The organism is Streptomyces sp. NPDC058274, assembly GCF_042881375.1.
Classification (GTDB): Bacteria; Actinomycetota; Actinomycetes; order Streptomycetales; family Streptomycetaceae; genus Streptomyces.
In genome coordinates, this window is record NZ_JBHVXW010000014.1 from 116222 (window position 1) to 209848 (window position 93627).

77 protein-coding genes and 3 pseudogenes (1 of these 80 running past the window's edge) are annotated in these 93627 nt (G+C 71.6%); 46 read left to right on the plus strand and 34 right to left on the minus strand.

Annotated features, from left to right (window positions below; genetic code table 11):
• The 5 genes from ACFVYF_RS25360 to ACFVYF_RS25380 form a co-directional block, all read left to right on the plus strand.
• A protein-coding gene (locus ACFVYF_RS25360) for a cytochrome P450 (protein ID WP_389458857.1) crosses the window boundary here: on the plus strand, positions 1-310 show its 3' end. It extends 905 nt beyond the left edge of the window; the window shows 310 of its 1215 coding nt (coding positions 906-1215); the start codon falls outside the window, past its left edge; its stop codon occupies positions 308-310.
• 311 nt (positions 311-621) lie between these two features.
• Complete coding sequence (locus ACFVYF_RS25365; RefSeq protein ID WP_389458859.1) at positions 622-2298, plus strand: NAD(P)/FAD-dependent oxidoreductase; 1677 nt, start codon at positions 622-624, stop codon at positions 2296-2298.
• A gap of 94 nt (positions 2299-2392) precedes the next feature.
• Entirely contained in the window at positions 2393-4069 is a 1677-nt protein-coding gene (locus tag ACFVYF_RS25370) for an NAD(P)/FAD-dependent oxidoreductase (protein ID WP_389458861.1), read from the plus strand.
• A gap of 1245 nt (positions 4070-5314) precedes the next feature.
• Positions 5315-5977 carry a response regulator transcription factor gene (locus ACFVYF_RS25375; protein WP_389458863.1) on the plus strand — a complete coding sequence of 221 codons (663 nt, stop codon included), beginning with the start codon at positions 5315-5317 and terminating at the stop codon, positions 5975-5977.
• Positions 5974-7392 (plus strand): sensor histidine kinase, encoded by a 1419-nt coding sequence (locus ACFVYF_RS25380; protein WP_389458865.1) that lies wholly within the window; start codon positions 5974-5976, stop codon positions 7390-7392. Before ACFVYF_RS25375 ends, ACFVYF_RS25380 begins: the two co-directional genes overlap by 4 nt.
• A gap of 54 nt (positions 7393-7446) precedes the next feature.
• Here ACFVYF_RS25380 and ACFVYF_RS25385 read toward each other — a convergent pair whose 3' ends face one another.
• Positions 7447-8286 (minus strand): hypothetical protein, encoded by an 840-nt coding sequence (locus ACFVYF_RS25385; protein ID WP_389458867.1) that lies wholly within the window; start codon positions 8284-8286, stop codon positions 7447-7449.
• Positions 8287-8454: 168 nt separating this feature from the next.
• Here ACFVYF_RS25385 and ACFVYF_RS25390 point away from each other — a divergent pair, with 168 nt between their 5' ends.
• The gene (locus tag ACFVYF_RS25390; RefSeq protein WP_389458869.1) at positions 8455-9519 is read left to right on the plus strand and encodes a sodium-dependent transporter; all 1065 of its coding nucleotides are present in this window, start codon (positions 8455-8457) and stop codon (positions 9517-9519) included.
• Positions 9520-9605: 86 nt separating this feature from the next.
• Here ACFVYF_RS25390 and ACFVYF_RS25395 read toward each other — a convergent pair whose 3' ends face one another.
• Positions 9606-11189, minus strand: a complete 1584-nt coding sequence (locus ACFVYF_RS25395) for an alpha-L-arabinofuranosidase B (RefSeq protein WP_389458871.1) — start codon at positions 11187-11189, stop codon at positions 9606-9608.
• A gap of 403 nt (positions 11190-11592) precedes the next feature.
• On the opposite strand from ACFVYF_RS25395, the gene ACFVYF_RS25400 reads away from it, so the two are divergent.
• Positions 11593-13575, plus strand: a complete 1983-nt coding sequence (locus ACFVYF_RS25400) for an amino acid transporter (RefSeq protein WP_389459007.1) — start codon at positions 11593-11595, stop codon at positions 13573-13575.
• Positions 13576-13625: 50 nt separating this feature from the next.
• On the opposite strand, the gene ACFVYF_RS25405 is transcribed toward ACFVYF_RS25400, so the two are convergent.
• Positions 13626-14786, minus strand: a complete 1161-nt coding sequence (locus tag ACFVYF_RS25405) for a CorA family divalent cation transporter (protein ID WP_389458873.1) — start codon at positions 14784-14786, stop codon at positions 13626-13628.
• A gap of 160 nt (positions 14787-14946) precedes the next feature.
• On the opposite strand from ACFVYF_RS25405, the gene ACFVYF_RS25410 reads away from it, so the two are divergent.
• The gene (locus tag ACFVYF_RS25410) at positions 14947-15099 is read left to right on the plus strand and encodes a hypothetical protein (protein WP_389458875.1); all 153 of its coding nucleotides are present in this window, start codon (positions 14947-14949) and stop codon (positions 15097-15099) included.
• A gap of 37 nt (positions 15100-15136) precedes the next feature.
• Here ACFVYF_RS25410 and ACFVYF_RS25415 read toward each other — a convergent pair whose 3' ends face one another.
• The 4 genes from ACFVYF_RS25415 to ACFVYF_RS25430 all read right to left on the minus strand — a co-directional run bounded on the left by ACFVYF_RS25415 (position 15137) and on the right by ACFVYF_RS25430 (position 21477).
• Positions 15137-15784, minus strand: a complete 648-nt coding sequence (locus tag ACFVYF_RS25415) for a LysE family translocator (protein ID WP_389458877.1) — start codon at positions 15782-15784, stop codon at positions 15137-15139.
• 198 nt (positions 15785-15982) lie between these two features.
• Positions 15983-16774 (minus strand): S1 family peptidase, encoded by a 792-nt coding sequence (locus ACFVYF_RS25420; protein WP_383271307.1) that lies wholly within the window; start codon positions 16772-16774, stop codon positions 15983-15985.
• Positions 16775-17371: 597 nt separating this feature from the next.
• Positions 17372-20179 carry an ATP-binding protein gene (locus ACFVYF_RS25425; RefSeq protein ID WP_389458878.1) on the minus strand — a complete coding sequence of 936 codons (2808 nt, stop codon included), beginning with the start codon at positions 20177-20179 and terminating at the stop codon, positions 17372-17374.
• Positions 20180-20640: 461 nt separating this feature from the next.
• Complete coding sequence (locus tag ACFVYF_RS25430; RefSeq protein WP_389458880.1) at positions 20641-21477, minus strand: LuxR C-terminal-related transcriptional regulator; 837 nt, start codon at positions 21475-21477, stop codon at positions 20641-20643.
• Positions 21478-21579: 102 nt separating this feature from the next.
• Between ACFVYF_RS25430 and ACFVYF_RS25435 the strand changes: the two genes are divergently transcribed.
• Positions 21580-23283: an AMP-binding protein gene (locus ACFVYF_RS25435; protein ID WP_389458882.1), complete on the plus strand. Its 1704-nt coding sequence runs from the start codon at positions 21580-21582 to the stop codon at positions 23281-23283.
• Positions 23280-24887 (plus strand): AMP-binding protein, encoded by a 1608-nt coding sequence (locus ACFVYF_RS25440; RefSeq protein ID WP_389458885.1) that lies wholly within the window; start codon positions 23280-23282, stop codon positions 24885-24887. Before ACFVYF_RS25435 ends, ACFVYF_RS25440 begins: the two co-directional genes overlap by 4 nt.
• 65 nt (positions 24888-24952) lie before the next feature.
• Here ACFVYF_RS25440 and ACFVYF_RS25445 read toward each other — a convergent pair.
• Positions 24953-25336 (minus strand): annotated as a pseudogene (locus tag ACFVYF_RS25445) (hypothetical protein); the annotation flags it as partial.
• A gap of 1148 nt (positions 25337-26484) precedes the next feature.
• Here ACFVYF_RS25445 and gcl point away from each other — a divergent pair.
• Complete coding sequence (gene gcl, locus ACFVYF_RS25450) at positions 26485-28269, plus strand: glyoxylate carboligase (RefSeq protein WP_389458886.1); 1785 nt, start codon at positions 26485-26487, stop codon at positions 28267-28269.
• A gap of 443 nt (positions 28270-28712) precedes the next feature.
• Here gcl and ACFVYF_RS25455 read toward each other — a convergent pair whose 3' ends face one another.
• From ACFVYF_RS25455 to ACFVYF_RS25470, 4 genes are all read right to left on the minus strand, one after another.
• Positions 28713-28937 (minus strand): hypothetical protein, encoded by a 225-nt coding sequence (locus tag ACFVYF_RS25455; protein ID WP_389458888.1) that lies wholly within the window; start codon positions 28935-28937, stop codon positions 28713-28715.
• Positions 28938-29457: 520 nt separating this feature from the next.
• Entirely contained in the window at positions 29458-30915 is a 1458-nt protein-coding gene (locus tag ACFVYF_RS25460) for a catalase (RefSeq protein WP_389458889.1), read from the minus strand.
• Between the two features lie 528 nt (positions 30916-31443).
• Positions 31444-32334: a 2-hydroxy-3-oxopropionate reductase gene (locus tag ACFVYF_RS25465; protein WP_389458891.1), complete on the minus strand. Its 891-nt coding sequence runs from the start codon at positions 32332-32334 to the stop codon at positions 31444-31446.
• Between the two features lie 113 nt (positions 32335-32447).
• Entirely contained in the window at positions 32448-33287 is an 840-nt protein-coding gene (locus tag ACFVYF_RS25470; RefSeq protein WP_389458893.1) for a TIM barrel protein, read from the minus strand.
• A 148-nt stretch (positions 33288-33435) separates the two neighbouring features.
• Between ACFVYF_RS25470 and ACFVYF_RS25475 the strand changes: the two genes are divergently transcribed.
• The 7 genes from ACFVYF_RS25475 to ACFVYF_RS25505 all read left to right on the plus strand — a co-directional run bounded on the left by ACFVYF_RS25475 (position 33436) and on the right by ACFVYF_RS25505 (position 39447).
• The gene (locus tag ACFVYF_RS25475; RefSeq protein WP_383271326.1) at positions 33436-33696 is read left to right on the plus strand and encodes a hypothetical protein; all 261 of its coding nucleotides are present in this window, start codon (positions 33436-33438) and stop codon (positions 33694-33696) included.
• Complete coding sequence (locus ACFVYF_RS25480; RefSeq protein WP_389458895.1) at positions 33693-34061, plus strand: helix-turn-helix domain-containing protein; 369 nt, start codon at positions 33693-33695, stop codon at positions 34059-34061. Before ACFVYF_RS25475 ends, ACFVYF_RS25480 begins: the two co-directional genes overlap by 4 nt.
• Positions 34062-34284: 223 nt before the next feature.
• Positions 34285-34800 (plus strand): 2-oxo-4-hydroxy-4-carboxy-5-ureidoimidazoline decarboxylase, encoded by a 516-nt coding sequence (gene uraD / locus ACFVYF_RS25485; RefSeq protein WP_389458896.1) that lies wholly within the window; start codon positions 34285-34287, stop codon positions 34798-34800.
• Complete coding sequence (uraH, locus tag ACFVYF_RS25490) at positions 34797-35198, plus strand: hydroxyisourate hydrolase (protein ID WP_389458898.1); 402 nt, start codon at positions 34797-34799, stop codon at positions 35196-35198. The genes uraD and uraH overlap by 4 nt, the downstream gene beginning before the upstream one ends.
• A 5-nt stretch (positions 35199-35203) precedes the next feature.
• Positions 35204-36151, plus strand: coding sequence for a factor-independent urate hydroxylase (pucL, locus tag ACFVYF_RS25495; RefSeq protein WP_389458900.1), 948 nt, complete (start codon positions 35204-35206; stop codon positions 36149-36151).
• 161 nt (positions 36152-36312) lie between these two features.
• Positions 36313-37689, plus strand: coding sequence for an 8-oxoguanine deaminase (locus ACFVYF_RS25500; RefSeq protein ID WP_389458902.1), 1377 nt, complete (start codon positions 36313-36315; stop codon positions 37687-37689).
• 408 nt (positions 37690-38097) lie between these two features.
• A complete protein-coding gene (locus ACFVYF_RS25505; protein ID WP_389458904.1) occupies positions 38098-39447 on the plus strand; it encodes a nucleobase:cation symporter-2 family protein in 1350 nt (449 codons plus the stop codon).
• 155 nt (positions 39448-39602) lie between these two features.
• Here the strand turns inward: ACFVYF_RS25505 and ACFVYF_RS25510 are convergent, their stop codons facing one another.
• Both ACFVYF_RS25510 and ACFVYF_RS25515 read right to left on the minus strand, forming a co-directional pair.
• Positions 39603-40418, minus strand: coding sequence for a chitosanase (locus ACFVYF_RS25510; protein ID WP_389458905.1), 816 nt, complete (start codon positions 40416-40418; stop codon positions 39603-39605).
• A gap of 184 nt (positions 40419-40602) precedes the next feature.
• Positions 40603-42789, minus strand: a complete 2187-nt coding sequence (locus tag ACFVYF_RS25515) for an alpha-N-acetylglucosaminidase (protein WP_389458907.1) — start codon at positions 42787-42789, stop codon at positions 40603-40605.
• A 99-nt stretch (positions 42790-42888) separates the two neighbouring features.
• On the opposite strand from ACFVYF_RS25515, the gene ACFVYF_RS25520 reads away from it, so the two are divergent.
• Positions 42889-43605: a TMEM175 family protein gene (locus tag ACFVYF_RS25520; protein WP_389458908.1), complete on the plus strand. Its 717-nt coding sequence runs from the start codon at positions 42889-42891 to the stop codon at positions 43603-43605.
• On the opposite strand, the gene ACFVYF_RS25525 is transcribed toward ACFVYF_RS25520, so the two are convergent.
• On the minus strand, positions 43569-44360 hold the full coding sequence (locus ACFVYF_RS25525; protein ID WP_389459008.1) for a helix-turn-helix domain-containing protein: 792 nt from the start codon (positions 44358-44360) through the stop codon (positions 43569-43571). The genes ACFVYF_RS25520 and ACFVYF_RS25525 overlap by 37 nt on opposite strands.
• Before the next feature lie 179 nt (positions 44361-44539).
• Between ACFVYF_RS25525 and ACFVYF_RS25530 the strand changes: the two genes are divergently transcribed.
• Positions 44540-45394: an NAD(P)H-binding protein gene (locus ACFVYF_RS25530; protein WP_389458910.1), complete on the plus strand. Its 855-nt coding sequence runs from the start codon at positions 44540-44542 to the stop codon at positions 45392-45394.
• On the opposite strand, the gene ACFVYF_RS25535 is transcribed toward ACFVYF_RS25530, so the two are convergent.
• Positions 45367-46914, minus strand: a complete 1548-nt coding sequence (locus ACFVYF_RS25535; protein ID WP_389458912.1) for an MFS transporter — start codon at positions 46912-46914, stop codon at positions 45367-45369. The two genes, ACFVYF_RS25530 and ACFVYF_RS25535, sit on opposite strands and share 28 nt — an antisense overlap.
• Positions 46915-47004: 90 nt before the next feature.
• Between ACFVYF_RS25535 and ACFVYF_RS25540 the strand changes: the two genes are divergently transcribed.
• Positions 47005-47406: a winged helix-turn-helix transcriptional regulator gene (locus ACFVYF_RS25540; protein ID WP_389458914.1), complete on the plus strand. Its 402-nt coding sequence runs from the start codon at positions 47005-47007 to the stop codon at positions 47404-47406.
• Between the two features lie 187 nt (positions 47407-47593).
• On the opposite strand, the gene ACFVYF_RS25545 is transcribed toward ACFVYF_RS25540, so the two are convergent.
• From ACFVYF_RS25545 to ACFVYF_RS25560, 4 genes are all read right to left on the minus strand, one after another.
• Positions 47594-48016 (minus strand): acyl-CoA thioesterase, encoded by a 423-nt coding sequence (locus tag ACFVYF_RS25545; RefSeq protein ID WP_389458916.1) that lies wholly within the window; start codon positions 48014-48016, stop codon positions 47594-47596.
• A gap of 71 nt (positions 48017-48087) precedes the next feature.
• Positions 48088-48714 (minus strand): hypothetical protein, encoded by a 627-nt coding sequence (locus ACFVYF_RS25550; protein ID WP_389458918.1) that lies wholly within the window; start codon positions 48712-48714, stop codon positions 48088-48090.
• A gap of 55 nt (positions 48715-48769) precedes the next feature.
• Entirely contained in the window at positions 48770-49420 is a 651-nt protein-coding gene (locus ACFVYF_RS25555; protein WP_389458920.1) for a histidine phosphatase family protein, read from the minus strand.
• 104 nt (positions 49421-49524) lie between these two features.
• Entirely contained in the window at positions 49525-50733 is a 1209-nt protein-coding gene (locus ACFVYF_RS25560) for a pyridoxal phosphate-dependent aminotransferase (protein WP_389458922.1), read from the minus strand.
• Between the two features lie 85 nt (positions 50734-50818).
• Here ACFVYF_RS25560 and ACFVYF_RS25565 point away from each other — a divergent pair, with 85 nt between their 5' ends.
• Positions 50819-51457, plus strand: coding sequence for a winged helix-turn-helix transcriptional regulator (locus tag ACFVYF_RS25565; RefSeq protein ID WP_389458924.1), 639 nt, complete (start codon positions 50819-50821; stop codon positions 51455-51457).
• Positions 51458-51576: 119 nt separating this feature from the next.
• Here ACFVYF_RS25565 and ACFVYF_RS25570 read toward each other — a convergent pair whose 3' ends face one another.
• From ACFVYF_RS25570 to ACFVYF_RS25580, 3 genes are read right to left on the minus strand one after another with little or no spacing between them, the layout of a single operon-like run.
• Positions 51577-52413, minus strand: coding sequence for a hypothetical protein (locus tag ACFVYF_RS25570; RefSeq protein ID WP_389458925.1), 837 nt, complete (start codon positions 52411-52413; stop codon positions 51577-51579).
• On the minus strand, positions 52413-53678 hold the full coding sequence (locus ACFVYF_RS25575) for a VWA domain-containing protein (RefSeq protein WP_389458927.1): 1266 nt from the start codon (positions 53676-53678) through the stop codon (positions 52413-52415). Before ACFVYF_RS25575 ends, ACFVYF_RS25570 begins: the two co-directional genes overlap by 1 nt.
• Before the next feature lie 32 nt (positions 53679-53710).
• Complete coding sequence (locus tag ACFVYF_RS25580) at positions 53711-55222, minus strand: IucA/IucC family protein (RefSeq protein ID WP_389458929.1); 1512 nt, start codon at positions 55220-55222, stop codon at positions 53711-53713.
• Positions 55223-55356: 134 nt separating this feature from the next.
• On the opposite strand from ACFVYF_RS25580, the gene ACFVYF_RS25585 reads away from it, so the two are divergent.
• The 3 genes from ACFVYF_RS25585 to ACFVYF_RS25595 are packed head-to-tail and all read left to right on the plus strand — an operon-like array spanning position 55357 to position 58120.
• Entirely contained in the window at positions 55357-56865 is a 1509-nt protein-coding gene (locus ACFVYF_RS25585) for an IucA/IucC family protein (protein WP_389459010.1), read from the plus strand.
• A gap of 41 nt (positions 56866-56906) precedes the next feature.
• Entirely contained in the window at positions 56907-57821 is a 915-nt protein-coding gene (locus ACFVYF_RS25590) for a HipA family kinase (protein ID WP_389458931.1), read from the plus strand.
• Complete coding sequence (locus ACFVYF_RS25595; protein ID WP_389458933.1) at positions 57818-58120, plus strand: SelT/SelW/SelH family protein; 303 nt, start codon at positions 57818-57820, stop codon at positions 58118-58120. Before ACFVYF_RS25590 ends, ACFVYF_RS25595 begins: the two co-directional genes overlap by 4 nt.
• Before the next feature lie 75 nt (positions 58121-58195).
• Here ACFVYF_RS25595 and aceB read toward each other — a convergent pair whose 3' ends face one another.
• Positions 58196-59821: a malate synthase A gene (gene aceB, locus ACFVYF_RS25600; RefSeq protein ID WP_389458935.1), complete on the minus strand. Its 1626-nt coding sequence runs from the start codon at positions 59819-59821 to the stop codon at positions 58196-58198.
• 270 nt (positions 59822-60091) lie between these two features.
• On the minus strand, positions 60092-60691 hold the full coding sequence (locus ACFVYF_RS25605) for an NTP transferase domain-containing protein (protein WP_389458937.1): 600 nt from the start codon (positions 60689-60691) through the stop codon (positions 60092-60094).
• A 211-nt stretch (positions 60692-60902) separates the two neighbouring features.
• On the opposite strand from ACFVYF_RS25605, the gene ACFVYF_RS25610 reads away from it, so the two are divergent.
• The gene (locus ACFVYF_RS25610; RefSeq protein ID WP_389458939.1) at positions 60903-61217 is read left to right on the plus strand and encodes a DUF5955 family protein; all 315 of its coding nucleotides are present in this window, start codon (positions 60903-60905) and stop codon (positions 61215-61217) included.
• Positions 61218-61265: 48 nt separating this feature from the next.
• Here ACFVYF_RS25610 and ACFVYF_RS25615 read toward each other — a convergent pair whose 3' ends face one another.
• On the minus strand, positions 61266-62072 hold the full coding sequence (locus ACFVYF_RS25615) for an IclR family transcriptional regulator (protein WP_389458941.1): 807 nt from the start codon (positions 62070-62072) through the stop codon (positions 61266-61268).
• Between the two features lie 263 nt (positions 62073-62335).
• Between ACFVYF_RS25615 and allB the strand changes: the two genes are divergently transcribed.
• Both allB and alc read left to right on the plus strand, forming a co-directional pair.
• The gene (gene allB, locus ACFVYF_RS25620) at positions 62336-63676 is read left to right on the plus strand and encodes an allantoinase AllB (RefSeq protein WP_389458945.1); all 1341 of its coding nucleotides are present in this window, start codon (positions 62336-62338) and stop codon (positions 63674-63676) included.
• Positions 63677-63744: 68 nt separating this feature from the next.
• A complete protein-coding gene (gene alc, locus ACFVYF_RS25625; protein WP_389458948.1) occupies positions 63745-64869 on the plus strand; it encodes an allantoicase in 1125 nt (374 codons plus the stop codon).
• A 209-nt stretch (positions 64870-65078) separates the two neighbouring features.
• Here alc and ACFVYF_RS25630 read toward each other — a convergent pair whose 3' ends face one another.
• Positions 65079-65810 (minus strand): SDR family oxidoreductase, encoded by a 732-nt coding sequence (locus tag ACFVYF_RS25630; protein WP_389458950.1) that lies wholly within the window; start codon positions 65808-65810, stop codon positions 65079-65081.
• Positions 65811-65956: 146 nt separating this feature from the next.
• Here ACFVYF_RS25630 and ACFVYF_RS25635 point away from each other — a divergent pair, with 146 nt between their 5' ends.
• From ACFVYF_RS25635 to ACFVYF_RS25645, 3 genes are all read left to right on the plus strand, one after another.
• The gene (locus ACFVYF_RS25635; RefSeq protein ID WP_389458952.1) at positions 65957-66769 is read left to right on the plus strand and encodes an AIM24 family protein; all 813 of its coding nucleotides are present in this window, start codon (positions 65957-65959) and stop codon (positions 66767-66769) included.
• A 492-nt stretch (positions 66770-67261) separates the two neighbouring features.
• Positions 67262-68167 carry a DMT family transporter gene (locus ACFVYF_RS25640; protein ID WP_389458953.1) on the plus strand — a complete coding sequence of 302 codons (906 nt, stop codon included), beginning with the start codon at positions 67262-67264 and terminating at the stop codon, positions 68165-68167.
• Positions 68168-68252: 85 nt separating this feature from the next.
• A complete protein-coding gene (locus ACFVYF_RS25645; RefSeq protein WP_389458955.1) occupies positions 68253-68672 on the plus strand; it encodes a ribonuclease in 420 nt (139 codons plus the stop codon).
• A 99-nt stretch (positions 68673-68771) separates the two neighbouring features.
• Here ACFVYF_RS25645 and ACFVYF_RS25650 read toward each other — a convergent pair whose 3' ends face one another.
• Positions 68772-68978 (minus strand): hypothetical protein, encoded by a 207-nt coding sequence (locus ACFVYF_RS25650; RefSeq protein ID WP_389458957.1) that lies wholly within the window; start codon positions 68976-68978, stop codon positions 68772-68774.
• Between the two features lie 246 nt (positions 68979-69224).
• Here ACFVYF_RS25650 and ACFVYF_RS25655 point away from each other — a divergent pair, with 246 nt between their 5' ends.
• Complete coding sequence (locus ACFVYF_RS25655) at positions 69225-70520, plus strand: histidine kinase (RefSeq protein WP_389458959.1); 1296 nt, start codon at positions 69225-69227, stop codon at positions 70518-70520.
• A gap of 423 nt (positions 70521-70943) precedes the next feature.
• Positions 70944-71615, plus strand: coding sequence for a response regulator (locus ACFVYF_RS25660; protein WP_389458961.1), 672 nt, complete (start codon positions 70944-70946; stop codon positions 71613-71615).
• Positions 71616-71989: 374 nt separating this feature from the next.
• Here the strand turns inward: ACFVYF_RS25660 and ACFVYF_RS25665 are convergent, their stop codons facing one another.
• Positions 71990-73000, minus strand: a complete 1011-nt coding sequence (locus ACFVYF_RS25665; protein WP_389458963.1) for a Gfo/Idh/MocA family oxidoreductase — start codon at positions 72998-73000, stop codon at positions 71990-71992.
• 128 nt (positions 73001-73128) lie between these two features.
• Between ACFVYF_RS25665 and ACFVYF_RS25670 the strand changes: the two genes are divergently transcribed.
• From ACFVYF_RS25670 to ACFVYF_RS25705, 8 genes are all read left to right on the plus strand, one after another.
• Entirely contained in the window at positions 73129-73866 is a 738-nt protein-coding gene (locus ACFVYF_RS25670; RefSeq protein ID WP_389459011.1) for a GntR family transcriptional regulator, read from the plus strand.
• 175 nt (positions 73867-74041) lie between these two features.
• On the plus strand, positions 74042-75034 hold the full coding sequence (locus tag ACFVYF_RS25675) for a sugar ABC transporter substrate-binding protein (RefSeq protein ID WP_389458965.1): 993 nt from the start codon (positions 74042-74044) through the stop codon (positions 75032-75034).
• 140 nt (positions 75035-75174) lie between these two features.
• A complete protein-coding gene (locus ACFVYF_RS25680) occupies positions 75175-76179 on the plus strand; it encodes a sugar ABC transporter substrate-binding protein (RefSeq protein ID WP_389458967.1) in 1005 nt (334 codons plus the stop codon).
• Positions 76176-77249 carry an ABC transporter permease gene (locus ACFVYF_RS25685; protein WP_389458968.1) on the plus strand — a complete coding sequence of 358 codons (1074 nt, stop codon included), beginning with the start codon at positions 76176-76178 and terminating at the stop codon, positions 77247-77249. The genes ACFVYF_RS25680 and ACFVYF_RS25685 overlap by 4 nt, the downstream gene beginning before the upstream one ends.
• Positions 77246-78067, plus strand: a complete 822-nt coding sequence (locus ACFVYF_RS25690) for an ATP-binding cassette domain-containing protein (RefSeq protein WP_389458970.1) — start codon at positions 77246-77248, stop codon at positions 78065-78067. The genes ACFVYF_RS25685 and ACFVYF_RS25690 overlap by 4 nt, the downstream gene beginning before the upstream one ends.
• 431 nt (positions 78068-78498) lie before the next feature.
• Entirely contained in the window at positions 78499-79683 is a 1185-nt protein-coding gene (locus ACFVYF_RS25695) for an ROK family glucokinase (protein WP_389458972.1), read from the plus strand.
• The gene (locus ACFVYF_RS25700) at positions 79680-80264 is read left to right on the plus strand and encodes a sugar kinase (protein WP_389458974.1); all 585 of its coding nucleotides are present in this window, start codon (positions 79680-79682) and stop codon (positions 80262-80264) included. The genes ACFVYF_RS25695 and ACFVYF_RS25700 overlap by 4 nt, the downstream gene beginning before the upstream one ends.
• Positions 80265-80447: 183 nt before the next feature.
• A complete protein-coding gene (locus tag ACFVYF_RS25705; protein ID WP_389459013.1) occupies positions 80448-83456 on the plus strand; it encodes a DEAD/DEAH box helicase in 3009 nt (1002 codons plus the stop codon).
• Between the two features lie 137 nt (positions 83457-83593).
• Here the strand turns inward: ACFVYF_RS25705 and ACFVYF_RS25710 are convergent, their stop codons facing one another.
• Positions 83594-83863: a hypothetical protein gene (locus tag ACFVYF_RS25710; RefSeq protein WP_389458976.1), complete on the minus strand. Its 270-nt coding sequence runs from the start codon at positions 83861-83863 to the stop codon at positions 83594-83596.
• Between the two features lie 291 nt (positions 83864-84154).
• On the opposite strand from ACFVYF_RS25710, the gene ACFVYF_RS25715 reads away from it, so the two are divergent.
• The 5 genes and pseudogenes from ACFVYF_RS25715 to ACFVYF_RS25735 all read left to right on the plus strand — a co-directional run bounded on the left by ACFVYF_RS25715 (position 84155) and on the right by ACFVYF_RS25735 (position 89775).
• A complete protein-coding gene (locus ACFVYF_RS25715) occupies positions 84155-86323 on the plus strand; it encodes an SWIM zinc finger family protein (protein WP_389458978.1) in 2169 nt (722 codons plus the stop codon).
• A 159-nt stretch (positions 86324-86482) separates the two neighbouring features.
• Positions 86483-86836 (plus strand): annotated as a pseudogene (locus ACFVYF_RS25720) (sulfite oxidase); the annotation flags it as partial.
• A 97-nt stretch (positions 86837-86933) separates the two neighbouring features.
• Entirely contained in the window at positions 86934-88229 is a 1296-nt protein-coding gene (gene pcaC / locus ACFVYF_RS25725) for a 4-carboxymuconolactone decarboxylase (RefSeq protein WP_389458980.1), read from the plus strand.
• A 71-nt stretch (positions 88230-88300) separates the two neighbouring features.
• Positions 88301-88936, plus strand: coding sequence for an MBL fold metallo-hydrolase (locus ACFVYF_RS25730; RefSeq protein ID WP_389458982.1), 636 nt, complete (start codon positions 88301-88303; stop codon positions 88934-88936).
• A gap of 59 nt (positions 88937-88995) precedes the next feature.
• A complete protein-coding gene (locus ACFVYF_RS25735; RefSeq protein WP_389458984.1) occupies positions 88996-89775 on the plus strand; it encodes an exodeoxyribonuclease III in 780 nt (259 codons plus the stop codon).
• A 53-nt stretch (positions 89776-89828) separates the two neighbouring features.
• On the opposite strand, the gene ACFVYF_RS25740 is transcribed toward ACFVYF_RS25735, so the two are convergent.
• The 4 genes and pseudogenes from ACFVYF_RS25740 to ACFVYF_RS25755 form a co-directional block, all read right to left on the minus strand.
• Complete coding sequence (locus tag ACFVYF_RS25740) at positions 89829-91604, minus strand: SGNH/GDSL hydrolase family protein (protein WP_389458986.1); 1776 nt, start codon at positions 91602-91604, stop codon at positions 89829-89831.
• A gap of 191 nt (positions 91605-91795) precedes the next feature.
• Positions 91796-92119: a ferredoxin gene (gene fdxA / locus ACFVYF_RS25745; RefSeq protein ID WP_389458987.1), complete on the minus strand. Its 324-nt coding sequence runs from the start codon at positions 92117-92119 to the stop codon at positions 91796-91798.
• Complete coding sequence (locus ACFVYF_RS25750) at positions 92088-93173, minus strand: 2-oxoacid:ferredoxin oxidoreductase subunit beta (RefSeq protein ID WP_389458989.1); 1086 nt, start codon at positions 93171-93173, stop codon at positions 92088-92090. The genes fdxA and ACFVYF_RS25750 overlap by 32 nt, the downstream gene beginning before the upstream one ends.
• Positions 93163-93627, minus strand: a pseudogene (locus ACFVYF_RS25755) (2-oxoglutarate ferredoxin oxidoreductase subunit alpha); the annotation flags it as partial. The pseudogene ACFVYF_RS25755 and the gene ACFVYF_RS25750, both read right to left, overlap by 11 nt.

Genomic DNA, 93627 nt, shown 5'->3' on the forward strand with positions numbered 1-93627 from the left:
CGGCACGCTGATCGCGCGGGGCGAGGCGATCCTGGCGACGTACGCGGCGGCGGGCCGGGATCCGCTGAAGCACGGCGCGGACGCCGCCGCCTTCGACCTCACCCGGGCCGACAAGGAACACCTGGCGTTCGGCCACGGCGTTCACTACTGCATCGGCGCCCCGCTGGCCCGTCTGGAGGCATCCGTCGCGCTCCCGGCACTCTTCGGACGTTTCCCCGCTCTGCGCCTCGACGAGTCCGCGCAGCCGGCCCGCCTCGCCGACTCCTTCATCGGCCACGGCTACCGGACACTGCCCGTCCGGCTCACCTGACGGTCCATCAAGCCGGTATCCGCCAACGGACTTCGCCTTCCCCGGTCCCATCGGCTGCGGCACCGTGCTCGGGCGACGACGACGAAGACGTGCCCCCGTTCCTTCAGCGCGTCGATGGTGCCGGCGACCGTGGCCGCGGTGTCCGGGTTGCTGTCGTGGAGCGGGCGCCCCCCTCGCCCGCCCCCACCCCCTCCGTCTGAGACCCTTCCGCCCCCAACTCCCCAGCTCAGCAGCCCCTTTACCGCATAACTCAACAGCTGTAGAATTCAACCCGTCGAGAATTTCAGTGCGCCGAGCGGGCGGTGAGGCACGTGAAGGTGACCGGCGGGGCGGGTTCGCGTCCGGGGTACGACGTTGCCGTGATCGGGGGCGGCTTCGCGGGGTCGCTGCTCGCCGCGGTCCTGGCGCGGAACGGCGTCCGGACGCTTCTGGCCGAGGGGCAGGCGCAGCCGCGGTTCGCGGTGGGGGAGTCGATGGTGCCGTACACCGCGGCCCTGGCCCGGGTGGTCGCCCGGCGGTACCGGGTACCCGAGATCGAACAGCTCGGCAGCCTCAAGGCGGTTCAGCGGGCGGTCTCCCCGCGCTGCGGGGTGATGCGCAACATGGGGTTCGTCCTCCACCGCGAGCGGCTGCGCCAGCATCCGGGCGAGACCTACCAGGTCGTCAACCCCTCGGTCGTACCGCCCGTGCCGCACCTCTTCCGGGAGGACGTCGACGCACACTTGCTGGGCGTCGCGCGCCGGTACGGCGCCGAGGTGCGCACCGGGCCCGGCGCCCGCGTCGAGGGCGTGCGGATCGACGCGGAGCACGGGGTGAGCCTGCGCACCGGGAGCGGTGAGGAGTTCACCGCCCAGTACGTGGTCGACGCGGCCGGTCATGAGGCGCCGGTGGCAAGGGAGTTGGGGCTCCGGGAGGAGCCGGCCCTGGCGCGCCACCACTCACGCGGTCTGTTCACCCACATGACGGGGGTGATCCCGTACGACGAGACACCCGCGGGACGTCAGCACGGCCAGCCCGGCCGCTGGCACCAGGGCACCCTGCACCACGTCTTCGACGGCGGCTGGTTGTGGGTCATCCCCTTCGACAACCAGCCGCGTTCCACCAACAGCCGTTGCAGCGTGGGCCTCGTACTGGACCCGCGCAAGTACCCCGACCCCGGTCTGCCGCCGCAGCGGGAGTTCGAGGCGTTCCTCACCCGGTTCCCGGACATCGCCCGGCAGTTCGAGTACGCGGCGCCGGCCCGGCCCTGGACCTCCACGGGCCGGCTCCAGTACTCCTCGAAGCGGATCGTGGGCGACCGTTTCTGTCTGGCCTCGCACGCCGCCGGGTTCGTCGACCCGCTCTACTCCAGGGGTCTGGCGCACAGCCTGGAAGTGGTCAACGCCCTCGGCCGGCGCCTGATCGACGCGTCCCGTGACGGCGACTGGTCCACCCCGCGGTTCCAGTACGTCGAGGATCTCCAGCAGGCACTCTTCGAGGCGCACGACGATCTGACGTACGCGTCCTTCGTGGCCTTCCGCGACTTCGACCTCTTCAACGCGGTCGTCCGCACCTGGACGGTGAGCACCGTGCTGGGCGCGCTGGCGGTGGAGAACGCCTGCGCCGCGTACGGCAGAAGCGGCGACGACTCCGTCTTCCGTGATCTGGAGAGCGGCCGGCACCCTGGATCGCCGTTCCCGGACAGCGACCACTTCCATGCCCTCGGGCCGCTCGCCCGCACGCTGTGCGAAGAGGTGGAGGCCGGCACGCGCACCCCGAAGGCGGCGGCAGACCGTCTCTTCGACGTCATCCGGCAGGCGGACTATCTCCCCCCGTCCCTGGGCCTCGGGGATCCGGCGGACCGGTTCTTCCACAACACTCCCGCCCGTATCGCGCGGGCCGCCCGCTGGGTCCGCACCGACGCTCCCGACGATGTCGCCGAGTTGCTCAAGGGCGCCATGGGCGGACTCCTCAGGGAGCGGCTGCGCGGAGCTCGCGGTCCCGGCTGACCCAGTGCCTGTCCGGCGGATCAGGCCCCCCGCTCGTGCGGCCGAACGTACCCCGGCCGCCGTCCTGTCCGACCCGACGACAAGGAGAGAACACGTGGACTCAACGGTCAACTCAGGTCTGGAGAAGGAGACTTACGACGTCGCGATCCTCGGTTCCGGAGTCTCCGGATCGCTCCTCGGGGCGATCCTGGCCCGGCACGGCACCAAGGTCCTTCTCCTGGACGCCGGTTCGCATCCGCGCTTCGCGATCGGCGAGTCGACGATTCCGTACACCCTGGTGTCCCTGCGCACCCTCGCGGAGCGCTACGACGTGCCGGAGATCGCCGCGCTCGCCTCGTTCACCGACACCACCCGCACCATCGGTCCGCGCTTCGGCGTGAAACGGCACTTCGGATTCCTGCTCCACCACGAAGGCGCGCCGCAGAACCCCCGCGAGGTCAACGAGTTCAACACCCCGCCCCAACTGCTGCACGAAGCAGCCCACTTATTCCGTCAGGACACCGACTCGTATCTCTTCCAGGTGGCCGTCAAGTACGGCTGCAAGGCGCGCCAGAACTTCTTCGTCACGGACATCGACTTCGACGGTTCGGGCGTGACCCTGGCCGGGCGCGGTGGCGAGTACCGGGCGCGCTATCTGGTGGACGCCAGCGGATTCCGCTCGCCGGTCGCCGACAAGTTCGGGCTGCGGGAGGACCCCTGCCGGTTCAAGCACCACTCCCGCTCGATCTGGAACCACGTGGTCGACCTGACCCCCACCGACCGGCTCTTCGACCATCTGCCCGACCACCAGCGGCCGCCCGTGCCCTGGTACGAGGGCACGGTCCACCACATGTTCGACCGCGGCTGGGGCTGGGTGATCGGCTTCAACAACAACAAGTGGTCCAAGAACCCGCTGTGCAGCGTCGGCATGACGGTCGACCCGCGGCGCTTCCCCAAGCCGGAAGGGATCAGCGCGGAGGAGGACTTCGCGCGACTGGCCGCGCCCTACCCGGACATCGTCCGGCAGTTCGAGGGCATGAAGCCCGTCCGGGAATGGACGTCGACCGGGCGGTTGCAGTACTCCTCGAAACAGACCGCGGGCGACCGCTGGTTCCTGCTGTCGCACGCGGCCGGCTTCCTCGACCCGCTCTTCTCGCGAGGTCTGTCCAACACCACCGAGGCCCTGAACGTGCTGGCCTGGCGGCTGCTGGCCGCGGTCAAGGACGACGACTTCTCCGGCGACCGGTTCGCACCCGTGGACCGGCTCCAGCAGTCGCTCTTCGACTACAACGACTCGCTGGTCAACTCGGCCTTCATCTCCTGGTGCGACTACGACCTGTGGAGCGCGGTCTTCAGGATCTGGGCGTGGGGCGCCAACGCGGGCGTGTACCGGATGCAGAGCGCCCTCACCAAGTTCCGCAAGGACGGCCGTGACAGCCACTTCGTGGACCTGGAGGAGGTGCCGTACCCAGGGCTGTACTGGCCCGACCACGACGGCTTCGCCGAACTGTACGAGACGATGGTCAAGCAGTGCGAGGCCGTGGAGGCCGGTGCGGTGCGTGCCCCGGACGCCGCGGACCGGCTGTACGACCGGCTGCAGAGCGCCAACTTCGTGCCCAAGCACTTCGGATACGCCGAGCGCGAGGTGCGGTTCCTGAACCCGCGGCCCAAAGCCCTGCTGAAGATGCTGCGTTGGGCCGCAACGGAAGCGGACCCCGTGGTCCGCAAGCTCGTGCTCGGCAACGGCCGTGAGGCGGTCAAGGCCCGGCTGAAGGGCAGCAAACTCTTCTGAGCAGGTGACGGCGGGCGGGGCCGGCCGGCGAGGGGGAGGCCGTACGTCCATGGGCGCACCGACCGCGTCGGCGAAACTCATGGCCCGTGGTGCCGGCCTTTCGCGTGCGGGGTCCTGCTCGCGGCCGGGTTCCCGTCCCCTCGCCGCTCGGCGCCGATTACCTCACCGGCGAACGCGTCAAAATCTATGTTGGCCGGAGTAGACATTGGTCGGTGACCTGGTTATGGTTTTCCTCGTAGCCAGCAGGACAGCAGGGCCTGGCAGACACGAACTGCCGGGCAGCAGTACGTATTTTGCAGTGCGCAGGACGGTGTGGTGGTGGAGTTCCGAAGCCAGGATTGCTGCAGGACGGCGACGGGGCTGACGACCGCACCGGGTGGCCCGCAGTGGTCAGGAGCCGCCGTGAGCAGTGCCGTAGTGGCAGTAACCGCACGTGTGGTTCGCAGTACTCCGCAGTGAAGTCAGTGAGCAGCACCTCGGTGAAGGCGTCGGCTGCGGACGCGCGCACCGGGACGTTCGGCAGTGGGGTTCCAAGCCAGAGCAGACGCACGACGGGCAACGGGGCTGGCTGCCGAAGCGTGGCGCTACCGCAGGCCACTGAGCAGTAGGTATCACCAGCAGTTCGCGTCACCGGAAGTACGCAGTCCCGTTTGAAAAGTGATCGATCCCAGAGGGAAGAACGGAGGAGCCCCGCGCCATCAGGATCGCCCGGGCGGAAGTCCTGAGCCCGGGTACCGCAGGACATCGACAGTGAGGTGGTCTCCGGTCAAGCAACCGCGATCCCCGCATCCCCGACAGCGTCTCGGTCGGGTCTGCGGAAACAGCACGCCGGCGCAGTACCAAGGCCGGCAGATGGCGTAGCAGTTCCTTCGGGGCCCTGGTGCCGTACGGCACCAGGGCCCCTCAACGCGTTCGAGGCCGCCTGCCGCCTGCCGCCTGCCGCCTGCCGCCTGCCGCACCGTCGTCCTCGAACACCGGCATGCTCGCGGGAGCCCGGCGCATCAAGGCCGCCGCCGAATCTGCGACCCCGGCGGCCGCGGTCTCAGGTGGCTGAGGCCCGCGAGGGGACTCCCCGATCTTCCTTCGGGGCCTGTCCCGGCCGGACGGTGAACGGCGTCACGACGGGCCGGCGTACCGGGCGGCCCCGAAGTCCGAGACCCACACGTTCACCACGCTCCTCTACAGTGGTGTCGACTGTCTACTCGGCTGTAGTCGCTCGGCCGCTCCCGAGGTCCCTGGAGGACCATGCGCCCCAAGATCCTGGTCGTCGAGGACGACCATGCCCTGCGGGACGTCCTGCGCCGTGGCCTGTACGACGAGGACTTCGCCCCGGTGCCCGCCGCCGACGGAGCCACCGCGCTGCGGCTGGTCACCGACGACATCGCCGCCGCCGTGCTGGACGTCGGACTGCCCGACGCGGACGGCCGCGACGTGTGCCAGGCACTGCGAGCCAACGGATTCCACGCCCCGGTGATCTTCCTGACCGCGCATCACCGGCTCACCGACCGGCTCTCCGGATTCTCCGCCGGCGGGGACGACTACCTGCCGAAGCCCTTCCACCTCGCCGAACTGGCGGCCCGGCTGCGCGCCGCCCTCAAGCGGGCCACGCCACCGCCCACGGCCACCTCGGGCGACCTGGTGCTTGACGCGGTCCGCCACACCGCGACGGTCCACGGTGCCCCCGTGTCCCTGACCCCGACCGAGTTCCGACTGCTGGCCACCCTGATGGCGGCCGGCGGCGACCTCGTACGCCGTCGTGAGCTGGTCAGGGCGGGCTGGCCGGAGGGTGCGCAGGTCAGCGAGAACACCTTGGACCAGTATCTGACCAGGCTGCGCCGCAAGCTGCGTGAGGCGGCCAGCGGGGCGACGATCGGTACCGTACGCGGGATCGGCCACCGGCTGTCATGAACCGGATTCTCCGCCGTACGACGCTCGGCCGGCGCCGGGTGACCCAGCTCCTGCGCCGGCTGGCCCCGCGCACGCTGCGCGGCCGGCTCTCCCTCGTGGCGCTGACCACCGCGGCACTGCTGATGGCCGTCCTGACCGTGGCGTTCAACGCCGTGGTGAACCGCCACCTCCAGGTGCAGGCCGATGACGAACTGCACACCCGGGCGGCCGCCGTCGCCACGACCGTCGACACCAGTGGCTCGCGCGTGCGTGTCCTGGAAACGGCCAACGACCGGCTCCTGGACGCCAACGTCTGGATCTACACCGGGACGCGGTTGCTGGAGGAGCCGCCGACCACCGGGGGCGATCACCCGCTGACCGCTGCCGCCGACCGGCTGGCCGCACGCGGAGGGCGGGCGTGCGCGACCGTCCAGGCCCCCGGCACCCGGGCCGTCCGGCTGTGTTCCCTGCCCGTTCCCGGGCGGAATGCCCCTGCCACGATCGTCACGGCCCTGGACCTCACCCCCTATCGAAGCTCGGCCGACACCCTGCTGCTGGGATCGCTGGCCCTGGACGCCGTGATGCTCGTGTGCACCTACGTGCTGACGCGGCTGGCGGTCGGCCGGGCGCTGCGCCCCGTGCGGACGATGACCGACCAGGCCACCCAGTGGAGTGCCGTCGCCTCCGACGACCGCCTCGGCGCCGCGGAAGGCCCCGCCGAACTCGCACGCCTGGGCGCCTCACTGGACGCGCTGCTGGACCGCATCCGCGCCGTACTCCGCCACGAGCGGCAGCTGACCGGCGAGCTGTCCCACGAGCTGCGCACCCCGCTCACCCGGATCATCGTGGAACTCGACTGGTGGCAGGGCCGCCCCCGCTCCGCCGAGGAGACCCGCGCCACTCACCAGGTGGTGGCCGAGGCCGCCCAGTCCATGCGCACCATCTGCGACACGTTGCTGACCGACGCCCGCGACAACACGCGCGACCCGTCAACGGCCCCCGGCACGGCCGACGTTGTCCCTGTTCTGCGCCGTCTCGCCCAGCGGCTCGGCCCACCGGAACAGGTGAAGGCCGTGGTGGAGGCAGCGAGTCCGCGGCTGGAGGCGGGTGTCGCGCCGGCCCTGCTGGAACGCATCGTCAGCCCGCTGCTCGTCAACGCCGTCCGGTACGCCCGCTCGACCGTGACCGTGTCCGCCATGGCGGTGCCCGGCGCCGTAGCCATCGACGTCACCGACGACGGTCCCGGTGTGCCGGAGGTGTTCGTCGGTGAGCTGTTCCAGCCCGGCCGACGAGCCGACTCCGAGGACGGGCACGACGGCGCGGGCCTGGGGCTGCCGCTCGCGCGACGCCTGGCCCGCGCCGTTGGAGGCGAGGTGTCCTACGACCCCGGGCACACACCCGGGGCCCGGTTCACGATCACCCTGCCCGCCGGGTGAGCGGCCGCTCCCGCCCGGTGTTCTTCTTCTCCTCCTGAGCGCCTTCCCGGCTGGTCAGGCGACCTGGTGTGCCGCTCCGTCCGGCTCGGCGACGTCCTTGCGCGTCTTGGAGAGGAACACGACCAGGCCGAGGATCACGGCCAGGAAGAGGGCGCTGGTGACGACCGTGCCGAGGCCGAGTCCGCCGTCACCGGTCGGCTGGGAGAGGTAGTCACCGATCGAGGCGCCGAGGGGCCGGGTGAGGATGTAGGCGATCCAGAAACTCCAGACAGCGTCCAGGCCGAGCGCGAAGTGCGCGATCGCCACGGCGGCGATGGCGAGGGCGAACAGGACGGCGGAGAGCCAGTAACCGAGGTTCATGCGCTCGGAGACCAGGTCGCCGGCCGCCGTTCCGAGGGCGAAGGTGAACAGGACCGCCAGCCAGTAGTACGCCTCGCGGCTGGTGGTGTCGATGCTGTGGATGGACAGGGTGTGCTCACGCCGGTACCAGACGACGAACACGACGGCGAGGAGGATCGCGAACACCGTGGTGCTCGTCTCCAGCGGCACGCCCATGTTGTCGGTGAGGTTGTCACTGATCAGTGTGCCGACCACGCTGATCAGCACGACGGCCAGCCAGTACACGCCCGCACGGTAGGCGGCCGTACGGAACTGGACCACCAGGACGGCAGCCAGCAGCACGCTCATCACCACCGACACGCCGGTCAGCCCCAGACCGGCCTTCTCGTTCAGCAGGTCGGCCGCGGTCTCGCCGACCGTGGTGCACAGCACCTTGATGATCCAGAAGTAGAGGGTGACTTCGGGCACCTTGTTCCAGCGCGGACGAGGTCCGTGCCGGGTGGGGGTCGCGCCGCCCCGGGCGGCTTCGGGGGTCTCGGACAGTTCGTAGGTCATGAGGCCCGACCGTGTCAGTGGCTACCTGAACGCATCCTGACTGCGCGAGGCGATCACGCCTTCCGCGCCGTTCGCCCGGTCACCATGAGCTCATGCACCCCCGCGCGTTCTCCGCACACATAGTGGCTGTCCCTTCCGCTCCCTGCCCTCGTGACGGAAAAGGCCGCCTTGACCGATCCCACCGTTTCCCGCCCGCCCGCTGACCGCGCGACTCTGTGGCTGCGCCGACGGCTTGGCCGCGCCGTCGTCCTCTCGTACGCCGTCGCGCTCCTTCTTCCGGCGCCGGGACTGTGGCTGCGCCGCCCCCACGCCCTGCCGTTCGGCGTTCCGGCGCTGCACACCGCCTCGCTCCTGTTGTCCCTGGTGCTGTTCTCGGCCGGGCTCCAGGTGCCCGTCCGGGCGCTGGGCCGCCTGTTGCGGCGCCCGAAAGCGGTGCTGGCCGGGCTCGTGCTGCACCTGGCGATCCCGCTGCTGATCGTGCCGTTCGTGGCGTTCCTGCTGCGTCGTACCCCCGACACCGACGGCGGCAGCGGACTGCTCAGCGCGATGATCCTCATCGTGGCGATGCCGGTCGCCGCCGGGGCCACCGTGTGGACCGGCAAGGGCGACGGCGACCAGCCGACCATGGTGGGACTCGTCCTGGCCTCGACGCTCCTCAGCCCGCTCACCACTCCGCTGCTGCTGGTGACGCTGGCACCACTGCTCAGCGGCGGCTACGCGCACACACTCATCGCCACCGGCCACTCCGCCGGTGCGGGATTCGCCCTCACCACCGTGGTCCTGCCCTGCGCGGCCGGCCTCGCCTGCACTGTCGTCCTTGCGCCACGGTGGCTCACCCGGCTTCTCGGAACGGTCGTACCCCTGGCCGTGGCCGGCTCGCTCGTCCTGACATACGTCAACGCCAGCGGCGCGCTCGGCTCCTTCCTCGAACATCCGCGTCCGCTGCTGTTCGCCGCCGCGCTGGCCGTGGCCGCCCTGGTCTGCCTGCTCTCCTTCGTCCTGGGCCGGGCCGCGGCCCGCATCCTGCGGCTGGACGCCCCCGTCGCCTCCTCGCTCACGCTGGCCTGCGGCATGAACAACAGCAGCGCGAGCGCGGTCCTGATCACCACCTCGCTGCCCGACAAGCCCCACCTGCTGCTGCCGGTCCTCGCCTATGGGCTGTTGCAGAAGACGGCCGCGAACCGGGTCGTCACCCGGCTGCGGCCCGCCGCCGCCTCCGCGCCGGCGCCGTGAACGTCGGCGCGCGGGCCGCGTCGCCGGTGTGGCGGCGCGGCCCGCGGTGGTACGGGTGCCGGCGGGAGCGGGTCACGTGCCCGGGGTCATGACCAGGGCGAGGCGACCTGCCAACTGGTGTCCTCGGCCCAGGACTTGGCGGCGTCCCAGGCGTTCGCGCCACCGTCGCCGGCGATGTACCCGGTGTAGAAGTAGTGGCGCAGGTACTTGCTGTCGTAGTTGCCGGACATGAAGGAATAGCCCTGTCCGCTGTTGCCCGCCTGTGGACAGAAGGTGGCGTCCTCGGCGAACAGCGAGGTGCTGTCGTTGGCGTTCAGCCGGAGCTGGAAGTTGTTGTGGCGCAGGTACCGGCCGGAGGCGTTGGCCGACTCGAAGGAGACGCAGGAGCTGTTCGCCAGGCCCGCCCGGACGATCCAGGTCGCGTCGCCCTTGTCGGTGGCCGAACTGGACGAGGAGACCGGCGAGATGACCACGTTGGTGCCGGCGTCGTCGTGCCGGAGGTAGTCGGTGGTGCAGCACGAGGTCGTGGCCCGCAGGGAGATCCTGGAACCGGGTGTCAGTGTGTTCGGCAACACCGGCGCCGTGTAGGCGACCGAGGTGATGTTGGACTGCACCGCGTTCTCGGTGGCGTCCGAGGGATAGCCGGACGTCATCACGCCTTCGTAGAAGGTTCCGGCGGCGCTCTTGCTGTTGTCACCGCCGATGCCCAGGACGATGGCCCCTTCCTTGGACATCGGGTTGTAGCCCGAGGCGTTGGGGCGCACTCCGCTGTAGAACGTCGACAGGGCGCCGACCCGGGCGTTGCCGCCCCTGATCGCCCACTTGTTGGCGGTGCCCTTCACGACCGCGGTGGTGAACCGGTGGCTGATGGCCGGGTCGCCCGCGTTGTAGCGCGTGTTCACTCCGGAGAACAGGCCGTTCTCCAGATCGGCCATGATCCACGGGCCGGTGCCCGCGCCGTAGCCCCAGAAGGAGTTGTTTCCGAAGTAGATGGCCTCCATGTGGCCGTTGCCGGTGTCGTTGTTACTGGTCTCCGCGTTGCCGTAGTCGAAGCAGCAGCCGCCGTTGAAGTGCGTGCCGTCCAAGATCGCGTACATCCCCTCCGGCTGGTCTCCGGTGGCGATGCCCGAGGTGTGGTTGTTGCGGTAACCGGTGCCGGGAGCCACGTAGACGCCGTAGGCCTTGTGGCCGCCGACCGTGGCCGGTGCCGCGACGGCGTTCGCGAGGTTGTCGGGACCGCCGGCCGCTCCGCCGCCGGGGGCCTGGGTGAGGTGGTTGCCGCGTCCGGACTGGTCGTAGATGACGGTGATGACACAGGTGGTGCCCGCGCAGAACGAGTCCTGCGCGGCGGCGTTGGCGTAGCCGCCGCGGCTCAGCAGTCCGATGTCGCGGGTGGCGCTGTCCGAGGAGCGCCTGACCTGGTACAGCGGGCCGTTGTACGCGGCGGACAGTGCCCGGGTGGTGCTGTGTGCCGCCACACACGGCGTGCCGCCGGCGGCATAGAGGTCGCACGGAAGTGAACTTGCGGCGTACGAGGTGCCCGTGCCGCTGACCAGGGCACTGGCGATGAGCGTGACGGCGGCGACGGCGCAGAGCGCCCATTTCCTGAAGCGGTTCAGTGGCCGATTCCTCAAGCGGTCCAGTGGTCGAACCGATGCGAGTGCCGACATGCACGTCCTCCTTGACGTGAGGGGGGTGAACCGCCGCGGTGCGACGGCCTGTTACGGCCGGCCGACACGGCTCCCGGACCGGACAACCAGCCATCACGTTCGGAATTTCGGACAGCGTTCGTATTTCCGGTCAGAAGGTAGGTCCGCACAGGTGACCCGTCAACGCCTGGGTCGAAATTGGTCCGCGGGCCGGAGGACCGGCCATTTCGCCGTCCACGGCATGGCCGGCACCGGCGGGCCGGGTAGTGAGCCGGGTACGGGGAACAAGGGTGCCGTCACCACGGCCGGTAACGGCCGACCCGGTGGTGGTGAAACCACTGCCAGGCCGCATACTCATTGCCGCGTCCATGGCGTGCACCGAGACGGCTGCCCAAGGCGGGAACGAGAAGGACTGATGGGGGACATGAAGGTCGAGAACGAACCGGCCATACCGGCAGAGGTGGAAAGTCCGGCTCTACGGGCCCAGCCGACCGGAAGCGTTGCGCGGTGGCTGCTGCGCCACCGGGTGCAGCCGGTGGGGCCGGCGGCAGGCGAGGGAGACACCGAGCAGCACGCCTGGTGGAAGGTGATGTGCCTGACCGGGGTCGACTACTTCTCCAGCCTCGCCTATGTCCCGGCGATCGCCGCCCTCGCGGCAGGAGCGGTGTCGCCGTTGGCGACGCTGGTGATCGTGGCGCTGACTCTGGTGGGGATGCTGCCGATGTACCGGCGGGTGACCCGTGAGAGCCCCAACGGGGCCGGGTCGGTGGCGATGCTGGAGGACCTGCTGCCGTTCTGGTGGGGCAAGCTGTTCGTTCTGGTCCTGCTCGGTTTCGTCGCCACTTCGTGGATCATCACGATCACACTGTCCACGGCGGACGCTTCCGTGCACGTGGTGGAGAACCCCTACTTCCCGCAGGCTCTGCACGGTCACGAGGTCGCCCTCACCGTGGCGTTGCTGGTGGTCCTCGGCGGGGTGTTCCTGCTCGGGTTCAGTGAAGCGGTCAAGGTGGCCATCCCCCTGGTCGTGGCCTTCCTGGCGCTCAACGCGGCGGTCATCGGCATCGGTCTGGTGGACGTCTTCACCACGCCCGGCGCGTTCTCCGCGTGGACGGACGCTCTCGGCGACGGCGGAGGCGGCTTCGGAGACCTGGCGGGGCCCGCCCTGCTGGCCTTCCCTCTGCTGGTGCTGGGCCTGTCCGGATTCGAGACCGGCGTGAGCATGATGCCGCTCATCGCCGCGAAGGGCAGCGACCCCGAACAGCAGAAGCAGTCACGCATCCGCAACACCCGCCGGCTGCTGACCACCGCCGCGCTCGTCATGAGCGTCTACCTGCTGGCCGCGAGCTTCGTGACCACCGTCCTCATTCCGCACAAGGAGTTCGAGTCCGGCGGCCAGGCGAACGGCCGGGCGCTGGCCTGGCTGGCCCACGAGAAGGCCGGCGAGGTGTTCGGCACCGCCTACGACATCAGCACCATCCTGATCCTGTGGTTCGCGGGCGCGTCCGCGATGGCCGGGCTGATCAACATCGTGCCCCGCTATCTCCCCGACTACGGCATGGCCCCCGAATGGGGACGCGCCGTACGCCCCGTCGTGATCGTCTACACCACTCTCTGCATCATCATCACGATCGCGTTCGGCGCCGACGTCGACGCACAGGCCGGCGCCTACGCCACCGGCATCCTGGCCATGATGGTCTCCGGCGCGTTCGCCGTCACGGTGTCCGTCGTCCGCAATCGCCGGCGGGTGGCCGGCACCGGATTCGCCCTCCTCACAGCCGTCCTGCTCTACGCGCTGGTGGCCAACATCGTCGACAAGCCCGACGGCATCACCATCTCGGGCATGTTCATCGCCGGCATCATCGCCGTGTCACTGATCTCCCGGGTCTCCCGCACCACTGAACTGCGCGCCGACCGGATCGTGTTCGACGACGAAGCCCGCCGGTTCATCACGGACACCCTCGAGCACGACAACGCCATCAACATCATCGCCAACCGGCGACAGGCCGGCGACAGCGCCGAGTACGCCCACAAGGAGCGGGAACAGCGCGGCACCAACCCGGTGCCCGGCCCGGCCGACGTGCTGTTCCTGGAAATCGACGTGGTCGATCCGTCCGACTTCAGCGAGACCCTCTCCGTACGGGGCGTAGAGGTGGACGGCTACCGGATCCTGCGCGCCGAGGCCCCCGCCGCTCCGAACGCGATCGCCGCGATCCTGCTCGCCCTGCGCAACGCCACGGGTGTGCAGCCGCACTGCTACTTCGCGTGGGCCGAGGGCAGTCCCTTGCGGCACATGTTCCGCTACTTCCTCCTGGGCCGCGGCGACACCGCTCCGGTCACCCGCGAAATCATCCGCAGCAACGAACCCGACCCCGAGCGCCGCCCGGGCATCCACGTCGGCGGCTGAGCCGGCCGGCACGCGACGACGATCCATCCACGGCGCCGCGCCTGGTTTGCTCAGAGCCAGTCGCGGCGCTTGAAGATGACGTACAGGCTGGTGCAGACGACCGCCATCAGGACGATCGCGAAGGGATAGCCGAGGAGCCAGTGCAGCTCCGGCATGTGGTCGAAGTTCATGCCGTAGATGGTGCCGACCAGGGTCGGGGCGAAGAGGATGGCCGCCCAGGACGAGATCTTCTTGATCTCCTCGTTCTGTTCGAAGCCCGCCTCGGCCAACGCGCGCATTTCGGCGTTCTGCTGCTGGGTGACCAGGGTCGCGTTCACGGTGAGGATGTCGGCGAGGGCCTGGCGGAAACCGTCGACGCGCTCGCTGGTGTGGGTGACGTGGTCGGCGACGTCGCGGAGGTAGCGCTGGAGCTCCTCGTCGGTGCCGTACTTGGCGAAGCCGGCCATCAGTCCGTGCAGCATGCCGACCAGGGGGCGGGTGGCGCGCTGGAACTCCACCATTTCCCGGGAGAGTTCGTAGATGCGGCGGGAGACCTCGGGGTCGCCGCGGAAGACCTCGGTCTCGATCTCGTCGATGTCGTTCTGCACGCCGGTGACGACCGGGAGGTAGCCGTCGACGACGGAGTCGAGGATGGCGTAGAGGACGGCCTCCGCGCCGAGCTTCAGCAGCTCAGGGCTGTCCTCCATGCGGCGGCGCACCGCCGAGAGGTCCGGCGCCGCGCCGTGGCGGACCGTGATGACGAAGTCGGGGCCCACGAAGACGTGCAGCTCACCGAAGTCGACCTCCTCGGACGCGTCCAGATAGCGGGCGGCCCGCAGCACGACGAACAGCGTCTCGCCGTAGCGCTCCAGCTTCGGGCGCTGGTGCGCCTCCATCGCGTCCTCGACGGCGAGCGGGTGCAGGTCGAACTCTGCTGCCAGGGAAAGGAGTTCGGCCTCCGTGGGGCGAGCCAGACCGATCCACGCCATGCCGTCGGGCTGTTCGCGCAGCTCGCGGAACGTCTCCGCGAGCGAGGCCGGGGTCGAGACGCGTACGCCGTCGCGGTACAGGGCGGCCTGTACGACGCTGTCGACCTCGGCCGGGTCACTCGCCGGCGGCTCCGGCTGCGGTGTCCGGGACGGTGCGGACGGGGTGGACGGGGGAGTCAGCGCACGGCGCCAGGCCGACTTCCTGCCATTCTTCGCGGCCGGGCGGGCGCGGCGCTCGGACATCGGCTGCCTCCCGTCCTCCACCGTGCGTCTGTCTGATCACGGAGCAGGATATACGGGTCAAATGATGTCGGTGCGAGTGCCCAGGTCCTGCACGGTACGGGTGCGCGTGGACTGTGGCTTGCGGACAGTAACTGTCCGCAAGCCCGACCAGCCTGCGGACATGACGACGGCGACGGACCCGGCGATGACGAAGACCGGCGAAGAAGGCGGACTCGACGGTGACCGAGGCGTCGTCCAGGAGGCCGAAGGGATGCTCTCGGTGCTGTCCGGCGGGACGTCGTACGACATCCGCTTCGGGGCGGTCATCGACTAGCGGCGCGGCGCCGCCCATACGGGAAGGCCCCGGTCCCTCAGTCCGCCCGGCCCGTGACCGCGACCGTAAGGCCGAGGCCGATCATCGTGAACCCGCCCGCGCCGCCGATGAGCGACAGCCGGCGGTCCGAGCGGGCGAACCAGCCGCGGGCCGCGGAGGCGGTGAGCCCCCACAGGGTGTCCGTGACGAGACCGATGGAGATCGGGATCAGCCCCAACAGGAGCATTTGGAAGGGGAGTTGCCCCGCCGAATGGTCGACGAACTGGGGCAGTACGGCCGCGAAGAAGACGACGCCCTTGGGGTTGGTGACGCCGACCAGGGCGCCGTCGAGGACCGTGCGGGCGTCACCGCGGGCCGGTGCCTGCGCCCCGGTCCCGATCGCTGCGGCCCGCATCTCCTTGCGATGGCGGAACGCCTGCACGCCGAGGAAGACCAGATACGCGGCGCCGGCCAGCTTCACCGCCAGATAGACGGTCACGGACCGTTCGACGAGTGAGCCGATCCCGAACGCGACCGCCACGACCAGCAGATAGGAGCCGATGACATTGCCCAGCGCCGTCGCCACGGCGGTGCGCCGGCCGTGCGCGAGTGCCCGGCCGATGACGAACAGCACGCTCGGGCCCGGGATCACGATCACGAGCAGCGACATCGCGGCAAAGGCCAGGAACCGGTCCGTGGACACCATGCCCATCACCTCCCACCGCGGCCCATTCAAACAGGTGACACCGGCCGCGGCCCACCGTCCCGGACAGGGAGGAACCGCGGCCCGGGGACCGGGCCGCGGTTCGTCACCGGGCTGGAAGGGGAGCGGCGCGGGCCGCTCGTGGAGGCTCGCGACGCTCCCCGGCTTGCACCTGAGGGGTACTCAGGAGTTCTTGGGTGATTACGAGTTGACCTGTGTCGTCACCAGACTGGAGAAGGTGGTGAGCCGGGTGTACACGCCCGGGTAGCCGGCCTCGGCGCAGCCCTCGCCCCAGGAGGTGATGCCGGCCAGCACTCCGCCGATGAGCAGCGGGCCGCCACTGTCACCCTGGCAGGTGTCGACGCCGCCTGCCGTGTACCCGGCGCAGACCATGTCGGAGGCCACGAAGTCGGAGCCGTACGAGCTCGCGCAGCTGGAGTTGGACACGATCGGGACGGTCGCTGTCCGCAGCTGGTTGGACGAGCTGCCGCTCTCGGAGGTGGTGCCCCAGCCGACGATGCGGGCGGTGGCGCCGGTCGCGTACACGCTCGTCTGGGAGGAGGAGACGTACGACGCCGGGGTGTACGACATCGCCGTCGACAGGGTCAGGACGGCCACGTCGTCGCCGTTGGTGGCATCCGTGTAGTCGGGGTTGACCCAGATCTTGCTGACCTTGCTGACGGTGCCGTTCGTGCCGTTCAGGTAGGTGCGGCCGCCGACGACGCGGACGCTGCTCGTGGTCTCCCCGACCATGCAGTGGGCGGCGGTGACGACCTTCTTGGCCGCGACGAGGGTGCCGCCGCAGAACTGGCTTCCGGAGGCGTCGGTGATCTGCATCATGAACGGGTACGCGGTCGTCGTGGTCGTCGAGCCCCCGACGATCGGCTGGGGCGCGGCGACGGCACCCGGGGCGCCCAGCAGCACGGTCGCGGCGGCAGCGGCGGTCGCCGCGCAGACGGCGGCGGTCTTCTTGGCGCGGTTGAGCCCGAACATGGGTCTCCTCAGAGGTTGCCGGTGGGGGGACGCGCGGGTGGGGGGTGCTGCACGGGGACCGGCGGGCCGGCACCCAGTGCCCGGGCGAGCGGCACACCTTCACGCTAGAAGCCGGCACACCCACCACCCAATGAGGGAACCCCCTAGGCGAGTTGGGGAGGGAAAACCCTCGGTCGCGCCGCGCAAACCTCCGGGAGGGTTCACTCGTTCGGTCCGCGCTTCGGTCCGCGCGTTCGGCCGTGCGACGGCGGAACGCGATTCGGTCCGCGGTGATCCGGGCGCGTGGGTGTCCTCGCGTCGGTCCGCGGTGATCCGGGCGCGTGGGTGTTCTCGGGTCGGTCCGCGGTGATCCGGGTACGTGGGTGTTCTCGGGTCAGTCCGCGGTGATCCGGGCGCGTGGGTGTTCTCGCGTCGGTCCGCGGTGATCCGGGCGCGCGCGTGGACAGGCGTCAGCCCACGGGTGCCCCGGCACAACGGGGCGCCCACGCGTCGGCCCGCGCCGATCCCGGCACGCCGTGCCCGCCGGCGCCCAGGCGTCAGCCCGCGCCGATCCAGGCACGCGATGCCCGGGAGCCGGCCCCCGCGCCAGCCCCCGCGTCAGCCCGCGCGGCCCCCCGCCGCCAGTCGCACGATGTCGACCCGCGACCGTATCCCCAGCTTCCGGTAGACGCGGGTGAGCGTGGCCTCGACGGTTTTGACGCTGATGAACAGACGGGCGGCGATCTCGCGGTTGGTGGCGCCCTCCATCACCAGCGCCGCGACCTGACGTTCCGTCGCGGCGAGGGTGTCCAGCGCGGCGGGGGCGATGACCGGTGCCGGGTTCACCGTCGCGGCCGTCTCGACCTGGCGCAGCCACGGCAGGGCGCGGCAGCGCCGGAACAGCCGCGCGGCCTCGTCGTACGAGGCCGGGCCCGGCCGGTGGGTGCGCAGTCCCGCCAGCGCGTACGCCGCCCGCGCCTCCTCCAGCCCGTAGCCCAGCTTGGCCAGCCGGTCCTGAGCCGACGTCAACTGCCGTGCGGCGGCGCCCAGTTCGCCGCGGGCGGCGCGGGCCAGGGCCTCGGCGCGGTCGAGCACGGCGAGCACGCTCTCGCGCCCGAGCCGGAGCGCACGCGCACGTGTGGTGTCGATGACGTCCTGCGCCTCCGCCGGCTCACCGATCCGGACCAGCGCCTCCGCGAGATCGCCGTGCCAGCGGCCCCGCGCGGGATCCGTGACCCCGAGCCCCTCCTCCAACTCCCTGACCCGGCGCAGCGCCTGGACGGCGGCCGGCGCGTCCCCCGCCACCAGGTGGGCGTGCCCGAGGGCGCCCAGCGCACGCGACAGATAGATCAGGTCCCCGTCGTCCTCGGCGCGCTCCACCGCCTCCCGGGCCAGCGCCAGCGCCCGGCCGGCGTCGCCGCCCGCGGCCTCCGCGAGCGAGGTGAACATGGCGGTGGCGGCCTCCCCGATGCCGGTGTCCCGGGCCAGCCGCAGGCTCTCCCGGGCCAGGTCGAGGGCGCGGCCGCAGTGCCCGGCCCGCAGCTCCGTCTCGGCGAGCCCCCGCAGGAAGTGCACCTCGCTCTCGACCATCCCGCGCCGGCGCACCTCACGCAACAGGGCGGTGATCGTCGTGCGCGCCTCGGCGAGCTGGTCGCCCATGATCAGCCAGCGGAAGCGGGCCGCGCCGGCGCCGTTGTGGTCGCACGCCACCCGCGGGTCCTGCGGCTCCCGCATGGCCCGCTGGATGGTCGCGGGCGCGTCCGCGTGCCCCATCAGGGTCTCCATCTGGGCGCGGAAGGCGAGCGCGAGCAGTTCGGTGCGCCGGTCCCCGGCCCGCTCGGCCAGCTCCGCCGCCCGCGCCGCCTCCTCACGGCCCTTGGTCATCTCGCCCTCGACGAGCAGAGCGCGCCACGCCAGTTGGTAGCGCACGAGCGCGAGCAGTCCGGGGTCGTCGCCCGCGTCCGCGAGGGCCTGCGGGAAGACCGCGTCGACCTCGGCCATGGCCTGCCCGGCCGCGTCGATCACGACCATCCAGGCGCGTACCCGGTTGGCGGGCCCGTTGGCGCGGGACAGCACATCGCGGGCGATGTCCCGCGCCAGGTCCGTCTCCCCGGCGGTCAGCGCGTCCTCCGCGGCCTGCAACCGCCGCTCGTCCGGTCCTGGCGCGCCGTCCACGGGGGTGTGCCGGGCGGCCAGCAGCCCCAGCCCCGCGGCGACCGACGGCGCGCCCCGGTCCCGGGCCGCGGTCGCGGCCTCCGCGAGCCGGGCGGCGACCCGGGGATCGGCCCCCGTGGCGGCCAGGGCGAGATGGCGGGCCCGCTCGATGGGGTCGGAGGCGGCCGTGGACAGCGCGGCATGGGCGCTGCGCCGCTCCTGCGCGGTCGCCTCCGCGTACACGGCCGCCGAGATGAGCGGATGCGCGAACCGTACGACCGGCCCCTCCCGTTCGGGGGCCAGCAACCCGAGCGCGGCGGCCGAGGCGGTCTCCGTCTCGGCGTTCGCGCGCCCCGCGGCGAGCAACAGCGCCTGGGTGGGGCGGGCGCCCGCGCTCGCCACGAGGAGGGTGCGGCGCGCCTCGGGCGAGAGCATGCCGAGACGATTCAGCACCAGGGCCCGCAGCGAGGTCGGGACCGGCAGCGGTTCGCCGGGGCGCGGCGCGGTCGGGCTCTCGGCCAGGGCCCGGCCCAGCTCCAGCGCGAAGAGCGGATTGCCGCCGCTGGTGCGGTGGATGTCCCGCACGGTCGACCGCGGCAGGCCCGTGTAGCCGCGCCGGCCGAGCAGCTCGGCGACCTGGGCGCGGGAGAGCGGATTGACGCGCACGGCGAGGGTTTCCGGAGGGGACGCGCGTAGATGCCGGTCGTGCTGCTGGGCCTCCGGTTCCGTCTCGGTGCGTGCCGCGCACAGCATCTGCACCGGTATGCCGCCGAGCCGGCGGGCGGCGAAGCCGAGCAGCTCGGTGCTGGCCGAGTCCAGCCACTGGAGGTCGTCGGCGACGATCAGGACCGGCCCGCGGGAGGCCAGGGCCCGCAGCACGGACAGCACCGCGAGCCGCAGGGCGAGTCCGTCACGCTGGAGGGTGGACTCACCGCGGCCGGTGAGAGCGGACTCCAGGGCGGTGCGCTGCGGTGCGGGCAGCGCCTGGGACACCTCGTCGAGGACGAGGCCGAGGAGGTCGGCCAGGGCGAGGAAGGGGAGATGGGATTCCGACTCGGTGGCGGAACAGCGCAGGACGGTCCGCGCCGCTTCGCCGTATTCCGCGGCCAGGGCCCGCAGTACGGTCGATTTCCCAATTCCCGCCGGGCCGTGGATCAGCACACTGCCCCCGCGGGAGAGCTGCTCGCGGGCGCCCGCGACCAGTTCCTCCCGGCCGATGACCAGGTCGGGGCGGGGTCTCGCAGGCTCCTTGAAGTCCCCTGTCACGGTCACCGCTCCCCTCGTGTGTCGTGTTCGGGCCAATATTAGGCAACGAAACCTTGAAATTCGGACGGTCGGAGAGGTGAGGGAAATAACAAGGTTGAGGCATAAGGCAATTCACTGAGACTGTCAATGAATGGGTGATCTCTCATGGCTCCGTCGAAGGGGTCGATTCCGGGCCCCCGGAACGGTCGATAAGGTCCCGCGGACCGCCAAACCCCCCTGGATCGGCGGAGAACGGCCCGATGGGGGCATCCCGGCCCCGCACTCCAGGAGCCACAGCCCCTACGAAGGTCGGCCGAAAGGACCCGGCCGGAACGAAGGGCGGCCGTAACGACTCGGCCGGAACGAAGGGCGGCCAAAACGACTCGGCCGGAACGAAGGGCGGCCGACGAGATCCGGCTACGGCGGCAACCCGGACCGGCGTCACCACGGGACGCGGCCTGAACACATCGCCGCCGGTGCCCCACGGGTTACGGCAGCAGAGCGGCCCGCCGGGCGGCCACCACCGCTTCCAGCCGGGTGTGCGCACCCAGCTTCCGCATGGCCGAGCGGAGATAACCCTTCACCGTCTCCGGACGCAGCCCCAGCCGCTCGGCCGCGGCCGCGTTGGTGGCGCCCGCGGCGACACAGGTGAGCACATCCACCTCGCGGGGCGACAGCCCGACGTCACGGGCGGCGGGCTCCTGTCCCGCCGCGCCGGCCAGACGCCCGCAGGCCTCCAGGAGTTCCGCCCGCAGCGCCGGATCCACGATGCGCGGGGCCAGCGCGCGCAGCACGCCGTGCGCCTCCCGCACTTCCTCCCACGCGGCCGGGGACGCCGTGGCGGGCGCGCGCGTGGCGGCCAGCAGAGTCCGTGCCTCGTCCCGTACGACCAGCGCCTGCTCCACGTCCCGCGCCGCCTGAACGGCCGCGGTCAGCGTGCGGTCGCCCAGCGGCTGGGCCGTCCGCAGGGCGCCGTACAGGACGGCGCGCACCCGGCGCCGTACGACCACGGGCACCGCGAGGACGGAGCACAGCCCCTCCGTGGCGACCGCGACGTCGTACTCGTGGCTGATCTGCCGCGAGGAGGAGTAGTCCGTCACGGCGCACGGGCGGGCGAGCGCCACCGCCTTGCCGCCCAGGCCGTTGCCCGACGACACCGCGAGGGCGCTGAGCGCGGCCGTCGCCGTGCCGCTGAGTTCGCTGATGCGTACCTGTCCGCGCCCCGGCTCGACCAGTCCGCCGAAGGCCACCGGCAGCCCCGTCGTACGCCGCAGCCGCAGCAGCGCACCACGCATCTCGACCACCTCGGCTGCGTCAGCTGCCACCTGCTCGCCCCTTCATCGCGGCGCACCCCCCGTTCGGGGGTGGTGAGACCTGCATCACGGATTACACGATGGTAGGTGGCTGTCCGGCAACGAGGAGTACACATGACGGCGAAGACGAGCGCGACGGACGAATTCCGGACCGCGCGGGACTTCCTGCTGGCGCACCGCGAGGACTACGCGACCGCCTATGAGGGATTCGACTGGCCCCGCCCCGCGTACTTCAACTGGGCGCTCGACTGGTTCGACGTCATCGCAGAGGGGAACGACCGGACGGCGCTGCACATCGTCGAGGAGAACGGCGAGCGGACCCGGCTCTCCTTCGCCGAGATGTCCGAGAGGTCCCACCGCGCCGCCAACTGGCTGCGGGCCCAGGGCGTCCGCGCCGAGGACCGCATCCTCGTCATGCTCGGCAACCAGGCCGAGTTGTGGGAGACCGCCCTCGCCGCGATGAAGCTGCGCGCCGTCGTCGTCCCCGCCACCCCGCTGCTCGGACCGGCCGACCTGCGCGACCGCGTCGACCGCGGCCGGATCCGGCATGTGATCGTCCGCGCCGAGGACACCGGCAAGTTCGCGGACGTGCCCGGCCGCTACACCCGGATCGCCGTCGGCGGCCCACCCGGGGACCGGGCGTCGTACGAGAGCGGGGGATGGCGTTCGTACGCGGGAGTGGACGACGCCTCCGTCACCTTCGAGCCCGACGGACCCACCCATCCGGACGATCCGCTGATGCTCTACTTCACCTCCGGCACCACCGCCCGCCCCAAGCTGGTCGAGCACACCCACGCGTCGTACCCGATCGGACACCTCGCGACGATGTACTGGATCGGGCTCAAGCCCGGTGACGTGCATCTGAACATCTCCTCGCCCGGCTGGGCCAAGCACGCCTGGTCGAACCTCTTCGCGCCCTGGAACGCGGAGGCGACCGTCTTCCTGCACAACTACACGCGCTTCGACGCGACCCGGCTGATGGACGAGATGGACCGGGCCGGGGTCACCACCTTCTGCGCCCCGCCCACCGTGTGGCGGATGCTCATCCAGGCCGACCTGAGCCGGCTGCGCACCCCGCCGCGCGAGGCCGTGGCCGCCGGCGAGCCGCTCAACCCCGAGGTCATCGAACAGGTGCGGCGCGCCTGGGGCGTCACCGTCCGGGACGGCTTCGGGCAGACCGAGACGGCGGTCCAGGTCTCCAACAGCCCCGGCCAGGAGCTGAAGACCGGCTCGATGGGCCGCCCCAGCCCCGGCTTCCGGGTCGAGCTGCTCGACCCGGTGTCGGGCGCACCCGGCGTCACGGAGGGCGAGATCGCGCTGGACCTCGCCAACCGTCCGGTGGGCCTGATGACCGGCTACCACGGTGCCGCCGACCGCACCGCCGAGGCGATGGCCGGCGGCTACTACCGCACCGGCGACATCGGCTCCCGCGACACCGACGGCTACATCACCTACGTGGGCCGCGCGGACGACGTGTTCAAGGCCAGTGACTACAAGATCTCGCCCTTCGAGCTGGAGAGCGCGCTGCTGGAGCACGAGGCGGTGGCGGAGGCGGCGGTCGTGCCCGCCCCGGACGCACTGCGGCTCGCGGTCCCGAAGGCGTACATCGTGCTGGCGGAGGGCTGGCAGCCGGGCCCGGACACCGCGAAGGTCCTCTTCGAGCACGCGCGCTCGGTCCTCGCGCCGTACAAGCGCATCCGCCGCCTGGAGTTCGGCGCGCTGCCCAAGACCGTCTCCGGCAAGATCCGCCGGATCGAACTGCGCGAGGCCACAGCCGCGGGCTCGGACGCGGAGTACCGCGAGGAGGACTTCCGGTGACGGAACTGTCGTACGCGCACGGCACGAGCGGGACGGCCCTCCTCGGGGACACGATCGGAGCCAGTCTGGACCGGGCGGTGGCGGCCTGGCCGGAGCGTGAGGCGCTCGTCGACGTGCCGACCGGGCGGCGCTGGACGTACACCCAATTCTCCGCCGATGTGGACCAGTTGGCGTACGCGCTGCTCGCCAGTGGCATCGCCAAGGGCGACCGGGTGGGCATCTGGGCCGTCAACTGCCCCGAGTGGGTCCTCGTGCAGTACGCGACCGCCCGCATCGGCGCGGTCATGGTGAACATCAATCCGGCCTACCGCACCCACGAGGTCGAGTACGTCCTCGGGCAGGCCGGCATCTCGCTGCTCTTCGCCTCGCTCAGCCACAAGACCAGCGACTACCGGGCGATGGTCGAGCAAGTGCGCGGAAAATGCCCGCAGTTGCGCGAGACCGTGTACATCGGGGACCCGAGCTGGGAAGCGCTGATCCGGCGCGGGACTCCCGATCGGCACGAGGAGTCCCGCAGCCGCAGGAGCGAGCTGTCCTGCGACGACCCGATCAACATCCAGTACACCTCGGGCACCACGGGCTTCCCCAAGGGAGCCACCCTCTCCCACCACAACATCCTCAACAACGGCTATTTCGTTGGGGAGTTGATCGCCTACAGCGAGCAGGACCGCATCTGCATCCCGGTGCCCTTCTACCACTGCTTCGGCATGGTCATGGGCAACCTCGCCGCGACCTCGCACGGCGCCTGCATGGTCATCCCCGCGCCGTCCTTCGACCCGGCGGCGACCCTGCGCGCGGTCCAGGACGAGCGCTGCACCTCGCTGTACGGCGTCCCGACCATGTTCATCGCGGAGTTGAACCTGCCGGACTTCGCGTCGTACGACCTGTCGTCGCTGCGCACCGGGATCATGGCGGGCTCGCCCTGCCCGGTCGAGGTGATGAAGCGGGTCGTCGCCGAGATGCACATGGAGGAGGTGTCCATCTGCTACGGCATGACGGAGACCTCACCGGTGTCCCTGCAGACGCGCCGGGACGACGACCTGGAGCACCGCACGGGCACGGTCGGCCGGGTCCTGCCGCACATCGAGGTGAAGATCGTCGATCCGGCGACCGGAGTGACGCTGCCCCGCGGATCGGCCGGCGAGCTCTGCACCCGCGGCTACAGCGTCATGCTCGGCTACTGGGACGAGCCCGAGCGGACCGCGGAGGCCGTCGACGCGGGACGCTGGATGCACACGGGCGACCTCGCGGTCATGCGTGACGACGGCTACGTCGAGATCGTGGGCCGGATCAAGGACATGATCATCCGTGGCGGCGAGAACATCTACCCGCGGGAGATCGAGGAGTTCCTGTACGCGCATCCGAAGATCGCCGACGTACAGGTGGTCGGAGTGCCGCACGAGCGGTACGGCGAGGAGGTGCTCGCCTGTGTCATCCCCCGGGACCCCGCGGACCCGCTCACGCTGGAGGAGCTGCGGGCCTTCTGCGAGGGGCAGTTGGCGCACTACAAGATCCCGAGCCGGCTGCGGATCCTGGAGTCCTTCCCGATGACGGTGTCCGGCAAGGTACGGAAGATCGAGCTGCGCGAGGGGTACGGGGAGTAGGGCGCCCCGGGGATGCCCGGCGCCGTCGTACGCCGTCGTGTGCCGTGGGGCGCTGCCGCCGGCCGTCAGGCTCCCGTGGCGACGAGGTCGTCGGCCGGGCTGTTGACCGGCTGGGGTGTGCCCGTGAGGTCGAGGACGAAGAGGGGGACGCCCAGGTCGTCGGCGCGGGAGCGGGCGTCGTCCGCGTAGCCGGCGAGCGAGAAGTAGACGCAACCCGCGGACTCCGCCATCGCGGTCAGCCACAGGCACTCCACGTCCCGCAGCGAGGCCGGGCGCACGGTCGGGTCCACCTGCGCCAGGACGCCCCGGGCCGCGAGCCCGATCCCCGACGGCGGCCGCTGATCCGCCCGCCGGATGTCCCGGTACCCGAGCCAGCGCAGATAGAGGGCGGTCACGGTCACCGCGTCCCGGGCGGTCCGGATGGCGACGGGCTGGAACGCGGCACGGGGGGCCGGTGTGCGGCGGGGGTGGACGAGGGGCACGGGAGGGGGCGCCGGAGACGTCGACCGCCCGGGGGCGGTGCGGCTGCCCGGCTCGACGCCGGTGTTTGTGCTGCCTTCTGTGCCGACCTCGGCCGCCGAGGCGCCGGGGCTCGGGCTGCTGTCTGTGCCGACCTGGGCGGCCGAGGTGCCGGGGCTTGCGCTGCCGTCTGTGCCGCTTCGGGAGGCCGAGCCGCCGGTGGCGCCCGTCCCCGTACGGCTGTCGGCGCCCGCGCTGCTGTCGGTGTACGTGCCCCTGTCGCCCGCCGCTCCGGAGGCCGGGGCGGCGGCGGGGCCGGCGTGGTCCTGCTTCTCCCGTGCGGGGCTCGGAGCCGCCTCCCGGCCGGGAGCTGAATCGGGGCCGGCGGAAGCGGGGACGTCGGATTCGGCGGGCGCGTGGGTGTCGGTCGCGTCGAGCGGGCCGCCGCGCGCCGGAGGCGGCAGCGGCGCCCCGGCCACCGCGATCCGCAGCACCGCGCCGCAGGCGCACCCGAGCTCGGGATGGGGCCACTGGTCCGTGCGGCCGCAGGCGGTGCAGCGGACCCTGACCCAGTCCTCGTCCCAGGTGCGGTGGGTGACGGCGAGCGGCGCGGTGCGGTGGTCGAGGGGCGGCGAGACGGGCGCGCCGCACGCGCAGGGATAGGCCGGCGCGGCATAGAAGTGCTCGCGGCGGCAGGCCGGGCACCGCACCGGCACGCTCTCGGCCATGGGCCCACTCCAGGACAGACGTCGTGTCGGGGACAGCGCTCCCATCGTCCTCCAGTCGCCGCCCACCCGGCAGCCGAACGGCCCGACGGCCGCGCTCGGATTCCGCCATGAAAAGAGGGCGCACGGCGGCACTCACCCCTGCGGACGCCGGCCAGGAAGGAGGGCGCAGGCGACGCTCACCCCTGCGGACGTCCGCCACGAAAGAGGGAACGGAACGACTCCCCTCGGCTGTCGGCGCCCGCTTTCCCCGCTCTTGACGGCCCCTCGTACCGCCACCTACATTGATTCCAGATCGTAGAAGTTAGTTTCCGCAATACGGAAATCGTGATGCGGGTCAACACACGGAATCACATGGCTCTCCGAGGGGCGCGACGGGAGCGCGAATCCGACAGCCGAAGCAGGAGTACTCAATGGCTCGTATGACCGCTGCCCGTGCGGCAGTCGAGATCCTCAAGCGCGAGGGCGTCAGCGACGCGTTCGGTGTCCCGGGCGCGGCGATCAACCCCTTCTACGCGGCCCTCAAGGCCGCCGGCGGGATCAGCCACACCCTCGCCCGCCACGTCGAGGGCGCCTCGCACATGGCGGAGGGCTACACCCGGACCCACCCGGGCAACATCGGCGTCTGCATCGGTACATCGGGACCGGCCGGCACCGACATGATCACCGGTCTCTACTCCGCGCAGGGCGACTCGATCCCGATCCTGTGCATCACGGGCCAGGCGCCGACCGCCGTGATCCACAAGGAGGACTTCCAGGCCGTCGACATCGCCTCGATCGCCAAGCCGGTGACGAAGATGGCCGTCACGGTGCTGGAGGCCGCCCAGGTCCCCGGCGTCTTCCAGCAGGCCTTCCACCTGATGCGCTCCGGCCGTCCGGGCCCGGTCCTCATCGACCTGCCCATCGACGTCCAGCTCACGGAGATCGAGTTCGACCCGGAGACGTACGAGCCGCTGGGGGTCTACAAGCCCGCCGCGACCCGCGCCCAGGTCGAGAAGGCGATCACGCTGCTCAACGAGTCCGAGCGCCCGCTGATCGTCGCCGGCGGCGGCATCATCAACGCCGACGCCTCCGAACTGCTGGTGGAATTCGCCGAGTTGACCGGCACGCCGGTCGTCCCGACCCTCATGGGCTGGGGCATCCTGCCCGACGACCACGAACTGAACGCCGGCATGGTCGGCCTGCAGACCTCGCACCGCTACGGCAACGCGACCTTCCTGGAGTCCGACTTCGTCCTCGGCATCGGCAACCGCTGGGCCAACCGCCACACCGGCAAGCTCGACGTCTACACGGCCGGCCGCAAGTTCGTGCACGTCGACATCGAGCCGACCCAGCTCGGCAAGATCTTCGCCCCCGACTTCGGCATCGCGTCCGACGCCAAGGCGGCGCTGGAGCTGTTCGTCGAGGTGGCCCGCGAACTGAAGGCGGCGGGCCGGCTCCCGGACCGCTCCGACTGGGCCGCGTCCGCGCAGGAGAGGAAGGCGACCCTCCAGCGCCGTACGCACTTCGACAACATCCCCATCAAGCCGCAGCGCGTCTACGAGGAGATGAACAAGGCCTTCGGCCCGGAGACCCGCTACGTCACCACCATCGGCCTCTCGCAGATCGCGGGCGCCCAGATGCTGCACGTCTACCGGCCGCGGCACTGGATCAACTGCGGTCAGGCGGGCCCGCTGGGCTGGACGGTCCCGGCCGCGCTCGGCGTCGCCAAGGCGGACCCCGAGGCCCAGGTCGTGGCGCTCTCCGGTGACTACGACTTCCAGTTCATGATCGAGGAACTGGCCGTCGGCGCGCAGCACAAGATCCCGTACGTCCATGTCCTGGTGAACAACGCCTACTTGGGCCTGATCCGGCAGGCGCAGATCGGTCTGGACATCAACTTCCAGGTCAATCTGGAGTTCGAGAACATCAACTCGCCGGAACTGGGCGTCTACGGCGTCGATCACATCAAGGTCGTCGAGGGGCTCGGCTGCAAGGCGATCCGGGTCACCGACCCGGCGGAGCTGGGCGCCGCCTTCGAGCAGGCCAAGAAGCTCGCCGCCGAGTTCCAGGTGCCGGTCGTCGTCGAGGCGATCCTGGAGCGCGTCACCAACATCGCGATGAGCAAGACGAACGACATCAGCAATGTCGTCGAGTTCGAGGAGATCGCGACCGAGCCCGGTCACGCGCCGACGTCGATCAAGACCCTGAAGGTCTGACCCGGTTCGGAGAGCGGGGACGGTCGTACGACCGCGTAGGGGCGGCTCACCCCGGGGGGAGTGAGCCGCCCCTTTCGCATGCCCTGAGCCGGCCGACGGGTGCGGATGGCCTGAGCCGGCCGACGGGCTCGGATGCCCTGAGCCGGCCGACGGGTCCGGATGCGTCAGGAACGGGAGCGCGGGTTCCACGGGCCCCGGCCCGGATCGCGCGCTGTCGTCGGCGGTACGACGGTGGACGTCATGCGCCTGACCGTCGTACCGCCGACGTGGTGCTCCCCCGGAACGAGGCCCCCCGCCCCCGTGCCGGCGGGCCTCGTGTGTCGAGGATGTGCCCACGCACGGGGGGAGTTGAAGCCCCTGCGCCGGTGTTCAGAGCTTGATTTGAGGGTTCCGTAGGCGAGGTACGCCCGCTTGCGTAAGCACCGGAGGGGTACCGTCCGCCGTCATTCCGCCGGATCCTGCGACAGTCCGGGCCAGTCGTCCGGGCCGCCGCCCTGCCACTCGATGATGTCGCTCTCCTCGACCTCGATCGCGTCGAGACCGGCGCGCCGCAGAAACTCGACGACGTCGTCGAGGTGGTACGCGATGCCGAGCTTCTCGTCCCCCACGGTGACTCTCCGCGAGCCGTCGAGGCCGGGCGCGTGCACAACGATGCTTGGATAGTCCATGCCCTCAGACTCCCGCCCGCCGACCGGATCCGCACGCCGACGGGCCCGGCCGGAGCCACTCTCCACCGGACTCACGCGAGCCCCGCACGACAGCGGGAGGCGCCGGGCCGCGGGCAACGACGAGAGCGCCGGGTACGGGACCGTCCGTACCCGGCGCTCTCTGCCGGTGAAGTGTGCTGTTGGTGCCGTCCGACGGCGCGAGGCTGGGCGCGACAGGACGTTCGCGCCGCCGGACGGAGTGTGGAGCACCCCCGTGGGGGAGTGGCTGGGACCGCGGCGGGTGCGATGGAACCGGAACCGCTCTTCCCTCAGGTCGAGAAGGACGTCCCGGGACCTTGACCACCGCACTGGCTCGCACACCGCCGCGATCCCACGCGGCGCCGGCCGTAACGGCCGGCGCGATCTGCCCGCTCCGGCTCCGGGCCACCCCTCATCCGGGTCCAGGAGCCTTCGCGGGCATGCGCCCGGGATCCGACCTCCCGTCAGATCCCCGGCGCAGCTCAGGGGTTGGAGCTGGGGCTCAGTCCTCGCGCAGGGCGAGGACGGCCTCCTCCACGCGCTTGCCGTACTCGGGGTCGGCGGCGTGGAAGTGGGCGAGGTTCTTCTCGACGACGTCGTCACGGGAGACCTGTGAGAGGCCGCCGGCGATGTTCGCGATCAGGCGCGACCTCTCGTCCTCGGACATCAGCCGGTACAGCTCGCCCGCCTGGAAGAAGTGGTCGTCCTTGGTGTGCAGCGGGGCCTCGTGGGTGCCCGTGTGGCCGTGCACCGCGAGCGGCGCCGACAGCGGGCGGCCGGTCTCGGCCGGTCCTTCGTACGAGTTGGGCTCGTAGTTCTTGGCGGCGCGGCCCTGCGCGTTGGACGCCATCAGGCCGTCCCGGCCGTAGTTGTCGGCGACCGTCGCCCGCGGGGCGTTGACGGCCAGCTGCGTGTGGTTGACGCCCAGGCGGTAGCGGTGCGCGTCCGCGTAGGCGAACAGCCGGCCCTGGAGCATCTTGTCGGGGGAGGGGCCGATACCCGGAACGAAGTTGTTCGGGGAGAACGCGGCCTGCTCGACCTCGGCGAAGACGTTGTCGGGGTTGCGGTCCAGGACCAGGCGCCCCACGCGCTGCAGCGGGTAGTCGCTGTGCGGCCACACCTTGGTGAGGTCGAACGGGTTGAAGCGGTAGTCCGCCGCCTCGGCCGCGGGCATGATCTGGACGTACAGGGTCCAGGACGGGTTGACGCCCCGCTCGATGGCCTGGAGCAGGTCCGTCTGGTGGGAGTTGGCGTCCTTGCCCGCGATCTCCTGCGCCTGCTCGGTGGAGAGCGAGCGGATGCCCTGGTTCGTCTTGAAGTGGTACTTGACGAAGAAGGCCTCGCCCTCGGCGTTCGTCCACTGGTAGGTGTGCGAGCCGTAGCCGTTCATGTGGCGGTAGGACGCCGGGATGCCGCGGTCGCCCATCAGCCAGGTGATCTGGTGCGTCGCCTCGGGGGCGTGCGCCCAGAAGTCCCAGACGTTGTCCGGCTCCTGCTTGCCCGTGAACGGGTCACGCTTCTGGGAGTGGATGAAGTCGGGGAACTTGATGGGGTCCTTGATGAAGAACACCGGCGTGTTGTTGCCGACGAGGTCGTAGTTGCCCTCTTCGGTGTAGAACTTCACCGCGAAGCCGCGCGGGTCACGGACCGCGTCCGCGCCGCCGAGGTTGTCGGCCACCGTCGAGAAGCGCAGGAAGAGTTCGGTGCGCTTGCCGACGGTGTTCAGAAAGTCGGCGTGCGTGAAGCCGGTGACGTCGTCGGTCACCTCGAAGTAGCCGTACGCGCCGGAACCGCGGGCGTGCACCACGCGCTCCGGGATGCGCTCACGGTTGAACCGGGCGAGCTTCTCCAGGAGGTGCTGGTCCTGGAGGAGGAGTGGGCCACCGACGCCGGCGGTGGCGGAGTTCTGGTTGTCGGCGACCGGGGCGCCGGACTCGGTCGTGAGCACGCGCTTCGTCATCTTCGGGTGGCGACCTTCCGTACGGAACTGCTGGAACTGTTGACGGTGACGCGAGCGTATGGACGCCCGGTCAACAACGTCAACAGTTTGTTGAAGTCATATTTCAACGGATTGTTGAACCCTGCCCGGTGCGATCCCACAGGGGAATCCAGCGGTGTGGATCGAGGGGTGTGAATCCAGGCGTGGGTATCCGGGCCGCGGCGGGGCTTGGGCGCGACAGGACAGTTGTCAGCACCGCCGCGGCCCGGAGGTCTCGGTGGGGAACCGGACCACGGGGGTCCGGGTGGAGCGGGCGGCCCGGAGCCGGGTGCCGGGCGGGCCGCTCAGGGCCTGGCGCCGGCCGCGTGGCTCGGGACTGGCTCGGGCGGCCTCGGCACAGGGCGCCGGCCGCGTGGCTCCGGGCCGGCACGGCAGAGGGCGCCGGCCGTGGGCTCGGTCAGTGACCTGGCGCCGGCCGTGGGCTCAGGACCCGGCAGCGGGCCTGAGCCACGGCCGGGGCGGCTCAGGGCCGGGCGTCGGGCAGCCGGCTCAGAGCTGGGCGCCGGAGAGGCGCTCCACGGCCCGCAGCAGCGCCGAGTGGTCCAGGCCGCCGTCGCCCTGCGTGCGCAGGGACGCGACCAGCTGGGCGACCACGGCGCCGACCGGCAGCGCGGCACCCACGTTGCGGGCGGCGTCCGTGACGATGCCCATGTCCTTGTGGTGCAGGTCGATGCGGAAGCCCGGCTTGAAGTCGCGGTTGAGGAAGTTGTCCTTCTTCCGCGTCAGCACCGTGGAGCCCGCGAGCCCGCCGTTGAGGACGTCGAGCGCGGCCTGCAGGTCGACGCCGGACTTCTCCAGGAAGACCACGGCCTCGGCGCACGCCTGGATGTTCACGGCGACGATCAGCTGGTTGGCGGCCTTCACGGTCTGGCCGGAGCCGTGCGGACCGCACAGCACGATGGTCTTGCCGAGGGCGTCGAAGATCGGCTTGGCCTCGTCGAAGTCGGCCTGCTCGCCGCCGACCATGATGGACAGCACGGCCTCGACGGCACCGGCCTCACCACCGGAGACGGGCGCGTCCAGGACGCGGATGCCCTTCTCCTGCGCGGCCTTCGCCAGGTCGACGGAGGTCTGCGGGGTGATCGACGACATGTCGATCAGGAGGGCGCCGGATCCCGCGTTCTCCAGGATGCCGTCGGGGCCGTAGGCGATGGCCTCGACGTGCGGCGACGCGGGCACCATGGTGATCACCACGTCGGCGTCGCGCACGGCCTCGGCGATCGAGCCCGCGGCCCTGCCGCCGGCCGCGGCCAGGCGGTCCAGCTTGTCCTGCTCCAGGGTGAAGCCGGTGACGTCGTACCCGGCCTTGATCAGGTTCTCCGACATGGGGGAGCCCATGATGCCGAGACCGATCCATGCGACCTTGGGGAGATTGCTCATGAGGGTGCCTCTCTGAAACAACTGCTGCTGTACGTCTGTGGGATGCCGCGCGACGCGCACGGGCGCGGCGGCGGGGCCGGGCGGCGGGTCGTCCCCGCGCGGCCCCGGCGGGACTAGCGGGCGGCGCGGGCCTCGCGGGGCAGCCACGCGAAGGAGTCGGCGCTCGGGCGGTCGCCCGCCTTGTACTCCAGGCCGACCCAGCCCTCGTAGCCGGCCTTCCTCAGCTGGTCGAGGAGGTCCTCCAGCGGGAGGGTGCCCGTCCCGGGGGCGCCGCGGCCCGGGTTGTCGGCGATCTGCACATGGCCGGTCTTCTCCGCGTAGGCGGAGATCACCTGCGGCAGGTCCTCGCCGTTCATGGACAGGTGGTACAGGTCCATGAGGAACTTGGCGTTGCCGAGGCCGGTCGCCTCGTTGACCTTGTCGACGACGGCGATGCCGGCCGGGGCGGTCACCAGCGGGTAGCGCGGGGACTCCGGCTTGTTGAGGGTCTCGATCAGGAGGATCGCGCCGACGCGGTCGGCGGCCCGGGCCGCGAGGACCAGGTTCTCCAGGGCGAGCGCGTCCTGCTCGGCCGGGTCCACGCCCTCGACGCGGTTGCCGTACAGGGCGTTGAGCGCCGTGCAGCCGAGCGAGCGCGCGAATTCCGCCGCCACGTCGATGTTGGCGCGGAACCGCTCGGACTCCTCGCCGGGGACCGACAGGGCGCCCCGGTCCGGGCCGGGCAGCTGCCCCGCGTAGAAGTTCAGCCCCGTGAGCTGGACGCCCGCGTCCTCGATGGCCTTCTTCAGGGCATCGAGCTCGGACTGCTCGGGGGTGGGGGAGTCGACCCAGGGCCACCACAGCTCGACCGCGGTGAAGCCCGCCGCGGCGGCGGCCGCGGGGCGCTCCAGGAGCGGGAGTTCCGTGAAGAGGATCGACAGGTTGACGTTGAAGCGCTGCTCTGCGAATCCCATGGGGTAGGCGCTCCCTTCCGTTGGTTGTGTTTCCGTATTACGGAAGTTCCTTTCTGCTTAATGGAAGATTGCCGTCGTGTGTCGCCGGTTGTCAAGAGGGGGCGGAGGAGGCTGCCGGAAAATGCGCGTCGCCCAGTAGGTTGAGCGCGTGCGATTGAGAGTGGAGTTCACGACCGAGCCCTTCGACCTCGACGAGGCGCCGCGGCACGCCCTGGTCGCCCGCGAGGTCATCGAGGCGGCCGAACTGGACGCGGTGGACGTCGGCCCGTTCGGCAACACCGCGGAGGGCGGCGCCGACGAGGTGCTCACCGCCGTCGACGCCCTGCTGCGCAAGGCCCTGGGCGCCGGTGCGACCCGGGTCTCGCTCCAGGTGAACGTCGTCGGTGCCGCCGAGGAGGGCGATCAGTGACCGGCATCGGGGACGACCCCTTCGTGGCGGCGGTCAAGCCGCTGATCGACGCCATGGGCGGCGAGATGCTGGCGCCCGGCCAGGCCGGCGCCGACGACGTCGTGCTGTCCTGGGAGGGTACGGACGTCGTCGCCGTACGCCTGCCCCAGCTCGCCGACTCGCTGGACCACATCCTGGCCGCCCTGGAACGAAAGCAGGGCCGGCCGCTGGCGGAGCTCGACCGCAAGACCAAGCAGGAGGTCGTGCGGATACTCGAGGCCCGCGGCGCCTTCTCGGTACGGCACGGGGTGGAGACCGTCGCGGGCGCGCTCGGCGTCAGCCGCTTCACCGTCTACAACTACCTGAACCGTGAGAAGGAATCCTGACGGCCGGACGCGGGGGAATCCTGGCGAGGGAGCGGGAAAGCCGCCCTGACCAGCGTGAAGGCGGTCCGGGCGGCTGACGCGGGGCCGCCGGGAGCCGACCGTCGTCCGGACTGCCCGGACGACGGTTTTTGTTACCCGCATTTTTCAACAAAGTGTTGACGTGGTGTTTCCGAGGGCGTTAGCTGTCCGCAGCCCGTCCAGCACAAGGCCACGGAGGCTTCCCGTGACTTCGAGTACGACACCTGGCGGCCTCGCCCGGTTCAACGCCCTGGAGGACCACGCGGCCTTCGCCGCCCTCCACGAGGCGTGCGCCTCCTCGGCGTGGGCGCGCAGGCTGCTCGCCCGGCGCCCGTACGCCACCGTCGACGACCTCTTCACCGCGAGCGACGCCGCCATGGCGGAGCTGACCGCGGCGGACCTTCAGGAGGCGATGGCCGGGCACCCGCCGATCGGGCGGCCGAAGCCCGGTGACCCGACCTCCTCGCGCGAACAGCGCGGTATGGCCGGCGCCTCCGAGGAGCTCAAGGAGGAGATGCTCGAACTGAACCTGGCCTACCAGGAGAAGTTCGGCCATGTCTTCCTGATCTGCGCCACCGGCCGCACCGGTGAGCAGATGCGCGACGCGGTCAAGGAGCGGATCGGCAACTCGCCCGAGCAGGAGCGCGAGACCGTCCGCGCCGAGCTGGGCAAGATCAACCGCATCCGGTTGACCCGCCTCGTAGAGGAAGAGAGCGCATGAGCACCGACACCACCGCTTCCGTGTCCACCCACATCCTGGACACGAGCATCGGACGCCCCGCCGAGGGCGTCGCCATCCGGCTCGCGGCCCGCGCCGGCCGTGCGGCGGACTGGCAGGCACTCGGCGGCTCCGCGACCGACGCGGACGGCCGGTGCAAGGACCTGCCGGCCCTGCCGGTGGGGACGACCCACGTGCGGCTCGACTTCGCGGTCGAGCAGTACTTCGAGTCGCATTCAGAAGAACAGCAAGCCGATGCGCAGCAGGACGCCCCCGCGAACCGGGACAGCGGTGCGTTTTTCCCCGAGGTGGCGATCACCTTCGCCGTCAGGCCGGGCGAGCACTATCACGTACCGCTGCTGCTCAACCCGTTCGGCTACTCCGTTTACCGAGGGAGCTAGCAGACATGACAGACCTGTCCCGACCCGCCCGCCCTGTGATCCTGGGTCAGAACCAGTACGGCAAGGCCGAGAACCGCGTCGTGAAGATCACGCGTGACGGCGACACGCACCACATCAAGGACCTGAACGTCTCGGTCGCGCTGAGCGGCGACATGGACGACGTCCACTACTCGGGCTCCAACGCGAACGTCCTGCCGACGGACACCACCAAGAACACGGTGTACGCCTTCGCCAAGGAGCACGGCATCGAGTCCGCCGAGCAGTTCGGCATCCACCTCGCGCGGCACTTCGTGACCTCGCAGGAGCCGATCAAGACGGCGCGCATCCGCATCGAGGAGTACACCTGGGAGCGCATCGCGACCTCGGACGCGAACTCCAAGTTCATCGGCTCGGACGAGGTCAACCACTCCTTCGTCCGCAAGGGCCAGGAGACCCGGGTCACCCAGATCACCTACGACGGTGAGAGCTGGGAGGTCATCTCCGGCCTCAAGGACCTGACCGTGATGAACTCGACGAACTCCGAGTTCTGGGGCTACGTCAAGGACAAGTACACGACGCTCAAGGAGGCGTACGACCGCATCCTGGCGACCGAGGTGTCCGGGCGCTGGCGGTTCAACTGGACCGACGACGACGAGCGGATGCCCAACTGGGAGAAGTCCTACGAGCAGGTCAGGAAGCACATGCTCCAGGCCTTCGCGGAGACGTACTCCCTGTCGCTGCAGCAGACCCTGTACCAAATGGGCGCGCGCATCATCAACCACCGCAGCGAGATCGACGAGGTCCGCTTCTCCCTCCCGAACAAGCACCACTTCCTCGTCGACCTGGAGCCCTTCGGCCTCAAGAACGACAACGAGGTCTACTTCGCGGCCGACCGTCCCTACGGACTCATCGAGGCCACCATCCTGCGCGACGGCTGCGAGCCGCACATCCCGGTGGACCTCACCAACCTGTAGTACTGCCGACGGCGGTACTGCTGCTCAAGCCCCGACGCGTGCGCCGGCGTCGAGTCCCAGGGGAGAGCGGGGGCATCTGCGCAACAACAGCACCACGGATCCGGTCGTCACCCCGCTCGACCCCCGGGTCCGTCCACCAATGGGAAGAACGAGGAACCGCCGTGGCAGTCGAGCGCATCGTCATCGAGAACTGCGCCATCGCGACCGTGGACGCGGGCGACACCGAGTACGCCTCGGGTTACATCGTCGTCGCCGGCAACAAGATCGAGTCGGTGGGTGCCGGAAAGGCCCCCGAGAACCTGGAGAACGTGGTCCGTCGTATCGACGGAACCGGGCATCTGGCGACACCCGGCCTGGTGAACACCCACCACCACTTCTACCAGTGGATCACCCGCGGCCTGGCCACGGACCACAACCTCTTCAACTGGCTCGTCGCCCTGTACCCGACCTGGGCGCGCATCGACGAGCAGATGGCGTACTCCGCCGCGCAGGGCTCCCTCGCCATGATGGCCCGCGGCGGTGTCACCACCGCCATGGACCACCACTACGTGTACCCGAAGGGCTCCGGCGACCTGTCCGGCGCCATCATCCGGGCGGCGCGCGAGACGGGCGTCCGCTTCACCCTGGCCCGCGGCTCCATGGACCGCAGCGAGAAGGACGGCGGCCTGCCGCCGGACTTCGCCGTGGAGACCCTCGAAGGCGCGCTCGCCGCCACCGAGGCGACCGTCGACGAGCACCACGACGCCTCCTTCGACGCGATGACCCAGGTCGCCGTCGCGCCCTGCTCCCCGTTCTCCGTGTCGACCGAGCTCATGCGGCAGGGCGCCGAACTGGCCCGCCGCAAGGGCGTACGGCTGCACACGCACGGTTCGGAGACCGTCGAGGAGGAGCAGTTCTGCAAGGAGCTGTTCGGCATGGGCCCGACCGACTACTTCGAGTCGACCGGCTGGCTCGGCGAGGACGTGTGGATGGCGCACTGCGTCCACATGAACGACTCCGACATCGCCGCCTTCGCCCGTACGAAGACGGGCGTCGCCCACTGCCCGTCCTCCAACGCCCGGCTCGCCGCCGGTATCGCACGGGTCCCCGACATGCTCGCCGCCGGCGTCCCGGTCGGCCTCGGCGTCGACGGCACCGCGTCGAACGAGTCCGGCGAACTCCACACCGAGCTGCGCAACGCCCTGCTCATCAACCGCCTCGGCGCCCATCGCGAAGCCGCCCTGAACGCCCGCCAGGCGCTGCGCCTCGGCACCTTCGGCGGCGCCCAGGTCCTCGGCCGGGCCTCCCAGATCGGCTCCCTGGAGCCGGGCAAGCTCGCCGACCTCGTCCTGTGGAAGCTCGACACCCTGGCCCACGCCTCGATCGCCGACCCGGTGACCGCGCTGGTCTTCGGCGCGGCGGCGCCGGTCTCACTCTCGCTCGTCAACGGCAGGCCGGTCGTCGAGGACAGCCGCCTCCTGCACGTCGACGAGGACGCCATCGCCCGCTCCACGCGGGCGGAGGCACAGCGGCTCGCGCGCATCGCCGCGCAGGCCTGACCGCCGTACTCGAACTCCTTGTGCCGTCCGGCACTTGGAGGGGTACGGCCCCAGATCTCCGGCTGAGGGGGACGGCCCTCAGCCGGTAGCCGTGGACCCGAGCGGGGTCCACGGTGGCCGTCTCCGGGGAGCACGCATCACACGTGCGTGCTCCCCGGAACGGTCTCCGTCGCAACGACCCCGGTCCTTGCGACGGCCATCGTCACGGAAACCCTCGTCCGCGACGTATCGTCCCGGTCCCGCACGACCGCGCATCACCTCCATGAAACCCACGTCGACGCAGACGTGTACCCGACCGGAGGAGCCGCCGTGGCCGCCCAGCCCGCGCCCCGCACCGATGCAGTCCCCGATTCCCTTCCGACTGACCAGTCCAGGCACCCGGTTGACGAAAAGCTGCCGCCCCTGAAGATGGCGACCAGCGGCCTCCAGCATGTGGCCGCCATGTACGCGGGAGTCGTCGCCCCGCCCCTGATCGTCGGAGCGGCCGTCGGTCTCTCCGGCACCGAACTGACCTTCCTGACCGGCGCCTGTCTGTTCACCGCAGGCCTCGCCACCTTCCTCCAGACCCTCGGCTTCTGGAAGATCGGCGCCCGGCTGCCCTTCGTCAACGGGGTCACCTTCGCCGGTGTCGCGCCGATGACCGCGGTCGTCGCCTCCACCAAGGACAAGAGCGACGCCCTGCCGGTCATCTTCGGCGCGGTCATCGTCGCGGGCGTCCTCGGATTCATCGCCGCGCCCTTCTTCAGCAAGGCGGTCCGCTTCTTCCCGCCGGTCGTCACCGGCACGGTCATCACGCTCATCGGCATCTCACTGCTGCCGGTCGCGTTCGGCTGGGCCCAGGGCCCCGATCCCGCCGCGGGCGACTACGGTTCGACGACCAATCTGGGGCTCGCCGGCGCCACCCTCGTCCTGGTCCTGCTGCTGCGCCGCTTCACCCGGGGCTTCGTCAAGCAGATCGCCGTCCTGCTCGGCCTGGTCCTCGGCACCCTCGTCGCGATCCCGTTCGGCGTCACGGACTTCGGCCCGGTGGCCGACGCGGACATCGTCGGGTTCCCGGCCCCGTTCCACTTCGGCGCCCCGCAGTTCCAGGTCGCCGCGATCCTCTCGCTGTGCGTGGTGATGGTCGTCTCGATGACCGAATCGACCGCGGACATGCTGGCGTTGGGCGAGATCGTCGAGCGCCCGGCCGACGAGAAGACCATCGCGGCGGGCCTGCGCGCCGACACCCTCGGCTCGGCGCTCAGTCCCCTCTTCAACGGCTTCATGTGCAGCGCCTTCGCGCAGAACATCGGCCTGGTCGCGATGACGAAGATCCGCAGCCGGTACGTCGTGGCGACCGGCGGCGGGTTCCTGGTGCTGATGGGTCTGTGCCCGGTGGCCGCGTCGCTCATCGCCGTCGTACCGCGTCCCGTGCTCGGCGGCGCGGGAGTGGTCCTCTTCGGCTCGGTCGCGGCCAGCGGCATCCAGACCCTGGTCCGGGCCGGCCTGGAGCGGGACAACAACGTCCTGATCGTCGCCGTCTCACTCGCCGTCGGCATCATCCCCATCACGGCTCCGGGGTTCTACCACGCCTTCCCCCAGACCGCGAAGATCGTTCTGGACTCGGGGATCTCCACCGGCTGCGTGGCGGCCGTGGTGCTCAACCTCGTCTTCAACCACCTCGGCAAGGGCCAGGACGCGGAGGACGTCACGCATCCCATGGAGGCGGGCGAGGAACTCGGCGGGAGCCGGGCGGCGAAGGCGGTCCCGGCCCACTGACCGCCGGCCACCATCGGCGGGCCGCTGACAACGGAAGATCCCGCGGGCATACGGAGGGCGCGGCACCACGAGTGCCGCGCCCTCCGCCGTTCCGCTCGGCCCGAACCCCCCGCTGTGCGGGGTCCGTTGACGCCGAGGGTCCGGAGCGGGGCGTCTCAGCCGATGTGGAAGCTGTCCCCGTAGACCTTCCAGTCGAGCGGCGGATCGAGGTTGAGATTGCGCTTCTGCAGGAAGACGCGCTGGGCGGTGTCGACGCGGCTGGTGTCGGAGTGTGCCTCCTCCTGTTTCATCGCCCAGACCCGCGCGTCCAGGAAGGCGTTCAGGTACGTCACCTCGGTGCCGCCCTGGGCAGGCGGCTTGGCCGAGTTCAGCGCGCGCCTGCGGATGCTGCTGAAGCCGGTGCTGTCGCCGCCGTCGCCGTGCATCACGATGGCGTCGTAGTACGCGAACTGGCCGAGGACGCCGATGCCGTCGGCCTTGCCCTGTCGGACCGCCGGGTTGAAGTAGACGCGGTCGCGTTCGTCGTTCTGGGCCTGCTGGAACGCGGTGTCCGTGGCGGCCCTGCGCCAGTCGCCGGGGAAGCCGGGGTCCAGGCCCTGGTGCGAGTCGCTGCCGTCCACGGAGCGCAGCGCGGGGAGGTACTTGGCCAGCACGTTGCCGGGCTTGCGCTGGGTGTAGAGCTCGACGAGGTCGAGCATGTCGCCGGTGCCGGAACAGAAGCCGATGATCCCGGCGGTGTAGCCGCGCCCGTCGCCGATGTCCTCGATGTACTTGTACTGCGCCTTCCAGTCCAGCGAGGAGTTCTCCGCGCTGGAGACCAGCTTCATGGCGATCTCCTTCTTCGCCGGATCGTCCAGGCCGACCGCGGCGGCGGACGCGGACCGGGTTGCGATCACGGGGCCTGCCACCAGGGAAGCGCCGACGAGGGCGAGCAGCGTGCGCCGTGAGGTGCGTATGTGGGGGGTGTGCACGGGACCTCCAATGAGGGGGAGTACGACGAACCCGAACTGTTAGGAAGGTTTCCTACCAGACTTTGAAGGTGACGTATACCCGTCAAGTCGGAGTCTGTTGAATCGTCGTACTCCGGGAGGCGAGACGTTCCTGCGGGTGCCGGGCGCGCCGGCGGGTCGCCAAAGGCGGTCCTCCCGCCGTCCGCTACCGGATCGCCGCCAGCCGCTCCCGCACCTGGACAGCGGCCCGGTACGTGTCACCGGCGGGCCGCGTGGCGAGCCTGCCGGGGTTCCTCGTCCAGCGCTCCTCCAGGGCGAACCAGTCGGTCTTCCGCGGCGCCCGGCCCTCCCGCAGCGCAGTCCCCAGCTCCGTGAAGTACGTCGACCAGCGCAGCCGGTACAGCCCGCCCACCAGCCCCGCCCACTCCCGGTTCGCGTAGTCGCGCAGCCCCGCGTCCGCGCCCTCCCGGGTGCCCCACACCGTCAGCAGCGACAGCGCATCGTACGCGAGCCGGTCCCGCTCCGCCGCGTCCGCACCCCAGGCCCGCGCGTCCGCCACCCAACGGCCCAGCAGATGGCGGGAGTCGGTGGCCAGCAGCGCCTCCAGCGCGTCCATCAGGGACAGCCAGGCGTCGGCCAGCTCGCCGAGGCGGTCCGCGTCACCGGCGTCGTACGCCTGCTTGATGCGCGGCAGGAGGGTGCGGCTGCGGTTGGCGAGCGCCTGGCGGGCCACGTCGAGCAGGTCGCGCCGGTACGCCGACGAACCGCGCAGCCCGGCGCGCACCGCGAGCAGCTCGCCCAGGGCGGGCTCGAACTCCGCGGCGCCGTAGCGCAGTTCCTTCGGCGACCACTTGGCCGCCTTGTTCACCGTCAGTGCCGGACGGGCCCCGAACAGACCGTCCGCGCCCTCGCTCCACGAGTCGGCGCGCGTGGTGCCGTACACGGTGCGGCGCAGGATGTCCCAGGCCACCTCGGCGTGCGGATCACGGGCGCCGTACCGCGAGAGCGGCCATTGCCTGAACCAGCTCTGGAGGTCCAACTCGCCCTCTCGCCAGGCGAGTTCGGAGAACAGTGCGAACGCGGCGGGGTTGTTGTCGGCGGCCTCCGGAAGCAGGGCGATACCCCGCAGGGCGCTGCCCTCCTTGGTGCGCCACTTCTCGTACAGCTCCGCCCAGTCAGGGGTGTTGGCGCCTAGCACCGTATGACCGCCGAAGTTCCAGATGGAGCCGAACGCGTACGGCGTGCCGCCCCAGTCGGACTCCCGGTCGGTGACCGTCGGGAAGCGGTCGGACAGGCCGTCCACCACGAGCATCCGGTCCCTCGCCACGGCGTCGACGATCGCCTTGGGCGGGTTGTGCTGCCAGCCCAGGATCACCCAGACGGCGTCCGGGCGCGCCGCGCGCAGCGCCTTCTCGACACCGCGCGCCGCGTCCCCGACGGGCACGTCGCCGGGGCTGCCGCCCTCGTGCAGCAGGTCCATCTTGTAGAGCGTGGACGTGCCGAACAGCTCCTCCTGGACGCGGTAGAAGGCGGCCGCCACCCGGGCGAAATGGTCCGTGCGCGGGTCCAGCCAGTCGGGCCGCGCGAAGCCCATCCAGTCACCCTGCGGGACCGTCCGCGCACCCGGATTGCGGTCGGCGAAGCCCGGCGGGACCGTGCCGAAGTAGCCCGGGAACACCGGGGTCATGCCCAGCTCGCGCACCCGGGCCGCGATCCGCCGGCCGAGGGCGGCGCGGGCGTCGAGCAGCTGCCGGGAGACGGGGTGCGGGAAGGCCGACAGGTTCTGCAGCAGCCACCACGGCTGGTGCGCCGGACCCGGGATCCAGCTCCGCAACTCCTCGTCCGCGTAACCGAATTCCTGGAAGAGGCGGTGATAGAGCGCGTCGGCGCCCGTGTACACGAGGATCTCGTTGTAGCCGTGCAGGGCGAGCACGTCGAGCTCGCGCTCCCAGTACGGCCAGTCGTGGTAGGGGCCCGTGTAGCCGTCGTTCGTGTCGTTGAGCGCGAAGCGGTGCGGGACGTTCGCGCGCCGGACGACCGTGCCGTCCGGCGCCGGCAGCACGCGCGGGAGGTCCAGCTGCTCGCCCGCCCAGTTGAGGTCGGCATGCGCGACGTTCTTCAAGTACCAGTTGAGACCGGTGAGTTGGACGGCCGGCGTGGCACCCGTGACGGTGATGCGGCCGGCGCGCCCGGAGACCCGGAAAACGTCGGATTCGGTCGTCGTACGGAAGTCCAGCTGCCGCCAGTGCCGGGGGAGGAGCCGACGGGCCGCGTCGGTGGACGCGCCCCGCACCCGCGCCGAGGCACCGCCCGTTTCGGTGGACGAGGCGCAGGCGGCGGCCGGTCCGGCGCCGGCGAGAGCGGTGAGCACGGTGCGGCGGGCGAGCGGCATGAGGACTCCGTTTCCGCGGATGGAGGAACGCCGTGTGCAGGAATACCCGCTGAGTTACGGTCTCAGCGCACAGCCACGCCACAGGGGGGAGAATCCGTCATGAACGAGTCGGAGCGGAGCGGTGGCTCCAGACAGACCGGTACACCGGGCCAGGGGCCGGAGCGGGACGGCGCCACGGACGGAGCCAAGGAGCCGGACCAGGGCACCGAGTCGGGGCGCGTCGAGGCCTTCAGCGACGGTGTCTTCGCCATCGCCATCACGCTGCTGATCCTGGAGATCAAGGTGCCGGAGGTGGGCGAGCACGGCGGGCTGTGGCACGCCCTGGGCGGGCAGTGGCCCTCGTACGCCGCGTACGTGGTGAGCTTCCTCGTCATCGGCATCATGTGGATCAACCACCACCAGGTGTTCCGCCATGTGGCCCGCGTCGACCGCACCCTGATGTTCCTGAACCTGCTGGTCCTTATGGTGGTGGCCGCGGTGCCGTGGCCGACGGCGATGCTCGCCGAGTACCTGCGGGAGGACGAGGCGTCCCATGTGGCGGCCGCCGTCTACAGCCTCGTCATGGTCGCCATGGCGCTGGCCTTCCAGGCCCTGTGGTGGCACCTCACCCGCACGGGCCACCTCTTCGACGCGCGCGTCGACGTCGAGGGCGCCCGGCGCACCCGCGTCCGGTTCGCCCTCGGTTCCCTCGCGTACCCCGCGGCGGTGGCGCTGGCCTTCGTCTCGGCCCCGCTCACCCTCGCCGTGCACGGTTTGATCGCGGTGTACTACGGCTTCAATCAGGTCCCCGTGCCGATGCGCGCTCGCGACGCATAGGCCTGGCACGGCTGTGCGGCGGGGAGACGGCCGGTGAAGAACGACGTCGGCGGGACGCCCATCAGGGTGCGGAAGTCCGCGGTCATGTGGGACTGGTCGTAGTAGCCGGTCGTGGTGGCGAGCTGGGCCCAGGAGGTGCCCGGGACGCGCCGGGCGTGATGCAGGACATGGCGTACGCGCGCGATGCGGGCGTAGTGCTTGGGAGAGACCCCGACCCCGTCCGTGAAGAGGTTGCGCAGCTGGCGTTCGCTGACCGCGAGACGGCTCGCCAACTCCCTTACGCCCGTCGGGAGACGGCCGGTTTCCGTCGACATCGCCTCGACCGCCGCGCGCAGCAGGCCGGTGCGTGCGGCGTCGCCCGGGGCGAGCCCGTCGGGCAGCGTCCCGGCGAGGTGGGGGACGATCTGCTCCGGTGCCAGCGGGAGCAGATCGTCCGCCAGTCGACGCGCCGCGCCGCCGGGGAAGTCGCCGAGCGGCGCTACCCGGCCGACCAGGTCGACGGCCGGTACGCCGAGCAGCGGACGGGACGCGCCCGGCGCCAGGCGCAGCTCCACGCAGGACGTCAGCCGCTTGCCCGTGTGATACGTGGCACGGGTGCGCGGGCCGACGACCAGCACATCGCGGCGGTCGTCCCCCTCGACCCGCACCACCACCTTCGTCGCCGTGTCCGGCATGTGCGCGAACAGCCGGCGCGGATCGCCCTCGACGGACGTGAACCCGATGCCGGTGAACCACGGGCGCAGCGCCTCCGGCAGTGCCCCCGGCTCCTCCGTGAAACCGTCCGCGGCCGGCCTCGACCGGAACGCGGCGCCCTGGGTCGTGTCATGCGTGGTCGTCACCCCACCACCGTAGAGGCGCCCGGGGGCCTGGTGGGCCCGGGAACCGTGCCGGAATTTCCTAGAGACCGCGGGCACCGGCCCGGCACGGTGAGGACATGATCCTGGTGACGGGTGCCACGGGCACCATCGGAAGTGAAGTCGTACGACAGCTCTCGGCGCGCGGGGCGAAGGTCCGCGCGCTGACCCGGGATCCGTCCCGGGCCCGGACGCCCGCCGGCGTGGAGGTGGTGCGCGGCGACTTCGGTGAGCCCGCGTCCGTGGCGGAGGCGCTGGCCGGGGCGACGGCCCTCTTCGCGGTGGGCGTCCTCGGGCCGGACGACGCGCAGACGGACGCGGCGCTGGTGACGGCGGCGCGGGCCGCGGGCGTGAGCAGGGTGGTGAAGCTGTCCGCCATCGGCACGGGCAACCCCGCCGTGGGGCCCTCGGGAAGCTGGCATCTGCCGGGTGAACAGGCCGTCCGCGCCAGCGGGTTGGAGTGGACGGTCCTGCGTCCCTCCCTGTTCGCCTCCAACACCTTGAGCTGGGCGGCCGCGATCCACGCCGGTCAGCCGGTGTCCGACCTGACCGGGTCCGGCACCCAGGGCGTCGTCGACCCGCGCGATGTCTCCGAGGTGGCCGCGGAAGTCCTGCTGGCACCGGGGCACTCGGGCCGCACCTACACGCTGACGGGACCCGAACTCCTCACCACCGTCGACCAGGCGGCCGCCCTCGCCGAGGTGCTCGGCCGCCCGGTCGGCACCGTGGAGCTGTCCCCGGAGGCGGCCCGCGAGCAGTTCCTGCGGGCGGGCATGTCCGAGGTCTACGTCCAGGGTGTCCTCGGGGGCACCGCGTTCGTACGGGGCGGCGGGAACGCGGTGCTGACCGAGGACGTGCACCAGGTCCTGGGCCGCGAGCCCCGCACGTTCGCGCAGTGGGCCCGCGATCACAAGGAGGCGTTCGCGCAGGACTGACGGTCCTCCCCGGGCGTCTCCACTGCCCGTCCGGCCTCGGGCGTCCCGGTGAGCCTCTCCTCCTGCCCGGCTCGGGGCGTCTCCTCCGGCTGCCCGGCGGGGGAGACGCGTCCGGGGCGGAGGATCGCCGCCGCCAGTACGAGGGCCGCCGCCGCGATCCCGGTGGCGACGGTGAACGCCAGCCGATAGCCGTCCGCGGTCGCCGCGACCAGCCGCTCACCTTCGCCGAGCACGTCCTTCGTGCGGCTCGCCGCGAGGGTGGTGAGGACCGCGAGACCCAGTGAACCGCCCACCACCTGCGTGGTGTTGAAGAGTCCCGAGGCCAGGCCCGCGTCCTCCTCGCGGGCGCCCGACATGGCGAGCCCCGTCACCGCGGGCATCGCGGCGGCGAACCCGGCCGCGAGCAGCAGCATCGGCGGAAGGACGTCGGCCAGGTAGGTGCCGTCGACCCGGGCGCGGCTCAGCAGCGCCATGCCGGCCGTGATGAGGGCGAGTCCGGCGAGCAGGATCCGGTACGGGCCGAAGCGGGCGATCGCCCGTGCCGACAGGCTCAGCATCAGCACCCCGATCGTGACCGGCGCCGGCAGGAACGCCGTGCCTGTCAGCAACTCGCTGTAACCCATCACGCGTTGGATGTAGAGCGCGCCGATGTACTGGAAGCCGTACATGCCCGCGATCATCAGGATCTGGACGCCGTTCGCCCCCGTCAGGACCCGGGAGCGGAAGAGCCGCAGGCGCAGCAGCGGACGCGCGGCCCGGGCCTGGCGCAGGGTGAATCCGGCGAAGAGTACGGCCGAGACGGCAGCGAGGGTGAGCGTCGTGCCGAGCTCCCGGTCGCCGGCCCCGACGATCGTGTACACCGTCAGCATCAGCGCGCCGGTGACCAGGGCCGCGCCGGGGTAGTCGGCTCCCCTGCCGAGCCCGGCACCCCGCTCCGGGGCGAGGATCCGCAGCGCGGCCACCCAGGCGACCACCCCGATCGGCAGGTTGATCAGGAAGATCCAGTGCCAGTTCAGCGCCTGCGTCAGGGCCCCGCCGAGGAAGGTGCCGAGCGCACCGCCGGCCGCGCCGACCGCGCTGAACACCGCGATGGCCCGGCCCAGTTCGCGCGGCTCGGGGAAGAGCGCGACCAGCATGCCGAGGACGACGGCCGCCGTCATCGCTCCGCCGACGCCCTGCACCGCGCGCGCCGCCACCAGCATCGCCTGGCTGTTCGCGACCCCGCACAGCACGGACGCCGCGGTGAACACGGCGAGCCCGGCGGCGAACATCCGCCGGCGGCCCACCAGGTCCCCGAGCCGCCCGACGAGCAGCAGCAGCCCGCCGAAGGGGATCAGATAGGCGTTCACGACCCAGGCGAGACCCGGGGCCGAGAAGCCGAGGTCGCGCTGGATCGCCGGCATCGCGACCGTCACGATGGTCCCGTCCAGGATCGTCATCAGCGTGCCCGCGCACAGCACGACCAGGGACGCCCAGCGGGAGTACGTTCGTCGGGTGGGTGGTTCGATCCTGGACGACATGGCGAGGGCCTCCGCAAGCTCCAAAGGTGCACGACTTGTAACGGGGTACATCGTCGGTGACCATGGAGACCGGTATAAGGAGGCACTTCGATGTCCCAGGGGAACACCGGTGTTACCTCGCAGGCCGTGCACGCGCAGGCCTGCCCCGTCCGTGAAGTTCTTGACAGGGTCGCCGGCAAATGGAGCGTCCTGATCATCGTGGCCGCCGCGCACGGCCCGATCCGCTTCACCGAACTGGAGCGCAGCGTCGAGGGCATCAGCCGCCGCATGCTCACCCTCACGCTGCGCAATCTGGAGCGCGACGGACTGGTCACCCGGACCGTCCACCCGACGGTCCCGCCGAAGGTCGAGTACGAACTGACCCCGGTGGCCCGCGAGTTGCACGCGACGCTGCTCTCCCTCACGGACTGGGCGGAGCGGCACCGGGTGACGATCGCCGAGTCCCGCGCCGCCTATGACGCGGTGCACCGGCCGGAGCTGGTGGACTCGTAGACCGCGCACACGGCCCACGGCGGCCCGAGCCACCGCCCCGCCGGAGCCACCCGCCGGAGTCCGAACAGCCGCGGACCGGCGGTCGGCGTGGGTGTACCAGCGAGGGCCGGCCGCCGCGGGTGTATGTACCAGCAGGGTCCGCCGGCGCGGGGCGTGCTCCCCGAGGCCGGCGACCGGCTCGCGCTCCTCAGAGGCCGAACAGCCGAGGATCCGCGGCCAGCGCGCGGAAGTACTCGCGCGGGTCGGCCACCAGCTTGCGTGCCTTGAGGTCCAGTAGTCCGCCGACCGCCGTGATCTCGGCGGACACCGTGCCGTCGGTCTTCCGGATCGTCTGGTGCACGCGGAAACTCTTGCCCGCGCCCCAGTCGAAGCCGCAGGTGATCTCGACCTCGTCACCGGCCCGCAGCTCGCGTCTGTAGCTGATGGTGGTCTCCAGGGTCACCGGCCCCACGCCCTTGCCTATCAGCTCGGCCTGGCTGATCCCGGCCGCGTGCAGCAGCGACCAGCGGGCGTGCTCCGCGTACTGCAGATACACGCTCTGGTTGAGGTGTCCCTGCACATCGGTCTCGTACCCGCGGACGGTCACTGCGACGGAAAACGGCTCTGCCACGACTTCCCCTTCAACGGCGGTCAGGACTTGGTCCATCCAACTCCCTTGTACCGCACGCCATTCCGGCGCCCTCACGCGCGTCGCGGCGAGGCCAGCACATACCGCGCCCCCGTACGCGGCTCGGTATGGGCGCTGACCTGCCAGCCGGCCCTCTCCAGCGTGACCGCGCAGGCCCGCAGCTCCTCGGGATCGGGCTCACGCACGGCGACGGCCTCCGGCTGCGGGGTCGCCCGCACCTGATAGCCGGCACTCTCCTGGCTCGCGGGACGATGGCCCGCGGCCTCCAGGGCGAGCGCGGCGGCCTGCACCAGATGCGCACGCTCCCAGCCGCACGGGCGGTCCGTGGCGCCATCCGGACTCGTCATCCGGCGCAGCTCCAGCAGCCCCTGCCAGGCGCTGTGCACCTCGCGGAGCCGGGCCGGGCCGCTCGCCGGGGACTCCTCGCCGCCGATCCGCGCGGTGAACACCCCGGAGTCGCCGGCAGCCGGAGCGGGGGCCGGCGCGACCGGCTCGGGGACCTCCCGGACCCGATGCCCCGCCGGCGTCAGGAAGTGGTCGTGCGGCGGCCGCGGGTGCCGGAAGGCGAGCCCGCGCCGCACCAGGGCGGCGAGCTGAGCCTGCGTACCCCTCAGTCGCCCGGTCACCGGATCCGCGGTCTCGATGACATGCCGCTGCGCGGCGGTCGGCGGTCGTGTCACGGCGCGCTCCCTCCCGCCCGGCCGGACCTGTCCCGGCGGCCGGCCGCGCCGTCGGTCAGTGCTCCTCGGGCCCCTGTCCCGCCGGGGAGAGCGGCCCATGGGAACAGTAAGCGTCGGGTCTGACATTCCAGCCGGCCACCACATGGCGGCGGTGCTCCGTGCTCAGCCGGCTCATCGTCCCGGTGGCTAGCTGGAACAGGGCGCCGGCCGAGGCCGGCAACCCGAGCCGCCGTGCGGTCAGCACCCGCAGGAAGTGCCCGTGCGAGAAGACGACCACGCTGCCCTCCGCCTCGGCGAGCGCGGCGTCGATCTTGGCCAGCATCCGTTCCGCGCGCTCGCCGACCTCGGCCGGGCTCTCCCCGGGGTGCTCGGGCGGGCCCGCCGTGACGCCGTCGTCGAACAGGAACCAGTCGGGCCGGCTCCGGTGGATCTCGACGGTCGTGATCCCCTCGTACCCGCCGTAGTCCCACTCGGACAGGTCCGCGTCGACGCGCGCTCCGCCCACCCCGGCCAGCCGGGCCGTCTCCCGCGCCCGCTGCATCGGGCTGACGAAGGCCGCCGCGATGTGGTGCCTGGCGATCAGCGGAGCCAGCCGGCGCGCCTGCTCCCGGCCGTTGTCGGTCAGCGGGACATCGGTCGACCCCGTGTGCCGCCCGGACAACGACCAGTCGGTCTCACCGTGCCGTACGAGGAGCAGGTCACCCATCGCCGAACCCTTTCCGTCCCTGCGTACGTCCCCGGCGTACGTCCTCTCCTCCGTACGCTGACACCGGCCGGCGCCGGCCGCAGCCCCGGCTCGGCCGGTCGGCCCTACTGCCGGTACCCGCTCAGGAACCGTCCGATCCGGCTGATCGCCGCGTCCAGGTCGTCGGCGTGCGGGAGCGTGAGGATGCGGAAGTGGTCGGGGCGGGGCCAGTTGAAGCCGGTGCCCTGGACGACCTGGATCTTCTCGCGCAGCAGCAGGTCCAGGACGAACTTCTCGTCGTCGTGGATCCTGTGCACCTCGGGGTCGAGGCGCGGGAACGCGTACAGCGCGCCCTTCGGCTTCACGCACGAGACGCCCGGGATCTCATTGAGCTTCTCCCACGCGCGGTCGCGCTGTTCGCGCAGCCGGCCGCCCGGTCCGGTCAGTTCGTGGATGGACTGGCGGCCGCCGAGCGCGGCCTGAATGGCGTACTGGGCGGGTGCGTTGGGGCACAGCCGCATGGAGGCGAGCATGGTCAGGCCCTCCAGATAGCTGCGCGCGTGCTGCTTCGGTCCGGTGACCACCAGCCAGCCCGAGCGGAAACCCGCGACCCGGTAGGTCTTGGACAGTCCGCAGAAGGTGAGGACCACCAGGTCGGGGGCGAGCGCAGCGGCCGAGTGGTGGACCTCGTCGTCGTACAGGATCTGGTCGTAGATCTCGTCGGCGAAGACCATCAGGCCGTGGCGGCGGGCCAGGTCGAGGATGCCCTCGACGATCTCCTTCGGGTAGACCGCGCCGGTGGGGTTGTTCGGGTTGATGATCACCACGGCCCGCGTCCGGTCGGTGATCTTCGATGCCATGTCGGCGAGGTCCGGGTACCAGTCGGACTGCTCGTCGCAGAGGTAGTGCACCGCCTTGCCGCCCGCGAGCGTGGTGACGGCCGTCCACAGCGGGAAGTCCGGGGCGGGGATGAGGACTTCGTCGCCGTCCTCGACGAGCGCCTGCACCGCCATCGAGACCAGCTCTGAGACGCCGTTGCCGAGGAACACGTCGTCGACGCCGACCTCCAGGCCCCGGTCCTGGTAGCGCTGGGCGACGGCGCGGCGGGCGGAGAGGATGCCGCGCGAGTCGGTGTAGCCGTGCGCCCGGGGGAGCATCCGGATCATGTCCTGGAGGATCTCGTCCGGCGCCTCGAAGCCGAAGAGCGCGGGGTTGCCGGTGTTGAGGCGCAGCACGCTGTGGCCCGCCGCCTCCAGTGCGTCGGCGTGCTCGATCACCGGGCCGCGGATCTCGTAACAGACCTCACTGAGCTTGCTCGACTGGCGGAACTCCATGCGCTGCGTCCTCCGGTTCGTGGTGTTGCTTGGTTTTACCAAGTAGGTGCTTGGAAAGTCCAACAACTTGTCTAGACTGCGCCGCATGTCACCTCGCCGAAGCTACGACCAGTACTGCTCCGCTGCCCGCGCCCTCGACGCCGTCGGTGACCGCTGGACCCTGCTGATCGTCCGCGAACTGCTCGGCGGCCCGCGCCGCTACACCGATCTGCACGCGGACCTCCCCGGCGTGAGCACGGACGTCCTCGCCTCCCGGCTGAAGGACATGGAGCGCGACGGGCTGACGACACGGCGGCGCCTGCCGCCGCCGGGTGCCGCGTACGTGTACGAACTCACCGGCCGCGGGCGTGAGTTGCTCCCCGTGCTGCAGGCGCTCGGCGCCTGGGGCGCGGCCGGCCTCGGCGAGCGGCGGCCCACGGACGCCGTACGCGCGCACTGGTTCGCGCTGCCGCTGCTGCGGGGGCTGCGCGAGGCGGGGGTGGGCGAGGGGCTCGTCGAAGTCCGCCTGGACGAGGGGGCGTTCCATGTCTGGCCGGGCGCCGAGGACCGGCCGGTCTACGGGGACGGGCCCGCACCGGAGGAGCCGGACGCGCGGCTGTCGCTGGACACGGGGACCTGTGAGGCCATGAGCCGGGGGGTGCTGAGTCTGCGGGACGCCGTGCGCGAGGGGAGCGTTGCAGTGGTGGGTGAGGGTCTGCCGGCCAAGCTGCTGCGGGAGGGGTGAGACGGCCGGGAGATCAGGCCCTCGCGGACTCCGCCGGCCCCCCGTCGTACAAAAGTCGCGCGGTTGCCCGCGCCCCTGAACAGAGGCGCGGGCAACCGCGCAAACAGCGCCCGGATGGGTCAGACCGCCGGGGGCACCCGCCTGGGCCGGCCCGCGCCCCTGGTCAGGGCGTAGCCGCCGATGCCGGCGAGCGCGGCGGCGATGCCGCCTACCGCCGTCCACACCCACCGGTCGGTCCACCAGCCGGAGGCCCACCCGTCGTCGGGCTCGATCGAGGACAGTGCGGCCGTCGACGAACCGGAGTCGTCGGACGCCTGGGACGTGGTCGCGACGCCGGGGACCAGCGGCTGCGCCAGTGCCCCGTCCACCGCCGCCGAGCCGCCGACGTCCTTGGCGTCGGCCCGGACCTCGGCGTCGAACGGCAGGCCCAGGTCGGACGCCTGGAGGCCCACGGCGGTCAGCCGGACGTAGTACGTGCCCGGCAGCGGGTCGTTCGCCCAGGGCTCCGACCAGGCCCGGACCGTGCGCAGCGTGCAGGACAGCTGCACCGAGGCCGCGTCCTGGGCGGCCGCCCGCGTCTGCGCCCCGTACTGGCACGCCTGCCGGCGCCGCAGCCCGTCGTACACGTCGATCTGCCAGGTCTCGGCAGCTTGCCGCGTGGTGGCCTCGGGCAGCTTGACGGTCGCCTGCACGGTCGGCCGCTGTCCGGCGTCCGCGGGGAACGACCAGTACAGGTAGTCGCCGGTGGACGCGCCGGCGGTGGCCCGCTGCCCCAGGTCGACCTCGGTCGCCGTACGGAAGGACGTACCGGCCTCCGTGGGTGCGTCACCGTCGTCCGACGGGCTCGCCGAGGGCGAGGAGTCGGCGGCCGCCGGGGAGCCGGAGACGCCGAGCAGGGCGGGCGCCACGGCGCCCGCGAGCAGCAGCGCCGCGGTCAATACACGTCTGATACGCATCAGTTGGTCCTCCAGACCGCGACCCGCCAGCGAGACACCCAGCCCCACAGCACACCCGCGAGGAAGCCGGTGAGCACCAGGGCGCCGAGCAGCCACCAGCCGCGCCCGAGGCCGAATGCGGCCACGTCGCCCGCCCGGTCGGGACCGTCGACGACATCGACCGTCAGCTCCACCGGCATGCCGGGCGTGGTCTTCACACCACTGGCGGCGGCGAAGGAGTGGGACACCTGCAGGCACACGACCTCGGCGGCCGCGTCCTCGTCGTCGCTCTCTGCCTTCGGATAGCGCAGCCCGGTCGACACGACATCGGTGCGCCCGTTGCCCGCCGCCTCACCGCGGACGATCTCCCGCCCATGCACGGTGACCGCCCGCAGCAGCACCCCGTAGTCCGGCGCCACCGCCCGGTCCGCCGCCACGCTCACCGAGGCGCGCAGCTCCTGGCCCGGCTCGACGTCCACCCGGTACCAGCGGTGCTGTCCGAACTCCTCGCGGTCGGTGTAGAGACCCGACTTCAGGGCCGGCGCCTTCGCGCAGGCGTCCGCGCCCTCCACGGCGACCGGCGTCACCACCGGATCGGCGGCCCGCTCCACCAACTGGCCCACACGGTCGGAGAGTTCCTCCTTGTGCTGGACCGAGGTGTACGTGCCGCCGGTCGCGTCCGCGATGCAGCTGAGCTGGTCCCGGGTCTTGGCGTCGGGCACCAGGCCGAGGGTGTCGATGGTGAGACCGATGCCCTGGGCGGCGATCTCGCGGGCCACCTCGCAGGGGTCCAGCGGCTGGCAGGTGTCCTCGCCGTCGCTGATGAGCACGATCCGTCGCGAGCCGTCGCCGCCGTTCAGATCGCCGGCCGCCTTGCGCAGCGCGGGTCCGATCGGTGTCCAGCCGGTCGGCGCGAGGGTCGCGACCGCCGTCTTCGCCTCGGTGCGGTCCAACGGCCCGACCGGATACAGCTGTTCGGTGTCCTTGCACCCCGTCTGGCGGTCGTCGCCACGGTAGTTGGCGCCGAGCGTCCGGATGCCGAGCTGGACCTCCTCGGGGGTCGCGTCGAGTACCTCGTTGAACGCCTGCTTGGCCGCGGCCATCCGCGACCCGCCGTCGATGTCCTTGGCCCGCATCGAACCGCTGACGTCCAGCACGAGTTCGACCTTGGGAGCGGCCTGCTCCGCCGTTTCGTCGGCGACCGCTCCGGCCGGAAGGGCGAACCCGGCCGTCAGGGCGGCGAGCAGGGCGCAGACGCCCGCCGCCAGCCGTTGTCTTGTGATCATCGGCGGATCCTATTGATCAAAGGTGCCGCGCTTCAAAACGAGCGGGAGGAGACGTCCGGCTCCATGACCGGATTGGGCAGCCGTGCCCAGATGTCGCCGGGTGTCCCGGGAGAAAGCCGCATCAGCGTCAACGCCTTCGTGGGGAGCGGCTCTTCGAGCAGCGCGGCGAGGTCGGGGGTCCGCGGCAGATCCCGTACGGCGGTGGACAGCGCCTCGCGCAGTGCGGCCGAGGAACCCGCCGTCGCGCCCAGGGCGCCACCGATGAGCGAGCCGAAGAGCTTGCGGCGCAGCGCGGTCTCGTCGTCCGTGACCATGCGTCCGGCCAGCTCCGGCACCGCGATGCCGTGGCGGGCCAGGCGCGCCGGGCTGACCCGGATGTCGGCCAGGTCGCGGTAGACGAGCCGGACCGGGGCGCCGGTGGCGGAGAGCACGACGAGGAGGTTCTGCCCGTGTGCCTCCAGGGCGACGCCGAGATCGAGCAGCCGGAGTCCGGCGGCGAGCGCCAGGCGGGCGAAGTCGGCCAACCAGCCGGGGGAGCGCGGGAGATCGGTCGTCGCGAGGGCGGCCACCGGGACGACCCGCTCCCCGGTCCTGGCGTACCGCTCGGGTGCCTCGCGGACCACCGCGGCCAGGTCGGGCGAGCCGGCCGAGACCGCGCCCAGGGTCCGGGTGACGTCCAGCAGACCGTCCGTGTGCGCGGCGACGGTCTCCATGAAGGCGGAGACGGTGGCGGACATCGTGATCGAGTAGACCGAGATGTCCCGCACGGAGGAGGTGAGCCGGGTGCTCAGCGCGGTCTTGATGTGCGGACCCTCCGGGAGGGCGAGGGTGCGCAGGGACATCAACGGATGCGCGGTGGGCCCCTTGTGGCTCGGGGTGTCGAGCACGTGCTCCGCCTGCCAGGGATGAACCGGGATCAGGACGCGCCCGCCGTCCCGCAGCCACGCCGGCCACTCACCCGTGATCAGACAGTCGTCCACGGCCGCCGAGCCGAGCTCCACCACGGGCCGGTGCTCGGGACCGTACGCGAGCTGCTCGGCCACTGAGAACCCGGGCCGCGCACGGCAGTTGGGGTGGTACGGATGTCCGTCGACCACCCGCTGCTCCCACTCCCAGCCGGTCACGGGGGCACGGTCCGTGGCCGGCTGGCCGGCCCGCGACAGGGCGAGAGAGGCGACGCTGTTGGCGAGTTCGGCGGCGAACGCGGAACCGTGCGGGACCCCCAGCGCCGTGATCAGCCCGGCCGGGTCGTCGCAGGGCCGCCCGTCGAGCCCGACCTCGGCCGCGTACGCGGTGGTGGCGTACGGGTCGGCACGCGGCCCGTGCAGCCGGCGGCCGTCGGCGAGCCAGAGCGTGAGGCCCTCGCGTCCCCGCTCCCGACGCGCCACCCACGGCAGCGGCTCATGGGCCAGCGCGCGCCACAGCCGGGACAGGACGGCGGCCCGGGCGCCGGGCAGCGCCGCCGCGTACGGCGCCGACAGATCGGGGCGCACGGCGTCGAGCTCGACGGCGAAGGCGGCCTCGGGCCTGGAGGGAGGGTGCACGGTCGGGCTCCTTGCATACGGGGACGGGGGCCGCGGCTGCCCGCCACGACGGATGTCCGGGTCAGCGGCGCGTCGTCATTCTGGTGACGCACGGTCATACTGATCACCAGAGCACAGTGCACCGCATGGAACGAATGGATCGCGTGGACTCCAGCCACCCCGTGCCCCCGTCGGACGAAGCCGCCGAGGCGGCCGACGCGTATGCCGCCGCTCCGCTGCTCAATTGTCTGCTGCGGGAGGTCGGCGAACCCACGGACGTCCCGGGCGTGTACCGGCTGCGGGCCGGCGGGCGGCTGCTGCGGGTCACCGGTTCGCGCCGGCCCGCGCACCCCGAGCTGCTGGCGGCCGGGGCCTGGCACCCGCTCACCCATACCGAGCTGGTCGAACTCACCGCCGAGGAGCTGCGCCGTTTCACCGGCCAGGACAACTCCGAACTGCCGGCCGAGATGGCCGACAGCCGGGACGCGGTGGCCGCGCTGCTCGCCGCCCGCGCCGGCACGATCCCGCCCGCCGACCTCTACCGGCGCTCCGAGCAGTCCCTGATCACCGGGCACCCGCACCACCCGGCTCCCAAGGCGCGCGGCGGCGGACCGGTCGCGGGCTGGCTCCCGTACGCGCCCGAGGCCTACGCGGACTTCCCGCTGGAGCTGCTCGCCGTGCGCGAGGACGCGGTCGCCGAGGAGGGCGACACGACGGCGCTCGACGCCCTGGGCACGGCCCCGGCCGGCTACCGGCTGCTGCCCGCCCACCCCTGGCAGCTCGACCTGGTCGCCGGCCACCCGGAGATCCGCGGCGCCCTCGCGGACGGCCGGCTCCTGCGGCTGGGCCGCACCCCGCGGCGGGTCTGGCCGACCGCCGCCGTCCGCACGCTGTACGACCCCGCCGACGACGTCTTCCTGAAGTTCAGCCTCGATGTGCGCATCACCAACGACATCCGCCGTCTGTGGCGCCACGACCTGCTGAGACTGCGCCGCACGGACGCGGCCGTCAGCTCCGCGTTCGCCGCCCTCGGCGGCCCCGCCGCCTGGCTCAGCGACCGCGGCTACCGCACGGCGGACTTCGCCTTCGAGGAACTCGCCGTCCTCGTCCGCGACGGGCTGCGCGAGCACGTCCTGCCCGGCGCCACCCCACTGCTCGCGGCCGCCCTCGTGGAGGGCTTCGACGGCAGCCCGCTCGACCGGCTCACCGACCCCGGGCCCTGGTGGGAGGCATATCTGCGCCAGGTCGTGCCCCCGGTCCTGGAGGCCTTCGCCCGGTACGGCGTCGTACTGGAGGCACATGTCCAGAACACGCTGGTCGCCGTGGACGCCGACGGACTGCCCGTCCAGGCACTGTTCCGGGACGCGGAGGGCGTGAAGCTGGTGCCCGAGGTGACCCGGGCGGCCGGGTGGGAGCGCCTGGTGTACTGCCTGCTGGTCAACCACCTCGCCGAGTTCGCCGCCCTGCTCGCCGAGCGGCACCCCGACTACGACCCGTGGCCCGCCGTGCGACGGGAGCTGGCGCGCCATGACCTGCCCGAGGCCGCTGAGCTGCCGGCCGCGCCCACCCTGCCCGGCAAGACGAACCTCCTGCTGCGGTGGACCGGCGCGGACGGGGCGGACGCCCGTTACGTGCCGCTGCCCAACCCGCTGGCCCGCGAATAAATCCGATCACCCGGGTGACCGGCTGAATTACAGTTGCCGGTGTGCTGCGCGAAGTGACTGCCGTCCGATACGTGAACCCCTTGCGGGCGGGCGGTTCCGTGCCCGGAGTCGTCGAGGCCGACGACCTGGGGACGTACGTCGTGAAGTTCACGGGCTCGGCGCAGGGCCGCAAGGCGCTGGTCGCCGAGGTGATCGTGGGTGAGCTGGCGCGCGCCCTCGGACTGCGGTTCCCGGAGCTGGTGCTGGCGCACTTCGACCCGGCGATCGCCGGGCACGAGCCCCACCAGGAAGTCCGGGACCTGCTGAACTCCAGCGCCGGGCTGAACCTCGGTATGGACTTCCTGCCGGGCGCGAGGGACTTCACCCCGGAGATCGCCGCGTCGTTCCCCGTCGGCCCGCTGGAGGCGGGCAAGGTGATCTGGCTGGACGCCCTCACGGTCAACGTCGACCGCACGGTGCACAGTTCGAACCTGATGATCTGGCCCACGCTCGGCATCGCGCCGCCCCGGCTGTGGCTGATCGACCACGGCGCCGCGCTCGTCTTCCACCACCGCTGGGACGCCTCGGACCCCGAGAAGGCCTACGACTTCCGGCGCCACGCGCTCGGCGGGTACACGCCCGACCTGCGGGCGGCGGACGCCGAGCTCGCGCCCCTGGTGACCGAGGAGCTGCTGCGCGAGGTCACGGCCGCGGTGCCGGACGCCTGGCTCGCGGACGAGCCCGGCTTCGACAGCCCCGACGAGGTGCGCGCGGCCTACGTCGGCTATCTCAACGCCCGCGTGCGGGCCTCCGAGGCATGGCTCCCCACCGGGTTCCCCACCCGCGAGGAGCTCGCCGCCGAGGACGCCACGCGCGCGGCCACCACCCGGCAGGGCCGTCCGGACTGGCTGAAGCGGGTCCCCGACCTGCACGGCAAGCCGGCGGCGGAACAGGATTGGTCGGTACACCTCGGATGACGACGGAGACGACACCCCCGGGGACCGGCGCGGTCCACCGGGTCCAGATCGAGTACTGCACCCAGTGCCGCTGGCTGCCCCGCGCCGCCTGGCTCGCCCAGGAACTCCTCACCACCTTCGAGAGCGAGCTGACCGAGCTGGCGCTCAAGCCCGGCACGGGCGGTGTCTTCGTCGTCCGGGTCGACGACGAGGTCGTCTGGGACCGGCGCGAGCAGGGGTTCCCGGAGCCGACGGCCGTCAAGCGCCGGGTCCGCGACCGGGTGGCGCCCCACAGGAGCCTCGGCCACTCGGAGAAGTGACCCGCCGGTCCGGATGTGGACACGCCTGCGCCCCCGGTGCTGTGCGTACCGGGGGCGCGGGTGTCACGGAGTGGGTCAGCCGGCCAGCTGCTCGTACGCCGGCAGGGTGAGGAAGTCCGCGTAGTTCTCGTCCAGCGCGACCTTGAGGAGCAGGTCGTGCGCCTGCTGCCAGTTGCCGGCGGCGAAGGCGTCCTCGCCGATCTCGGCGCGGATGGCGGCCAGTTCCTCGGCGGCGATCTTGCGGGCCAGCTCGGGAGTCGCGCTCTCGCCGTTCTCGAAGACGACGCCCGCGTTGATCCACTGCCAGATCTGGGAGCGGGAGATCTCGGCGGTGGCCGCGTCCTCCATCAGGTTGAAGATGGCGACCGCGCCCATCCCGCGCAGCCAGGCCTCGATGTAGCGGATGCCGACCTGGACGGCGTTGACCAGTCCGTCGTAGGTGGGACTGGCGTCGAGCGAGTCGATGGCGATCAGGTCGCCGGCCGCCACGGACACGTCCTCCCGCAGGCGCTCCTTCTGGTTGGGCCGGTCGCCGAGCACGGCGTCGAACGAGGCCATCGCGATCGGGACGAGGTCAGGGTGGGCGACCCAGGAGCCGTCGAAGCCGTCGTGCGCCTCGCGGTCCTTGTCGGCCTTGACCTTCTCGAAGGCGACCTTGTTGACCTCCTCGTCGCGCCGCGAGGGGATGAACGCGGCCATGCCGCCGATCGCGTGGGCGCCGCGCTTGTGGCAGGTGCGGACGAGGAGTTCGGTGTAGGCGCGCATGAACGGGGCGGTCATCGTCACCGCGTTGCGGTCCGGCAGGACGAACTTGGCGCCGCCGTCACGGAAGTTCTTGACGATGGAGAACAGGTAGTCCCAGCGCCCGGCGTTCAGCCCGGAGGCGTGGTCGCGGAGTTCGTAGAGGATCTCCTCCATCTCGTACGCCGCCGTGATCGTCTCGATCAGGACGGTCGCCCGAACGGTGCCCTGCGGGATGCCGGCGTAGTCCTGGGCGAAGACGAAGACGTCGTTCCAGAGGCGGGCCTCCAGGTGCGACTCCGTCTTCGGCAGGTAGAAGTACGGGCCCTTGCCGAGGTCCAGCAGACGCTGCGCGTTGTGGAAGAAGTACAGGCCGAAGTCGACGAGCGCGCCGGGCACGGGAGTGCCGTCGCCGTCGACGAGGTGGCGCTCGTTCAGGTGCCAGCCGCGGGGCCGCATGACGACCGTGGCGAGCTCGTCCGCCGCCTTGAGGGCGTACGACTTGCCGGTGCGCTCGTCCGTGAAGTCGATGTTCCCGGTGTACGCGTCGGCCAGGTTGACCTGGCCGAGGACCACGTTCTCCCAGGTGGGCGCGGAGGCGTCCTCGAAGTCCGCCAGCCAGACCCTGGCACCCGAGTTGAGGGCGTTGATGGTCATCTTGCGGTCGGTGGGGCCGGTGATCTCGACCCGGCGGTCGTTCAGGGCTGCCGGGGAGGGGGCCACCTTCCAGGAGTCGTCCGCGCGGATGGCGGCGGTCTCCGGGAGGAAGTCGAGCGTGGAGGTGCGGGCGATCTCGGCGCGGCGCTCCGCTCGGCGGGCGAGGAGCTCGTCACGCCGGGGCGTGAACAGCCGGTGCAGCTCGGCCACGAAGGCGAGGGCCGCGTCCGTGAGGACCTCTTCCTGCCGGGGCAGGGGCTCGGCGTCGACGATGGCCAGCGGGGACGGCGCTGGTGCGGACATGAGCTGTCACTTCCTTCAGCGAGCTACGTACGAGCGACTTACGACTTCTCACGGGATACGTCTTCTCAGGAACTTCTTGAGCGAACCACGTGACGGGCGGGTACGCCGCGGCACTGGGTGCCAGGGGCCCCAGGTGCGGCTGACGGCGCCCTCGGAACGGTCAGGCGCTTCTGAGCAGTGGATACTAGTTTCCTCATAGTGGAAGTTCAATGGTTTGTTGATGTCGAGATTCTCTGAGTCGACAGAAGGTGGCGCTCGGTGCCACCCCCTTCACTCAAGGTGGATCAGATCGCCCTCGGTGTCGATGTCGTACGCCTGCGCCACATCGCCGCACTCGACCAGCGTGACCGCGTCCTCGTGGGCCTTCAGATACGCGCGGGCCCCGCGGTCGCCGGTCGCGGTCGCGGTGATGCCGGCCCAGTGGCCGGCCCCGAACAGGACGGGATGGCCGCGCACTCCGTCGTACGCCGCCGAAGCCAGCGACGCCGCGGACTCGTAGGCGGCGAGGACCCGCGCCACCGCCTCGGGCCCGATGCCGGGCTGGTCCACCAGGGAGACCAGGGCGGCCCGCGCCCCCGTGCCCGCCAGGGACGCCAGACCGGCCCGCAGCGAGCCGCCCATGCCGGTCTCCCACTCCGGGTTGTCCACGAGCACGCAGCCGGGCAGCACCGCCCGCTCCCGTACGGCGGCGGCCTCGGCGCCGAGCACCACATGGACACGGGTGCAGCCACCCGAACGCAGGACATCGACCGCGTGTTCGATCAACGGGCGGCCCCGGTGGGACAGGAGTGCCTTGGGGCGCCCCCCGAGGCGCCGCCCGCCCCCGGCCGCCAGCAACAGCCCGGCGACCTGCTCTTTGTTCTCCGTCATGACCCCTGCATACCCGACCGCGCGGAAGCGTGCCGCGGAACCCGCGCCGGACGCCCGCTGTCCCGGGGCTGAATTTCGGTCCGCGGAGTGGCGTCCACCGCGTCGGGTGGCGTTTACTGACCCGCGTCCCCCGGCGCCCGACCAACGCCCCGGGGCGAGTTGGGCCGAGGGATGCGGGACGTCGCGCGACGGTGTGCGAGGGGGGAGAGCTGTGTTGCGGAGCTTGGGGCAGAGGCCAGTGACCGGCAGCGAAGAGGACCCGAGAGTGGCGGAACTGCGGTCCGCCGTCTCCCGGCTGCGCCGTCAACTCGCCGCGCTCCCGGCCGAGTTCCCCGACCGCGTCATCGCCGAGGACGAACTCGCCGCCCTCGCCGCGATGGCTGTCAGCGGTGTCCCCGAGATCCCGCGACTGCGCCGCTCCCTGCTCCTGATCGCCGGCGCCATCGGTTCGGTCAGCGCCCTGGCGGTGAGCCTCGCGGAGGTCCGCACGGCGGTGGAGCTGTTCGGGGAGCCTCCGCGACGCTGAGCGCGGCGGATCGGCCCTTCGCGACCGATTGCCGCCGCACGGCGGTTCCTACGCGGTCGGGCTCGACGTCGCCAGGGCCTGCGACAGCTCAGCGGCCACCTGCTGCAGCACCGGGACGATCTTCTCCGTGGCCGCCTCGGTGACCCGGCCGGCGGGGCCCGAGATCGAGATCGCGGCGGCGGTGGGGGAGTCCGGCACGGAGACCGCGAGGCAGCGGACTCCTATCTCCTGCTCGTTGTCGTCGACCGCGTAGCCGGCCCGGCGTACTTCTTCGAGCGCGTCGAGGAAGCCGTCCGGCGTGGTGATCGTCTTCTCGGTGGCGGCGGGCATGCCGGTACGGGACAGGAGCGCGCGCACCTCGTCCGCCGGGGTGTGCGCGAGCAGCGCCTTGCCCACGCCCGTGGAGTGCGGCAGCACCCGGCGGCCGACCTCGGTGAACATCCGCATCGAGTGCTTCGACGGCACCTGTGCGACGTAGACGATCTCGTCCCCGTCGAGCAGCGCCATGTTCGCGGTCTCGCCGGTCTCCTCGACCAGACGCGCGAGGTAGGGACGGGCCCAGGTGCCGAGCAGCCGGGCCGAGGACTCGCCGAGCCGGATGAGACGGGGACCGAGCGCATAGCGCCGGTTGGTCTGCTGGCGTACGTAACCGCAGGCCACCAGCGTGCGCATCAGCCGGTGGATGGTGGGAAGCGGCAGCCCGCTGGTCGCCGAGAGCTCACTCAGGCCCACCTCGCCACCCGCGTCGGCCATCCGCTCGAGCAGGTCGAAGGCGCGCTCGAGGGACTGCACGCCACCGCTGGGAGCGGAAGACTTGGCGGCGGCTTGTGCGGGGGCGTCGCTGGACGTCGGCACGGCGCTGTCCTTTCAGACGGGCAGGAGGAGCAGCAGCCTACCCGGCGGTCGGTCGACTCCCCGGTTGTGCGTAGCTACGTTCTGCTTTACGGAATCTTACTTCCGCCTTGTGGAAACGTCCAGAGTGGCGCCCGTGGAGGCAGAGTGGAGAAGCGCACCCTTGACGGCGCGAGGGCGGGAGTGAAGACTCCTTCAACAGAACGTTGAATTCCGTTACGTGGAAGTAAACGGCGGAAACGAACAGCGGCATGAGAGGGGTCCGGGTGTCCGACGTCGAACTGGTGCTGCGCTCGACGCGCGTCATCACTCCCGAGGGGACGCGTGCCGCTTCGGTCGCGGTCGCCGCGGGGAAGATCACGGCCGTACTGGCGCACGACGCGGAGGTACCGGCCGGTGCCCGCCTGGAGGACTTCGGGGACGACGTCCTGCTGCCCGGCCTCGTCGACACCCACGTTCACGTCAACGACCCGGGGCGCACCGAGTGGGAGGGGTTCTGGACGGCCACGCGCGCGGCCGCCGCCGGTGGCATCACCACCCTGGTCGACATGCCGCTCAACTCCCTCCCGCCGACCACCACGGCCGGCAACCTCCGTACCAAGAAGGACGTCGCCCGCCCCAAGGCGCACATCGACGTCGGCTTCTGGGGCGGCGCGCTGCCGGACAACGTCAAGGACCTGCGACCGCTGCACGACGCGGGCGTCTTCGGCTTCAAGGCGTTCCTCTCCCCGTCCGGCGTCGACGAGTTCCCCGAGCTGGACCAGGAGCAACTCGCCCGGTCGCTGGCCGAGATCGCCGGATTCGGCGGCCTGCTCATCGTGCACGCCGAGGACCCGCACCACCTCGCGGCCGCTCCCCAGAAGGGCGGCCAGAAGTATGCCGACTTCCTCGCCTCGCGCCCGCGGGACGCCGAGGACACCGCCATCGCCAACCTCATCGCGCAGGCGAAGCGCCTGAGCGCGCGCGTGCACGTCCTGCATCTGTCGTCGAGCGACGCGCTGCCGCTGATCGCCGCGGCGAAGGCCGAGGGCGTCCGGCTCACGGTGGAGACGTGTCCGCACTACCTCACCCTCACCGCCGAGGAAGTCCCGGACGGCGCAAGCGAGTTCAAGTGCTGCCCGCCCATCCGTGAGGCCGCCAACCAGGACCTGCTGTGGCAGGCACTGGCCGACGGCACCATCGACTGCGTCGTCACCGACCACTCGCCCTCCACCGCCGACCTCAAGACGGACGACTTCGCCACCGCCTGGGGCGGTATCTCCGGCCTCCAGCTGAGCCTGTCCGCGGTGTGGACCGCGGCCCGGGCCCGCGGCTACGGCCTGGAGGACGTGGTGCGCTGGATGTCGACGCACACCGCGCGGCTCGTCGGCCTGGACGACCGCAAGGGCGCCATCGAGGCCGGCCGCGACGCCGACTTCGCGGTCCTCGCACCCGACGAGACCTTCACCGTCGACCCCGCCGCGCTCCAGCACCGCAACCGCGTCACGGCCTACGCGGGCCGGACCCTCAGCGGCGTCGTCAAGTCCACCTGGCTGCGCGGCGAACGCATCGTGTCCGACGGCGAGTTCGCTGAGCCCTCCGGACAACTCCTCACCCGCAGGCCGTAGATCCCGTGCCCGCGTCCGCACCCGCGACGGCCGGCTCCCGCAAGTCCCGAAAGGAAGAACTGATCACCGTGACGGCGACACCTCACTTCACCGGAGACGCGAGCCCGTACGGCGGCGGAGACCCGTACGCCGACTACCGCACCGCGGACTTCCCGTTCGCGCACCACGCCAACCTCGCCGACCGGCAGCTGGGCGCCGGTGTGATCGCCGCCAACGACGAGTTCTTCGCCCAGCGCGAGAACCTCCTCGTGCCTGAGCGTGCCGAGTTCGACCCCGAGCACTTCGGCCACAAGGGCAAGATCATGGACGGCTGGGAGACCCGCCGCCGGCGCGGCGCCTCGGCCGGGCATCCGTGGCCGACCGCGGAGGACCACGACTGGGCCCTGGTACGCCTGGGCGCCCCCGGTGTCGTACGCGGCATCGTCGTCGACACGGCCCACTTCCGCGGCAACTACCCGCAGGCGGTGTCGGTCGAGGGCACGTCGGTGCCGGGCTCCCCGTCGCCCGAGGAGCTCCTCGGCGACGAGGTGAAGTGGACAACTCTCGTACCGCGTACGGCGGTTGGCGGCCACGCGGCCAACGGCTTCGCCGTCTCCGTCGAACAGCGCTTCACGCATCTGCGCGTCAACCAGCACCCCGACGGCGGCATCGCCCGGCTGCGCGTGTACGGCGAGGTCGTCCCCGACCCGGAGTGGCTCTCCGTGCTCGGCACCTTCGACGTGGCCGCCCTGGAGTACGGCGGCCGGGTCGAGGACGCGTCCGACCTCTTCTACTCGCCCGCCACCAACACCATCCAGCCCGGTCGTTCGCGCAAGATGGACGACGGCTGGGAGACCCGGCGGCGGCGCGACCAGGGCAATGACTGGATCCGCTATCAGCTGGTCGCGCAGGCCGAGATCCGTGCCGTCGAGATCGACACGGCGTATCTCAAGGGCAACTCGGCCGGCTGGGCGTCCGTCTCCGTCAAGAACGGGGAGGACGGGGAGGACGGGGACTGGACGGAGATCCTTCCGCGGACCCGGCTCCAGCCCGACACCAACCATCGGTTCGTCCTCGGCGCGGTGGCCGTCGGCACCCACGCGCGCGTGGACATCTTTCCCGACGGCGGGATCTCGCGGCTGCGGTTGTTCGGTTCGCTGACGGGGGAGGGGTCGGCCCGTCTGGCGGCGCGCCACCAGGAGCTGGGCGGGTGACGAGGGGGGTTCTCGCCCCCTCCGCCCCTACCCGTCCCGTTTGCGGGGGCTCCGCCCCCGGACCCCCTTGTCGCGCTTCGCGCTTCGCGCTCGTCCTCAATCGCAGGACGGGCTAAAGACTTTCCCCCGAGCCGGCGAAAGTCTCAGCCCTCCGGCGTTTGAAGAGCGGGGGTCCGGGGGCCGGCCCCCGGTATGGGACAGTGGCCGGCCTACGCCGCGTGGCCGCCGTCCACGGCGAACTCCGCGCCCGTGACGTACGCGGCCTCGCCCCCGGCGAGATAGGCGACCATGGAGGCCACCTCCGCGGCCGTCCCGTACCGCCCGAGCGCGGTCATCGACGCCTGGGCGGCCGCGTACGGTCCGTCGGCCGGATTCATGTCGGTGTCCACCGGCCCGGGGTGCACGATGTTCGCGGTGATGCCGCGCTCACCCAGCTCCCGCGCGAGTGCCTTCGTCAGGCCGATGAGGGCCGACTTGCCGGCGGCGTAGAGGGTGCCGCCGGGCCCGGGCACCCGCTGCGTCATGCAGGTGCCGATGGTGACGATCCGCCCGCCGCGCTCCATACGGGCGGCGGCCGCCTGCGAGGCGAGGAAAACCCCGCGCACGTTCACGGCGAGCACCCGGTCCACGTCGGCGAGGGACAGGGATTCCAGCGGCCCGAGCACGCCCACGCCCACGTTGTTGACCAGGACGTCGAGCCGGCCGAGGGCGTCCACCGCGCGGCCCACCGCCTCCGCGGCCTCCACCGCGTCGGCCGAGTCCGCGCGCAGGGCGACCCCGCGCCGGCCCAGAGCCGTCACCTCCCGCAGGACCTTCTCCGCTGCCTCCTTGTCCTGCACATAGGTGAGGGCCACGTCAGCGCCCTCCCGGGCGAGCCGGACTGCCGTCGCCGCGCCGATGCCGCGGCTGCCGCCGGTCACCAGGGCGACCTTGCCGTTCATGGGTCCCCGCGAAAGGGATGTGGTCCGAGAAGTCGTTGAAGTCATGGCTCCATCCCACCGGCCACGGCGCCCGGGTGCTGGCGGCGAACGGACACCGAGATCGAGCCGACCGGAACCCTTTTGTCCGCTTCTGTCGTTCTCTCGGTGTGACCCTTCAGCAAGAGATCGTCGGCAACGCCATGCAGATGGCGATCGTCACCCTGCAGCCCGGCACCACGGTGTACTGCGAAGCCGGAAAGTTCCTCTTCAAGACCACGAACGTGACCATGGAGACCCGGCTCTCCGGGCCCGCCGGCGGCGGGACCGGCGGGCAGCCTCAGGGCGCCGGCATGGGCGGCCTGCTGCGTCAGGCCATGGGTACGGCGATGCAGGCGGGCCAGCGCGCGCTCGCGGGCGAGTCCCTGGCGTTCCAGTACTTCACCGCGGCACAGGGCGAGGGCACCGTCGCCTTCGCGGGCGTCCTGCCCGGCGAGATGCGCGCCCTGGAACTCGACGGCACGCGCGCGTGGTTCGCCGAGAAGGACGCCTTCGTGGCGGCCGAGTCGACCGTCGACTTCGGGATCGCCTTCCAGGGCGGCCGCACCGGCCGCAGCGGCGGCGAGGGCTTCATCCTCGAGAAGTTCACCGGCCGCGGCACGGTGATCATCGCGGGCGCGGGCAACTTCATCGACCTGAACCCTGCCGACTTCGGCGGCCGCGTCGAGGTCGACACGGGCTGTGTCGTCGCGTTCGAGGAGGGCATCCGGTACGGCGTCCAGCGCGTCGGCGGGCTCAACAGACAGGGACTGATGAACGCGGTCTTCGGCGGCGAGGGCCTCTCGCTCGCCACCCTGGAGGGCGACGGCCGCGTCATCCTGCAGTCCCTCACCATCGAGAGCCTCGCCAACGCCCTGCGCAAGGCCCAGGGCGGCGACAAGCAGGGGCCGACGGGAGGACTGTTCTCGACGAACGAGGGATGAGTCGCGCGCGGACCGACGCGTTGCCGGCGCCGGTGGGGTCCGCCCTGATGACAGCGGACCCCACGCGGCGGCTGAGCCCGCGGGGTCGCGGTATACGGCCGCAGCCGGGCCCGCGGGTGCGGCCGTATACATCCGCAGCCGGGCCCGCGGGGCCGCGGTATACGGCCACAGCCGGGCCCGCGGGTGCTGCGGCATACATCCGCAGCCGGGCCCGCGGGGCCGCGGTGTTGGGCCGCAACTGAGCCCGCCCGGGGCGGCCGTTGTCCGGCTGCACAGAACCCGACCGGGGCGGCCGGTGTCCGGCTGCACAGAACCCGCCGGGGCCGGCCGCCGGCCCTGGGTCCCGGTGAAACCGTGTAGCCCTCACGCATCCGTCCGGGTACGGTGATCGTTCCCGTGCGAGCCGCCGACGTCTCCACACCTGCCCGCAAGCTTGTTGACGGCCTGTCTGTCAGTTCTGTCAGTCCGTCGAAGACGCTGGAGACCGCGCCGATGTCGTCGATCGCCGTACCGGGCGCGCTCGCTCCCCGCCGCGCCTGGCTCACCGACCTGCCCCTGCTGCTCGTGGCAGCCGTCTGGGGAGCCAGCTATCTCGCGGCCAAGGACATCACCACCGCGCGCACGGTCATCGCCGTGCTGGTGCTGCGGTTCGGTGTCGTACTGCCGGTGCTGGCGGTGGCCGGATGGCGTTCGCTGCGCCGGCTGACCGCCGGCCAGTGGCGCGGGGCGGGCGTGCTCGGGCTGATCCTGAGCGGGATCTTCCTGCTGGAGACCTACGGCGTCGTGCACACCTCGGCGACCAACGCGGGCCTCATCATCAGCCTCACCATGATCTTCACGCCGTTCGCGGAGGCGGCCGTCACCCGGGTCCGCCCCTCGCGCACCTTCCTCGCGGCCGCCGGACTCTCCGTGCTCGGCGTCGTCCTGCTCACCCAGGGTGCCGGCTTCACCCGCCCCTCGTCCGGCGACCTGCTGATGCTGCTCGCGGCTCTCGCCCGTACCGTGCACGTGTTGGCCATGTCCCGCATCAGGTCCGTCCAGGGTGCCGACGCACTGTCGCTGACCACCGTCCAACTGGGCGCCGCGGTAGCGGTGTTCGCGGTGCTGTCGGCCGGCGCCGACAGCACGCCGTGGAGTGCGGCCGGTGACTTCGGGGCGCGGGAGTGGACCGGACTGCTGTTCCTGTCCGCGTTCTGCACCCTGTTCGCCTTCTTCGTGCAGATGTGGGCCGTCCGCCGGACCTCACCGTCCCGGGTCAGCCTGCTGCTCGGGACCGAACCCCTGTGGGCCGCCGCCGCGGGCATCGCCCTCGGCGGTGAAAGGCTGGGCGCCGTAGGGCTGTTGGGTGGCGTGCTGGTACTTGCGGGGACGGCGTGGGGAGGCCGGGCGACAGGTTAACTCCCGGAAAATTCATGGCACGTGACGGGAAAATCGTCGGTCTTGACATTGACATGCCAGTGTCTACGCGCGTCATCCTGAGTCCATGACATTCCCCCCACGCACCACCCGCATCGGGGCCGCAGCCGCCCTGTTGTCCGCCCTGCTCATCGGCGGCACGGTCACGGCGAACGCCGCGGACGTCTCCGTATCCTCTGTCCCCTCCCTCTCCGCCGCCTCCGTCGGCAGCGTCTGCTACAGCGACCTGCCGTCCCAGGCGCACGACACGCTCGACCTGATCGACGCGGGCGGCCCGTTCCCGTACTCGCAGGACGGGGTCGTCTTCCAGAACCGGGAAGGCGTGCTGCCCGCCCAGAGCAGCAGCTACTACCACGAGTACACGGTGATCACGCCCGGCTCCTCGACGCGCGGTGCCAAGCGCATCGTCACCGGTAAGAAGACCGACGAGGACTACTACACCGCGGATCACTACGCCACGTTCGACCTGGTCGACTTCGGCTGCTGATCCGCCGGTCGGTCCCGGAGGGCTCCGGCGGCGGGCTCGGGCGACTCGTCGTCCCCTCCGTCCGCCGGAGGTCCCGTCCGCCGGAGGTTCGGTCCGGGTTCAGCCGGACTTCTGGCTCTCGGCGGCTGCGAACATGGCGAACGCGAGCACCAGCAGCGCGATGCTCGCGTAGACCTCGTAGCCGTCGAGGAAGCCGAGGCGCTGCACGATCCCCCACCCGTGCAGCAGCCCGGTGAATTCCTGCACCAGTCCCATGGCGCCCTGGACCAGGGCGACGAACCCGACGACCTCCAGAACCTGCTTCACGGGATTCCCCTGCTCTGTCCGCTCCACCTGCTTCATACGACGACCCTCGCCCAGCAGGCGCACCGCGTTCATCGGCCGCGGGGCGAGGGCTGGGCGACGGAAGTCGAGAGGTGGCCGAGGCCCTGACGACCGCGGTCGCGGTGCGCGGGACCCACGGGCACCGAAAGTCTCGGCCGGTGCGACTTTGGTCGGCGATCACGGGCGAGGGGAGGTGCGAGCCGCTCTGCGTGCGTAGATTTGTCGACCGTGAGTGGCAAGAATCCGGCGTCCGCGCCGCAGGCTCCTCCGGAGCGGACGGTGCTGCTGTCGAGGGCCCTGCCGGGCCGGCGCTGGCTGCTGCCGTCGGCCTTGGCGGTCGAGCTCGATCCCGATCGCGCGGGCCGGTCGCCACGGACCGGACGGCCGCGCCGTACCGCGCGCGACTGGGTCGTCGACTTCGGGTTCTTCCTGCTGGCCGTCGGCATCGGGCTGCTGGCCGCGGACTCGCTCACCGGCGATCCGAACACCCCGCACGGCCTCGCCGTCGCCGACCAGTGGCTCGGCGCACTGGCCTGCGCGGCGGTCTGGCTGCGCCGCCGGTGGCCCCTCGGGCTCGCCGTGGCGATGATCCCGGTCGGGCTGCTCTCCACCACCTCGGGCGGGGCCGGCCTCGTCGCCCTCTTCACCCTGGCCGTGCACCGGCCGTTCAAGTACGTCGGCTGGGTCGCCGGGGTCTCGCTCGCCCTGATCCCCTTCTACTTCTGGCTGCGGCCCGACCCCGACCTGCCCTACCTCGCCGCGCTCACCCTCACCACCGTGCTGACGGTCGCGGTGGTCGGCTGGGGCATGTTCGTCCGGTCCAAGCGACAGCTCCTGCTGAGTCTGCGGGACCGGGCACGGCGTGCGGAGACGGAGGCGGAGCTGCGGGCCGAGCAGGCGCAGCGGCTTGCTCGGGAGGCCATCGCGCGCGAGATGCACGACGTGCTCGCCCACCGGCTCACCCTGCTGAGCGTGCACGCGGGAGCGCTGGAGTTCCGCCCCGACGCCCCTCGGGCGGAGGTCGCGCGGGCGGCCGGAGTGATCCGGGAGAGCGCGCACGAGGCGCTGCAGGACCTGAGGGAGATCATCGGCGTACTGCGGGCGAGCGAGCGGGGCGACGAGTCGGGCCGCCCGCAGCCCACGCTCGGCGCCCTGGACGCGCTGGTCTCCGAGTCGCGCGAGGCCGGCATGAAGGTCGCCCTCGACAACCGGGTCACCGACCCGGCCGCCGTCCCCGCGTCCGTCGGCCGCACCGCGTACCGCATCGCCCAGGAGGGGCTGACGAACGCCCGGAAACACGCTCCCGGCGCGGAGGTCACGGTGTCCGTCGCGGGCGCCCCGGGCGACGGCCTCACCGTGTCCGTCCGCAATCCGGCACCCCAGGGGGACGTGCCCCCCGTCCCCGGCTCGGGACAGGGCCTGATCGGCCTGACCGAGCGGGCGACGCTGGCGGGCGGCCACCTCCAGCACGGCGCCGAGAGCGACGGCGGGTTCGAGGTGCGGGCCTGGCTGCCGTGGGGGTGACGGTGCCGTCGCCTCCGGTCCTTCGCCGGCCTGCCCCGGGGCGGCTCCGCGGTCGGCCCACGTGACCCGGACGGGTCGTGCAACCGGCGGCTCCGCGGTCGGCCCACGTGACCCGGACGGGTCGTACAACCTGCGCTTGCGCGGTCGGCCCGCGTGGCCCGGGCGGGTCGTACAACCTGCGCTTCCGCGACCGCCGGCCGCGCGGTCCGGGACGACGTACGGCCTGGCGAAGCTTCCCGGTCCGCCCGCGCCCCCCGGAACGATCGCACACCGGCCGACCCCGTACACGATGGCCGCAGACCGCGGCGGGCGGCGGTGTGAACAGGACGAGTGGCCGGACGGAATCGGCCAAGGGCCGATTCCCCGGGCGCTCGCGGAGGAAAGCACGCGGCCCCGCCGGGGCCGCTCACTACGGTAGGCCCCATGACTGCGATCCGACTGCTCCTTGTCGACGACGACCCCCTGGTGCGAGCCGGCCTGTCCTTCATGATGGGCGGTGCCGAGGACATCGAGATCGTCGGTGAGGCCGCCGACGGCAGCGAGGTCGGCGCGCTCGTCGACCGGACCCGCCCGGACGTCGTCCTCATGGACATCCGGATGCCGACGGTGGACGGACTCGCCGCCACCGAGCAGCTGCGCGGCCGCAAGGACGCGCCCCAAGTGGTCGTCCTCACCACCTTCCACGCCGACGACCAGGTGCTGCGGGCGCTGCGCGCGGGCGCGGCCGGGTTCGTCCTCAAGGACACCCCGCCCGCGCAGATCCTGGAAGCGGTACGACGCGTCGCGGCCGGCGACCCCGTGCTCTCGCCCACCGTCACCCGCCAGTTGATGGAGCACGCCGCAGGAGCCTCCGCCGACACCCGCCGCTCGACCGCCCGCACCCGGATCGGCGCCCTCAACGACCGCGAGCGGGAGGTCGCCGTCGCGGTCGGCCGGGGCGGCTCGAACGCCGACATCGCCGCCGAGCTGTTCATGAGCGTGGCCACCGTCAAGACCCACGTCTCCCGCATCCTCGCCAAGCTCGACCTCAACAACCGGGTGCAGATCGCCCTGTTGACGTACGACGCCGGACTCCTCGAGGACGACGGGCGCTAGGCGGCTCGCAGCGGCGTTGGAAGGGGGGCCCGACGGCCCGCCCGGCCCCCGACGGCCCGCCCGGCCCCCGACGGCCCGCCCGGCGCCCGGCTGCCCGGCATGCTCATGCGCGGGATGCGCAGTCTGCCGGTGCGCTGGTGAGCACGGAGTCACGGCGGCCGGGGTGCGCGGAGCCACAACGTCCTGGGTGTCACGGAGCCACAACGCCCTGGGTGTTACGGAGCCACAACGCCCTGGGTGTCACGGAGCCACAACGTCCTGGGTGTTACGGAGCCACAACGCCCCGGGGGTGCGCGGAGTCGGCGGGTGCGGAGTGCACGGCTCCTCCTCGTCGCGCCGGGCGCGGATGAGGAGCCGCACCTCCAGGGACGGGTCTAGTCGCGTCCGCCCGGGATCTCCGCCAGCCGTACCGGCCGGTGGTCGAGGCGGGACAGCTCGCAGGCCTCCGCGATGCGCAGGGCGTGCAGGGCCTCGCGGCCGTCGCAGGGGTTGGCACGCTCGCCCCGGACGACCTCGACGAACGCGCTGAGCTCGGCTTCGTACGCGGGTCCGAACCGCTCCAGGAAGCCGGTCCACGGCTTGTCGGCGGGCGGCGGTCCGGCCGGCTCGGTGGAGGCGATCGGCGTACGGTCGTCGAGGCCGACGCCGATCTGGTCCAGCTCGCCGGCCAGCTCCATGCGGACGTCGTAGCCGGCGCCGTTCATCCGGGTCGCCGTCGCCGTGGCGAGCGTGCCGTCGTCGAGGGTGAGGACGGCCGCGGCCGTGTCGATGTCGCGCGCCTCGCGGAACATCGCGGGCCCCGCGTCGGACCCGGTCGCGTACACCTCGGTCACCTCGCGGCCGGTCACCCAGCGCACGATGTCGAAGTCATGGACCAGGCAGTCCCGGTAGAGCCCGCCGGAGAGCGGGAGGTAGGCGGCCGGAGGCGGCGACTGGTCCGACGTCATCGCGCGGACCGTGTGCAGCCGCCCGAGCCGGCCGGAGCGCACCGCCTCGCGGGCGGCCGTGTACCCGGCGTCGAAGCGACGCTGGAAGCCGAGCTGCAGCACCGTCCCGGCGGCGTCGACCTCGGCGAGCGCGGCCAGCGTGCCCGGCAGATCGAGCGCGATGGGCTTCTCGCAGAAGACCGGGAGGCCGGCGCGCGCCGCCCGGCCGATCAGGTCGGCGTGGGCGGAGGTCGCCGCCGTGATGACCACGGCGTCCACGCCCCAGGTGAAGATCTCGTCCACGCTCGGCGCCGCCGTGGCGCCCAGCCGGTCCGCCAGCTCGTGTGCCCGCGCGGTGTCCGCGTCCGTGACGATGAGGGAGCCGACCTCGCGGTGGCGGTTGAGAGCGGTCGCGTGGAATGTGCCGATACGACCCGTTCCGATAAGTCCGATGCGCATGGGAACAAACTGAGGGCGGACCCGGCACCCTGTCAATGCTTTGTCCGGACAATCGAACTTCACAACTTCCCGTCAACATCTCCCGGAGCTACGCTCGGCGGGTGCCGAAACCAGATGTGGATCCGACCGTGTCGCTCCAGCTCAGCGTCGACCGCAGCAGTCCGGTCCCGCTGTACTTCCAGCTGTCCCAGCAGCTGGAGGCCGCGATCGAGCACGGAACACTCACCCCGGGAAGTCTGCTGGGCAACGAGATCGAGCTCGCCGGCCGGCTCGGCCTGTCCCGGCCCACGGTCCGTCAGGCGATCCAGTCCCTCGTCGACAAGGGCCTCCTCGTCCGGCGCCGAGGCGTCGGCACCCAGGTCGTCCACAGCCAGGTCAAGCGCCCGCTGGAACTCAGCAGCCTCTACGACGACCTGGAGGCGGCGGGACAGCGCCCGGCGACCCGGGTGCTCGTCAACGCGGTCGAACCGGCGTCCGCCGAGGTCGCGGCCGCGCTCGGGATCGCCGAGGACAGCGAGGTGCACCGCGTCGAACGGCTGCGGCTGGCGCACGGCGAGCCGATGGCGTATCTCTGCAACCATCTGCCGCCCGGTCTGCTGGAGCTCGACAGTGCCCGGCTGGAGGCCACCGGTCTGTACCGGCTGATGCGCGCGGCCGGTATCACCCTGCACAGCGCCCGCCAGTCCGTCGGCGCCCGCGCCGCCACCGAGGAGGAGGGCGAGCGGCTCGGCGAGCCGTGCGGCGCCCCCCTGCTCACCATGCAGCGCACCACGTTCGACGACACCGGCCGCGCCGTCGAGTTCGGGTCCCACACCTACCGCGCCTCGCGCTACTCCTTCGAGTTCCAGCTCCTCGTACGCCCCTGACCCGGCCGCGCGCCCGGTCCGGCAGGTGGCCCGCGGGCTCGCTCGGGACTCGCTTCGGGCACCCTCCAATCTCAATCGTAAGAATGTTCTGACAAACCCATTGACGGTGGCGCGGACCCGGAGCTAGAACTCCCCACAGCCGCAACGGGGCGGCGGGAGAGAGGGTGGTCCCACCATGCGAACAGTGCGCACAGCAGCAGCGGTGACAGCCGTGATCGCGCTCGCCGCCGGGTGCAGCAGCTCCGGCGGCAAGGACTCCGAGGACAAGGCGAGCGGCAGCGGAAGCGGCGGCAAGGCCGTCAGTACGCCCCGCCTCAAGATCGCGATGGTGACGCACTCCGGCGAGGGCGACACCTTCTGGGACATCGTCCAGAGCGGCGCCAAGCAGGCCGCGTCGAAGGACAACGTCCAGTTCCTGTACTCCAACGACAAGGAAGCCAACGGACAGGCCCAGCTCGTCCAGGCCGCCATCGACAAGCACGTCGACGGCATCGTCGTCACGCTGGCCAAGCCCGAGGCGATGAAGGACGTCCTCGCCAAGGCCGAGAAGGCGGGCATCCCGGTCGTCACGATCAACTCCGGCGCGGAGTTCTCTAAGAAGTTCGGAGCCCTCGTCCACTTCGGCCAGGACGAGTCGGTCGCCGGTGAGGCGGTGGGCGACGAGCTCAACAACCGGGGACTCAAGAAGGCCGTCTGCGTCATCCACGAACAGGGCAACGTCTCGCTGGAGCAGCGCTGCGCGGGCGTGAAGAAGACGTTCAAGGGCTCCCTGGAGAACCTCAACGTCGACGGCACCAACGCCCCCGGCTCCCAGTCCTCCATCGAGGCGAAGCTCCAGGCCGGCAAGGACATCGACGCCGTCGTCACGCTCGGCGCGCCGATCGCCGCCGTCGCGGTGAAGGCCAAGGCCGACGCGGGCAGCAAGGCGCAGATCGCCACCTTCGACCTCAACGCCGAGGTGGTCAAGCGCCTCAAGGCCAAGGAGGTCGGCTTCGCCGTCGACCAGCAGCCCTACCTCCAGGGTTACGAGGCCATCGACGAGCTGTGGCTCTACAAGACCAACGGCAACGTGATCGGCGGCGGCCAGACGGTGCTCACCGGCCCGGCCATCGTCACCGAGAAGGACGTGCCGCAACTCGAGAAGTACACCGCGCGCGGGACCCGCTGATGGAGTGCATGATCCCCGTGTTCGATACTTGGGCGCTCGGGACCGGTGAGACGCCGGCCCCCGGGGCCTACGGAACGGCCCACCGGGCCGGTCCGCGGGCCCCGGCGCACCAAGCAGCACAGCAAGAAGGGCACGGCCTCGTGGCACGCACTCGGACCTGGGTAAGCATCGCGCTCGCAGGGGCGCTGGGGGTGTCTCTCGCGGGATGCAGCAGCACCGGCGGGAAGCGGGCCGAGGACGCCCGCAAGGAGGCGTCGGCCCAGGGCAAGGCCGCGGTGAACACGCCCAAGTGGACGTTCGCGATGATCACCCACTCGGGTGATGGCGACACGTTCTGGGACATCGTCCAGAGCGGCGCCAAGCAGGCCGCCGTCAAGGACAACATCGACTTCCTGTACTCGCACAACGCCGAGGCCCAGCAGCAGGCGCAGCTCGTGGACGCCGCGGTCGACAAGAAGGTCGACGGCATCATCGTCTCGCTGGCGAAGCCCGACGCGATGAAGGCCGCCGTCGCCCGCGCCGAGAAGGCGGGCATCCCCGTGATCACCGTGAACTCCGGTTCCGAGGAGTCCAAGGCGTTCGGCGCGCTCACGCACATCGGCCAGGACGAGACGATCGCCGGCGAGGCGGTGGGCGACGAGCTCAACAAGCGGGGCAGGAAGAAGGCCCTGTGCGTCCTGCACGAGCAGGGCAACGTCGGCCACGAGCAGCGCTGCGCGGGCGTCAAGAAGACCTTCAAGGGCGAGGTGCAGAACATCTACGTCCAGGGCACGAGCATGCCCGACGTGCAGTCGTCGATCGGGGCCAAGCTCCAGTCCGACAAGTCCATCGACTCCGTCGTCACCCTCGGCGCCCCCTTCGCGGACACCGCGGTGAAGGCCAAGAAGGACGCGGGCAGCAAGGCCGAGATCGACACCTTCGACCTGAACGCCAAGGTGGCCGCCGAGCTCAAGGACGGCACCCTCGGCTTCGCCGTCGACCAGCAGCCGTACCTCCAGGGGTACGAGGCCGTCGACCTGCTCTGGCTCTACAAGTACAACGCCGACGTCCTCGGCGGCGGCAAGCCGGTGCTGACCGGACCGCAGATCATCACCAAGGACCAGGCCGCCGCTCTGGAGGCCTACACGAAGCGGGGGACCCGATGACCGCACCCGCCCCTGCACCCGCCCCCGCACCCGCGCCGCCGCCCGCGGCCAAGGTCGACGAGCGGCTGCTGAAGTCCTCGCCGATGCGCAAGCTCATGGGCCGTCCCGAACTCGGTTCGGTGGTCGGCGCGATCGCGGTCTTCGTCTTCTTCGCGATCTTCGCGGACAGTTTCGTCCGGGCCGCGAGCCTCAGCACCGTCCTGTACGCCTCGTCGACCATCGGCATCATGGCCGTACCGGTCGCGCTGCTGATGATCGGCGGCGAGTTCGACCTCTCCGCGGGCGTCCTGGTCACCAGCTCGGCGCTGATCTCCTCGATGTTCAGCTACCAGATGACCGCGAACGTCTGGGTCGGCGTGCTGGTCTCCCTGATCGTGACCCTGGCGGTCGGCGTCTTCAACGGCGTCATGCTGACCCGCACCGACCCGCCGAGCTTCATCATCACGCTCGGTACGTTCCTGATGCTGACCGGTATGAACCTCGGCTTCACCAAGCTGATCAGCGGCACGGTCTCCACGAAGTCGATCTCCGACATGCAGGGCTTCTCCTCCGCCAAGGACGTCTTCGCCTCGACGTTCACCATCGGCGGCGTCGACTTCAAGATCACCATCCTGTGGTGGCTGGGCCTCATCGTGGTGGCCACCTGGGTCCTGCTGCGTACCCGGGTCGGCAACTGGATCTACGCCGTCGGCGGCAACGAGGACGCGGCCCGCGCGGTCGGCGTCCCGGTCAACAAGACCAAGATCGGCCTCTACATGGGGGTCGCGTTCGGCGCCTGGGTCTCGGGGCAGCACCTGCTGTTCTCGTTCGACGTCGTGCAGTCCGGCGAAGGCGTCGGCAACGAGCTGATCTACATCATCGCGGCGGTCATCGGCGGCTGTCTGATCACCGGCGGCTACGGCTCCGCGGTCGGCGCGGCGGTCGGCGCCCTGATCTTCGGCATGGTCAGCAAGGGCATCGTGTTCGCCGAGTGGAACCCGGACTGGTTCAAGTTCTTCCTGGGAGTGATGCTGCTCCTGGCGACCCTGCTCAACCACTGGGTCCGCAAGCGCGCGGAGGCGACGAAATGACGACGGACGCGAAGATGACCAAGGACGCGGCCGCCCCGGACCGAGCGGCACTCGTCGAGCTCGACGACGTCAGCAAGTACTACGGCAACATCCGCGCCCTCGAAGGCGTCTCCCTGGAGGTGCACGCGGGCGAGATCTCCTGCGTGCTCGGCGACAACGGCGCCGGCAAGTCCACCCTGATCAAGATCATCGCGGGTCTGCACCAGCACGACGCGGGCACGCTGCGCATCGACGGCGAGGAGACCCGGCTCTCCTCCCCGCGCGAGGCCCTGGACCGCGGCATCGCCACCGTCTACCAGGACCTCGCCGTGGTCCCGCTGATGCCGGTCTGGCGGAACTTCTTCCTCGGCTCCGAGCCGTCGAAGGGCAAGGGCCCCTTCAAGCGTATGAACGTCGAGTTCATGCGTCGCACGACCTACGCCGAGCTGCTGCGCATGGGCATCGACCTGCGCGACGTCGACCAGCCCATCGGCACGCTCTCCGGCGGTGAGCGCCAGTGCGTGGCGATCGCCCGCGCCGTGTACTTCGGCGCCAAGGTCCTCGTCCTCGACGAGCCCACCGCCGCGCTGGGCGTGAAGCAGTCCGGTGTGGTCCTCAAATATGTGGCCGCCGCACGAGACGCGGGACTGGGCGTTGTGTTGATCACCCACAACCCCCATCACGCCTACCTCGTCGGCAACCGCTTCGTCCTCCTCAAGCGCGGCACCATGTTCAGCAGCAACAGCCGCGAGGACATCTCCCTCGACGAGCTGACCCGCCAGATGGCAGGCGGCAGCGAACTGGACGACCTGCGACACGAGCTGGAGCGCACCACATAGCACGACCGGCCGACGTCGGGGACCCCGCGCTTCTTCTCAAGAGGCGCGGGGCAAGGTTTCCATGGGCGCGGGCGAAGGCTTCCAGGGGCGCAGGCCAAGTTCTTGAGGGGCGCGGGCGGAGGGCTTTCAGGGGCGCGGGGAACTGCGCGACAAGCCCCCACCGGGCAGCAGCCGAGACACGACCCCGGGGTCCGGGGCGGAGCCCGGGTCCGTGACGCGGCGGCAGGCCGAGGGGGGCGAAAGCCTCACCGGATGCCACACCCGCGCCAAGCGGTGAGCGCCCACCGCGAGCCACGTGACCACACCCCACGTACGCGCGTGGACGCACCACGTACAGACGCGTGAACGCAGCTCGCGGCAAACGGCACCCCAGACCTGGCCGGAGGCTCCCGCAGTGCAGCCCCGCCGCCCCGTAAGGCAGAATCGGCGCGATGAGCACCTACCGCGACCTCGCCCTCCCCCGAGCTCTCGGCTCCGCTCGGGCAGCGGGCGCCCCCATCGGCTCCCGCCGGGCCACCGTCCTGCGGACCGCGGGCACCCGCGAGCGCCGCTCCCATCTGACGGCGCCCCGGGTCCCCACCGTGGGCATCGACATCGGGGGCACGAAGGTGATGGCGGGCGTCGTCGACGCCGACGGCAACATCCTGGAGAAGGTCCGCGCCGAGACGCCGGACAAGTCCAAGAGCCCCAAGGTCGTCGAGGACACGATCGTCGAGCTGGTGCTGGACCTCTCCGACCGGCACGACGTGCACGCGGTGGGCATCGGCGCGGCGGGCTGGGTCGACGCCGACCGCAACCGCATCCTGTTCGCCCCCCATCTGTCCTGGCGCAACGAGCCGCTGCGCGACCGGCTCGCCGGACGGCTCGCCGTCCCGGTCCTCGTCGACAACGACGCCAACGCCGCGGCCTGGGCCGAGTGGCGCTTCGGCGCCGGCCGCGGCGAGGACCACCTCGTCATGATCACGCTCGGCACCGGCATCGGCGGCGCGATCCTGGAGGACGGCCAGGTCAAGCGCGGCAAGTTCGGGGTCGCGGGCGAGTTCGGCCATATGCAGGTCGTGCCCGGCGGCCACCGCTGCCCGTGCGGCAACCGCGGCTGCTGGGAGCAGTACAGCTCCGGCAACGCGCTGGTCCGCGAGGCCCGCGAGATGGCCGCCGCCGATTCCCCGGTGGCGTACGGGATCATCGAGCGCGTCAAAGGCAACATCCCCGACATCACCGGACCGCTCATCACCGAGCTGGCCCGCGAGGGCGACGCCATGTGCGTCGAACTCCTCCAGGACATCGGCCAGTGGCTCGGCGTCGGCATCGCGAACCTGGCGGCCGCCCTCGACCCCTCCTGCTTCGTCATCGGCGGCGGTGTCTCGGCGGCGGACGACCTGCTGATCGGCCCCGCGCGCGACGCCTTCCGCAGGCATCTGACCGGCCGCGGCTACCGCCCCGAGGCCCGCATCGCCCGCGCCCAGCTCGGCCCCGAGGCCGGCATGGTCGGCGCGGCCGACCTCGCCCGGCTGGTCGCCCGCCGCTTCCGCCGCGCGAACCGGCGCCGCGTGGAGCGCTACGAACGGTACGAGCGGTTCGCGGAGTCCCGCCGTACGGCACGGGAGTCCCTGTGACCGCCTCGCTGCCGCGCCAGGCGTCCCCACCGGACGAGCCGCCGCGCCCCACCGAGGAGGACCGGCGCCACATGATCCGCCGGCGTGCGCTCACGCTGCTGATCATCGTGCTGCTCATCGGCGTCCCGGCCGGCTATCTGGTGATCTCCGCCGACCAGAGCCGCAACAGCGGCAAGGACAAGGAGGAGAAGTACTCGGCGACCGGCCTCACCAAGGGCTGGCCCTCCCGCGTGCAGCGCCGCCTCTACCAGGTGCCCGTCCCCGGCTACTCCACGGACGTCGCCTACTACGAGACGAACAACTGGAAGACCAGCCGTCTGTACGTCCAGTTCCTCACCAGCGACGACGGCCTCGACACGTTCCTCAAGAACATCGGGACCAGCCGCGACGCCCTGAAGGACGACGACATCACCATCGGCGCCCGCGACCAGGGGGTCGTCGGATGGGAGTTCTCCGACACGGGCCCGTGGTCGGGCCTCGTCCACCGGCAGAAGAACCCGGCGCCCACCCAGGACGTCGTCGTGAACCGGTCCAGGCCCGGGCACCCCATGGTGTACGTCGTCTCCCGCACGACGCCCTGACGGGTCCCCGGGGCACCGGCCCCGTTGCCGCGCCCCCCTGTCAGTCCCCGCCCGTACGACGCCCGACCGGTCCGCCGGGGCACCGGCCCCGTTGCCGCGGCCGATTGTCAGAGGTCGCCCGTAGAGTCGAGGACATCTGATGCGACTGCGGGGCGGGAGGTGACCAGACGTATGAGCGGCGGGATGACCGGGATGACCGGGATGATGTCGGCGAAGGCCGAGGCTGCCGACGCAGCCGTGCCGCTGCGGCTCGCCGCCGTCTTCCTCCCCGCGCCACTGCCGCGCGACGGCCGCGTGGCCTTCTGGGATCCGGAGGCCGCGCTGTCCGCCGGACGGGGGGCCGATCCTGCCACCGCGCCGCCCGGCGGCGGAGCCGATCCGCTGGGTGCGCTGTCCGTCGGACAGGCGCCTGACCTCCCGGGTGGCGTCCCGAGGACCGGGTCCGGCTCGACGGGCGGCCTCTCCGTCGGACAGATCGCCGATCTGGTGGGGACAGGGTCACCGTCCGCCGGTCCGACGGAGCTCACTGTCGTACGACGTCATGGAGCCGGCGCCCGGCGGGTGACGGTGCCCGCGCGCACCCTGGGGGTCGCCGAGGCCCTGCCGCTGCTCGCCGGTGCCCGGCGCCACCCGGGCGCGCATCCCGCCACCGTCTGCTGGGGCGCCGCCGCACTGCACGCGCTGCGGCTCGTCGCGCGCGGGCGGCTGCTGCCGGGGCTGACGGCCGACGGCTTCGACGCCTGGCGGGCGGGGCCCCTGGACCCGGACGACATCGCCCACCTCAGGGCGGTGGCCGCGGCGCTTCCCCACGAGGGCCACGCGGTTCCGCTGCCCGGCAAGGGCCCGCTGCGGCTGCCCGAGCCGGAAGCGCTGATGCGCTCCTTCCTGGACGCGGTCGCGGACACCCTGCCCCGCACCCCGGCGGCGCCGTTCGCGTCGGGGAAGCCGTTCGCTGCGCGCGGCCCGCAGCGCCTGCCGGGTGCTCACGACTGGGCGGCCGAGGTCGCCGCGGGCATGGACGCGGGCGTGCGGATCTCACTGCGCCTCGACCTCTCCGCGTACCAGCTGTTCGACGACTCCGAGGACGCGCACCGCGCGGGTGCCGCCGTCGTGCAGGTGCACAGCCTCGCCGACCCCACCCTCGTCGTGGACGCGGCGGCCCTGTGGGCGGGGGAGGCCGACGCGACCTTCGGTCCCCGCGCGCGGGTGGACGCCGCTCTCGCCGTCCGCCGCGCGGCGCGTGTCTGGCCGCCCCTGGACCGCCTCTCCGAGCAGGACGTGCCCGACGTCCTCGCCCTCTCCGAGCAGGAGCTGTCCGATCTGCTGGGCGTGGCGGCGAACCGGCTCGGCGCGGCCGGCGTCGCCGTGCACTGGCCCAGGGACCTCGCCCAGGACCTGAGCGCGGCGGCCGTGGTGCGCCCGGCGCCCGGCTCGGCGACCGACGGCTCGGGCTTCTTCGAGGGCGAGGAACTGCTGCAGTTCCGCTGGCAGTTGGCGCTCGGCGGCGATCCGCTGACCGACGCCGAGATGGACGTCCTCGCCGAGGCCCACCGTCCGGTCGTCCGGCTGCGCGACCAGTGGGTGCTCGTCGACCCGGCCCTCGTCCGCAAGGCGCGCAAGCGCGAACTGGGCCTGCTCGACCCGGTGGACGCACTCTCCGTCGCGCTCAGCGGCAGCGCGGAGGTCGACGGCGAGACGGTCGAGGCGGTGCCGGTCGGCGCGCTCGCCGCCCTGCGCGACCGGCTGACGGCGGGCCCGACGCCCGCGGAGCCGCCGCCCGGCCTCGCGGCCACTCTCCGGGACTACCAACTCCGGGGCCTGGCCTGGCTGGACCTCATGACGTCCCTCGGGCTCGGCGGCTGCCTCGCCGACGACATGGGACTCGGCAAGACGGTCACCCTGATCGCCCTGCATCTGCGGCGGGCCCGCAGCGAGCCGACCCTCGTCGTCTGCCCCGCGTCGCTGCTGGGCAACTGGCAGCGAGAGATCGCCCGCTTCGCCCCCGGCGTCCCCGTCCGCCGCTATCACGGACCCGACCGCACCCTGAAGGACCTGGACACGGGGTTCGTCCTGACGACCTACGGGACGATGCGGTCGGCGGCCGTGCGACTGGCCCAGCAGCCGTGGGGCATGGTCGTCGCGGACGAGGCCCAGCACGTCAAGAACCCGTACTCGGCGACCGCGAAGGCCCTGCGGACGATCCCGACCCCCGCGCGCGTGGCCCTCACGGGCACGCCCGTGGAGAACAACCTCTCGGAGCTGTGGGCGCTCCTCGACTGGACGACCCCCGGGCTCCTCGGCCCCCTCAAGTCCTTCCGCGCCCGGCACGCGCGCGCGGTGGAGAACGGCGAGGACGAAGAAGCGGTCGAGCGGCTCGCCCGGCTGGTCCGGCCATTCCTCCTGCGCCGCAAGAAGTCCGACCCCGGCATCGTGCCCGAGCTGCCCCCCAAGACGGAGACGGACCACCCGGTCCCGCTCACCCGCGAACAGGCCTCCCTCTACGAGGCGGTGGTGCGGGAGTCGATGCTCGCCATCGAAACGGCCGAGGGCATCGGCCGCCGGGGCCTGGTCCTCAAGCTCCTCACCTCGCTCAAGCAGATCTGCGACCACCCGGCGCTGTATCTGAAGGAGGACGCGAGGACGGCCGCGAACGGACCGGCCGCCCGCTCCGGCAAACTGGCCCTGCTGGACGAGCTGTTGGACACGCTGCTCGCCGAGGACGGCTCGGCCCTGGTCTTCACGCAGTACGTGGGCATGGCTCGCCTCATCACCTCCCACCTCGCCTCCCGCGCGGTCCCGGTCGAACTGCTCCACGGGGGCACGCCGGTGGTCGAGCGCGAGCACATGGTGGACCGCTTCCAGAGCGGGGCCACTCCGGTCCTCGTCCTCTCCCTGAAGGCGGCAGGCACGGGCCTGAACCTCACCCGGGCCGGTCACGTCGTCCACTTCGACCGCTGGTGGAACCCGGCCGTCGAGGAACAGGCCACCGACCGCGCCTACCGCATCGGCCAGACCCAGCCCGTCCAGGTCCACCGCCTGATCACCGAGGGCACGGTCGAGGACCGCATCGCGGAGATGCTGGAGGCCAAGCGGGCGCTGGCCGACGCCATCCTCGGCTCCGGCGAGGCCTCCCTGACAGAGCTCACGGACCGCGACCTGTCCGACCTGGTGTCGCTCCGGAGGCCCTCGTGAACGCTGTGGCGGACGGGGCGGGTTCGGGCGGGAAGGGCTCGGAGGGGATGGGTCCGGAGGAGGTGGGTCCGGAGGGGATGGGCTCCGACGAGAGGGGGCCGGACGAGACGGGTCCCGACGAGAAGGGTCCCGACGGGTCAGGTCCGGGCGGGGCCGGCGTGGAGGGGGTGCGTGCGGGTGGTGAGGTGCGGCCGCCTGTCGATGGGGTGCGGGCCGATGACGAGGCGCCGGCCGTCGATGAGTTGGAGTCCGCCGATGAGTTGGAGTCCGTCGATGCAGCGCGGCCTGCCGGCGAGGTGCGGCCTGCCGGCGAGGTGAGGGCCGCTGACGAAGCGCGGCCTGGTGACGAGGCGCGGCGGGCGTTGCGGGCCGCGCGGGAGCGAGAGGGCCGGGCAGCCGACGGTCACGGCGATTCGGTGGCGACGGATGCGGCCGTGCGCGGCGCCCGGGGTGAGTCGCGTACGACGGTTTCCGCGGTCGGTCCCATCGGCCCCCGCCCGGGAGACGTGGCACGGGAAGCGTTGCGGCGCGCCGCCAAGGCGGGGAGCGCCAAGAACTCCGGTGCCCCGCAGGACTCCGGTGCGCCAGCGGACTTTGGCGCTGCTCCACGGGACTCCGGTGCGCCAGCGGACTTTGGTGCTGCTCCACAGGACTCCGGTGCGCCGCAGGAATCTGGTGCCCCGGAGGACTGCGGTGCCGTGAGGGGCTTCAGTGCCCCGGAGGATTCCCGTGCAGTAAAGGGCTTCAGCGCCGCGAAGGACTCCGGTGCCGCAGACGACCTCCTCACCGCGAAGGACTCCGGCGCGGACTCCGCTTCGGTGCCCGTTTCCGACGGCATCTCCGACGGCATCTCCGACGCACCGGTGGGAAACGCCGCTGCCCCGGGGGAGCCCGCGGCCTCGGGTGGGCGTGGCGATGAGGGAACCTCGGGAGGCGTGCGGCCCGCTGACATCGCGCGCGAGGCGTTGCGCGCGGCCCGCGAGGGACAGGCGAAGCAGCGGAAGGGCCCCGGGGCCAAGGGAGTTGAGGCCCGGCGTCGAACTGCCCCGGAGGCGGCGGCCGGCAAGGGAGGTAGGCAGGAGCCGCGACGTTCGCGCACCGCGGGAAGCCGGGCCCAGGACGTACGGGACCTCCTTGCCGGCGCTTTCGAACTGCCCACGGACGCCTCGCTGGAGGAGCCGGCCCGTAGGACTCCAGCCGAGCGGCCCACAGCTGAGCCCCCTTCCGCGTACCGAACCGGTGGTGTCCCTCTCGGGCTGCCGCCGAGTGAGGACCCGGCCGAGCCGACGGCCGGTGCAGTTCCCCTCGCGGGGCCCGACCGCGAGGACTCCAACGAGGACTCCAACGAGGACTCCGGCCAGGACCCCAGCGGGGGCTCCGCGAGTGCCAACGACCGTACGGGGAGCGGGATTTCAGCGCCCGACCAGGCGGACGTCGCCAACAACCAGGAGCCGGCGTCCGAGCCGTCCGCGTCCCCGCACCCCGACCGCCCGGCACAGATCGACGGCGACCCGGCCGACGGGATGCCCCCGGCCGCGTCGACGGCGCGGTACGGCCGAGGCGGAGCGGGGGAGTCCGCGGGTGGGCGTGGGCAGCGGTCCATGGCTTCGCCGGGGCGGGACGGGGAGCTGCGGCGGACCTTCCCCGCGTTTCCGGCGAGGCCGGCCGGTGCGGCGGAGGCGTTCGCGGAGACGTGGTGGGGCAACGCGTGGGTGACGGCGCTGGAGGAGGGGGCGCTGGACCAGGCGCGGCTCGCCCGGGGGCGGGGGTACGCCGGGCGGGGGCACGTGGACGCCATCACCGTGACGCCGGGGCTCGTGCTCGCGTATGTGCACGGCAGCAGGCCACGGCCGTACCGCGTGCAGGTCCGGCTGCGGACGCTCTCCGACAGCGACTGGGACCGATTCCTGGACGCCGCCGCCGAGCGCCCCGGCCACATCGCGGCGCTGCTCGACAAGGAGATGCCGCAGTCCCTCGCCGACTGCGGAGTCTCCCTGCTGCCCGGTCCCCGCGATCTGGAACCGCACTGCAGCTGCCCCGACTCCGGCCACCCCTGCAAACACGCGGCCGCCCTCTGCTACCAGACGGCACGTCTGCTGGACGAAGACCCCTTCGTCCTGCTCCTGTTGCGCGGCCGCGGCGAACGCGAACTGCTCGACGCCCTGTCCCGGCGCAACGCCGCCCGCGCGGCCCGCGCCGCTCAGGAGCAGGGACCGGCGCCGCTGCCCGGCGTACGCGCCACGGACGCCCTGGCTGTCCGCACCTTCCCGCCGCTGCCGGCGCCCCTGCCACCACCGCCGCACCCCGAGCAGCCGCCGACGTATCCGGCGGCGCCGGGGGGACCGGATCCGTTCGCGCTGGACCAGTTGGCCACCGACGCGGCCGCCCGCGCGCACGCGTTGCTGACCGCCGCGCGGGACCCGGTGGCGGAGCTGACGCTGTGGCAGGACGCGGTACGGCTCGCCGCCGCTCGCCCCGGCTCCGGCCTCACCGCCGGGACCCGCGCCCTGTACTCCTCGCTCGCCACGGCCACCGGACGCAGTCCGGCCGAGCTGGCGCGCGCGGTGGCAGCCTGGCGGCAGGGTGGCATCGAGGGACTCGCTGTTCTCGAGGAGCCCTGGGATCCGCCGGCGGGACGTTTCGACCGCGCCCGTCCGCTCCTTTTGGCCGCCGACCTGCCCGCCTTCCGGCCCTGGCGCAATCAACTCACCCACCCCCGCGGCCATGTTCAGCTCCGCCTGGGCCACGACGGGCTCTGGTACGCCTACGAGTCCGAACCGGGACAGGACGACTGGTGGCCCCGAGGCACCCCCGACCTGGACCCGGTCGGCGCCCTGACCGGCCTCGGCACTCCGGGCGACCTCTGACCCGGGCTCGCCCAGCGGCATCCGCCCGCTCTGCCCGGCCATGCCACACCGGGACCCGCGGGTGGCGCGTTCTCGAGGCCCCGCACGCACCGGCGACGCCGGCCTCCAAGCCCCGCCCGCGCGGGAGTTCGCCGTCCCCGCCTCCGACTCGGCCGAATCCTCACCAGGCAGACGCTCAAGAGCGCCTTCGAACTCCCTTGGGACGCGGGCCTGCCCGCCGGTACCGAGCAGCGGCTGACCGGACGTTCCTGGTCGGGAGCGGGCGGCATCGTCCGGGTGGACGTGAGTACGGACGGCGGCAGCAGCTGGCGCAGGGCCCGGCTGCACGACGCCCCGCACCGTGGCTCGTGGGTCCGCTGGTCCGTCGACTGGCGGCCCGCGGCCCCGGGCCCGTACACCCTGCTGGCCCGCGCGACCGACACCACGGGCCGCACCCAGCCGGAGACGACCGTGCCCAACACCCAGGGGTACCTCTTCGACGCGGTGGTCCGGCATCCGGTGAAGGCCCTGTGAGGGTCTCCCGCTGATGTCCGGGAGATGTCCGGGAGGCGGTGGGGGCGACCTGGGGCCCCACGCCCGGGCTGGCGGCCCCGGCGGTTAGCGTGGTGCGGTGAGTGAGACGAATACGCCTGGCCTCCAGTACCGCTTCGACGGCCCGGAAGACGCCCCGGTCCTGATCCTCGGGCCTTCCCTGGGGACGACGTGGCACATGTGGGACCGGCAGGTTCCGGAGCTGGTGAACCACTGGCGGGTCTTCCGGTACGACCTGCCGGGACACGGGGGTGCCCCCGCGCACCCGGCCGGCTCCGTCACCGAGCTGGCCGGGCGGCTGCTCGCCACCCTCGACGCGCTCGGCGTGCAGCGCTTCGGCTATGCCGGGTGTGCGCTCGGCGGCGCGGTGGGCGTCGAGCTGGCGCTGCGGCACCCGGAGCGGCTCGCCTCGCTCGGGCTGATCGCCGCCTCACCCCGCTTCGGCACGGCCGACGAGTTCCGGCAGCGCGGTGTGATCGTCCGCTCGAACGGGCTCGATCCGATCGCCCGTACGTCTCCGGAGCGCTGGTTCACCGGCGGGTTCGCCGCGGCCCAGCCGGCGATCACCGAGTGGGCCGTGCAGATGGTGCGCACCACCGACCCCGGGTGCTACATCGCGGCCTGCGAGGCCCTCGCCGGGTTCGACGTACGGGCCGAACTCGGCCGGATCGGGGTGCCGACCCTCGTCCTGGTCGGCTCGGACGACCAGGTGACCGGCCCCGCCGAGGCGCGCACGCTGGTCGCCGGCATACCGGACGCCCGGCTCGCGGTCGTACCCGGCGCCTCGCACCTGGTCCCGGTCGAGCAGCCGGCCGCGGTCACCGACCTGCTGGTGCGGCACTTCTCCACCGCCTGGCAGCAGGGTTTCGAACCGACGACCGGCCAGATGGCGATTCCGGCGGCACCGGTGAAACCGGTGCTGAACCCGCCGCCGTCGGTCGCGCCCGTCGCCGAGATCGCCGCCCCCGTGGCCCAGCCGGAGGCGCTGGGGCGCCCCGACCCGTACGACGCCGGGCTCAAGGTGCGCCGCGAGGTGCTCGGGGACGCGCACGTCGACCGGGCGCTGACCTCGGCGGACGCCTTCTCCGGGGACTTCCAGGAGTTCATCACCCGCTACGCGTGGGGCGAGATCTGGGACCGGCCGGGCCTCGACCGGCGCTCACGCAGCTGCGTCACGCTGACCGCGCTGGTGGCGGGCGGCCATCTCGACGAACTCGCCTTCCACACCCGGGCCGCCCTGCGCAACGGCCTCACCCCCGACGAGATCAAGGAAGTGCTGCTCCAGGCGGCCGTCTACTGCGGTGTCCCGGCCGCGAACAGCGCCTTCAAGGTGGCGCAGGCGGTCATCCGGGAGGAGACCACTCCGCACGAGTGATCGCGTAACCGGGCAGCGAGAGCACCACGCTGAGCAGGCCGCCGCGGGACCCGGCGGGGCAGGATGGACGCATGAAGCTCACGAAGAAGTCGCATGCCTGCATCCGCCTGGAGAAGGACGGCCGCACGCTCGTCATCGACCCGGGAACCTTCAGCGAGGAGGACGCCGCCGTAGGCGCGGAGGCGATCCTGGTCACGCACGAGCACCTCGACCACTTCAACGAGGAACGGCTGCGGGCCGGTCTCGAGGCCAACCCGGCCGCCGAGATCTGGACCCTGAAGTCCGTCGCGGAGAAGATCTCCACGGCTTTCCCCGGCCGGGTGCACACCGTCGGACACGGCGACACGTTCACCGCTGCGGGCTTCGACGTCCAGGTGCACGGCGAACTCCACGCGGTGATCCACCCGGACATCCCGCGCATCACCAACGTCGGCTACCTCGTCGACGGCGGCCGCGTCTTCCACCCGGGCGACGCGCTCACCGTCCCCGACCAGCCGGTGGAGACGCTGATGCTCCCGGTCATGGCTCCGTGGAACAAGATCGCCGAGGTCATCGAGTACGTCCGCGAGGTGAAGCCCCAGCGTGCGTACGACATTCACGACGCCCTGCTCACGGACCTCGCCCGGCCGATCTACGACACCCAGATCGGCGCCCTGGGCGGCGCGGAGCACCTGCGGCTCACGCCGGGCGCCTCGGCCGAGGTCTGAGCCGCGCTCCCCGGGCACCGCAGGACCCGTTGTCGTACCCGCCGGGTAGGTTGTGAGGCATGCGCATTGCCACCTGGAACGTGAACTCGATCACTGCCCGACTCCCGAGGCTGCTGGCCTGGCTGGAGAGCAGCGGCACGGACGTGCTGTGCATCCAGGAGACCAAGACCACCGCCGAGGGCTTCCCCTCCGACCAGCTGCGCGAGCTGGGCTACGAGTCCGCGGTCCACGCCACCGGCAGGTGGAACGGAGTGGCGGTGATCTCCCGAGCAGGCCTGGAGGACGTGGTCAGGGGCCTGCCCGGCGACCCTGGTTACGAGGGAGTCGAGGAGCCGCGTTCCATCTCGGCCACCTGCGGCCCGGTCCGTGTCTGGTCGGTCTATGTGCCGAATGGCAGGGAGGTCGGCCACCCCCATTACGCGTACAAGCTCCAGTGGTTCGAGGCGCTGAAGGCGGCCGTCGCCGGCGACGCGGCGGGCAGCCGCCCGTTCGCGGTGCTGGGGGACTACAACGTGGCGCCGACGGACGACGACGTCTATGACGTGGCCGCCTTCGAGGGCATCACGCACGTCACCCCGGCCGAGCGTGCCGCCCTGGCCTCCCTGCGCGAGGCGGGCCTGTCGGACATCGTGCCGCGCCCCCTCAAGTACGACCACCCGTTCACGTACTGGGACTACCGCCAGCTCTGCTTCCCCAAGAACCGCGGCATGCGCATCGACCTCGTCTACGGCAACGAGCCGTTCTCCAAGGCGGTCAGCGACGCGTACGTGGACCGCGAGGAGCGCAAGGGCAAGGGCGCGTCGGACCATGCGCCGGTGGTGGTGGACCTCGACGTGTAGGTGACGGGAGCGGGAAGCCGACCGCCCGGCGATCGCAGCCGCGCCCCGGGCGCTCAGGTCCGGGGCACCAGAGCGTCGAGGTCCACCGAGTCCGCGAGCGCCGCCAGCCCCGCGTCCCCCGGGTGCAGATGGTCCCCGCTGTCGTACGCGGGGAGCAGCCGCGCCGGATGCGCGGGATCCCGTAGTACGGCGTCGAAGTCGAGCGTTCCGTCGAAGTCGTCGTTGTCCCGGATCCACGCGTTCACCGCGGTGCGCCGGGTGTCCGCCGCCGCGGTGCACAGGGACTCGCCCTCGCAGGGCGCGATGGTCGCGGCGAGGACCCGGATCCCGCGGGCGTGGGCCCGGTCCGCGATCTCGCGCAGCCCGGCGACGACCTGGTCCGCTGAGGCGCCCCAGCGCACATCGTTCACGCCCTCGAAGACGAGGGCCGTACGCGCCGACGTCTGCGCGAGGACATCGCGGTCCAGGCGGTGCAGTGCGCTCACCCCGCCGGTGTCGGTGGAGATCCCGTCGCCGGGATAGCGGTCGGTGACCACACGGTTCGCCGAGATGCCCTGGTTGAGGACGCCATAGTGCGGGACCACATGCTGGTTCCGCAGCCGGGTGGCGAGCACATCGGGCCAGCGGTGATTGGCGCCCTGCGCCGACTTCTCGCCGTCGGTGATGGAGTCGCCGAGCACCACCACGGAACCCGGTCCGCCGGCCACGTCCACCCCGGTCAGCAGGGGCCAGTTCGTGATCGTGGAGGTGTACGCGTCCGGGGCGGTGTCCGCCGCGTGGTCGCCGGGCTCGCTGACGTACGAGCGCTGGACCGCCAGTTGGTGCACGGGTGCCGCCGTCACCGTTCCCGGCAGATGGAAGCTGACGAGCAGGTTGGCGTCCGCCGGCACGTCGAAACCCAGCGGATCGCTGAACGCCTGGGCGCCCGCCGGGATCTCGGTCCCGGCCGCCCCGCGGAAGGACAGCGGAACCGGCGGTGCGGCCGCCTGCGCGCCCGTCGCCTGCACGGCCACGCTGGCCCCGCCGATCCGCACGGGAGCCGACGCGAAGGTGTTGTCGAGCCGGATCCGCACCCGCGGACCGCCCGCCGACGTGTGCACGACGAGCCGCAGCGTCCGGTCGGTCCAGGGCCCGACGGCGGTGTATCCGGAGGACGAGACCGCCCAACTCCCCGTCCAGCCACGCGTCGACGGGCGGACGGCCAGGGCGAACACATGCAGGTCCCGGTTCCGGGGCAGCCGGACCGAAGCGACCTCACGGCCGGCCGCGACCGGCACCGTCACCACGTACAGCTTCGCCTCCTCGGCGAGTGGGCCGCCGGGGGTGTTGATGTGCGGCAGCGCCACGGCCTTGGTGGCGAGCGGGCCGCCGCGCCAGTCCGGGGCGGTCAGCCGGTACGAGGAGCCGGTGCCGTTCGTGTACCGCACCGTGCCCGTGCCGCTCAGCTCGGAGCCGCCGGTGCCCGCGACGAGGAACGCGAGCGCGTCGCCGCGGCCCCGCACCCGCACGGACTGCCCGTCGGCACGCACGTTGTCGGGCTCGCCGGCGCCCGCGCGCGGCCAGGTCAGCCGCGCTCCCTGGACGGTCAGCGCACGCCCGGGCGTCCAGCCCGCGGCCGTCAGATCCTGCGCCGACAGGGAGCTGCCGGAGCCGTCGAAGTCCGCCTCGCCCGGCCGTGCGTCGTCGCCGGCCGCGGTGTTGTCGAAGAGCCGCGCCAAGGGACGCGGCTCCGTTCCGTGCGAGGCGGCCACGGTCCCGGCGTACGCCACCGGTGTGCCGCACACGAATGCGACCAGAACCGCGACCGCTCCCCAGAGACATCGGCGCACGCCCGGCTCCTCCCACAGCGGAAACTGACGTGATGACAGTGCCCCATGAAGCTAAGGAGACGACGCGTGCACGTCAATGAGACGCGGGTGAACGGGATTTGAACAGGCGCTTTGAACACGCGCTTTGGACACGCGCTTTGAACACGCACTTTGAGCACGCGCTGAGCGGGCTCTTTGAGCTCACCGGCACATCACGGCGAGGTCGACACCGGCAGCCCCGCGACCACCGGGTGATCGCGCTCGACCGGACCGAGCCCCGCGGCACCGCCGGGCGAGCCGAGGTCGGCGAAGAACTCGACGTCCGCCCTGCGGAAGTCCGCCCACTCCTCGGGGGTGTCGTCCTCGAAGAAGATGGCCTCGACCGGGCATACGGGCTCGCAGGCGCCGCAGTCCACGCATTCGTCGGGGTTGATGTACATCTTGCGGGGGCCTTCGTAGATGCAGTCGACGGGGCACTCGTCGACGCAGGCCTTGTCCTTCAGATCAACGCAGGGCTGCGCGATGACGTAGGTCATGGGAGTTCTCCACGGTCCAGGTGTCGTTGCCGGTCAGCAGGGCGGCGAGATCGCCCTTGCCGTACTGCTCCACGGCGGTGTCGAGCTGGTCGGCCATGAGCGTGTCGTAGGCCGGGCGCTCGACGTCGTGGAAGACGCCGATGGGGGTGTGGTGCAGTGTGTCGGGGTCGGCGAGGCGGGAGAGCGCGAACGCCGTGGTCGGGGAGGGGGAGTGGGCGTCGTGGACCACGATCTGCGACTCGTTCTCCGGCGTGACGGTGACGACTCGCAGATCACCGGTGAGTTGGTCGCGGACGACGCCCTTGGTGTTGTCGGTGCCGAAGCGGATCGGTTGGCCGTGTTCGAGGCGGATGACGGCTTCTTCGGCCTGTTGCTTGTCCTTGAGGACTTCGAAGGCGCCGTCGTTGAAGATGTTGCAGTTCTGGTAGATCTCGACCAGTGCGGTGCCGGGGTGGGCGGCGGCCTGGCGGAGTACCTCGGTGAGGTGTTTGCGGTCGGAGTCGACCGTCCGGGCCACGAAGGACGCTTCGGCGCCGATCGCCAGGGAGACCGGGTTGAAGGGCGCGTCGAGTGAGCCCATCGGCGTCGATTTGGTGATCTTGCCGACTTCGGAGGTGGGTGAGTACTGGCCCTTGGTCAGGCCGTAGATCCGGTTGTTGAAGAGGAGGATCTTGAGGTTGACGTTGCGGCGCAGGGCGTGGATGAGGTGGTTGCCGCCGATGGAGAGGGCGTCGCCGTCGCCGGTGACGACCCAGACGCTCAAGTCCCGTCGGGAGGAGGCGAGTCCGGTGGCGATGGCGGGGGCGCGGCCGTGGATGGAGTGCATCCCGTAGGTGTTCATGTAGTAGGGGAAGCGGGACGAGCAGCCGATTCCCGAGATGAAGACGATGTTCTCCTTCGCGAGACCCAGCTCGGGCATGAAGCCCTGCACGGCGGCGAGGATCGCGTAGTCACCGCAGCCGGGGCACCAGCGCACTTCCTGATCGGACTTGAAGTCCCGTGCACTGAGGGCGACTTCGCTCCTCGGTATCAGGGAGAGTTCCTCAATCGGCATGGATGGCCTCCGTGAGAGCCTGCGCGAGCTGTTCGACCTTGAACGGCATTCCGTTGATCTGCGTGTGGCTATGGGCGTCGATCACATAGGCGGCCCGGACCAGCGTGGCGAGCTGGCCCAGGTTCATCTCCGGGATCACGACACGGTCGTAGGAGCGCAGGACATCGCCGAGATTCCGTGGGAAGGGGTTGAGGTGGCGCAGGTGGGCCTGGGCGATGGACTCCCCGGCCGCGCGCAGCCGGCGTACGGCGGCGGTGATGGGGCCGTAGGTGGAACCCCAGCCCAGGACAAGGGTGTTGGCGGTGCCGGAGGGGTCGTCGACCGTCACGTCCGGGACGTCGATGCCGTCGATCTTGGCCTGGCGGGTGCGGACCATGAAGTCGTGGTTGGCGGGGTCGTAGGAGATGTTGCCGGAGCCGTCCTGTTTCTCGATGCCGCCGATGCGGTGTTCGAG

Excerpts from the sequence above, each read along its gene's own strand:
- ACFVYF_RS25380 (WP_389458865.1), top strand. The coding sequence starts at position 5,974 with ATGAACCGGATTCTCCGCCGTACGACGCTCGGCCGGCGCCGGGTGACC.
- ACFVYF_RS25455 (WP_389458888.1), bottom strand. The coding sequence starts at position 28,937 with ATGGACTATCCAAGCATCGTTGTGCACGCGCCCGGCCTCGACGGCTCG.
- ACFVYF_RS25520 (WP_389458908.1), top strand. The coding sequence starts at position 42,889 with ATGAACGAGTCGGAGCGGAGCGGTGGCTCCAGACAGACCGGTACACCG.
- ACFVYF_RS25735 (WP_389458984.1), top strand. The coding sequence starts at position 88,996 with ATGCGCATTGCCACCTGGAACGTGAACTCGATCACTGCCCGACTCCCG.
- ACFVYF_RS25695 (WP_389458972.1), top strand. The coding sequence starts at position 78,499 with ATGAGCACCTACCGCGACCTCGCCCTCCCCCGAGCTCTCGGCTCCGCT.
- ACFVYF_RS25570 (WP_389458925.1), bottom strand. The coding sequence starts at position 52,413 with ATGCGTATCAGACGTGTATTGACCGCGGCGCTGCTGCTCGCGGGCGCC.
- ACFVYF_RS25560 (WP_389458922.1), bottom strand. The coding sequence starts at position 50,733 with ATGGAGTTCCGCCAGTCGAGCAAGCTCAGTGAGGTCTGTTACGAGATC.
- ACFVYF_RS25405 (WP_389458873.1), bottom strand. The coding sequence starts at position 14,786 with ATGTCCGAGCGCCGCGCCCGCCCGGCCGCGAAGAATGGCAGGAAGTCG.
- ACFVYF_RS25645 (WP_389458955.1), top strand. The coding sequence starts at position 68,253 with ATGACATTCCCCCCACGCACCACCCGCATCGGGGCCGCAGCCGCCCTG.
- pucL (WP_389458900.1), top strand. The coding sequence starts at position 35,204 with ATGACAGACCTGTCCCGACCCGCCCGCCCTGTGATCCTGGGTCAGAAC.
- ACFVYF_RS25515 (WP_389458907.1), bottom strand. The coding sequence starts at position 42,789 with ATGCCGCTCGCCCGCCGCACCGTGCTCACCGCTCTCGCCGGCGCCGGA.
- ACFVYF_RS25535 (WP_389458912.1), bottom strand. The coding sequence starts at position 46,914 with ATGTCGTCCAGGATCGAACCACCCACCCGACGAACGTACTCCCGCTGG.
- ACFVYF_RS25470 (WP_389458893.1), bottom strand. The coding sequence starts at position 33,287 with ATGGGATTCGCAGAGCAGCGCTTCAACGTCAACCTGTCGATCCTCTTC.
- ACFVYF_RS25665 (WP_389458963.1), bottom strand. The coding sequence starts at position 73,000 with ATGCGCATCGGACTTATCGGAACGGGTCGTATCGGCACATTCCACGCG.
- ACFVYF_RS25750 (WP_389458989.1), bottom strand. The coding sequence starts at position 93,173 with ATGCCGATTGAGGAACTCTCCCTGATACCGAGGAGCGAAGTCGCCCTC.
- ACFVYF_RS25705 (WP_389459013.1), top strand. The coding sequence starts at position 80,448 with ATGACCGGGATGACCGGGATGATGTCGGCGAAGGCCGAGGCTGCCGAC.
- ACFVYF_RS25540 (WP_389458914.1), top strand. The coding sequence starts at position 47,005 with ATGTCCCAGGGGAACACCGGTGTTACCTCGCAGGCCGTGCACGCGCAG.
- ACFVYF_RS25385 (WP_389458867.1), bottom strand. The coding sequence starts at position 8,286 with ATGACCTACGAACTGTCCGAGACCCCCGAAGCCGCCCGGGGCGGCGCG.
- ACFVYF_RS25420 (WP_383271307.1), bottom strand. The coding sequence starts at position 16,774 with ATGTTCGGGCTCAACCGCGCCAAGAAGACCGCCGCCGTCTGCGCGGCG.
- ACFVYF_RS25595 (WP_389458933.1), top strand. The coding sequence starts at position 57,818 with ATGACGACGGAGACGACACCCCCGGGGACCGGCGCGGTCCACCGGGTC.
- ACFVYF_RS25675 (WP_389458965.1), top strand. The coding sequence starts at position 74,042 with ATGCGAACAGTGCGCACAGCAGCAGCGGTGACAGCCGTGATCGCGCTC.
- fdxA (WP_389458987.1), bottom strand. The coding sequence starts at position 92,119 with ATGACCTACGTCATCGCGCAGCCCTGCGTTGATCTGAAGGACAAGGCC.
- ACFVYF_RS25375 (WP_389458863.1), top strand. The coding sequence starts at position 5,315 with ATGCGCCCCAAGATCCTGGTCGTCGAGGACGACCATGCCCTGCGGGAC.
- ACFVYF_RS25685 (WP_389458968.1), top strand. The coding sequence starts at position 76,176 with ATGACCGCACCCGCCCCTGCACCCGCCCCCGCACCCGCGCCGCCGCCC.
- ACFVYF_RS25605 (WP_389458937.1), bottom strand. The coding sequence starts at position 60,691 with ATGACGGAGAACAAAGAGCAGGTCGCCGGGCTGTTGCTGGCGGCCGGG.
- ACFVYF_RS25640 (WP_389458953.1), top strand. The coding sequence starts at position 67,262 with ATGTCGTCGATCGCCGTACCGGGCGCGCTCGCTCCCCGCCGCGCCTGG.
- ACFVYF_RS25565 (WP_389458924.1), top strand. The coding sequence starts at position 50,819 with ATGTCACCTCGCCGAAGCTACGACCAGTACTGCTCCGCTGCCCGCGCC.
- ACFVYF_RS25575 (WP_389458927.1), bottom strand. The coding sequence starts at position 53,678 with ATGATCACAAGACAACGGCTGGCGGCGGGCGTCTGCGCCCTGCTCGCC.
- ACFVYF_RS25400 (WP_389459007.1), top strand. The coding sequence starts at position 11,593 with ATGAAGGTCGAGAACGAACCGGCCATACCGGCAGAGGTGGAAAGTCCG.
- gcl (WP_389458886.1), top strand. The coding sequence starts at position 26,485 with ATGGCTCGTATGACCGCTGCCCGTGCGGCAGTCGAGATCCTCAAGCGC.
- ACFVYF_RS25395 (WP_389458871.1), bottom strand. The coding sequence starts at position 11,189 with ATGTCGGCACTCGCATCGGTTCGACCACTGGACCGCTTGAGGAATCGG.
- ACFVYF_RS25730 (WP_389458982.1), top strand. The coding sequence starts at position 88,301 with ATGAAGCTCACGAAGAAGTCGCATGCCTGCATCCGCCTGGAGAAGGAC.
- ACFVYF_RS25505 (WP_389458904.1), top strand. The coding sequence starts at position 38,098 with ATGGCGACCAGCGGCCTCCAGCATGTGGCCGCCATGTACGCGGGAGTC.
- ACFVYF_RS25460 (WP_389458889.1), bottom strand. The coding sequence starts at position 30,915 with ATGACGAAGCGCGTGCTCACGACCGAGTCCGGCGCCCCGGTCGCCGAC.
- ACFVYF_RS25530 (WP_389458910.1), top strand. The coding sequence starts at position 44,540 with ATGATCCTGGTGACGGGTGCCACGGGCACCATCGGAAGTGAAGTCGTA.
- ACFVYF_RS25630 (WP_389458950.1), bottom strand. The coding sequence starts at position 65,810 with ATGAACGGCAAGGTCGCCCTGGTGACCGGCGGCAGCCGCGGCATCGGC.
- aceB (WP_389458935.1), bottom strand. The coding sequence starts at position 59,821 with ATGTCCGCACCAGCGCCGTCCCCGCTGGCCATCGTCGACGCCGAGCCC.
- ACFVYF_RS25435 (WP_389458882.1), top strand. The coding sequence starts at position 21,580 with ATGACGGCGAAGACGAGCGCGACGGACGAATTCCGGACCGCGCGGGAC.
- ACFVYF_RS25555 (WP_389458920.1), bottom strand. The coding sequence starts at position 49,420 with ATGGGTGACCTGCTCCTCGTACGGCACGGTGAGACCGACTGGTCGTTG.
- ACFVYF_RS25585 (WP_389459010.1), top strand. The coding sequence starts at position 55,357 with ATGGATCGCGTGGACTCCAGCCACCCCGTGCCCCCGTCGGACGAAGCC.
- ACFVYF_RS25415 (WP_389458877.1), bottom strand. The coding sequence starts at position 15,784 with ATGGTGTCCACGGACCGGTTCCTGGCCTTTGCCGCGATGTCGCTGCTC.
- ACFVYF_RS25660 (WP_389458961.1), top strand. The coding sequence starts at position 70,944 with ATGACTGCGATCCGACTGCTCCTTGTCGACGACGACCCCCTGGTGCGA.
- ACFVYF_RS25465 (WP_389458891.1), bottom strand. The coding sequence starts at position 32,334 with ATGAGCAATCTCCCCAAGGTCGCATGGATCGGTCTCGGCATCATGGGC.
- uraH (WP_389458898.1), top strand. The coding sequence starts at position 34,797 with ATGAGCACCGACACCACCGCTTCCGTGTCCACCCACATCCTGGACACG.
- ACFVYF_RS25410 (WP_389458875.1), top strand. The coding sequence starts at position 14,947 with ATGACGACGGCGACGGACCCGGCGATGACGAAGACCGGCGAAGAAGGC.
- ACFVYF_RS25690 (WP_389458970.1), top strand. The coding sequence starts at position 77,246 with ATGACGACGGACGCGAAGATGACCAAGGACGCGGCCGCCCCGGACCGA.